The sequence below is a fragment of the Streptomyces typhae genome (assembly GCF_009755605.1).
Classification (GTDB): Bacteria; Actinomycetota; Actinomycetes; order Streptomycetales; family Streptomycetaceae; genus Streptomyces; species Streptomyces typhae.
Genome location: NZ_WPNZ01000001.1, coordinates 797,307 through 895,543, shown reverse-complemented (window position 1 = coordinate 895,543; position 98,237 = coordinate 797,307). Strand labels below are relative to the sequence as shown.

Here is a 98,237-nt window from a genome sequence, read left to right as displayed (position 1 = left end):
ACCCGGAAGCTAAGCCTCACAGCGCCGATGGTACTGCAGGGGGGACCCTGTGGGAGAGTAGGACGCCGCCGAACTCATTTTGAGAGAAAACCCCCGCACCTCACGGTGCGGGGGTTTTCTGCGTTCAGGACAGTTCCAGGCATGCCGTTTAGGGTCGAGGCATGCGATACGAGCTGATCATTTTCGACAACGACGGTGTCCTGGTGGACAGCGAACCTCTCTCCAACACCATGCTCGCCGCCTATCTGACGGAACTCGGCCACCCCACCTCGTACGAGGAATCCCTGCGCGACTACATGGGCGCCGCCATGCACCGCGTACACGACACCATTCTCGAACGGTCCGGAAAGCGGCTCCCCGAGGACTTCGACGACATCTTCCACGAGCGGGTCTTCGCCGCCTTCGAACGTGAGCTGCAGCCCATGACCGGAGCCATGGAGCTCCTGGAGCAGCTCACCGCAGACGGGGTGCCCTACTGCCTCGCGTCCTCCGGGAGCCACCAGCGGATCCGTGTCGGACACCGCAAGACCGGGCTCGACAAGTGGTTCGACGAAGGGCGGATCTTCAGCTCCCAGGACGTCGGACGTGGCAAGCCGGCCCCCGACCTCTTCCTGCACGCCGCCGCCCGCATGGGCGTCGCACCCGACAAGTGCCTCGTCATCGAGGACAGCCCGCTCGGCGTACAGGCCGCCAACGCGGCAGGCATGGACGTCTACGGCTTCACCGCCATGACACCTGCCGAACGGCTCCACGCAGCCACCCGGCTGTTCAGCCACCTGAGCGAGCTGCCCGGCCTCCTCGCGGACACCACGGAAAAGTAGTGGAGTGATCTGTCTACCCACGAGTAGTCGAGGAACCTACGCTTCGCCTCCATGACGGAAACGCTGCGGCGCGGCAGGGCCTCGCTGGCCTTCGGCTTCCTCGTGCAGGGCGTCGCGTTCGCGCTGCTCGTGACGCGCATACCCGCGCTGCAGGACCAGTACGGGATATCCGACGGCCTGCTGCCCCTCTTCCTCGCCGCCGTGCCGATCCTGGCCGGAATCGGGAGCGTGTGCACCGAGCGTCTTGTGCGGAGGGTGCCGCCCAGCCGGGTGCTGCGGTGGTCGCAGCCCGTGGTGCTGCTGGCGCTGCTCGGCGCGGGCGCGGGTGACGCCCTGTGGGAGATCGCGCTGGCACTGGGAGCGTTCGGGCTCGCGGTCGGAGCCCTGGACGCGTCGATGAACATGCTGGGAGTCAGCCTCCAGCGGGCCTACGGACGCAGCATCATGCTCGGCTTCCACGCGGCCTACAGCCTCGGCGGCATCATGGGCGCCTCGCTGGCGTGGGCGGGAGCCCACTGGGACCTGTCGCTGCTCGTGTCGTACCTCCCCGTCGTCGCGGTGCTCCTGCCCGCCGCCCTGGTGGGGAGCCGGTGGTACGTGGACGGCGACGGGGATGTGGGGGGCGGCGACGCCACGGGTGCCCGCGAGCGGGCCTCAGCCGCCACCGTCGGCTTCAAGGCACTTCTTCCGCTCTGCCTCGTCATGACCTTCGCCTACATCGGGGACTCCACCGTCTCCAACTGGAGCGCGAAGTATCTCCAGGACGTGCTGGGCAGCTCGGAGGAGCTGTCGACTGGTACTGGTGCTCATGACGCTGAGGTACGCCCGGTCGTTCGCCCCCGGACCGGACCGATACGGTGACGTTCATGAGCGGCCGCGCACAACTGATGTGGGACGAGGCAGTAACGGGCTATGACTTCGGTCCTCAGCACCCCATGGACCCGGTCAGGCTCGCGCTGACGAGGAGCCTGATCGACGCCTTCGGGCTCGACCGGGATCTCGACGTGGTCGCGGCGAAGCGCGCCGGGGAGTCGACGCTCGGGCTCGTGCACCGCGACGACTATGTGCGGGCGGTGAAGGCGGCCTCCGCCGACCCGGCATCGGCCCGCGGGGAGTACGGCCTCGGGACGGAGGACGACCCCGCGTTCGCCGGCATGCACGACGTGTCGGCGCTGATCGCCGGGCAGTCCGTCGGGGCCGCCGAAGCCGTGTGGCGGGGCGAGGCGCTGCACGCCGTGAACTTCGCGGGCGGCCTGCACCACGCGATGCCGGGCAGCGCCTCCGGGTTCTGCGTGTACAACGACGCCGCACTCGCCGTCGCGCGGCTCCTGGAGCTGGGCGCGGAACGCGTCGCGTACGTGGACGTGGACGTGCACCACGGGGACGGTGTGCAGGCCGCGTTCTGGGAGGACCCGCGGGTCCTGACGATCTCCCTGCACGAACACCCCCGGATGCTGTTCCCGGGCACCGGCTGGCCCGAGGAGACGGGCGCCGACGCCGCCGCGGGGAGCGCGGCCAATGTGGCGCTGCCCGCGGGGACCGGGGACGAGGGATGGGTGCGGGCGTTCCACGCCGTGGTGCCGGAGCTCCTCGCCGCCTTCCGGCCGCAGGTGCTCGTGACCCAGCACGGCGCTGACACGCACTTCGAGGACCCCCTCGCGCATCTGACGGTGTCGCTGGACGCACAGCGGGCGGTGCAGATCGCCTGTCACGAGCTGGCCCACGAGTACGCCGACGGGCGCTGGGTGGCCCTCGGCGGCGGCGGTTACGCGGTGGTGGACGTGGTGCCGAGGTCCTGGACGCATCTCGTGGCGGTGGCCGCCGGGCGGGAGATCGAGCCGACGACGGTGCTGCCCGAGGTCTGGCAGCAGGAGGTGTACCGCCGCACGCGGACGCGGGGGCCCGGCCGTATGACGGACGGGCGCTGGCCTGTGGGATGGCGGGGCTGGGACGCGGGGTACGACCCCGCGGATCGCGTGGACCAGGCAGTCCTCGCCACCCGCCGGGCCGTCTTCCCCCTGCGGGGGCTGCTGCCCTGAGGGGACTGCTGCCCTGATCTGTGCGCCCCGTCAGGGGCGCGGGGAACTGCGCGAGCAACCGGAACGAGTCCGCAGACGCGTCTGCTCAGTGCCCCGGCAGACGCGTCTGCGACTCGTCGTGCGCTGAGCGCGCAGTTCCCCGCGCCCCTGACGGGGCACTCTTAGCCCAAGTGTGGGGTGTTTCCCGGGTTTTCGGGGTTCCGTGCCGGTATGTGCGGCAGCATCGGGGCGTGTTGAGCACCGGAGCGCTACGCGCGCATCTGCTGGCGGCCCGGCTCGCCGGTCCCGTCGCCACCTCGCGGGAGGAGAGCCTGCGGAGCTACCGGCTCTTCGCCGCCCGCGACCCCCGGATACTTCTCGGCCTCGACCCCGAATGGAACTGGGGTGCGGGAGACTTGCTGCGGCTGATGGCGGACAAGTGCGGTGTCTCCGGCGACCCCCGGCACACCTCGGGGGTCGACGTCATCGATCCGGAACGGACCCTCGCGGGGCTCGAAGCGTTCGCCGAGCGGCTTCAGGACGCGGCCCGGCGCAGGCTTCCCATCCTGATCGGGACCGGTCACCCGCACCGGCTCCTGGGGTTCTACGCCGCGTTGGCCGATGCGTTGTCGGCGGCAGGATGTTCGGTCCTCACCCCGGCGCAGGGTTGCTGTGTCGACATAACGACCCGGTTTGGCCTACGCACGTACAACCTTGACTACGTACAGGGCGTCGCGCTGTTGCGCGAACCCGGCGTGCGTCCCACCGGGAGTGAGACCGGCGCGCACAGCCATTCGCCACTCCCGGTTCGACGGGTCCTGGCGGCCCAGGCCGCCTCCGGAGGGCCCCTGCCCGAGCTGGTCATCGGGGACCACGGATGGGTCTGCGGAGCAGGTCAGCTGGGGTTTGAGGCGATCGGTCTGGCGGATACGGACGATCCGGCGCTGTTCGTCGGAGAGGCCGAGGGGCGAGTGTCCGTGGTCGTTCCGCTTGATGACGCTGTGCGGTCTGATTACTACCGACCGCTTACTCGCTATGTACTCAATCGAGCGTGTCTGTCACAGTAAACGGCCGATGGCAGCTCCTCTTCCCCACTCGCATCACCCGCCCCTACTCTGGGGAGTGAGCGCACAGCGACGAGGAGTCACCGGAAGGGGAAGCCGGTGCCGCGTCATGTGCGGAAGGTTCAGGTGTGTCATGGCTGCTGACCAGAGGCCTCTCAGCGAGGTTGCGTTTCTGACCGTGGCGGAGGTCGCCGCGGTGATGCGAGTCTCGAAGATGACCGTGTACCGGCTGGTGCACAGTGGTCATCTGCCCGCAATCCGGGTCGGAAGGTCCTTCCGGGTCCCGGAGAACGCGGTTCACGAGTACCTTCGCGACTCATACGTGGGGGTGGAGACGGCCTGATCGACGTCCCTCGATTACAGACTCGGCGCAGGTGCGGGTAGGCTAGGCCGACCAGGTCGTGTGGGCCCAGTCTGCTGCCCCGCACCGAGTGAAGAGAAGTGAGCGAGGGTAGTCGTGGGCTCTGTTATCAAGAAGCGGCGTAAGCGGATGGCGAAGAAGAAGCACCGCAAGCTGCTGAAGCGCACGCGCGTTCAGCGTCGCAACAAGAAGTAAGCGACCGCTGCACGTCAGCGCAGCGCAAGCGCATGCATTGAGGCCCTCCCGTCGGACGACGGGAGGGCCTCAATGCGTTTCGCTCGATGCGTTTCACAGGGGCGTCGAGGCGTGCCTCGGCCACGCGACGCGCCTCTTTCGTCCATAAGGGATTCAACAGTTCAAAAGCGGGCGAACGGCTTGATCTTTTCGGAGAAGTGTGGCCGTCGTCACTTCGCGCGCCTCGCGGTCATCACAGCGCAACATCGAACCGCTAGCGTGGGCGAAGGACGTGGTGCTCAGACATGACGCGGGGCGGGGCGCCCCGACGTCGCGCGGGCTGAGGAAAGGCGGCGCTGATCTTGGGCAAGGTCGTGCTCGTGACCGGGGTGGCCCGGCAGCTAGGCGGCCGGTTCGTCCGGCGCATCCAGCGCGACCCCGAGGTCGAGCGGGTCGTGGCCGTCGACGCCGTCCCGCCCGAGCACCATCTCGGCGGCGCCGACTTCGTCCAGGCCGACATCCGGCAGCCCACGATCACCAAGGTCCTCGCCGAGCACGGCGTCGACACGGTCGTGCACATGGACGTGACCGGCACCGCGCTCGCCGGCGGCAGCCGCGGCTCGGTCAAGGAGACCAACGTCATCGGCACGATGCAGCTGCTCGGCGCCTGTCAGAAGTCGCCGCGGGTGAAGCGCCTCGTGGTGAAGTCCAGTACCAATGTGTACGGGTCGGCGCCCCGCGACCCGGCGGTCTTCACGGAGACGACCCCGCCGAAGTCGCTGCCCAGCGGCGGTTTCGCCAAGGACACCGTCGAGGTCGAGGGCTATGTGCGCGGGTTCGCGCGGCGGCGGCCCGACGTCGCGGTGTGCGTGCTGCGGTTCGCCAACATCCTGGGCCCGGCCGCGGATTCGCCGCTCGCCGAGTACTTCTCGCTGCCCGTCCTGCCGACGGTCTTCGGCTACGACCCGCGGCTTCAGTTCGTGCACGAGGACGACGCCGTCGAAGTGCTGCGCCTCGCCTCGCACGAGCCGCAGCGCGGGACGCTGAACAGCGGTACGTTCAACATCGCGGGTGAGGGACTCCTGCTCCTCTCGCAGTGCGCCCGGCGGCTCGGGCGGCCGACGCTCCCGGTGCTGCTCCCGGCGGTCACCTGGGTGGGTGCGGCCCTGCGTACGCTGAGTGTCACGGACTTCTCGCCGGAGCAGATCCGGCTGCTCACCCACGGCCGGGTCGTCGCCACCCGGCAGATGCGCGAGACACTGGGGTTCAGGCCCAGATACACGACCGCGGAGGCCTTCGCGGACTTCGTACGCAGTCGGGGTCCCGGCCTGCTGCCGCCTGCGGCGCTCGCGGGGGCCGTCGACAGGATCGCGGCGCTGCCCCTGGCGGGCGGCGGCGGGAAGTCCGGCGCCGGCGGCGTCCGACGCGGAGCCGACGACAGTGCCCACCACAGCGCCAACTGAGGAGATCGTCAACGATGGCGGACGCCAAGGTCATTCCGTTCGACGACGACCGGTCGCGCGGGGGTGCCCAGCGGCCACCGCGCCGCAGGTCCGGGCCGCGGCGTCCGGGTGACGGTGCGAAGGCGCGCGACGTCAAGGCGGTCCCGTCGGTGCCGGGCCGGGGGCACACCGACGCCGCGGGCGGTGCCGCCCCGGGGAGCACGGCTGCGGGCGGTGCCGCGCCGGGTGGTGTGGCCCCGGGCGTGGAGCCGCAGGCGGCGGAGGCCGGTGCGCGCGGTGGCTCCAGGGCCGCTCGCCGGGACACGGTGCCGGAGCAGGCGCTGCCGCCGGAGCCGCGCGGGGGCGGTGGCGGAGGCTGGGACCGGCGGATCGCCGGTGGCCTCGCGTTTCTGCGACGACGCCTGACGGGCGAGTACGACGTCGACGAGTTCGGGTACGACGCGGAGCTCACCGATCAGGTGCTGATGTCGCTGCTGCGGCCGATCTACGACAAGTACTTCCGCGTCGAGGTCAAGGGCATCGAGAACATCCCCGCCGACGGCGGCGCGCTGATTGTCGCCAACCACTCCGGGACGCTGCCCTGGGACGGCCTGATGATGCAGGTCGCCGTGCACGACAACCATCCCCACGGCAGACATCTGCGGCTGCTCGCCGCCGACCTGGTGTTCATGCTGCCGGTCGTCAACGAGCTGGCGCGCAAGGCCGGGCACACCCTGGCGTGCGCGGAGGACGCGGGGGCGCTCCTGGAGCGGGGTGAGCTGGTCGGGGTGATGCCCGAGGGGTTCAAGGGCATCGGGAAGCCCTTCTCGGAGCGGTACAAGCTCCAGCGGTTCGGGCGGGGCGGGTTCGTGTCGACGGCGCTGCGGACGGGGTCGCCGATCGTGCCCTGCTCCATCGTGGGGGCCGAGGAGATCTACCCGATGATCGGGAACGCGAAGACGCTGGCGCGGGTCCTCGGCATTCCGTACTTCCCGCTGACGCCGACGTTTCCCTGGCTGGGCCCGTTGGGGGCGTTGCCGCTGCCCACGAAGTGGACCATTCAGTTCGGTGAGGCGATTCCCACGGACGGTTATCCGCCGGAGGCCGCCGAGGATCCGATGCTCATGTTCAACCTGACGGATCAGGTGCGGGAGCAGATCCAGCACACGTTGTACAAGCTGCTGGTGCAGCGCAGGTCCGTGTTCTTCTGAGCCGTTCCGGACGCCGGGCGAGGCGGGGAAGGCCGCTCGCCCGGCGTACCGCTACTTCCGTTCCTCGCCCTCGATGCCCAGCTCCGGAAGGAGCCCGGGCAGCAGCGGCGGGAGGGTGACGTCCGGCTCTCCGGGCTTGGGGGGCTTGGCGGACGGGTTCTTCCCGGTCTCGGCGGTGTCCGAAGGGGCCGGTGGGGTGTTGGCCGGGGGTGGCGGCAGCAGGTCGTCCGTGACGCCGGGCAGGAGGCCTTCGTGGCTCTCCTTGTGGCCGCCGGGGTTGGAGGGCTTCGGGTGGCTGCCGGGGGAGCGGTGGCCACCGGATTCGCCGGGGGCGCGGGGCGCGGGTCCTTCCGTGCCGGTGTCGGGAGATGTGCCCTGGCGGGGGCGGTCGTCCGGGGTGGAGCTCGTGCCCGGCTTGTCGGGCAGCAGCGAGCGCAGGGGTTTGACCTCCTGCTCCATGGCGTCGAAGACCGAGCTGACCTGTTCGCCGACGTCGCCGAGTTGCACGGGGAGCCGGTCGCGCAGGGCGCTCCAGCTCTCGCGGTGGGACTTGGCGAAGGCGGAGAGGGTCTGGATGGGGCCGAGTGAGCCGTCGCGCTCGTACGCCTCGAAGAGGAGGCGGTGGCCTTCCGCGGCGTCGTGGTGCATGCCGGAGAGGGCGCGGCGGACCTCGCCGACCGATTCGTGGTCCAGGTGGCCGGAGCGGGTGCGCTCCATCAGGCGGCGGGCTTCGTTGAGCCGCGTCGAGGCCTGGTCCAGATAGAGCCGGCCGCGGTCGGCGTCGCCGTCGGCCATGCCGAGCTTGAAGTCCTCCATGCCGCGCTTGAGGCCGTACAGCGAGTCGCCCGGGAGGGCGTCCGTACTCGCCGCTGCCGCGCCGCCGAAGGCTCCCGCGGCCACGCCCACGGTCAGTCCGCCGGCGGCGAGGCCCTTGGAGAGCCGGGTGCGTGGCTTCAGCTTGCTCAGCGGGCTCGCCCGGTGGGCGCCCTTGCGGGAGCGCTGTTCCGGAACGGATGATCCTGTGCCGTCGCCCGCCGTGCCCTCCGCCAGCATGGCCTCCATGGCTGCCACCAGCTGGGCTCGCTGGACGACTTTGACCTCGGGGTCGAGCTGGGGCGCGGGGAGCCGGGCGAGGCCGTCGGCGAGCGCCAGCATCCGGTCGCGTTCGTCCGGGCCCGGCGCGGAGCCGGTCCGGGCGGACGCCCTCGGAGGGGCGGAATCTTCGGGCTGCTCGGCCGCCGGGTCCTGGTCGGAATGCTCCTCCAGGGCCTGGGCGAAGGCGTTCGCCCGCCGGTGGGCCGATACGTTCGCGATCACTGGCGGCACCTCCTCTCGTCATGACGGTCGACTCCCCAGGGGGTCCTGGGGGTTGCACGTCCTGGACAGTTCCACACGTTCGAGTGAGCGCATGGTGTCTTCCCGTGCTCTCAATGAGCGTGAGGAAGGTCAGGTTGCAACCACAGGGAGCCTGCATCCCGCTCAACGAGCGTCGCGGCACTTGGGTTACGGACGAAAGATGATCGGACCGCTGCGGGCTCGACAAAGTCCGTGACGGCCATCTGGCCGCCACGGATGGTGAGTTGGGCGTCACGCTGGGTGGCGGGACGCCGTCGGCACCGTCAGCGGGCGTCGTCCGGGAGAAGGCGGGCAAGGGTGCGGACGGCCCGGTACTGCAATGTTTTGATCGCGCCTTCGTTCTTGCCCATGACGCGGGCGGTCTCGGCGACCGACAGACCTTGGAGGAAGCGGAGGGTCACGCACTCCTGCTGCTGGGGGTTGAGGCGGCGGACCGCGTCCAGGAGGGCGGCGTTCGACAGGGACTCGAGGACGGAGTCCTCCGGGCTGCGCTCGACCTCGTTGGCGTCGAGCATCTCGCCGGTGGTCACTTCGAGACGGAAGCGGCTCGACTTGAAGTGGTCGGCCACCAGGTTGCGGGCGATGGTGACGAGCCAGGCGCCGAAGTCGCGGCCCTGCCAGGTGAACGTACCGATTCTGCGCAGGGCGCGCAGGAAGGTCTCGCTGGTGAGGTCCTCGGCGGTCGCCTTGCCGCCGACGCGGTAGTAGATGTAGCGGTAGACGGTGTCGCTGTACTGGTCGTAGAGGCGGCCGAAGGCGTCGGACTCGCCCGCCTGGGCGCGTTCGACGAGCTCCATCATGCGGGCGCTGTCGCTGTCCGCCGCGGGCCGGCGGTGGGTGGTCGTGGCGGCGGCGGAGCGCGTACGTCTGCTCACCGCCGCACCGCCGTCCGCCAGGGCGTAGCACGGCCCGGCGGGGGCCGGGACGGCGTAGGCGGGGACGGCGTACGCGGTGGGGACGAAGCCGCGCAGGCGGTCGACGACCGATGCGCGCAGCGTAGCCAGGCCCGAGGCGTCAACCCCGACGTGTGGGTACACGGGACTCCCAGAGGCAGAGCTTCCATCACGTGCAGTACTGGACCGTTCACCCGTCGTAGCGACGCGCATGGTCCGTTATGCGTCTGAGGAGAATAACGCTTCGTACAGGCAGCGCTACACCCAGTTGCTCAAATCATCGATTACGTCGCTTCTGTTACCGATCGACGGTCGATCAAGTACCGGATATTGAACGGTTATTGATCGAAACAGCGCGCATTCGAGGTGACCGGGGGGCGTGTTGTGGCCGAGTTGAACGAACGGGACTGGCGGGGGGCGTGGCGGGTAAGACAGAACGATTGCCGTCGTTCCCGGGTGCGCCGGAGGGGCGCGGGAGGGGCGGAGGCGCTTCTTCCGCGGGTTCGCGCGGGGATGGTCACCGTGCGTGGCGGTGCGGGGGAGGGCGGGAAGCGGGCAGCCGTCAGGCGCGGCGGCGGTGCAGGGCGATCGCGGCGGCCGTGCCGCCGGCGAGGGCGCCGACGCCCGCCGCGGCCGGGATGCCGACCTTCGCGGCCTTGCGGCCCGTGCGGTAGTCGCGCAGCCGCCAGTCGCGGTCGCGGGCGTGCTTGCGCAGCTTGGCGTCGGGGTTGATCGCGTACGGATGCCCGACGAGCGAGAGCATGGGGATGTCGTTGTGCGAGTCGCTGTACGCGGCGCAGCGCGCCAGGTCCAGGCCCTCGGCGGCGGCGAGGGCGCGGACGGCCTCGGCCTTGGCGGGGCCGTGCAGCGGCTCGCCGACGAGCTTGCCGGTGTACACGCCGTGCACGGACTCCGCGACGGTGCCGAGGGCGCCGGTCAGGCCGAGGCGGCGGGCGATGATCGTGGCCGTCTCCACCGGCGCGGCGGTGACCAGCCAGACCTTCTGACCGGCGTCGAGGTGGGCCTGGGCGAGGGCGCGGGTGCCGGGCCAGATGCGCTCGGCCATGTACTCGTCGTAGATCTCCTCGCCGATGGAGGTCAGCTCGGCGACGCGGTGGCCCTTGACGATGGACAGGGCGCTGTCGCGGGCGTCCTGCATGTGCTCCGGGTCCTCGATGCCCGCGAGCCGGAACCAGGTCTGCTGCCAGGCGAAGCGGGCCAGCTCGCGGCGCTGGAAGAACTTCCGCTTGTACAGTCCGCGGCCGAAGTGGAACAGGGCGGCGCCCTGCATCACGGTGTTGTCGAGGTCGAAGAACGCCGCGGCCTTCTCGTCGCCCGCGACGGGGAACTCGGGAGCCTCCGGTTCCGCGGGTGGAGCGACGGGCGCCGCGTCCGGCGCGAGGGCGTCCGCGCGCTCGTCGGGTGCTTCCAGCTCCTGCGACGTCTTGCGTGCCGCCTCGGCCGAGGCCTCGCCCGCGAGGACGCTGCGCGCGGTGGCGAAGCGCCTGCGGGGGTGGAGCCAACCCAGAGTGGCCATGCCGTCGAGCATAGCCACTCTGTTCGGTCGGGCCGTGACGGGAAGGCTGCGAACCCGTCAACGGTCCGTGTCGCGCTGGTCACACCCGGGCGTGGCGCGGGTGTGTACCGGGCGGGCCGCGCCGCGTAGGAAGCTGGGGACATGAGTCCTCTTTTCCGCCGGAGCGGCGGCGCAGCGAAGAAAGCCACCGGCGGGGGCGGCCGTCCTGCCCCGGGCGACCGGCTCGTCACCCTGATCGGCAAGCCGGGCTGCCATCTGTGCGACGACGCGCGGGCCGTGGTCGAGAAGGTCTGCGCGGAGACGGGCGCCGCCTGGGAGGAGAGGGACATCACGCGGGACGAGGCGCTGCACCGGGAGTACTGGGAGCAGATTCCGGTTGTCCTGGTGGACGGGGAGCAGCACACGTTCTGGCGGGTGGACGAGGCGCGGCTGCGGCGGGAGTTGCAGGGATAGCACGGTGGGCGTTGCAGGGGTAACGGGGTGCCGGCGGGCGGCGCCGGGGTGCCGTGGCCGGATGCGATGGCCGGAAGTGATGTCAGGAGCTGTCCGGAAAGTCGTTTAGCATCGGGGGTCGGTTTTGAGGTCTCGGGGGCGTGATCGTGAGGAGAGTGTGCGGTTTTGCCCCCGTCGGCTGAGTGTCGTAGCAGGCCGTGCGCCGGTTCCAGGGAAGTGCGCCGGGGGCGCGTGACCCCGGTCACGTTGGCCGGGCAAATCGGACACCATCTTTGTGCACGCGTTCACAAAGACATAGCCTGCTGTCGACGGGGCGGTCTGGGGACACGACAACGGGTGCCAGCCCGCCTTCAGCCCCGCTCTACCCGCAGGAGCACCGTGGCAACTGGCCGAACTCACCGACCGGCGACCCGCAGCCGAGGAATTCCCGAGGCCACCGTCGCCAGGCTTCCGCTGTACCTGAGGGCTCTGACCGCGCTGTCGGAGCGCTCGGTGCCCACGGTCTCCTCCGAGGAGCTGGCCGCCGCCGCGGGGGTCAACTCCGCGAAGCTGCGCAAGGACTTCTCGTACCTCGGCTCCTACGGGACGCGGGGCGTCGGCTACGACGTCGAGTACCTCGTCTACCAGATCTCCCGTGAGCTCGGTCTGACCCAGGACTGGCCGGTTGTCATCGTCGGTATCGGCAACCTCGGCGCCGCGCTCGCGAATTACGGCGGGTTCGCCTCGCGCGGCTTCCGCGTGGCCGCCCTCATCGACGCCGATCCGGCCATGGCGGGCAAGCCCGTGGCGGGCATGCCGGTGCAGCACACGGACGACCTCGAGCGGATCATCAGCGACAACGGCGTCTCCATCGGCGTCATCGCGACTCCGGCGGGCGCCGCCCAGCAGGTGTGCGACCGGCTCGTGGCCGCGGGTGTCACCTCCATCCTGAACTTCGCGCCGACGGTCCTCTCGGTGCCGGACGGCGTCGACGTGCGCAAGGTCGATCTCTCCATCGAGCTTCAGATCCTCGCCTTCCACGAGCAGCGCAAGGCCGGCGAGGACGCCGCGAGCGACGACGGCGCGCCCGCGCCCGCCGTCGCCAAGGACCACCGCAAGGGACCCGACGGGGACGTCCCCGCCGTGATGCCGGCATGAGTCTCCTCGTCGTAGGCCTCAGTCACCGCAGCGCCCCGGTCAGCGTCCTGGAGCGGGCCGCCCTCACCGTCGGCGCGCAGGCCAAGCTGCTGCACGACACGGTGGCCGCCGAGCCCGCCGCCGAGGCCGCGGTGCTCGCCACCTGCAACCGCATCGAGCTCTACGCGGACGTGGACAAGTTCCACGCGGGCGTCGCCGAGCTGTCCACGCTGCTCGCGCTGCACAGCGGCGTGGGTCTGGAGGAGCTCACCCCCTATCTGTACGTGCACTACGAGGACCGGGCCGTCCACCACCTGTTCTCGGTGGCGTGCGGGCTCGACTCCATGGTCGTGGGCGAGGGGCAGATCCTCGGCCAGATCAAGGACTCGCTCGCGCGGGCGCAGGAGCTGCACACCGCGGGCCGCCTCCTCAACGACCTCTTCCAGCAGGCCCTGCGCGTGGGTAAGCGGGCGCACTCGGAGACCGGCATCGACCGGGCCGGGCAGTCGCTCGTCACCTTCGGCCTCGAACAGCTCGCGGGCCGCGAGTCCGTGACCGCCTGGGCCAAGGGCAAGCGCGCCCTGGTGATCGGCGCGGGCTCCATGTCCTCGCTGGCCGCGGCGACGCTCGCGCGCTCCGGCGTGGACGAGGTCGTCGTCGCCAACCGCACCTTGGAGCGGGCCGAGCGCCTCGCCGCCATCCTCGGGGACGGCGGCACCGGAGTCACCGCCCGCGCTGTCCCGATGGACAGCGTGGCGGAGGAACTTACACGTGCCGACGTGGCCGTGTCCTGCACCGGAGCGACGGGGCTCGTCCTCACCGCGGCCGATGTCACGGCGGCGCTCGCCGGCCGCGCCGGTGCGGACGGCGCGGACGGCGGTGCCGAGCACCGCGCGGACGCGGATGCTCGGGACGTGCGTGCCGGGGAGTCCGTCTGTACCGACGACGACTGCTTGATCGCCCCGGCTCCGGGCCACATGGGTCACTCGGACCACTCCCGTCGCCCAGGCCACCCTGATCACGCGGTTCACACCGACCGCTCAGGCCCCGCCACCGACCGCCCGACGACCCCGGACGGCTGTCCCGTCGGGTCCGAGGTCGGTGACGAGACCGCGTACGAGCAGCACGCCGCGCTCGTCGGCAACAGCCCCGCGGTGGGCGCCGCCGCGGCACGGACGAGCCGCACGGCCCCGGCCCCCCTGGCCTCCGCGGCCCGCGCCGCCGCCCTGCACCTGCTCGACCTCGCCATGCCCCGGGACATCGACGCCGCCGCGCACCGCCTACCGGGCGTGCGGCTCGTCGACATCGAGTCCCTGGCCGACGCCTCCGCCGACGCGCCGATGGCCGCCGACGTGGACGCGGTGCGCACCATCGTGTCCGACGAGGTCGCCGCGTTCGGCGCCGCCCAGCGGGCCGCGCACATCACGCCGACCGTCGTCGCCCTGCGCACGATGGCCGCCGATGTCGTCAGCAGCGAGATGGCCCGGCTCGACGGGCGGCTGCCCGCGCTCGGCGACAAGGAGCGCGCGGAGATCACGCAGACCGTGCGCCGCGTCGTCGACAAGCTGCTGCACGCCCCGACGGTGCGGGTGAAGCAGCTCGCCAGCGAGCCCGGCGGCGCCGGATACGCCGACGCGCTGCGCACCCTCTTCGACCTCGACCCGGAGACGGTCGCCGCCGTCTCCCGGGCCGACCTCCTGAGCAACGCCGGCGGGCGGCTCGGGCAGCACCAGGAGAACGACGAACCCAAGCGAGGCCGCGCATGACCGAGAAGGCACTGCGACTCGGGACCAGGCGCAGCAAGCTGGCCATGGCCCAGTCCGGGCAGGTGGCCCGGAGGGTCACCGAGCTGACGGGGCGCCCCGTCGAGCTTGTGGAGATCACCACGTTCGGCGACGTCTCCCGCGAGCACCTCGCGCAGATCGGCGGCACCGGCGTGTTCGTCACCGCGCTGCGCGACGCGCTGCTCGCCGGCGAGGTCGACTTCGCCGTGCACTCGCTGAAGGACCTGCCCACGGCCCAGCCCGCCGACCTGACGCTCGCGGCGGTGCCGGAGCGCGAGGACCCGCGGGACGCGCTGGTGGCCCGCGACGGGCTGACCTTCGCGGAGCTTCCCGACGGGGCCCGCGTGGGCACGGGCTCGCCGCGCCGCATGGCGCAGCTGAACGCCTACGCCCGCAGCCACGGCTTGTCCATACAGACCGTGCCGATCCGCGGGAACGTCGACACCCGCATCGGATACGTACGCGACGGGAAGCTCGACGCCGTCGTGCTCGCCGCCGCGGGACTCAGCCGCGTCGGCCGGATCGACGAGGTGACCGACTTCCTGTCGGTCGACACCGTTCTGCCCGCCCCCGGCCAGGGGGCACTGGCGATCGAGTGCGCAGCGACCCACGCGTCACTCGCCGCCGCGCTCGCCGAGCTCGACGACCCGTACACGCGGGTCGCCGTGACCGCCGAGCGATCCCTGCTCGCCGCCCTGGAGGCAGGCTGCAGCGCACCCGTGGGTGCGTTGGCCGACCTCCTCACCGACGGGCAGATTGTCAAGGAAATGCGCCTGCGCGGCGTCGTCGGTGCCACCGACGGCTCGACGCTGGTGCAGCTGTCCACCACCGGTCCCGTGCCCGGGACACACGACCAGGCGATGGCACTCGGACGGGAACTCGCCGTCGAGATGCTTGCCAAGGGCGCGGCCGGTCTGATGGGGGAGCGAGCACTTTGAGCCCCACCTCGAACCTTCCCGGCCTTCCCGCACACGGGCACGTCACCTTTCTCGGTGCCGGACCCGGAGATCCGGGACTGCTGACCCTGCGCGCCGTCGAGGCGCTGGCCCGAGCGGATGTGCTGATCGCCGAGCCGGATGTTCTCGATGTCGTTCGTGTGCACGCCCGAGGGGGTGTGGACACACCTCTCCCGCAGGCTGCTGACGGCACGTCAGCGAGCGTCGACGGGCCGTCGGCCTCAGTCGCGGCCAATCTTGTCATGGAGGGCGCGCGGGGCGGCAGGCGGGTCGTGCGTGCGGTGAGCGGCGATCCGGGCCTGGACGCCTACGCCGCGGGCGAGATGCTCGCCTGCGCCGCCGAGGGCATCCCCTTCGAGGTGGTGCCCGGCATCGCCGCCGCGGTCGGGGTGCCCGCGTACGCGGGGGTGCCGCTGCGGGACGCGCAGGGCACCGACGTGCGGTTCGTCGACGCGCGCACCGCCTCCGAGCGCTGCTGGGGGGAGGTCGGCGCGTCCGACGGGACCGTGGTGGTCTCCACGTCCCTGGACTCGGTCGCCGCAGCGGCGGGTGAGCTGGTCTCCGCCGGGCGCAAGCCGGACACCCCGATGACGGTGACGATCGCCGGTACGACGACGCGCCAGCGCACCTGGACCGCGACGCTCGGCACCATCGCGCAGGTCCTCAAGCAGGCCAAGGTGCTGCCGTCGCCGGACGGCGGGCAGCCCGTCATAGCCGTGGTCGGTGAGCGCTCCGCGGCCGCGCAGCGCGACCAGTTGTCGTGGTTCGAGTCGAAGCCGCTCTTCGGGTGGCGGGTCCTCGTACCGCGTACCAAGGAACAGGCCGCCTCGCTCTCCGACCAGCTCCGCTCCTACGGCGCGGTGCCGCACGAGGTGCCGACGATCGCCGTCGAGCCGCCGCGCACCCCGCAGCAGATGGAGCGGGCCGTCAAGGGCCTGGTCACCGGGCGGTACGAGTGGATCGCCTTCACCTCGGTGAACGCCGTCAAGGCGGTGCGGGAGAAGTTCGAGGAGTACGGGCTCGACGCCCGTGCCTTCGCCGGGATCAAGGTCGCCGCGGTGGGGGAGCAGACCGCTGCCGCGCTCGTCGCCTTCGGCGTGAAGCCGGACCTCGTACCGAGCGGGGAGCAGTCCGCCGCCGGTCTCCTGGAGGACTGGCCGCCGTACGACCCGGTCTTCGACCCGATCGACCGGGTGTTCCTGCCGCGCGCCGACATCGCCACGGAGACCCTGGTCGCCGGGCTCATCGACCTGGGCTGGGAGGTCGACGACGTGACGGCCTACCGGACCGTGCGGGCCTCGCCGCCGCCGGCGGAGACCCGGGAGGCCATCAAGGGCGGCGGCTTCGACGCGGTGCTCTTCACCTCGTCGAGCACCGTGCGGAACCTGGTGGGCATCGCGGGCAAGCCGCACAACGTGACCGTGATCGCCTGTATCGGGCCCGCCACCGCGAAGACCGCGGAGGAGCACGGGCTGCGCGTGGACGTCATGGCCCCGGAGCCCTCCGTGCACAGGCTGGCCGAGGCGCTCGCCCAGTTCGGGGCGGCGCGCAGGGCTGCCGCCGTGGAGGCGGGGGAGGTCGTCACCCGGCCCAGTGAGCGGCGTCCGGGGGCCCGGCGGCGGCGGGCCGCGGCGCCGTAGGGTGCCCTCGCGGGGGCGCCCCAGGCCCGCCCCTTTCCCGTAACCAGGGGGCTGCCGCCCCCTGGACCCCCGCTATCGGCGCTCCGCGCCTCGTCCTCGAACGCCGGACGGGCTATCAACTGTGAGGTGGAAGTAGGAGTGAGTACGAACGGGTCGTTCCCGGGTACGCGGCCGCGGCGGCTGCGCACCACCCCCGTCATGCGGCGCATGGTCGCCGAGACCCGGCTGCATCCGGCCGATCTCGTGCTGCCCGCGTTCGTGCGGGAGGGCATCACGGAGCCGGTCGGGATCGGGTCGATGCCGGGGGTGGTGCAGCACACCCGGGACACCCTGAAGAAGGCCGCCGCCGAGGCGGTCGCGGCGGGCGTCAGCGGGATCATGCTGTACGGGGTCCCGGAGGAGTCCAAGAAGGACAACCTCGGCACCGTGGGCACCGACCCGGACGGCATCCTCCAGGTCGCGCTCCGGGACGTGCGGGCGGAGGTCGGTGACGACCTGATCGTCATGTCCGACCTGTGCCTGGACGAGTTCACCGACCACGGGCACTGCGGTGTCCTGGACGCGCGGGGACGGGTCGACAACGACACGACCCTGGAGCGGTACGCGGAGATGGCGCAGGTCCAGGCCGACGCGGGCGCCCACGTGGTGGGGCCGAGCGGCATGATGGACGGCCAGATCGGCGTCATCAGGGACGCGCTCGACCAGACCGGGCACGGGGACGTCGCGGTCCTCGCGTACACGGCGAAGTACGCGTCGGCGTTCTTCGGGCCCTTCCGGGAGGCCGTGGGGTCCTCGCTCAAGGGCGACCGCAAGACGTACCAGCAGGACCCGGCGAACATCAAGGAGTCCCTGCGGGAGCTGGCGCTCGACCTCGAAGAGGGCGCCGACATGGTGATGGTGAAGCCCGCCGGGCCCTATCTCGACATCCTCGCCCGGGTCGCGGACGAGGCGCAGGTGCCCGTGGCCGCGTACCAGGTCTCCGGCGAGTACGCGATGATCGAGGCCGCCGCCGAGCGCGGCTGGATCGACCGGGACCGGACGATCATGGAGTCCCTCGCCGGCATCAAGCGGGCCGGCGCGAGCGTCATCCTCACCTACTGGGCCACCGAAGCGGCGCGCCGGCTGGCGGTGTAGTCGCAGCGGCGGCGGTCACGTCTCAGCAGTCCCCAGCGGTTGGAGTCACTTGACTTCAACCGCTGTTGAGGTCCGAGGGTAGGTGCATCGACCCGATCCCCACGTCCGGGAGGACCAGATGCACGCCGTCGTACTCCATGAGTTCGGGCCCGCCGCCAATCTGCGGTACGAGACCGTGCCCGACCCCGAGCCCGCTCCCGGGCAGGTGCGGATCGCCGTCCGGGCCGCCGGGGTGCACTTCATCGAGACGGTGCTGCGGGCGGGCACCGGAGGGGACCTGGCGCCGCCGCCGCCCGAGCTGCCCGCGATCTTCGGCGGGGAGGTCGCCGGTGTCGTGGACTCGGTCGGCCCCGGAGTGGGGCAGGAGTGGCTGGGGCGGTCCGTGGTGACCGCGCACGGCACCCCCGGCGGCTACGCCGAACTGGCCGTCGCCGACGTCGGCGCGCTGCACCCGGTGCCCGCCGGGCTCGGCTTCGAGGCCGCCGTGGCCATGGTGGTCACCGGCACCACCACCGTCGGCCTCCTCGACATCGCCGCCCTCACCCCCGACGACGTCGTCCTCGTGACGTCGGCGGCGGGCGGGGTGGGGCGGCTCGTCGTGCAGCACGCGCACGGGCTCGGCGCGCGGGTCGTCGGCGCCGCGGGCGGACCGGCCAAGGTCGCCGCCGTGCGCAAGCTGGGTGCCGACGGCGGCCCGGAGGTCGTCGCCGTCGACTACGACGAGGACGGCTGGGACGACGAGGTGCGGGCACGGCTCGGCGGGCGCGGCGTGAGCGTCGTCCTGGACGGCGTGGGCGGCGCGAAGGCGGCGGCCGCGTTCGGACTGCTCGACCACGGCGGCCGGTTCGTGTCCATCGGGTCGGCGTCGCAGCAGGAGTTCGCGCCCGACGAGGAGACCCTGGCGGCGCGCGGCCTCACCTACGTCGACGCCCTGATGCGGCTCATCGGGCGGCCCGACGACCGCCCGGAGCACGAGCGCCGCGCCCTGGCCGCCGCCGCGGCGGGCCGCCTCACCCCCGCCGTCCAGTCCTTCCCGCTGTCCCACGCGGCCGAGGTGCACGCGGCCCTCGAACAGCGGCGGACGACCGGCAAGGTGGTGCTCGTCCCGTGATGCCCTGGCGGCTGACGGCCTGGCTGCCCTACGGCGTCCTGAGCAGCTCGGAGAGGCGGGACAGGCCGTCGGCTCCGTGCCCCTCGGCGACGGCCCGGTCCAGGAGCGGGCGCAGCGACGCGAACAGCAGGTCCTGGACGCCCTGTTCGGCGAACGCCGCCGCCGCGTTGGGCACCGCCGCCTGATTCACCGCCAGGCTGGAGACATCGGTGAGGTGCTGTCCGGAGTCCAGGGCCTCGGCGGTGCCGGGCACCATGCCGTGGGTCATCGCGACGACCCATTCGAGCAGGAGCGGCGCGAACTCCTTCGCGGGCACGCCCGCGCTGCCGATCAGGGCGTAGGCCTGGGAGACCCCGAGGTCCATCCCGTACATGCCGGTCAGCAGGGCGAGGTCCCACAGCGCGGCGAGACCCGCGTCCGTGCCCACCCACTTGGTGTCGGCGAGCGCGGCGAGGGTGTCGCGGTGCGCCGTGTACGCGTCCTCGTCGCCGCTGTAGAGGATGTACGCCTGCGGGCCCGCGATCATCTGCGGTACGGCCATGATGCCGCCGTCGACGTAGGAGATGCCGTGCTCCCGCGCCCAGGCCGCCAACTCCCGTGCCTGGGAGGGCGTGCCGTTGGTGAGGTTCACCAGGGTGCGGCCGCGCAGCTCCTCGGTGAGCGGCGCGAACAGCTCGCGCACGTTGTCGTTGGTCGTCAGGCAGGCGATCACGAGGGGACTCGCGGTGACCGCGGCCCCGGCCGTGTCCGCGGGGGTCGCGCCCTGCGCGGCGAGCGGCCCGGTCTTCGCGGCGCTGCGGTTCCAGACGGTGGTGGGGTGTCCCGCCCTCAGCAGGGCCGCCGCCAGGGCGGTGCCCATCATGCCGAGGCCCAGGACGGAGACGGGGTGCGAGGTGGGCGGAGAGGCAGGGGTGTGAGCGGTGGCGGGCATGGGGGCTCCTGGAGAGGCGCTGGCGAGGACCGGGGTGTTCGGGGGAACACCTCGATCCTCGCCAGGCCCGTCAGGGGCGACAAGTACCGACTATTTTGTGCGGTACTCACCGGCAGGTAAGTGGACCGGGGGTAAGTGGACCCGGGGGATTACCAGCGCAGGGCCAGCGCGCGGGTCGCCTGCCAGTAGGTGACCTGGGCCGAGTCGTCCACGTACACGCCGCCACCGGGCAGCTTCAGGTCCGCGGAGCGGCCCGCGGCGCCGGTCCAGGCGCGGTTGGTGAACGTGACACCGAGATCGTGGGCCTTGTGGCGGTGCGTGCCCGTCGGCGACGACGTGGTGATGCCAGCGTACGCGGACTTCCCGGGCTCCAGCGTGACGACCGCCTGCGGGACGCTGTCGAAGTCGACCGCGGTCGCGGACTGCGCCTCGTCGAAGCGCAGGTACGGCGCGTTGTACGCGTAGCAGGGCTTGCTGCCGGTGTTGGTGGCCTTCAGGAGCAGGTGGTCGGCCGGGCTGCTGACCTTCTTCACGGTCAGCTCGGTGTTCGCCGCGGTGCAGGTGACGGGGGTGACCGGGGCGGGGGCCGCGGCCTGGGCGGCGCCCGCGGAGACCGTGGCGGTCAGGGCCGCGGCGGCCAGGGCGAGGGTCGCGAAGGTGCGGGTGCGGGACGTGCTGCGCATCGTGGTGCCTTTCGGTCTGTCGGTGGTGTGCCGTGGGTCAGTTGAGAGCCGACACGGAGTCGGACTGCCAGTAGGTGACGCGCAGGGAGTCGTCGATGTGCACGCCCTCGGACGGGAGCGTGGAGTCGGCGAAGGCGTCACTGCCCTCGAAGCCGACCTCCAGGCTGTTCACCTGCCGGGTCGCGCCGCCGCTGCCGTCGCCGGCGACCAGGATCGCGGCGGCGTAGCCCTTGGCGCCGGGCTTCAGCGAGGTGACCGCCTGCGGCTTGCTGTCCTCGATCACCGGCGGCACCGACTGGGCGCCCTCGAACTTGAGGACCGGGTGGCCCTCCAGGTCGCACATCTTGGAGCCGGTGTTGGTGACGGTGATCAGCATGTGGTTGAGCGGCCGGGTGACCGGCGTGGCCGTGACGGAGGTGTTGGCGGCGGAGCAAGGGACGCGGTTCTCGGGGGCGCCGGGGTCGTTGTCGGCGTCCTGGTCCGATGCCGCGCCGTCGGAGCCGCCGGAGCCGTCGGAACCGGTGGAGCTGCCGGAGCCGGTGGCGTCCCCCGAGTCCTTGGTGCGCGCCTTGTCCGACGTGGGCTCGGAGCCGCTGCCCGCCTCGCTGCCGCTGTCGACCGCGGTCGGCTTCGACGCGCCCTCGTCCCGTACTCCGTCATCATTGCCCCCGCACGCCGTCAGCGACAGCGCTGCGAGCGCGACGGTGGCGGCGGCGAACATACGGGTGCGCATGAGTGATCCCTCTCGACGGGGTTCGTGAATGTGATGTGCATGACGTACATACGGGGGAGAAGCGCGCCTGTTGGCCGGAGGGCCCGGTCGGCGTGCTTGGATGACCGGAGCTTGTACGCCGCTTCGTCCCATGGACAAGATCGGCCGGGAAGTACGGGACGCTGGAATGGCTGTACTGGCTCTGACCTGGGGAGACGGGTCGCGTCTGGAACGGTCGCACGGGACGGAGGAACGGTGGGGGCAGAAGGATTCGCCGACCTGCTGAAGGAGCTGAAGGAGCGGTCCGGGCTCAGTTACGGGGTGTTGGCCAAGCGGCTGCACATGAGCACGTCGACGCTGCACCGGTACGTCAACGGCAGTGCCGTGCCGGTGGAGTTCGCCCCCGTGGAGCGGTTGGGACGTCTCTGCAAGGCCTCGCCGGAGGAGTTGGTGGAGCTTCACCGGCGGTGGATCGTCGCCGACGCGGGGCGGGGGCGCCGGGAGGGGGGCGCCCCCGCGGAGGCTGGCGTCCCGCCTGAGTTCGGGGAGTTGGAGGGCGGGGGTCCCGGGGGCGGGGGCCTGGCTGCGTCCGGTGGGCCGGAACCAGGGGCTGTGCCCACCCGTCCCCAAGCTCTCGGCTCCGCTCAAGCAGGGGAGACCCCACTCGCCCTGCGGGACGATTGCCCACAGCGACAGCGGCAGCAGGAGCACGAGCCGGAGCCCCAGCCGGGGTGGGAGGTCGCCCCGGAGGCGGAACCCCGGCCGGGGCAGGACGACTTCTCGGAGTCGGAGGCCGGTGGGCCGCTCGTGTCCGACCGGGTGCCGCAGGCCGCGGCGGGGAAGCGGCGGCGGCTCGTGGTGGTCGCCGCGGTGGGGGCCGTGCTCGCGCTGGGGGGTACCGCGCTGGCGCTGCAGTCCACGTCCGGTGACAAGTCCTCCGGAGGTGGCAGGAAGACGTCCGCGGACGTCGGGCCGACCGCCCCGGGCGAGGTCGTCGAGGACGGGAAGCGGAAGCAGAGCCCGTCGGCCAAGGCGTCCCCCGGGCACAAGCCCGAGGGCAAGAAGGACGCCCGCGGCGACGGTGACGACGAAACCGGGGACAAGAAGCCCGGCGGCGAGAAGGGCAGCACCGGCAAGGGCGGCGGCCCCGCGCCCTCCGGGGCGGGCTCGGGCGGCGGAACCGGTGGCGAGAGCCCGGTGTCCGGCGCGGTGCCCCTGACGGTGTCCACGCACCCGTACTTCTGGTACGACCCCTGCGGCAACCCGTACCTCGTCGCCCGGGACCCGAAGCGCCTCTCCCCGCCCCCCAACGAGCAGGACGCCGCCGGCTGGGTGCACGCGAACGGCGCGGTCCCCGCGGGACGGCAGACCGTGAAGCTGGTCGTCCAGGGCACGGGCGCCGAGACCGTCGTCCTGGAGTCGCTCGACATCCGTGTCGTCGGCAGCGGCGCGCCGCTCAAGCGGAACGCCTACGAGATGGGGTACGTCGGCGTCGGCTGCGGCGGCAACGTGCCCAAGCACTCCTTCGACGTGAACCTCGACGCGTCGGTCCCGCGTCTGACCCCCAAGTCCGGGGAGGTCAGCTTCCCGTACAAGGTGAGCGAGAAGGACCCGGCGGCCTTCTACGTCGACGCGGACGTCCGGGCGCACGACGTGAGCTGGTTCCTGGAACTGGAGTGGTCCAGCGGCAAGCGGCACGGCACCGTGCGGATCGACGACTCCGGCAAGCCGTTCCGCACCAGCGGCGGGGACGACAACCCCACGTTCGGCTTCTCGCTCGACAGCAAGAAGTGGATCCCGATCGAGCGCAACCCGGACGGGGGCGTGGAAGTGGTGGAGTGACCCGCGGCCGGTATCCGTCCGCCGTCCGTATCGCGGAATGGCTGTTGTAGGCGGCACCTACGTGCTTACCCTGCCGGGAATCGCGTAGGGAAGGGAACCCGATGACCGTCACCAGCAGCGCCCCCGCCGACGCCCCCACGCCGCCGCTCGCCGCGCGTGCCGCCGCCATCGGGGGTTCGCCGGTACGGGACATGCTCGCGATCACCGCACGGCCCGAGGTCATCAACTTCGCGGGCGGCCTCCCCGCGCCCGAACTCTTCGACGTGCGCAACGTCGCGGCCACCTACCAGGCCGTGTTCGACGAGACGCCCGCACAGGCCATGCAGTACTCGACGACCGAGGGCGATCCCGGTCTGCGTACCGCGCTCGCCGGGCGGTACGCAGACCGGGGCCTCGCCACCGGAGCCGACGAACTCCTCGTCACCACCGGCTCCCAGCAGGGGCTTTCGCTGCTCGCCACCGCGCTCGTCGAACCCGGCGACACGGTGCTCGTGGAGGACCCCTGCTATCTGGCGGCACTTCAGGTCTTCGCCTTCGCGGGCGCGCGGGTCGTGGCCGTGCCCGGGGACGACGACGGCGCCGACCCCGACGCCCTGGACGCGCTCGTCGCCGAGCACCGGCCCAAGCTCTTCTACACCGTGCCCACGTTCCAGAACCCGACCGGCAGGACCATGCCCGGCGACCGCCGGGCCGCGGTCGCCGCCGTCGCCGCGCGCCGCGGTGTGTGGATCGTCGAGGACGACCCTTACGGGGAGCTGCGGTTCGAGGGTGTGCGCGTGCCCTGGATCGCCTCTCACGCCGGTGCCGAGGACCGGACCGCGGTGCTCGGGAGCTTCTCCAAGGTGATGGCGCCGGGGCTGCGGCTCGGGTGGCTGCGGGCGCCGGCCGCCCTGCGGCGGGCCTGCGCCATCGCCAAGCAGGCCGCCGATCTGCACACCCCCACCGTCAACCAGCTCGCCGCCGCGCGGTATCTGGCGGAGTACGACCTGGACGCGCATGTGGCCCGCGTGGCCGGGGTGTACGGGGAGCGGCGGGACGCCATGCTCGCCGGGATCGGCGACGCCCTTCCCGCCGGGTCCTCGTGGTCCCGGCCCGAGGGCGGGATGTTCCTCTGGGTGCGGTTGCCGTCCGGGTACGACGCCACCGCGTTGCTGCCCGGTGTCCTCGCGCACAACGTGGCGTACGTGCCGGGGGCGCCCTTCTATGTGGGGGCGCCGGACCCTGCCAGCCTGCGGCTCTGCTTCGTCACGCAGACGCCCGATGAGATCGGGGAAGGGCTGCGGAGGCTTCGGCTGGGGCTTGGGTGAACAGTTGCCCGGCGGTGAGGGCTGTGCCCACCCGTTCCGCCCCTGGCGGACCAGTTGCCCACAGAGGGGAGCGGGGGCGGGGGAGCGGACCAGTTGCCCACAGGGTGGTAGGCAACTGGTCCGGCCGGTCTACAGGCGCTCGGGGGTGCGGACGCCCAGGAGTTCCATCCCCCGGTGCAAGGTGCGGGCCGTCAACGCCACCAGGAACAGGCGGTTCTCCACGACCTCGGGCGGGTTGTCGGCGCTGAGCACCTGGCACTGGTCGTAGAACGTGGTCAGGTGCGAGGCGAGCTGGTACAGGTACGCGGCCAGCTTGTGCGGGGCGTACTCCTCGGCGGCCTCCGCGACCGTCGCCGCGAACTGGTCCAGGTGCAGGCCGAGGGCCCGCTCCGCCGGGGCCAGGTCGAGCTCGGGGTGCGCGACGGGACGGGCCTCGCCCGCCTTGCGCAGGATGGACTGGATGCGCGCGTAGGCGTACTGGAGGTAGACCGACGTGTCGCCGTTCAGCGAGACCATCTGGTCCAGGTCGAACTTGTAGTCCCGTACCGCCGACGTGGAGAGGTCCGCGTACTTCACGGCGCCGATGCCGACCTGCCGGCCGTTCTCCAGGATCTCGTCCTCGCTCAGGCCCACCTTCTCGGCCTTGGAGCGCACCACGGCCGTCGCCCGGTCGATCGCCTCGTCGAGCAGGTCGATCAGGCGGACCGTCTCGCCCTCGCGGGTCTTGAACGGCTTGCCGTCCTTGCCGAGGACCGTGCCGAAGGCGAGCTGCACCGCCTTGACGTCGCCGGTCAGCCAGCCCGCCCTGCGCGCCGTCTCGAAGACCATCTTGAAGTGCAGGGACTGGCGGGCGTCGACCACGTACAGAAGGGTGTCCGCCTTCACGTTGAAGACGCGGTCGCGGATCGCGGAGAGGTCGGTCGCCGCGTAGCCGAAGCCGCCGTCGGACTTCTGGACGATCAGCGGTACGGGGTTGCCGTCGGGGCCCTTCACGTCGTCGAAGAACACGCACAGCGCGCCCTCGGAGCGGACCGCGACACCCGACTCCTCCAGGAGGCGGCAGGTCTCGGCCAGCATGTCGTTGTAGCCCGACTCGCCGACGATGTCCTCGTCGTGGATCTCCACGTCCAGCTTGTCGAAGACCGAGTAGAAGTAGATCTTCGACTCGTCCACGAACCGCTGCCAGAGCGCGAGCGTCTCCGGGTCACCGGCCTGGAGGTCCACGACCCGGCGCCGGGCGCGGGTCTTGAACTCCTCGTCGGAGTCGAAGAGGACACGGGCGGCCTTGTAGATGCGGTTGAGGTTGGACATCGCCTCCTCACCCGCCTGCCCGTCGGCTCCCTCGCCCGCGGCGGCGCTCGCCTTGTGGTCCAGCTCGTGCGGGTGCTCCAGGAGGTACTGGATGAGCATGCCGAACTGGGTGCCCCAGTCACCGATGTGGTGCCGGTTGACGATCTTCTCGCCGGTGAATTCGAGGATCCGCTTGACGGCGTTGCCGATCACCGAGTTCCGCAGGTGGCCGACGTGCATCTCCTTGGCCACGTTCGGCTGCGCCCAGTCGATCACCGTGGTGCCGGGGTGCTCCGCGAACGGGACGCCGAGGCGGTCGCCGTCGGCGGCGCGGGCGGCGAGCGTCTCCACGATGGCGCGGTCCGTGACCGTGATGTTCAGGAAGCCGGGACCTGACACCTCGACGTCGCGCAGCAGCTCCGGGGCGTCGATCGAGTCGACGACCTCGGTGGCCAGCTCCCGGGGGTTGGCCTTCGCCTTCTTCGCGAGCGCGAGGATGCCGTTGGCCTGGAAGTCCGCTCGGTCGCTGCGTCGCAGCAGCGGATCGGCGGGGGCGGCCTCCGGCAGGGCTGCCGAGAGAGCGTCCGCGAGACGCTGGTGGACGGATGCGCTGAGGGACGTGACCGAGGCCATGTGCTTCCGTTCTCGTAAATGGTGTGCATCAGGGTGAGGGGCAAGTGTCCCATGGGCGGGGACACCGTTTCGCCCCGATAAACGCGCCCGGGTCCGGCCCCCGCCGGGGGCGACCGGGCGCGGCCCCGCGCCGTGCCGGGAGCAACCCCGGGCCGGGTCCCGCCGTCTGGGAGAATGGCTCACGCCAGATTCCCTGAATCCCGAGGAAACAAGAGGACGTGCCGATCGTGGCTCAGAGCACCGATACCACCGACTGGGTCTCCCGCTACGCGGACGAGGTCATCGCCGAGTCGGAGCGTCGTGCCCCGGGCAAACCTGTGGTCGTCGCCTCGGGCCTGTCCCCCTCGGGCCCCATCCACCTGGGCAACCTCCGCGAGGTCATGACCCCGCACCTCGTCGCCGACGAGGTCCGCCGCCGCGGCCACCAGGTCCGGCACCTGATCTCCTGGGACGACTACGACCGGTACCGCAAGGTCCCGGCCGGTGTCCCCGGCGTCGACGAGTCCTGGGCCGAGCACATCGGCAAGCCGCTGACCTCGGTGCCCGCGCCCGCCGGGTCCGCGCACCCGAACTGGGCCGAGCACTTCAAGGCCGCGATGGCCGCCTCGCTCGCCGACCTCGGCGTGGAGTACGACGGGATCAGCCAGACCGAGCAGTACACGTCGGGGACGTACCGCGAGCAGATCCTGCACGCGATGAGGCACCGCGCCGACATCGACGCGATCCTCGACCAGTACCGCACGAAGAAGGACCCGGCCAAGGCCCAGGGCAAGGGCAAGCAGCAGCAGAAGCCGGCCGACGAGGCCGAGCTGGAGGCCGCGGAGGGCTCCGGCGCGGCGGGCGAGGACGACGGCAGCGGCGGCGCCGGTGGCTACTTCCCGTACAAGCCCTACTGCGGGCAGTGCGGCAAGGACCTCACCACCGTCACCTCCTACGACGACGACTCGACGGAGCTGGCCTACACCTGCACGGCCTGCGGTTTCGAGGAGACCGTGCGGCTGAGCGAGTTCGACCGCGGCAAGCTGGTCTGGAAGGTCGACTGGCCGATGCGCTGGGCCTACGAGGGCGTGATCTTCGAGCCCAGCGGCGTGGACCACTCCTCGCCCGGCTCCTCGTTCGTCGTCGGCGGGCAGATCGTCCGGCAGATCTTCGACGGCGTCCAGCCGATCGGGCCCATGTACGCCTTCGTCGGGATCTCCGGCATGGCGAAGATGTCCTCCTCGCGCGGCGGCGTGCCCACGCCCGCCGACGCGCTGAAGATCATGGAAGCGCCGCTGCTCCGCTGGCTGTACGCCCGCCGCAGGCCCAACCAGTCCTTCAAGATCGCCTTCGACCAGGAGATCCAGCGGCTGTACGACGAATGGGACAAGCTCGCCGCGAAGGTCGCCGACGGCTCCGTGCTGCCCGCGGACGCCGCCGCGTACGCGCGCGCCGTCGGCACCGCCGCGGGGCCGCTGCCGACGACCCCGCACCCGCTGCCGTACCGCACCCTCGCCTCCGTCGCGGACATCACCGCGGGCGCCGAGGACCAGACGCTGCGCATCCTGTCCGAGCTGGACCCGGCCGACCCCCTCGCCACCCTGGACGAGGCCCGGCCGCGCCTCGACAGGGCCGAGGCGTGGATCAACACGCACGTCCCCGCCGACCAGCGCACGGTCGTACGGGAGGTCCCCGACACGGAACTGCTCGCGTCCCTCGACGAGGAGGGCCGCGAATCGATCCGGCTGCTCCTTCAGGGCCTCGACTCCCACTGGTCCCTGGACGGCCTGACCCACCTCGTGTACGGCGTCCCGAAGGTCCGCGCCGGCTTCTCCGCCGACGCCGGGCCCAAGGAGCTCCCGCCGGAGATCAAGACCGCCCAGCGGACCTTCTTCGCGCTCCTGTACCACCTGCTCGTGAGCCGCGACACCGGCCCGCGCCTGCCCACGCTGCTCCTCGCCGTGGGGGCGGAGCGGGTGCGCAAGCTGCTCGGTTCCTAGCAGCACCGAGCCGCTGGAACCCCGGAGGGACGGCGCGGGGGCTGTGAGGCCCCCGCGCCGTCCCTCCGGGGTTTCTTCCTTCCGACGCAGATCCGTCAGAACTCTTCTAGGCGCCGCGGTGTCCGCGCACGGCGTGCACGCCCGTGATGGCCGCGGCCATCCAGAAGCACGCACCGGACACGGCTGTCTGCGCCGGTGCCTGGCACACCAGGGCGATCACGCACACGGCGGCACCGAGGACGACTCCTGCGGCTATCGACGGCATGTCACGCCAGATCGACATCGCCGGTCTGCCGGTGACCATCAGAATTCCCACGGACAGAAGCACCAGCAGGGCTCCGCTGTAGATGAGCCACGAGCTGCTCAAAGCCGTTCTCCACTCGTAGAGATGAGATTTCTACTTGCAGTATCCACCGGAGTACTGATCGGGAATGAAAAGACCGGCGGCGAACTTGACCTTGAGGCACCGCTTGGCGTTCTTCGCCTTCAGCGCCGTGGTGGTGATGACCGCGGCGTGCGCGCCCCAGTAGATGTTGAGGCCCGGCGGGAGGAATCCCGAGACGACTCCGGACAGCGCGCCGTTGTTGGCGATCGTCCGGGTATCCTTCTTGTTGAAGTACGCGGTGCCGGTCACGATGCCCCATGTCATCTTGGGGTCGGCGACGACAGGAAATGCGGTGTTGTCGTCGGTCTCGATCTCCTGGACGATTTCCGTGCCATCGAGGCGGTAACTGGTGGGCACGGACTCGCCGTTGGCGTCCTTGGCCCACGGGGCGTCGATGGAGCCGACCGGGACGTGCACCCCTTCGGCGCTCTCCCGGTGCAGCTCGAAGCCGCCCCAGCCGTCCTCGGCGACACCCGTTCCCTGCGGGAGGTCGAGCCGGAAGCGGTGGCTCGTGGGCGCCTTGCCGTCCTTGAGGGTGACCAGCGTCCGGGCACCGCCGTCGGTGGTCGGCTGCACGGCGATGTCGGTGGCGGCTGCGGCGTCGCGGTACACCACGGTGCCCGCTCCCGCCAGGTATGGAAGTCGGCCTCTGATTCAGGCAGGCGCGCTACGCGATGTGCTCGGCGTCCTCGTCGAGTGAGCGCTGGTAGCGGTCGCGGAAGCCGCGCAGGTACGGGCGCAGGGTGCTCTCCGTCAGGGGGCCGCCGGACTGGCCCGTGACGCCGTACAGGTCCATCAGGTACAGGCTGAACTGGCGGGCGTTGGGGTAGTCGCCCATCTCGCTCACGTACTTGCGGAAGGCGTTGAAGTACGCCTCCTCGCGGGTCATGTCGTCCGGGAGGCCCGCGCTCTCCGCTGCGGCGGGCTCGGGCAGGGGCTCCGGCGCCGGCTCCGGGGCGCTCTCGGGAGGCGGAGCCTGTTCCTCGCGCGGGCCCGGGATCAGCGGGGGGTTGGCGAGGGGGCGGGTGCGACCCGGCCCCGCCGGGACGCGGAAGCCCGAGCCGTCGTCGAACGCTTCGGCCCGCGGGTCGTAGCCCGGCTGGATGTTGGCTTGCTGGGCGTGCGTCTGCTGGATGTCGGCTTGCTGGGCGTGCGGCTGCTGCTCGTACGCCCCTTGCGCGCGGGCCTGCTGCTCGTGGGCCCCTTGTGCGTGGGCCTGCTGCTCGTACGCCTGCTGGTCCGCGTACTGCTGCTGCTCGTACGCCAACTGCTCCGCGTAGCCCTGCTCCTGGGCCTGTTCCTCGTACCACTCGTCGTACGGGGCCTCCGGGTCGTACGACACCGGGCCTTCGGCGTACTGCTGCGGCTGCTGCGGGGCCGCGAACCACGGGCTCGCGTGGGCGCCGGGCTGCTGCTCCTCGGGGTGCGGGGGCTCTTCGGGGTGCTGGTGTTCCTCGGGGTGCGGGTGGTCCTCGGGGGCGGGCTCCGGGGCCGGGGCGGGGCGGGGCTCCGGGGACGGGTCCTTGGTGAGGGCCGGGGGCTCGGCCTTCGTCAGTTCCGGCTTGGGCGGGGTCGGGGACGCCTGGGAAACCGGCGGGGCCTGGGGGTCCAGCGACACGGGCGGGAGCAGCGCCGGTTCGATGCCCGCGGCGGCCAGGCCCGCGGGGGCGGTCTCCGCGAGCGGCACCCCGTAGCGGGCCAGCCGCAGCGGCATCAGGGACTCCACCGGGGCCTTGCGGCGCCAGGAGCGGCCGAAGCGGGACCGCAGCCGGGCCTGGTACACCAGGCGCTCCTGCTCCAGCTTGATCACCTGGTCGTAGGAGCGCAGCTCCCACAGCTTCATGCGCCGCCACAGCAGGAACGTCGGCACGGGGGAGAGCAGCCAGCGCGTCATGCGCACGCCCTCCATGTGCTTGTCGGCGGTGATGTCGGCGATGCGGCCGATCGCGTGCCGGGCCGCCTCCACCGCGACCACGAAGAGCACCGGGATGACCGCGTGCATGCCCACGCCCAGCGGGTCCGGCCAGGCCGCGGCGCCGTTGAAGGCGATGGTGGCGGCCGTGAGCAGCCAGGCCGTCTGGCGGAGCAGCGGGAAGGGGATCCTGATCCAGGTCAGCAGGAGGTCGAGCGCCAGCAGGACGCAGATGCCCGCGTCGATGCCGATGGGGAAGACCATCGAGAAGGAGCCGAAGCCCTTCTTCTCGGCCAGCTCGCGCACGGCCGCGTACGACCCCGCGAAGCCGATCCCGGCGATGACGAGCGCACCGAAGACGACGACCCCGATGAGTATCCGGTGCATGCGTGTCAGCTGCATCGCGGCCACCCGCGAACCCCTCCCTGCCTGTGCCTGTACCGGCGCCTGTCCGGTGCCTGTCCGGCGTGTTGCGAGCGACAGCCTGGCACATGTGTGCGCGCACTCGTACGCCGGTACGCCGGAAGCCCGGCCGCAGAGGCGGCCGGGCTCCTGCAACTCGCCTGTGGGAGCGGCGAGTTGATGTGTCGTCGAGAGTGCGGGTCAGCTCTTCGCGTCGTTCTCGGGCGCGGCACCGGACCCCTCGCCGGACCCCTCGCCGGTCTCCTTGGACTCCTTGGAGCCCTTGTCCTTGGAGTCCTCGGGCTTCGAGGAGTCCTTCGAGGAGTCCTTCGAAGAGTCCTTGGTGGCGTCCTTGCCCTCACCGGTCTCCTCGCCGCCCGCGGCCGGGTCCTCGGCGCCGCCCGCCTTGTTGGCGGCGGTGACCGCGGCGACGGCTTCCTTCGCCGCCTTCTGGGCGTCCTTGGCGAGCGCGGCCCCGTCCGGCGACTTGTCGCCCGCGAGCCCGGCGCCGTTGTAGTCGACGGTGACGACGGCGTTCTCCACGCGGGCCACGATCGTCTGCTGCTTGAAGGTGTCCTTGTCCTTCTTGACGTCGTAGCTGACCAGCGTCGCCTGGTCGCCCACGCCCTGCACCGGCGTGGTCTTGACGTCCTTGGCGTCCTTCGCCGCCTGGGCGTCGGTGACCTGCTTGGTGAAGTTCGTCCGGGCGCGCTTGGCGCCCGCGCCGAGCGACTGGTCGGACTCGAAGCGGTTCAGCGAGACGCGCAGCCAGCGGAACTGCGAGCCGTCGACGCCGTTGTTGTCCAGGCTGTCCCAGGTGCAGTTGCCACGCGTGGACACGTCTTCCGACGTGCCCGCCTTGCCGGACTTGTTCTTGGCGGCCGGGACGAGGTCGCCGAGCGTCTCCTTGGAGAGCGCGTCACAGGGCTCGGGGAGCTTGCTGAAGACGGCCTTCTCCACCTCGGCGGGCTTGTCGCCGGAGCCGTCGGCGCCACCCGACGCGGAGGCCGAGGACTCGGCGGCGCCGGAGTCCTTCTTGTCCCCGTCCGATCCGGAGTCGTCGCCGCTGCAGGCGGAGGCGAAGAGGATCACCGGTACGGCGGCCGCGCCCACAAGAACGCGGGTGAGTCGCTGTCGCTGTCGCTGTGCGGGTCGGTGCATGGTTCCTTCACTCAGGTTCACGGTTTCACGGGTTCACTCGGGTTCACGGGTTCACTCGGGTCGCTCGGCGTCCGTGCTGCTCGGCGTCCGTGCTGTTCGATGTCCGTGCTGTTCGATGTCCGTGCCGTTCGATGGGGCCGTTGAGTCACCGTACGCGGTGTGCGCACCGGGTGACCCGGGTTCCCGGCAGCCCGCGGGTGGACGGCGGGGCCGTCAGCCGTCGAACCTGTCGGCGAGTTTTTCGGCCAGTCCGCGCGCGTTGTCCTGCATTTCCTTTGAATCGGGCACCTCGGTGCGGCGGGCCGGCTGCTCGTCGTACTCGACGGTGACGATCACGTTCGACGTGCGGAACACCACAGTCACGGTGCGGTGTCGGGTGGCCGCCGCGGCGGTCGCGAGGGCGTCGTTGATGAAGGCCTCGTCGCCCAGGTCGTCGAGGGTGCGGGGTTCGTAGCCCTCGGGGGTGGACCGGGTGGCCGCGGGGTCGTCCTCGCCGTCGGTGGCGTCCTCGCCGTCGGTGGCGCGGGGGGTGGGGGCGTCGGCCTTGTGGGAGCCGCGGGCACCCCGGGAACCGCGGGAGTCGTCGTCGGCGCGCGCGGGGGAACCGGACTCGCCGCCTTTGCTCTCGTCGCTCTCGCCCTTGTCGCCTGCGGAGTGGCTGTTCGAGTCGCCTGCGGAGGGGCTGTTCGAGTCGCCCGCGGAGGGGCCGTCCGACGCGCCGGGCTCGTCGCTGCCCCCGGGGGTCTCGGAATCCGAAGGTTCCGGAATGCCCGCCTCTGTCAGCTTCGTCCGGTAGTTGTCCTCGGCGCGGGTGTCGTCGCTGACCGTCCCGTCGTACGACACCACGCGCTCGAAGTCGACCAGGAGGTGGTGCGTGGCCTCGGGCGCCTCGATCTTCCAGCGGCAGCCCACGCGCCGGTCGGTGTCGTAGGTGACCGTGGCGGCACCCTCGTAGGCCTTCTCGCGCTGGACCGAGTCCTCGATGTCCGTGATGCCGGGCAGCAGCGAGTCGAGGGAGGAGTGGTCGACCGCGCCGCAGGGCTCGGGCAGGGTGCGGTACTTGCCGGGCTCCGCGACGGCCGTGGCGCTGCCGGACTCGCCCGACTTGCCGTCGTCGCCGTCGGCGGTGCCCGAGCTGCCGGTGCACCCGGCGAGCAGCGCCACGAGGAGCGCGGCGGCGCCCGGTACGTAGACCCTCCGCTGCACCGTGCTGGCTCCTCTCGACGTGGACGGTGGTGGACCGGCCCGGCGGGACGTGCTCCGGGCCCTGCGTCACCGGACCCGTCCGGCCTGGTTATTCGGTTGCCGCCGGCGGACGACCGGTGGACACAATGTGTATCGCACGCGCCGCTGTGGATGCCGGTCCGTTGTCTCATACGTCGACCTTGGCGCCGGTATTTGCGCTTCACGTCTTTTGTTGTTGTACGGGGGAATGAGGAAGTCATGTCGTACGTGGAACTGCCGGGGGCGAACGTGCCCATCCGGATGTGGGCGGACCCGAAGACGGTCGAGGGTGCCGCGATGCAGCAGCTCCGCAACGTCGCCACGCTGCCGTGGATCAAGGGCCTGGCCGTCATGCCGGACGTCCACTTCGGCAAGGGTGCGACGGTGGGCTCGGTCATCGCCATGCGGGGCGCGGTGTGCCCGGCCGCGGTGGGGGTCGACATCGGCTGCGGGATGTCGGCGGTGCGGACGTCGCTGACGGCCGCCGACCTGCCCGACGACCTGTCCCGGCTGCGGTCGCGGATCGAGCAGGCGATTCCGGTGGGGCGGGGGATGCACGAGGACCCCGTCGAGCCGGGGCGCTTCCACGGGGTGGCCGCGGGGGGCTGGGACGACTTCTGGGGGCGGTTCGACGGGGTGGCGGAGGCGGTCAAGTTCCGTCAGGAGCGAGCCGTGAAGCAGATGGGAACGCTCGGATCGGGAAACCACTTCGTCGAGGTCTGCCTTGATCTGAACGATTCCGTCTGGCTCATGCTGCACTCCGGCTCCCGCAACATCGGCAAGGAACTCGCCGACCACCACATCGGCGTCGCCCGCGACCTGCCGCACAACCAGGGTCTGGTGGACCGCGACCTGGCCGTCTTCATCGCGGACACCCCGCAGATGGCGGCGTACCGCAACGACCTGTTCTGGGCGCAGGAGTACGCGAAGCACAACCGCAAGCTCATGATGGAGCTCCTGAAGGACGTGGTCCGCAAGGAGTTCAAGAAGGCCCGGCCGGACTTCGAGCAGGAGATCTCCTGCCACCACAACTACGTGTCCGAGGAGCGGTACGACGGCATGGACCTGCTGGTGACCCGCAAGGGCGCGATCCGCGCGGGGTCCGGCGACCACGGCATCATCCCGGGTTCCATGGGCACCGGCTCGTACATCGTGAAGGGCCTCGGGAACGAGGCGTCCTTCAACTCCGCGTCGCACGGCGCGGGCCGCAGGATGAGCCGCAACGCCGCGAAGAAGCGGTTCTCGACGCGGGACCTGGAGGAGCAGACGCGGGGCGTGGAGTGCCGCAAGGACTCCGGCGTCGTGGACGAGATCCCCGGTGCGTACAAGTCCATCGACAAGGTCATCGACCAGCAGACGGACCTGGTCGAGGTGGTGGCGAAGCTGAAGCAGGTCGTCTGCGTCAAGGGCTGACCGCCGAGTGGTCCGCCCCCGGCCCGGCGGGGGCGGGGGCCTACTCGGAGTGGGTGACCGCGTAGATCATGACGAAGGCGACGATGTGGATGCCGAAGAGGAAGTACGCGAGGTACCACCACACCATGCGTTCGTTCTTCTTCTCCTCGGCCAGGCGGCGGGACTCCTGTTCGTAGGTGAGCCTGGCCAGGGGGTCGGGGGAGTCGGGCGAGCCGCCGGGGGAGCCGGGGTCGTCCGCGGCGTACGTCATCACAGCTCCCGGTGGACCTTCGTGTTGGACGCCTGGGCGCGGGGGCGGACCACGAGGAGGTCGACGTTGACGTGCGGCGGGCGGGTGACCGCCCAGGTGATGGTGTCCGCCACGTCGTCAGCGGTGAGCGGCTCGGCCACGCCCGCGTAGACCTTCGCGGCCTTCTCCTCGTCGCCGCCGAACCGCGTCAGCGCGAAACCTTCCGTCCTGACCATGCCGGGGGCGATCTCGATCACCCGCACCGGGGTGCCGACGATCTCCAGACGGAGGGTCTCGGCGAGCACGTGCTCGGCGTGCTTGGCCGCGACGTATCCGGCGCCGCCCTCGTACGTGCCGTGGCCCGCCGTCGAGGACACCACGACCACGGTGCCGTCGCCGCTCGCGGTGAGCGCGGGGAGCAGGGCCTGGGTGACGTTCAGGGTGCCGATGACGTTCGTCTCGTACATCCGGCGCCAGTCCTCGGGGTCGCCCGTCGCGACCGGGTCGGCGCCGAGCGCGCCGCCCGCGTTGTTCACGAGGACCGCCACCTTGCGGAAGGCCGTCGCGAACGTGTCGACGGCCGCACGGTCGGTGACGTCGAGGGCGTACGCCGTCGCGTCGTGGCCCGCTGCCGTCAGCTCGGCGGCCAGGGCCTCGATGCGGTCCTTGCGGCGGGCCGTGAGCACCACCCGGTGACCGGCCGCAGCGAGGCCGCGTGCGGTGGCCGCGCCGATGCCGCCGCTGGCACCGGTGACGATCGCGATGCCGGGCTTGCGGGGCGTTTCGGCGGCTGCCATGCGGGCTCCCTGGAGTTCGAGTTGGGGCTCGGGTGCTGAGTTCGGGCGCTGAACCGGCCCGGTCAGCAGGCGCTGAGCCGGTCCGGTCAGCATAGGCGGGCGGGCGCCCTGGCCTCACGGGGAGTCGGGCCTCCTCAGTTGCCGCGCGGGGCGTACATGATCACGGCCATGCCCGCGAGGCAGATCAGCGCCCCCGTGACGTCCCAGCGGTCGGGCCGGTAGCCGTCCGCGACCGCGCCCCAGGCGAGCGAACCGGCCACGAAGACCCCGCCGTACGCGGCCAGGATCCGGCCGAACTCGGCGTCGGGCTGAAGGGTGGCGACGAAGCCGTAGGCGCCGAGCGCGAGCACTCCGGCGCCGATCCACAGCCAGCCGCGGTGCTCGCGCACGCCCTGCCAGACCAGCCAGGCGCCCCCGATCTCGAAGAGGGCGGCGACGACGAAGAGTGCTGCGGAGCGGGCGATCGGCATGGTCATCAGGGTGGCATGCGGGGTTCCGGAGGGTCCGGACCGGCGCCGAGGCCGCCGGGGCCGGGGCCGGGGCCGACGTGGCCCATCACGGGCGCGTCGCCATGACCCGCGGCCTCGCGGCGGTCTCGCTGACGCCGGAGAACCACGGGCCCGACGACGTCCCCGGTGCCACGGTCCGGCTCGTCTGGTCCGTGCCCCTGGAGGACGGCGAGCGCCTGCCGGGCACCTGTGTACGGCCGGGCCCGCGGGCCGTGCTGTGCCGCACGGAAGCGCTGCCCGCGGGCGGGCAGGGGGAGCGGCTGCACCTCGCCGTGCGGCTGCGGGGCGCGCCGCGCGAGGTCACCGTGACCGTGGGCACCGTCTGGAACGGCGGTGCCGCCGGCTACTCCTGTGTCAGGTCGATCCGCCAGTCGTTGCACCGCATCCAGTGGCCCTTCGGATACTCCATGTCCTCCTCGCCGAGCAGGACGAAGCCCGCCTTGCGGCACACCCCGTTGGAGGCGGCGTTCTCCACGGAGGGGAACGCGTGCAGATGGCGGCGCGCCTGCGTGCCGCGGGCCTCGGCCACCACCAGGCGCACCGCCGCGGCCGCGATCCCCTGGCCCTGGAACTCGGGCAGCACGCCCCATCCGGCCTCCCAGACGTCCTCCCCCCGGTGGGCGGTCTCCCAGAAGCCGACGATCCCGGCCGGCTTCCCCTCGGGGCCCGTCGCGATCCGGAACATCCAGCCGCTGCGGCTGCCTTCGAGTCCCACATAACGCCGGTGCCGGTCGAGGAGCTTCTCGTCGGACTCGGGGCCGCCCAGGTGCGCGGTCATCTCGGGTGCGTTGTGCCGTACGAGCAGGTCGAAGTCGCCCTCGGACCAGGGCGTGAGCCGGATGTCCGGTGCTGGTGATCTCTCCATTCCCTCACGGTAGGCGGAGGGTCTGACAATCGGTCCCGGCCGCCGCCTCACGCCGCCGCGTAGGCCGTCGGCGGCACCCCGACCGTCGCCGTGAAGTCCCGTACGAGATGGGCCTGGTCGGCGTACCCGAGGCTCGCCGCGAGGGCCGCCCAGTCGACGCCCGCGGTCGACTCCGCCCGCTCCAGGGCCTCGTGGATCCGGTAGCGCAGGATCACCCACTTCGGGCTGACGCCCACGTACGCGGAGAAGAGGCGTTGCAGCGACCGCACCGACAGGCCCGCCTGACGCGCCAGGTCGCCGACCCGGCGGAGCGTCCGGTCGGCGCGGACGCGGGCGGCGAGCTCCATGGCGAGGTCGGCCTGCGGGTCGGGGGCGGGGCCGTGCCGCAGCAGGAAGGTGTCGAGGGCGGCCACGCGCGCGTGCTCGTCGTCGGGCCCGAGGACGGCTTCCGCGGTACCGGCCCCGGGCTTCGCCTCGGACACGGGCGACGCCTCGTGCTTCCCCCTGGTCACGGGCGGCGGCCACACGTCCCCCACCGGCACCTGCCGCCCCGTCAGCTCCGCCACCGCGAGGCCCGGGGCGAACGTGCGGAAGCCGCCGGGCCGGAACTGCGCCCCGCACACCCGCCCGCGCCCGCGGAGCTCCTTGCGGAACAGTCCGAGGACGACGCCCGCCACCTCCCCGAACGGCGGCTGCCCCGGCAGCCGCTGGAAGACGACGTTCACGGACGGGTGGGGCACCACGTGGGACACGTAGGGCTCCGTGAGGTCCCAGTCGATCAGCCAGTAGTGCTCCAGGTAGGGGCGGAGCGGCTCGGCGGGGGCGTGCCGCCGGAAACGTACGCGGGTCAGCAGTCCGGAGGCGTCCACGATGCCCCGGGTGTCGCGGCGGGGGTCGGCAGGCATGGCGCGATGGTAGGACGGGGGTGACGGAAGTACGACGAGTGGCGGGGGCCGCGCCGGGCGGTGGCTGTCGCGTTTGTTCAGGACGGCTGTCGCGTTTGTTCAAGACGGGCCGTGCCCCCGCTGCCTACGGTCGTGCCATGAACAGCACCCACACGACCGGTGACCTCCTCGCCGTCGCCGCGGCCCATGCCCTCCCGGTGGTCAGGGGCATCCCGGAGGATCGTCTCGCCGCTCCCACGCCGTGCGCCGAGTACGACGTACGGGACCTGATGAACCACCTCTTCCACGTCGTCGTGCAGTTCCAGGAACTCGCGGCCAAGCGGAACGCCGACTTCGGCGGTGCGACGCCCGATCGTCTCGGCCGGGGTGCCGACTGGCGGGAGCGGTTCGCGGCGGAGACGGAGAAGCTGGTGACCGCCTGGTCGGCGCCCGGTGCCGACGAGGGCCGCACCGGCGCGATGGACATGCCCGCCAGGACGGTCGGCGCGATGGTGCTCCTCGACCTGACGGTGCACGCGTGGGATCTGGCGCGGGCCACCGGCCAGGAGTACGCGGCCGGTGCGGGGGCCGGTACGGGCGAGGTCGTCGGCGCCCTGCGGGCGGCGGTCGCCGAGCTGGCGCCCACGGCCCGCTCCATGGGCGTCTTCGGGGAGCCGGTGCCGGTGCCCGCCGGGGCGACGGAGTTCGAGCGGCTGCTCGCGGAGACGGGGCGGGACCCGTACGCGCACTGAGCACGGAGCGTCGGCACGCGTGTGCGTGACGTCGGCACTCGTACGCGTACGGGAATGAACGGGCCGCGCGTACGGAACGAACAGGCCACGTACGGAACGAACAGGCCACGTACGGAATGAACGTGCCCGCGTACGGAACGAACGGGCCGCGAGGGGAACGAACGGGCCGCGGGCAGCTCACGTCACGCCCCCGCCCGCAGCGCCTCCACCGCGATGCGGGCCGTCGTGCCGATGACGGCGTCCGCGGGCGGCAGGGTGGCGGCGGTGCGGGCGGCGCGGGTGAAGACGGCGACGGCGTAGCGGCCGCCGTCGGGGTATTCGACGACGCCCACTTCGTTGCGCAGCGTCGGCAGGCTGCCGGTCTTCCCCGCGACGTGCACGTCGTCGAAGGGGAAGCCCGCGGCCAGGCGGTGCGGCCACACCTGGAGGCCGAGGACGCGGCGCATCGCAGCGCCGTGCTCGGGAGTGCAGGCCTCGTCCCGCCACAGGGCGCGGAGCAGCCGGGTCATGTCGCGGGCGGTGCTGTGGTTGGAGCGGGCCGGGTCGAGGGCGCGGAGGCGGGCGATGACGTAGGGGTCGGTGAGCGCCTGGGCGCCGCCGGGCCCCGCGTCCTCGCGCATGGACTCGAACATCGCCCGGAAGGTGTGCAGGGCGCGGGTGCGGGTGAGGCCGAGGCGGGCGGTGGTGGCGTTCACGGCGTCGAGGCCGACGCGGCTCAGGCAGAGCTCGGCGGCGGTGTTGTCGCTGACGGCGATCATCAGGTACGCCGCGTCGCGCAGGGACATCCGGACGGGGTCGAGCATCGCGGAGAGCCCGGTGGGCCCGGAGGCGCGCCCGTCGGGCGGGCACTCGACCTGCTCGGTGAGGTCGAGGAGCCCGGCGGCGGCCTGCTCGTACAGCGTGATGAGGACGCACAGCTTGTGGACGCTCGCGGTGACGACGGGGTGGTCGGCGCCGGTGCCGAGTTCGGCGCCGGAGTCGATGTCGAGGGCGTGCAGCCGGCCCGTGACGCCGGCCTCGGCGAAGGCTTCCTTCAGGCGCGTGGGGGTGTTGGTCACAGCCAGTACTCCGCGGTCGGGCGCAGATGGAGCGGGCGCGGGGGCGCGTCGGCGGTCACGGCGGCGGTGCTGTGCAGGGCCTGGGTGACCGCCTGCGCGAAGGTGCTCACGGCGGTGTCGCCGCGCCCCTTGGGCCAGGCGACGGAGTGCCGCCAGGCGAGCGGGGCTCCCGCGAGGGGACGCCAGACGAGGTCGGGGTCCTCGTCCGCGGCGGGTGCGGGGTGGGCGTCCCTCGGGCCGAAGGCGACGGCGTGCGAGGACAGGATGAGGCCGCGGACGAAGCTGGCACCCTGGCCGTGCCGGACGGCCGCCGGGGCGTAGCCGTCGCGGGCGCAGGTGGTGAGGAGGTCGTCGTGCAGGGCCGGGGCGGCGCTGCGGTGGAAGAGGACCAGGTCGTAGCCGGTGAGCGCGGTGAGCGGCACTTCGGTGAGGGCGGCGGCGGGGGCGTCGCGGGGCAGCAGGACGCCCATCTCGCGGCGCAGTACGGGGCCGAGTTCGAGGCCGGTGACGTCGCAGGGGTGGTGGATGAGGCCGACGTCGAGGTCGTGGGCGGCGAGCTGGGTGAGCTGCTGGGCGGTGGTCAGTTCGCGCAGTTCCAGTTCGACGCCCGTGCGGTGGGCGCGGAAGCCGTCGAGGAGGGCGGCGACGGTCTCGCCGGCGATGTCCGGGGGGAGCGCCGCGCGCAGCAGTCCGCTCTCACCGTCCCGGATGCGGCGGGCGGTGGCGAGGAGCGCCTCGGACCGGCCGAGCAGTTCGCGGGCGTCGTCGAGGAGGAGGGTGCCTGCCTTGGTGATGGTGACCTGTCGGCTCGTGCGTTCGAAGAGGCGTACGCCGAGGTGGCGTTCCAGGCCCTTGATGCGCTGGGACAGGGGTGGCTGCGCCATGCCGAGACGCTCGGCGGCCCGACCGAAATGTGACTCTTCTGCAACAGCCACAAAGCACTCCAAGTGCCTTACCAGGTCCACGAGCAGGAACGATATCGCAGATTGATCGATCGATAGCTGATATCGAACTTGGACATACGGGGTGGAGTGCTGTTCTGTTCGGCGCATGAACACGACCGTCCGCCGCACCGCCGTCTTCTGCGGTGTCCTCGTCCTGGCCCTGCTGATACGCGCGACCTGGGTGCAGTTCGTGCGGGGCGACGCCCTCGCCGAGCACGACATGAACCGGCGCGTGAAGATCGACACCTTCGCCCAGCCGCGGGGCGACATCATCGTCGGCGGCCGGTCGATCACCGGTTCCGTGCCGACGCCGGGCTCGGACTTCAAGTACAAGCGGGTCTACAAGGACGGTCCGATGTACGCGCCGGTCACCGGCTACTTCTCGCAGAGCCAGGGGAAGACCTTCCTGGAGGGCGTGCACGACGACCTGCTCAGCGGCAAGGACAGGCGGTTGCTCGGCTCCCCGCTCGACACGCTGACCGGGGAGCGCCCGGCGGGCGGCGACGTGATCACCACCATCGACCCGAAGGCGCAGCGCGCGGCGTACAAGGGCCTGACGGATCTGAACGCCAAGGGGGCGGTGGTCGCCCTCGATCCGCGCTCCGGCCGCATCCTCGCGATGGCGAGCACGCCCTCGTACGACCCGTCGGTGTTCGCCGGGATCTTCAACAAGGACGGCAAGGCGTTCAAGAAGCTGGACGAGGACAAGCGCAAGCCGCTGAACAGCCGGGCGTTCCGCGAGACGTACCCGCCGGGTTCGACATTCAAGATCCTCACGGCGGCCGCGGCCCTGGAGCACGGCGCGGTCACCGACATCGACGCCCGGTCGAAGGCGCGGGCGCCCTACCGGCTGCCGCTCAGCTCGACGACGATCGGCAACGTGGTGCCGGACTCCATGTGCGACAAGGTCTCCCTGAAGACCGCGATGCAGTGGTCGTGCAACAACGTCTTCCTGGACGCCGCCCTGAGGACCGGCAAGGACGGCATGCGGGAGACGGCCGAGAAGTTCGGCTTCAACGAGGAGCAGTTCATGCCGGTGCGTACGGCGGCGAGCGTGTACCCCGAGAAGCTGGACAAGCCGCAGACGGCGCTGACCGGCATGGGCCAGGGCAGCGTCACCACCACCCCGTTCCAGATGGCCATGGTCACCGCGGGCCTCGCCAACGACGGCAAGGTGATGCAGCCGTACCTGGTCAAGGAGTTGCGGGGGTCCGACCTTTCGACGGTGGCGAAGACGGAGCCGAAGGAGCTGAGCCGGGCCGTCTCGGAGTCCACCGCGCGCAAGGTCCAGGAGATGATGGAGCACACGGTGACCGACGGCACCGGCGACAAGGTGGCCATCGAGGGCGTCACGGTCGGCGGCAAGCCCGGCACCGCGCAGCACGGCGCGAACGTACGCGACGAGCGCCCGTACGCGTGGTTCGTCTCCTACGCCAAGAAGTCCGACGGCACCTCGCCGGTGGCGGTCGCCGTCCTGGTCGACCCGCAGGACATGGACATCTCCCGCTCGGAGATCGCGGGCGGCAAGCTGGGCGCGCCGATCGCGAAGGCGGTGATGGAGGCGGTCCTCAAGCGGTGAGCGGGACGGGGCGCGGCCCCAGGGGACCTAGGGGGCCTAGGGGGCCTAGGGCCACACCAGGCAGTAGGCCTGGTGCCCCGCGTCGTGCAGGCGGTGGCTGAAGTCCTGCCACTCGTGCAGGAGTTGGTAGACGTTGAAGGCGTCCCGGGGGCCGCCGCGGTCCGGGACCGTCGACCAGATGAAGGCCGCCGCGCCCACCGACTCCTCGCCGATGCCGCGCAGCGGGTCGACGACCGTCATGGGGAGCTTGACGACGGCGTAGTCGGGGTGCAGGACGACCAGCTCCAGCGGGGGGACCTTGTGCAGGGGTATGCCCTCGATGCCGGTGAGGACCATCGCGGCCATCGTCTCCGGCTTGATCTTGGTGAACATGCCGCCCATGCCCAGCTCGTCGCCGCCGAGCTCCTCGGGGCGCATCGAGATGGGGACCCGGGCAGCCGTGGCGCCGTCGGGGGCGCCGAAGTATTTGTAGGTCACCCCCACCCCACCGCTCCTGTTTCCCGACCGGTCACGCTCCACCCTGTCCGGCGTCCGCTGCTCGGGGGCCGGTGCCGCCTGCGCCTCTCGCCGGTGCTTGCCCCGCCGGGCACGCCGGGGGCCCAGGCCGTCGGTCCCCTCGCCCAGTCCGCCACCGCGCTGCATATCTCCACCCGACTGCTTTTCTAAGGCGCGTGGACCCTGCCGCGCAACCCGATCATCGTGTCAGTGACCTCCCCCACGGTCACCCGCCGAAACGTGGGGCGAAACACCAGTCCACAGGATTTCCCCAGCCGCCGCCCCCTGGCTGGGGCGACAGCGCGGAAAGCCGCCGTCCGGGAGGCCCGATCACGATGTCCGGACCCTCTGACACCATGGTTCATGTGAGCTTCCCGTATAGCGCCCCAGTTTCGCAGACTCTTTTCGACCGTGCGGCGGCCGTGACGCCCGGCGGTGTGAACTCGCCCGTGCGTGCCTTCCGCGCGGTGGGCGGTACGCCCCGTTTCATGGTGTCCGGTACCGGTCCGTACCTGACGGATGCCGATGGACGCGAGTACGTAGACCTCGTGTGTTCCTGGGGACCCATGATCCTCGGGCACTCCCACCCCGAGGTGATCGCGGCCGTCCAGGAGGCCGTCGCCCGCGGCACCTCCTTCGGCACGCCCGGCGAGGGCGAGGTCGCCCTGGCCGAGGAGATCGTCGACCGGATCGCCCCGGTCGAGCAGGTCCGGCTCGTCTCCAGCGGCACCGAGGCGACGATGTCCGCCATCCGGCTCGCCCGCGGGTTCACGGGCCGGGCCAAGGTCGTCAAGTTCGCCGGCTGCTACCACGGGCACGTGGACGCCCTGCTCGCCGCCGCCGGGTCGGGCGTCGCGACCTTCGGCCTGCCCGACACGCCGGGCGTCACGGGCGCCCAGGCGGGCGACACCATCGTCCTTCCGTACAACGACCTGGAGGCCGTGCACGAGGCCTTCCACACCTTCCCCGGCGAGATCGCCTGCGTGATCACGGAGGCGGCGCCCGGGAACATGGGCGTGGTGCCGCCCCGGCCCGGTTTCAACGAAGGCCTCAAGGCGGCGTGTGCGAAGAACGGCGCGCTGTTCATTTCCGATGAGGTCATGACGGGATTCAGGACCAGCAAGGCCGGTTGGTTCGGTGTCGACGGGGTCGCCCCCGACCTCATGACGTTCGGGAAGGTCATGGGCGGTGGATTTCCCGCCGCCGCATTCGGTGGCCGCGCCGATGTGATGGCGCATCTCGCGCCGGTGGGCCCCGTTTATCAGGCGGGCACGCTGTCCGGGAATCCGGTCGCGACGGCCGCCGGGCTCGCGCAGTTGCGCCTCCTCGACGACGCCGCGTACGAGAAGGTCGACGCCGTCTCGCTCGAACTGCGCGGACTCGTGAGCGACGCACTGCGCAAGGAGGGCGTGGCGCACCGGGTGCAGAACGCCGCCAATATGTTCACCGTGTTCTTCACGGACCGCGAGGTGCGCAATTACGAGGACGCCAAGGGGCAGGAGACTTTCCGCTTCACCGCGTTCTTCCACTCGATGCTGTCGCAGGGCGTGTATCTGCCGCCCTCGGCCTTCGAGTCCTGGTTCGTCTCCACCGCCCATGACGAGCGTGCCGTCGAGCGTGTCGCGGCCGCCCTTCCGGCCGCCGCCCGCGCGGCCGCCGAAGCCACGAACTCCCCGGAGGCCTCCGTATGACCGCGGCCGGCAAGCGCGACCAAGAGCTGACCGTCGTCCACCTCATGCGCCACGGCGAGGTGCACAACCCCGACGGGATCCTGTACGGGCGGCTCGACGGCTACCACCTCTCCGACCTGGGCCGGAAGATGGCCGACCGGGTCGCCGAGCACCTGTCGTCGCGCGACATCACGCATGTCGTGGCGTCGCCGCTCGACCGGGCCCAGGAGACGGCGACGCCCATCGCCAAGGCGCACGGCCTCGACCTCGCCACCGACGGGCGCCTGATCGAGGCGGAGAACGTCTTCGAGGGCAAGACCTTCGGCGTCGGCGACGGCGCCCTGAAGAACCCGGACAACTGGAAGCACCTGGTCAACCCCTTCAAGCCGTCCTGGGGCGAGCCGTACATCGACCAGGTCGTGCGGATGATGGGCGCGCTCGACGCCGCCCGGGACGCCGCCCGCGGGCACGAGGCCGTGTGCGTCAGCCACCAGCTGCCGATCTGGATCGTGCGCAGCTATGTGGAGAAGCGCCGGCTGTGGCACGACCCGCGCAAGCGGCAGTGCACGCTCGCCTCCCTGACGTCCTTCACCTATCGCGGCGACAAGATCGTGTCCGTGGGTTACTCGGAACCTGCCCGAAATCTTGTCCCCAAGCACCTTCTCGCGGGCGCCAAACCGGTCAAGGGAAAGAGCAAGGCTTTTGGTGCCTGAGTCCGCAGTCGGTCCGGTCTGACTTTCCGTAGCGTCCCGGTCACCGAAGGGCGGGTCGTCCCGGTCACCGAAGGGCGGGTTTTTCTCGCGTAAGGCGGGCGCTTCTCCCATAACACGGGAGAGGCGCCCGCCTTTTCGTGTCCTGTTCGTGTCCTGTGCACCCGCTGTGTGCGCCCGGTAATGGCGCGGACACCCTATGGCGTCGAATGTCTCCCCTCTGTAATAAGCCCCATATCTCCATGCCTTCTCGGAACCCCGGCCCACCCCGCACCCTCTAAGGAGTTGTCCTTCCGCCGGGAAGGACCGAAGGCACGACGAATGGGGTTGGAATGCGCGACGACAGCCGCACGGATATGGGCGACGGAGCGCCCGCGACCGGCCGGGCTGCTCTCAGTCGCCGGGGTGCCATCGGCCTGGGGGTCGGCGCCGCGGCCGCCTTCGGCCTGACCGCCTGCGGCTCCGGTTCCGGGGACTCCGGATCCGGTGCGGACCAGGCGGGCGCCGGAAAGCCGGGCAAGCCGAGCCGTCCCGCGAAGCCGATCGGCGACGGTTCCACGGCCTACACGGGCAAGCAGCCGAACCAGCCCGAGAAGCCGCGCCCCCTGGAGCCGGGCGAGACGCCGCCGCAGTTCGTCGTGTTCTCCTGGGACGGCGCGGGCGAGGTCGGCAACGGCCTGTTCCCGCGCTTCCTGAAGCTCGCCGAGGAGCACGACGCGCGGATGACGTTCTTCCTCTCCGGGCTCTATCTGCTCCCCGAGTCCAAGAAGCGGCTCTACCGGCCGCCGAACAACAGCGTGGGCGCCTCCGACATCGGCTACCTCACGGACGACCACATCAAGGCCACCCTCAAGTACGTGCGCCAGGCATGGCTGGAAGGCCATGAGATAGGCACCCACTTCAACGGGCACTTCTGCGCCGGCACCGGCACCGTCGGCAACTGGACGCCCGCCCAGTGGCAGTCCGAGATCGACCAGGCCAAGTCCTTCGTGACGAAGTGGCGCACGAACACCGGCTGGAACGACCTGCCGCCGCTGCCCTTCGACTACGAGAAGGAACTCGTCGGCGGCCGCACGCCCTGCCTCCTCGGCCAGGACAACCTGCTGCCGACGGCCAAGAAGCTCGGCTGGCGCTACGACGCCTCCTCGCCCGGCGGCCGCCAGATGTGGCCCGACAAGAAGATGGGCGTCTGGGACCTGCCGCTGCAGCAGATACCGTTCCCGGGCCACTCCTTCGAGGTCCTGTCGATGGACTACAACATCCTCGCCAACCAGTCGAAGAACTCCACGAAGGCCCCGGCGCACAACTACCCGGGCTGGCGCAAGCAGGCCACCGAGGCCTACCTCGCGGGCTTCAAGCGCGCCTACGAGACCAACCGCGCCCCCTTCTACATCGGCAACCACTTCGAGCAGTGGAACGGCGGCATCTACATGGACGCCGTCGAGGAGGCCCTGAAGGGCATGGCCGGCAAGAAGGACGTGCGCCTGGTCTCCTTCCGGCAGTTCGTGGACTGGCTCGACGTGCAGAAGCCCGAGGTCCTCGCCAAGCTGCGCGGCCTCCAGGTCGGACAGCAGCCGACCGGCGGCTGGAAGACCTTCCTCGGGAGCGCCTCGTCCGACAGCCGCACGGACGCCGAGAAGGGCTGAGTCCGGACGCCGAGAAGGGCTGAGCCCGGACACCGCGAGGGCTGAGTCCGGACGTCGAGAAGGGCTGGGCCCGGCCGGGAACGGCTACTGCGGGGGGCGTCGAAGATCCCCGAAACGGGCATGCGAAACTTTTCACATGAGTGCCGCCTGCCGCGCCCCCCGCAGCCCGAACCGCAGCCTCCGCCGAAGCGACCGCAGCCGTCGAGGTCGGGCGACACTGCTTGCGGCAGGCGCCGCGGCCCTCGCGCTGACGCTCTCCGCGTGCGGCTCGGGCGGTACGTCCGGCGGCTCCGGCAAGACCAACTTCATCACCAGCAAGGACGGCATCTCCACCGCCGAGAAGGGCGACCGGCACGACGCGCCCGCCATCGACGGCGAGACGCTCGACGGTGAGAAGCTGAGCATCGACGACTACAAGGGCAAGGTCGTCGTCCTGAACGTCTGGGGCTCGTGGTGCCCGCCGTGCCGGGCGGAGGCGCCGAACTTCAAGAAGGTCTCGGCCGCCACCAAGGACGACGTGCAGTTCGTCGGCATCAACGCCCGCGACCCGGAGAAGGGCCCGGCGATCTCCTTCGAGAAGGACTACGGGATCGGCTACCCGAGCCTGTACGACCCGATGGGCAGGCTGATGCTGCGCTTCCCCAAGGGCACGCTGAACCCGCAGTTCATCCCGTCCACCGTCGTCATCGACCGGGACGGGAAGATCGCGGCGCGCTCCCAGCAGCCCCTCAACGAGGAGAAGCTGCGCAAGATGGTCGACCCCCTGATCGCGGAGAAGTGATCACGTGTCCGCCCTTCTGACCGCGGTCGTCTCCGACCCCGCCGTCGCGCACGCCACCACGCTCGCCGCGCAGCCGGGCGAGATGAACCAGACCGTGTACAGCGGCACCCTCGCCCTCGCTCTGCCGATCGCGCTGCTCGGCGGCCTCGTCTCCTTCTTCTCGCCCTGCGTGCTGCCGCTCGTGCCCGGCTACCTCAGCTATGTCACCGGCGTCAGCGGCACCGACCTCGCCGAGGCCCGGCGCGGCCGGATGGTCGCGGGCGCCGGGCTCTTCGTCCTCGGCTTCACCGTCGTCTTCGTCTCCACCGGTGCTCTGTTCGGGTACTTCGGCCAGAACCTCCAGGACCACCAGAGCGTCATCAACAAGGTTCTCGGCGTCCTGATGGTCGCGCTCGGTCTGTTCTTCATGGGGCTGATGCCCTGGCTCTCGCAGCGCGAGTTCCGCTTCCACAAGAAGCCCGCGACCGGGCTCGTGGGGGCGCCGCTGATCGGTGCGCTCTTCGCCGTCGGCTGGGCGCCGTGCGTGGGCCCGACGCTCGCGTCCGTCAACGTGCTGGCACTCGACCAGGCGACCGCCGGGCGCGGCGCCGTACTGAACGTCGCGTACTGTCTGGGACTCGGACTGCCGTTCATCTTCGCCGCGGTCGCCTTCCGCAAGGCGCTCGGCGCCTTCGGGTGGGTCAAGCGCCACTACGTATGGGTGATGCGTATCGGCGGCGTGATGATGATCGCGACCGGCCTGCTGATGCTGACGGGTGTCTGGGAGGGCATCGTGCAGGAGATGCAAGTCTGGTCCAGGGGCTTCACGGTGGGGATCTGATCCATGAGCAACACCACGACCGACACCGGCACCGACGCGCGGGCCGCGGGCCCCGAAGCCCCGGACGACCTCGGCGCCGCGGGCGCGCAGCTCTCCACGGCTCCCCTCGACGAGACCGCGGCGGCACCGGGCAGCGGTGGGCCGGGCGTCGCGGGAATGGGCGTCATCGGCTGGATCCGCTGGTTCTGGCGGCAGCTCACCTCCATGCGGGTCGCGCTCCTGCTGCTCCTGCTGCTCTCGCTCGGCGCGATCCCCGGCTCGCTGATCCCGCAGCAGGGCACCGACGAGCTGAAGGTCCAGAGCTTCAAGGACACCCACACCACGCTGGGTCCGCTCTACGACAAGCTCGGCCTCTTCCACGTCTACAGCTCGGTGTGGTTCTCCGCGATCTACATCCTGCTCTTCGTCTCCCTCATCGGCTGCATCGTGCCGCGCACCTGGCAGTTCGTCGGCCAGCTCCGCGGCCGCCCGCCGGCCGCCCCGGGCCGGCTCACCCGGCTGCCCGCGTACGCCACCTGGCGCACCGATGCCACCCCCGACGAGGTCCACGAGGCCGCGCACGGCCTGCTGAAGCGGCGCCGGTTCCGCGCGCACCTGGTGGGCGGCTCCGTCGCCGCGGAGAAGGGCTACCTGCGCGAGGCCGGCAATCTGGCCTTCCACGTCGCGCTGATCGTGCTGCTCATCGCGTTCGCCGTCGGACAGCTCTTCAAGTCCGAGGGCGGCAAGCTGATCATGGAGGGCGACGGCTTCTCGAACACGCTCTCCCAGTACGACGACTTCAAGTCCGGCAGCCTCTTCGACACCCAGGAGCTCGCGCCGTTCAGCTTCCGGCTCGACCGCTTCGAGGGCTCGTACGAGATGTCGGGCCCCGAGCGCGGCACGGCCCGTACGTACAAGGCGCACGTCACCTACAGCGAGGGCGCCGACGGGGCCGAGAAGAAGAAGACCATCGAGGTCAACGAGCCCCTGGAGGTCGACGGCTCGAAGGTCTACCTCATCGGCCACGGCTACGCGCCCACCGTCACCGTCCGCGACGGCCGCGGCAAGGTCGTCCAGCGGGTGTCCGTGCCGCTGCTCCCCATCGACTCCATGGGCACCGCCACCGGCGCCATCAAGATCCTCGACGGTTACCGGGACAAGAACGGCAAGAAGGAGCAGCTCGGCTTCAACGCCTTCTTCGTGCCGACCTTCGCGGGCGAGGGCAACGGCCAGATGTTCTCCCAGTTCCCCGCGCCCATCAATCCCCGGCTCGCGCTGTCGGCGTACCACGGCAGCCTCGGTGTGGACTCCGGTGTTCCGCAGAACGTGTACCAGCTGGACACGCGGAAGATGCAGAAGTTCAAGGACGCGAAGGGGGAGCTGCTCAAGCAGCGGCTCAAGATCGGCGAGACCATGAAGCTGCCGGACGGCGCGGGGTCGATCACCTTCGAGCGGGAGCTCAAGCAGTGGGCGACCTTCCAGATCTCGCAGGAGCCGGGCAGCGGCTGGGCCCTCGGCGGCGCGATCGCCGCGATCGCCGGGCTCGCCGGGTCCCTGTTCATCCAGCGCCGGCGCGTGTGGGTACGCGCGACGGCCGGCCCTGACGGGGTCACCGTCGTGGAGATGGCGGGCCTCGGCCGCAGCGAGTCCGCGAAGGTCCCCGAAGAGCTGGCGGCGCTGGCCGCGGAGCTGCACGAACGCGCGCCGGGCGCACCGGAGCAGGCGCCGCCGGCCTGCGGCACGGCGGCGGGGGCCGCCTCCGGGGCGGAGCCCGCCTCCGGGGCGGAGCCCGCCTCCGGGGCGGAGCCCGCCTCCGGGGCGGAGGCTGCCACCGGGGCGGAGCCCGCCTCCGGGGCGGAGACTGCCACCGGGGCGACGGACGCGTCCCGGGCGGAGGCTGCCGCCGATGCCGATGCCGATGCCGATGCCGATGCCGATGCCGATGCCGGTTCCGGTTCCGGTCTCGGTTCCGACACCGGCTCCGCCGCCGCGGGTACCGGCCTCGCCGCTGCCGATACCGATCCTGCCGCGCCCGCCGCGCCCGCCGCGCCCGCCGGGCCCGCCGCGCCCGCCGCGCCCGCCGCTCCGGCGGACGGTGCCGTCGCGGGTGGCAGCCGTGTCGCCGATGCCGCCGATGCCGCCGATGCCGACGGATCGGTGGCCGACGGTGCTGCTGAGCCGGACGGTGTCGCGGAGTCTGACGGCGTCGCCGGGCCGGACGGTGCTGCCGGGCCGGACGGTGCTGCCGGGCCGGACGGTGCTGCCGGGCCGGACGGTGCTGCCGGGCCGGACGGTGCTGCCGGGCCGGACGGTGCCGCCGAGTCCGTCGCCGCCGCCGAGCCCGACGCAGTCGATGCTCCCGCCCACCCCGACCCCACCCCCGATGTCGCATCTGCCGAAGGGGCTGAGAAGTGACTCTCGCCACCACCCTCGCCGCCGCGCCCAACGAGGATCTCGCGCACACCAGCAATGTGCTGATCTACTCCGCGATGGCGGTCTATCTGCTTGCCTTCTTCGCGCTGATGGCGGAGTGGCTGTTCGGCAGCCGCAGCAAGGTCGCCCGTACGGCCGCCGCGCTCACCGCGACGAAGGGGGCCGCCGCGGAAGCGGCACCCGGCGCCGCCAAGGCGTCCGCGCCCGGCGTCACCGTGCGCACCAAGGGCGGCACCGCCACCCTGGAACGCCCCAAGAGCGAGCGGGCGGCCCCGCCGAAGGTCGTCACCCGGGCCACCGCGGGCAGCCGTGACGTACCGGACGGACCCGGCGCCGCGGCCGGCGACGAGCAGGGCGACCTCTACGGCCGCATCGCGATCTCCCTCGTCGCGCTCGGGTTCCTCATCGAGGTGGGCGGTGTCGTCACCCGCGCCCTGTCGGTGGAGCGCGCGCCGTGGGGCAACATGTACGAGTTCAACATCACCTTCTCCTCGGTCGCCGTCGGCGTCTTCCTCTCGCTGCTCGCGCTGAAGAAGAACGTGCGCTGGATCGGGCTCCCGCTGATCACCACGATCCTGCTCGACCTCGGGCTCGCGGTCACGGTCCTGTACACCGAATCCGACCAGCTCGTCCCCGCACTGCACTCGTACTGGCTGTGGATCCACGTCTCCACGGCGATCTTCTGCGGCGCCGCGTTCTACGTGGGCGCGGTCTCCACCACGGCGTATCTGTTCAAGGACAGCTACGAGGCCAAGCTCCAGCGCGGCGACACGCCGGGCCGGTTCGCGACCTCGGTCCTGGAGCGGCTGCCCGCAGCGGCCTCGCTGGACAAGTTCACGTACCGCATGAACGCGGCGATCTTCCCGCTGTGGACGTTCACGATCATCGCCGGTGCCATCTGGGCGGGTGACGCGTGGGGCCGCTACTGGGGCTGGGACCCCAAGGAGGTCTGGTCGTTCATCACATGGGTGGCCTACGCCTGCTACCTGCACGCCCGCGCCACGGCGGGGTGGAAGGGCCGCAAGGCCGCCTATCTGGCCCTGATCGCCTTCGGCTGCTGGCTGTTCAACTACTACGGCGTCAACATCTTCGTGAGCGGCAAGCACTCGTACGCGGGCGTCTGACCCGGACGCAGCAGGCGCAGAGGCCGGTTTCCGTGATCCAGGTCACGGGAACCGGCCTCCGTCATGAGGACAGACAAAGGGGCGTGGAGACGAATCAGGGGGAACTGAATCAGGGGGAGCCGCAGGAGCGCCGCGCGCGCTCGCGGGCCCTGCGCGTCCGGATCAGGGACGGGGACGCCGACGCGTTCGGCGAGGTCTTCGACGGCTACGCGCGCTCGGTCTACAACCACGGCTACCGCCTGACGGGGGACTGGTCGACGGCCGAGGAGATCGTCTCGCTGACGTTCCTGGAGGCCTGGCGGCTGCGCGACAGGATCGAACCGGACGGGGGCTCGGTGCGGCCGTGGCTGCTCGGGATCGCCACGAACGTGACGCGCAATCAGCGCCGCGCCGCGCGCAGGCACGCCGCCGCCGTCGCCCGGCTGCCGCGCACCGAGTCCGTCGCCGACTTCGCCGACGAGGTCGCGGGGCGGCTCGACGACGCCGGTCAACTGGCCCTCGTCGAGGCCGCGCTGCGCAAGCTGAGACGCCCCGAGCGGGAGGTGCTCGCGCTCTGCGTGTGGTCCGGGCTCGGCTACGAGGCCGCCGCCGACGCGCTCGGCATCCCGGTGGGGACCGTGCGCTCACGGCTCTTCAGAGCCCGTACAAAACTCGCGAAAGCGATGGAACCGGCCGCCGGGCGCGGACAGGTGAGAGAGGACCGCACCACCGCGGTCAGGCCCATCCAGGAGGGAAACCGATGAAGTCCGAGACCGACTTCCCGTCTCCGAGCGAGCGGGACCTCCCGCCGGGCCGTCACCTTCTGCTCAAGGAGCACCTGATGACCGAGATCCGACAGACCCGGCAGACCCCTGAGGCCCGGCCGACCGCAGCCGGGGCCCCGACCGTCCCGCGTCGCCGTCCGTGGCTGCGGCCCGCACTCGTGGCGGGCGCCGCTGCCGCCGCCGTCGCGGCGGGCCTCCTGGTCGCGTCGCCGTTCGGCGGCGAGGAGGCGCAGGCCGGGCCGCCGTCGAAGGAGACGGTGGCGATGCTGAAGGAAATTTCGACGGCGGCCGGGAAGCGGCAGGTGCCCAAGGGCATCCGTGACGATCAGTTCGTGTACATCAAGACCATGGAAAGCTACGTATCGTCGACAAGCGACGAGACGTCGCGGATCGACCCCCTGCACCTCAGGGAGGACTGGCAGTCCGTGGACGGCAGGCACACCGAAGTCATCAATGACCCGTTCGAAGGCTTCGACAACGAGCGCGTGCCGCCGGATCTGCCCCTGGTAGAAGGCGACGCGAGGTACCGAAGCCTGCAGAAGTTGCCGACCGACGCGGTCAACATGCGGGACTGGCTGTACCGCGTGGCGAGCGGCGACAACAGCGAGGACCAGAACGCGTTCGGGCTCGTCGGCCACCTCTGCCACAGCCTGATGCCGCCGAAGCAGGGTGCCGCCCTCTTCCTCGCCGCGTCGAGGATCCCCGGCGTCGAGGTGATCGACGACGTGGCCGACGCGGCCGGGCGGCACGGAGTGGCCATCGCACGTGTCGACGACGGGGAGCGGCAGGAGCTGATCTTCGACAAGGAGACCAAGGAGTTCCTCGGCGAGCGCCAGGTCGCGGTGGAGGACCTGCCGACCGGCTTCAAGAAGGGCACGGTGACCGGCCACACCGCCGTCCTGGAGCGGAAGGTCGTCGACAAGGCAGCCGAACGCCCCTAGACGCCCCCTGCGGATCCGCTACAGGTACGTGACCCGCGGCGACCTGTGCGTGAGGCTTGGCCCATGACTGAGGGCAGAGACTTCGCGGGCAGGGACAGCACGGACGTCATCGAGCCGGGTACGAGCCGGAGCGACGGGAACACGCACACGCTCCACTGGGTACTGCGGCTGCCGCACCCGGTGGCGCGGGTCTGGGCGGCAGTGGCCACCCCGGAGGGACTTCCGGGGTGGCTCGCCGCCGCCGACGTGTTCGAGCCGCGCCTCGGCGGGGCGGTGACGCTGCGCTGGCTGAACACCGGGGACCCGGCGGTGGCGACGCACGCGGGGCACATCACGGCCTGGGACCCGGACGTCGTCGCCGAGTACACGATCGACCTGCACGGGCGGTGCCGGTTCCACCTGGAGCACGTCGGGGACACCGGGACGACCCTGCGCTTCACCAACGAACTCACCGGCGACGACTCCTTCCGCCTCGACTGCCTCGCCGGGTGGCACGACCACTTCGGGTTCCTGGTGGACGCGCTCGCCGGGCGGCCGAAGGACTGGTCGACGTGGAACCTCGACCGGTGGCGTGCGCTGCGTGCGGAGTACGCCGTCCGGCCGTAGGCGGCACGCCCGCCTCGGTCCCCTTCAGTCCACCGTGATCGCGTCCAGTTGCGCCCGCAGGTAGACGTGCGAGTCGACGCCGCGTACGTCTGTGCCCGGGTCGCACTCGTAGAAGTACACCAGCGACATCAGTTCCTCGGCGGGCGCGTCCGGGTGCGGCGGGAGCACGCGGTGGCGGCCCGAGCGCCAGCGGCCGCCGGTCCAGCGGGCCATCAGATCACCGATGTTGATCGTGAACGCGGCCGGGTCCCAGGGGGCGTCCTGCCAGCCGTCGGCGTCCGTGAAGACCTGGAGGCCGCCCCGGCCCGCCTGCCGGTCCAGGACCGTGACCGTGCCGAAGTCGGTGTGCGCGCCGATGCGGAACTGGCCCGGGGCGGGGGTGCCGACCCGCTCCAGGGCCGGGTACCAGTTGATGTTGAAGCCCCAGGTGGGGTGGCCCGTGTGCCGGGTGAAGAAGTCCTCGGGCTCGCCGAGCACGACGGCGAGGAGTTCGAGGATCTCGTCGGAGAGGGTCCGCAGCTGCCGCAGGTACGTCTGTACGGCGTCCCTGAGTCCCGGGGTCTCCCGGGGCCAGGTGTTCGGCGCGAACCACTCCGCGTCCACCGCCGGGTCGCCGGTCGGCTCGTCCGCCGCGAACGAGAGGGACTCCTTCAGGTCGGGCGGGGAGGGGGCGCCCTCGGCGTAGCTGTTGGCCTCCGCGCCCGGGGCGAGCCAGCCTCGGGCTCCGACACGCACCGCGTAGGGCTCCTTGGCGGGGGGTGGGAGGTGGAAGAAGGTGGCTGCTTCGTGGCGGATGGTGGTGCGTAGTTCTGGTGCGATGCCGTGGCCTGTGAGCAGGAGGAATCCTGCTGTGTGCAGGGCTTCGTCGACGGTCGATGCGATGCGGGCGCGGGTCTCCGGGGGGCCGGAGCGCCAGGTCCGCAGGTCGACCGTGGGGATCGTCATGGTTTCCATGGTGCCCTCGCGGGGCGCCCCAGGCCCGCCCCTTTCCCGTAACCAGGGGGCTGCGCCCCCTGGACCCCCTTATCGGCGCTTCGCGCCTCGTCCTCAAACGCCGGACGGGCTGGAAAGTTCGCCGGGCCGCGGCGAGTGAGGAAAGCAGCCCGTCCGAGGGGGGGCGAAGAAAGCCCGGCCGAGGCGGGTGGAAAGGGCGGGTGGGTGGGGAAGAGCCCGTCCGGCGATTGAGGACGAGGCGCGCAGCGCCGAAGCAGGGGGAACGGGGGCGCAGCCCCCATGGTCGGCCCCGCTCAAGAATCGTCGCGACGGTCCTCGTTCAAGCCCTTGAGGAAGTCGGGGTTGTCGTCAGGGGCCACCCACCCGCCCCGACGGCTCCCCCCTCCGGCAGGAGCCCGCTTCTTGCCGGTGACGAACCACGCGATCGGCCCGAGCAGCACCTCGCCGAAGAGAAGGACGATGATGACCCACACCACCTTGGGCAGATGGCGGACTTCCTTCTCCGGGGTGTTCAGGACGTCGATGAAGGCGTAGATCCACACGGCCAGGACCAGCAGGAACGGCAGATACCTGAGCATGTGTCGGAGATCCCCCAAGGAACGGAGTACGGGTGCCGGCACCCGGCCGGTGCGCACCCGGTGACGGGGCCAGGGTAGCCGGTGACCGATACTTGACCGCATGGCTTATGACGATCTCCGCTCTCTGCTCCGGGCCCTGGAGCGCGAGGGCGATCTCAAGCGCATCAAGGCCGAGGTCGACCCGTATCTGGAGGTCGGCGAGATCGTCGACCGGGTGCAGAAGGCGGGCGGCCCCGCGCTGCTTTTCGAGAACGTCAAGGGCAGCGACATGCCGCTCGCGATGAACGTCTTCGGCACGGACCGGCGGCTGCTCAAGGCGCTCGGCCTGAAGTCGTACGGCGAGATCAGCGAGAAGATCGGCGGGCTGCTCAAGCCGGAGCTGCCACACGGCTTCGTCGGTGTGCGGGAGGCCTTCGGCAAGCTCGGCGCGATGGCGCACGTACCGCCGAAGAAGGTCAAGGACGCCCCCGTGCACGAGGTGGTGCTGCGCGGCGACGACGTGGACCTGGACCGGCTCCCGGCCCTGTTCACCTGGCCGAAGGACGGCGGGTCCTTCTTCAACCTCGGGCTCACGCACACCAAGGACCCGGAGAGCGGCGTCCGCAACCTCGGGCTCTACCGCCTCCAGCGCCACGACAAGCGCACCATCGGCATGCACTGGCAGATCCACAAGGACAGCCGGAACCACTACCAGGTGGCCGCGCGGCGCGGCGAGCGGCTGCCCGTCGCGATCGCCTTCGGGTGCCCGCCCGCCGTCACGTACGCGTCCACGGCGCCGCTGCCCGGCGACATCGACGAGTATCTGTTCGCGGGGTTCCTCCAGGGCAAGCGGATCGAGATGGTCGACTGCAAGACGGTGCCGCTCCAGGTGCCCGCGCAGGCCGAGGTCGTCATCGAGGGCTGGCTGGAGCCGGGCGAGATGCTGCCCGAGGGGCCCTTCGGCGACCACACCGGCTTCTACACGCCGCAGGAGCCGTTCCCCGCGCTGACCATCGACTGCGTGACGATGCGCAAGCGGCCGCTGCTCCAGTCGATCGTCGTGGGGCGGCCGCCGACGGAGGACGGCCCTCTCGGCCGGGCGACCGAGCGGTTCTTCCTGCCGCTTCTGAAGATCATCGTCCCGGACATCGTGGACTACCACCTGCCCGAGTCGGGCGGCTTCCACAACTGTGCGATCGTCGCGATTGAGAAGAAATACCCCAAGCACGCCCAGAAGGTGATGCATGCCATCTGGGGTGCGCACATGATGTCCCTGACCAAGCTGATCGTGGTCGTCGACTCCGACTGCGATGTGCACGATCTGCACGAGGTGGCGTGGCGTGCGCTCGGGAACACCGACTACGCCCGGGACCTGACGGTGGTCGAAGGCCCCGTCGACCACCTCGACCACGCCTCGTACCAGCAGTTCTGGGGCGGCAAGGCGGGCATCGACGCGACGAGGAAGTGGCCCGAGGAGGGCTACACACGCGACGGAGGGTGGCCGGACATGGTCGAGTCCGATCCGGAGACGGCGGCGAAGGTCGACCGGCGCTGGCGGGAGTACGGGCTGTGAGTTCCGCATCCGCCGCGCTGCCGCGGCAGCCGGGGCGCACCAAAGCCTTCCTGCGCCTGGTCATGATCGAGCACTCCGTGTTCGCGCTGCCCTTCGCCTACATCGCCGCCCTGACCGCGATGTTCGAGTGGGACAAGAACATCCACTGGGGGCGCCTGCTCCTGGTGACGATCTGCATGGTCGGTCTGCGCACCTTCGCCATGGCCGCGAATCGGATCATCGACCGGGAGATCGACGCCCGCAATCCGCGCACCGCGCACCGCGAGCTGGTCACCGGTGCCGTGAGCGTGAAGTCCGCGTGGACCGGCGCGCTGATCGCGCTCGTGGTCTTCCTGGGCTCCGCCGCCCTGCTCAACCCGCTGTGCCTGGCGCTCGCGCCGGTCGCGGTGGTGCCGATGGTGGTCTATCCGTACGGCAAGCGGTTCACCAACTTCCCGCAGGCGATCCTGGGACTCGCGCAGGCCATCGGGCCGATCGGCGCCTGGCTCGCGGTCACCGGCGAGTGGTCGTGGACGGCGGTGATCCTGGGCCTCGCGGTGGGGGTGTGGATCGGCGGCTTCGATCTCATCTACGCCTGCCAGGACGTGGAGACCGACCGGGAGGTGGGCGTCATGTCGGTGCCCGCGCGGTTCGGGATCCCGGGCGCGATCCGGGGCGCCCGCGCCTGTCACGCGGTGACGACGGGCCTGTTCGTCTGGTACGCGGTCGTCACCGGCGCGGGCGCTTTCTTCTGGCTGGGGCTGCTGATCGTCGCGGGCGCTTTCGTGTACGAACACACCCTCGTGCGCCCGCACGACCTCTCCCGCCTCAACCGTGCCTTCTTCCAGGTCAACGGCTTCATCGGGATAGCGCTCTTCGTCTGCGCGCTGCTCGATCTGCTGCTGCGGGGCCTCACGGTCTGAGGGGCCGGGGCGGGCCCGTGCCGCCGGGGATAGGCTTCACGGTGTGAACGCAGGAGATACGCAGCGTAGGCCTTGGATCGTGGGGGTGTCCGGCGCTTCCGGGACGCCGTACGCCGCCTCGGTGCTGCGGGCGCTGCTCGCGGCCGGGGAGAGTGTGGACCTGGTGGTGTCGCGGGCCTCGCGCCTGACACTGCTCGACGAGACGGGCATCTCGTTCCGGGACGCGCACTGGCGTGAGGACTTGGCGGAGTGGCTGGCCCGCGGTGCGGACGGCAAGCCCGGGACGTTCGCGGTCCGCACGGACGACGTGCGGTACTGGGCGGCGGGGGACCTGGCGGCGGGGCCGTCGTCGGGTTCGTACCCGTCGAAGGGGATGCTGATCGTGCCGGCGTCCACGGCCTGTGTGGCGGGGGTGGCGCTCGGGCTCTCGAAGGACCTGCTCCAGCGCTCGGCGAGCGTGACGCTCAAGGAGGGCAGGCGGCTCGTGGTCTGCGTACGGGAGACGCCGCTGAACGGGCAGACACTGAAACACCTGGTGGGCCTGGACGAGGCGGGCGCGGTCGTGCTGCCCGCCTCTCCGGCGTTCTACGCGGGGGCGACGCACATCCAGGATCTGGTGGACTTCGTCGCGGGGCGGGTGCTCGATGCGGCAGGGGTGCCGCACTCGCTGTACCGCCGGTGGGAGGGAGAGCTCGGAAGCTCCCGTGAGGAAAGCTCCCGAGCGGGAAGCTCCCGTGGGGAAAGCTCCCGTGCGGATTAGCGCTTCTTCGCGGCGCGCTGCTTCTTGGCCTTGCGCACGGCGGTGGCGGGCTGGTGGGCACGCGAGCGGTTGGCCATGTCCTGCAGCTCGCGCATACGGGCGTAGGCCATCTCGATCGTGTACACGGAAACACTCCTGAAAGTTCGAAGGATCGTCGTTGATCGGTTGAGTTTTCGGAAGATTCGCAGGGCCTAGACCCTGTTACGCCTTAGATTCTACACGTAGACTCTCGAAAACGCTAAATAATGAAAGGCTTCGCCCTATGGACGCCGTGGACAGGCAGCTCATCCAGGCTCTGCGCGAGAACGGCCGCGCCTCCTACGCCGAGCTCGGGCGCCTCGTCGGCCTCTCCGGCCCCAGCGTCACCGACCGCATCAACCGCCTGGAGGCGGCCGGTGTCATCACCGGCTACCGCGCGACGGTCGACTCCGCCTCCCTCGGCCTCGGCGTCACCGCGCTGATCGGCATCTCCCTCTCCGACGCCGCCGACCACGAGGACGTGGCCCGGCGGCTGCGGGACCTGCACGAGATCGAGGACTGCTGGTTCATCGCGGGCGACGACTCGTACATGCTCAAGGTGCGCGCCTCCGACGTGGACGGCCTGGAGAAGACCATCCGCAGGCTCAGCGGAACCCGCGGCGTCTCGCGCACGCGCACCACGATCGTGCTCTCCACGAAGTGGGAGAACCGGGTCGGGGAGCTCCCCGAGGAGGTCTGACCGCCGGGGGGTACGGTTGGTCGGGTCTGTCGGCAGGTCGTCGGAGAAACAAGAGGTACGGCAATGGACGCAGGGCTCAAGCGCGACCTTGAGGAGAAGGTCCGCTCCGGCGAGCGGCTGTCCCGCGAGGACGGCATCGCCCTGTACGAGTCCGACGACCTGGCCTGGCTCGGCGGCCTCGCGCACGAGGTGCGCACCCGCAAGAACGGCGACGTCGTGCACTTCAACGTCAACCGTCACCTGAACATGACGAACGTGTGCACCGCCTCCTGCGCCTACTGCTCGTTCCAGCGCAAGCCGGGCGAGAAGGACGCGTACACGATGCGCATCGAGGAGGCGGTGAAGCTCGCCAAGGCGATGGAGGGCGAGAACCTCACCGAGCTGCACATCGTCAACGGCCTGCACCCGAACCTGCCGTGGCGCTACTACCCGCGCTCCCTGCGCGAGCTGAAGGCCGCCCTGCCGGACGTCTCCCTGAAGGCCTTCACGGCCACCGAGATCCACCACTTCGAGACCATCTCCAAGCTGAGCGCTAGCGAGATCCTCGACGAGCTCATCGACGCCGGTCTTGAGTCCCTCACCGGCGGCGGCGCGGAGATCTTCGACTGGGAGGTCCGGCAGCACATCGTGGACCACCGCACCCACTGGGAGGACTGGTCCCGCATCCACCGGCTCGCCCACGAGAAGGGTCTGAAGACCCCGGCCACGATGCTGTACGGCCACATCGAGGAGCGCCGCCACCGCGTCGACCACGTCCTTCGGCTGCGCGAGCTCCAGGACGAGACCGGCGGCTTCCAGGTCTTCATCCCGCTGCGCTACCAGCACGACTTCGTGGACATGAAGGACGGCAAGGTCCGCAACAAGCTCCAGGCCCGCACGAAGATGGCCTCCGGCGCCGAGGCCCTGAAGACCTTCGCCGTCTCCCGGCTGCTCTTCGACAACGTGCCGCACGTCAAGGTCTTCTGGGTCATGCACGGCGTCGCCACCGCCCAGCTCGCCCTCCAGCACGGCGCGGACGACATGGACGGCTCCGTCGTCGAGTACAAGATCACGCACGACGCGGACAACTTCGGCACACCGAACAAGCTGACCCGGGACGACCTGCTCGACCTCATCCGCGAGGCCGGGTTCCGCCCGGTCGAGCGCAACACCCGGTACGAGGTGATCCGCGAGTACCCCGGCCCCGACCGGGAACTGCGCGAGGCGCCGCAGCCGATGCGGTTCTGACCCCCCTCCTGTGGGGCCGGGCACCCGTGCTTCACTGGAGAGGCTCTGTTTCGGAACGGAAGAGTGGATTGACATGCTCCGCTACACGCTGATGCGCCTCGGGATCTTCGCGGGCTGCTTCTTGGTCGTCTGGGGCCTCGTCTACTCCGGCATCGTGCCCCGCGGCCTCGGCGGGTCCAACCTGCTGTGGGTGGCCCTGCTCGCCCTCGTCGTCTCCGCGCCGATCAGCTTCGTCGTGCTGCGCAAGGAGCGCGACCGCGCGTCGGAGAAGGTCGTGGCCAAGGTCAACGACGTCAAGGCGGGCCTGGAGCGCAACCGTACGCAGGAGGACGTCGCCGACGACGCGGCGCGCACCGCGAAGCCGTAAGCGCGCGTCGCGGAGCCGTCAGCGCGCGTCGCGGGGCCGTAAGGTTCGTCACACGTAAGGAAACCCGGTACTGGAGCTTGCCGCTCCGGTACCGGGTTTTCGCTGTTTCTGGGACCCTTGGGGCCGCCTTATCCCAAACAAGTCCTTTGATGTGCTCAAAGTTCAAGTGTTAACGTGTTCGACATGAAGACAGCAGCCGCGCACCGCACTGCCATGGGCACCCTGCTCGTGGCGCGCCTGCATGTCGATCTCTGCCGCTGCATGTCCGCGGCCTGTTGCCGCGTCTGAGACCGAACCCTCGAACAGACCCTTGCAGCGGTGCCCGCCGGCCCTTCGCGGTCGCCGCTCCCTCACGTCCCCCGTCATCACCGGAGTGTGTCCGTGTCCGCGAATTCCGCGTCCCCCACCGAGCCCAAGTCCGGGTTCCGGATACCCAAGTTCCTCAAGATCCCCTTCTGGGCCCAGATCCTCGGCGGTCTGGTCCTCGGCGTGCTGCTCGGCTGGCTCGCCCGCAGCCAGGACATCGGCTGGCTGGTCACCACCCTCTCCAAGGTCGGTGACACCTTCATCGGCCTGCTGAAGCTGGCCGTGGCCCCGCTGGTGTTCTTCGCCATCCTGATCTCGATCACCAACCTGCGGAAGGTCAACAACGCCGCCCGGCTCGCGACCCGCACGCTGCTCTGGTTCATGATCACCTCGCTGATCGCGGTCGCGATCGGCCTGGTCATCGGCCTGGTCACCAACCCGGGCTCCGGCACGGGACTCACCCCGAAGGACGGCTCGAAGCCCGAGCACGAGGGCTCCTGGATCGACTTCCTCACCGGGATCATCCCGACCGACGTCGTCACGCCCTTCACCGAGCTGAACGTCCTCCAGATCGTCTTCATGGCCGCCGTCGCCGGCGTCGCCGTACTGAAGATCGGCGACGAGAAGGCCAAGCCGATCCTCGACCTCAGCGAGGCCGTCCTCGCGCTGCTGCAGAAGGCCCTGTGGTGGGTCATCAAGCTGTCCCCGATCGGCACCGTCGGCCTCATCGGCTTCGCCATCGCCGACTACGGCTGGAACCTGATCAGCAAGTACGCGACGTTCACCGCCGACATCTACATCGGCTGCGCCCTGGTGCTCTTCGGCGTCTACCCGCTGCTGCTCGCCACCGTCGCCAAGGTCAACCCCTGGCAGTTCTTCAAGGGCGCCTGGCCGGCCATCCAGCTCGCGTTCGTCTCGCGCTCCTCGGTGGGCACGATGCCGCTCACCCAGAAGGTCACCGAGCGCCTCGGCGTGCCGAAGGAGTACACCTCCTTCGCGGTGCCGTTCGGCGCCACCACCAAGATGGACGGCTGCGCCGCGATCTACCCGGCGATCGCCGCGATCTTCGTCGCGCAGATCTTCGACGTGAACATGGGCGTCAAGGAGTACGTGCTCATCGCGTTCGTCTCGGTCGTCGGCTCCGCCGCCACGGCCGGTCTGACCGGTGCGACGGTCATGCTGACCCTGACCCTCTCCACGCTCGGCCTGCCCATGGAGGGCGTCGGCCTGCTGCTCGCCATCGACCCGGTCCTCGACATGATGCGCACCGCCACCAACGTGGCCGGGCAGGTCGTCGCGCCGCTGATCGTGGCCGCGCGGGAGAACATCCTCGACCGCGAGGCGTACGACAACGCCACGGCGTCGCCGGTGGACGAGCCGGGTGTGGCGCCCGCCGCCGCCTGATCGTCCCTCTCGAACGGCCCGACGGCCCCTCCGCGTTCTCGCGGAGGGGCCGTTCTCATGCGGTGCGCCGGGGAGCCGTCGTTGCGGTCACTGGTCGTTCTTGCACTGGTTGCCGGTCGCCGGGTTGAGAGCCCCGAGGATGTCGAGGGTGGTGCCGCAGACGTTGGCGCCGACGTCGATCGGGAGCTGCACCGCGTTGCCGGAGATCACACCGGGGGAGTTCGCGACACCGGCGACGGCGTCCGGGTCGGGGTCCGCTGCCGCGGCGCCGGCACCGCCGATGACGACGGTCGCGGCGAGGGCCGCTGCGGCGAAGAACGCGCGCTTGCGCATGGGCTTACCTCCTGCTGAGAGAACGTCGAACGGTTTCGAGCCTCATCGGGGTGCGAGCGTGGCGAAACAGCAGTGATCTGTTCGGCCCAGGGGACCCGCTCGTCCGGGGGGATCTGCGCGGCGGAGGTTTCCTGGCCGCCGGTGACCCCCGGGTGACCCACGGGTGGGGCGCAGGTCGCCGTACGCTGACCGGTGGACGGTTGGTGCGGAAGGCGGGGGCCGGAGTGGCGGATGTGAAGACCGTGCGGGCTGCGAAGGCGGCGAAGCCCGCGAAGCCCGTGAAGGCGGCGAAGCCCGTCAAGGCGGCGAAGCCTGCGAAGCCGAAGAAGGCGACGAAGCCGAAGCAGGCGGTGCAGGCGGTGCAGGCGGCGAAGGGCGGGGACAGGGTGGTGCGGCAGAAACGGATGCCGCGTGCCGTGCGGGAGCGGCAGATGCTCGACGCGGCGGTGCGCACCTTCGGACAGCGCGGCTACCGCGCCGCGTCCATGGACGAGATCGCGGAGCTCGCCGGAGTCTCCAAGCCGCTCGTGTATCTGTATCTGAACTCCAAGGAGGACCTCTTCACCGCCTGCATCCGGCGGGAGTCCGCTGCCCTCGTCGAGGCCGTCCGCGACGCCGTCACCCCGGACGCGCCCGCCGACCGTCAGCTCTGGGACGGCCTGCGTGCGTTCTTCGCGCACACCGCCGAGCACCCCGACGCCTGGGCGGTGCTGCACAGCCAGGCCCGTACCGTCGGCGAGCCGTTCGCCGCCGAGGTCAACGTCATGCGCGAGGAGATCGTCACCTTCGTGACCGCGCTCATCGCCGCGGCCGCCCGTGCCGCCCACCACGACCCCTCGCTGCCGGACCGGGAGGTCGCGGGCCTCGCCCACGCCCTGGTGGGCGCGGCCGAGTCGCTCGCGGGCTGGGCCAACACCGAGACGACGGTGTCCGCGCACCAGGCCGCGGCGACCCTGATGAACTTCGCGTGGGCGGGCCTCGGCGACCTCATGGAGGGGCGTCCCTGGTCACCGCCCCGGTAGCCGGGCGCCCACCCGGCAGGGCGGTCCCGGTCACCGCCCCGGCAGGTGGTGCGGCTCCGGTGTCCGCGGGGTCCCGCCCGGCTCCCGCGGCGGGGCAGGGCGCACCGCGCCGGACAGATGCACCCGGCCCGTCGGCCCGCGCAGCGCGAAGGCCTCTCCCGCGGCCGCGTACGTCACCGAGCAGGGGAGCAGCACCGGTGCCCTGAACTCCGCACTCACGTGGAGCGCGGCGCCGCTCCCGCCGTCCGCCGCGGACCCCGCCTCGCGCTGGTGCTCGGCCACGCAGCGCGCGAACGTCCACATGCCGTGGGCGATGGCGCGGGGGAAGCCGAAGAGGCGGGCGGTGAGCGGGTGCAGATGGATGGGGTTCCGGTCGCCGGACACGGTGGCGTAGCGCCGTCCGAGGTCGCCGGTCAGCCGCCACTGGGCGTGCGCGGACGGGCCGGGACCGGGCCCCGCCTGCGGGTCCTGCCCGTCCCGGACGGGCAGGACGTCCTCGGGGGCGGGCTCCGGCGTACGGTGCCTGGACAGGTAGGTGCTGCGGGACTCCCACACCGGTGTGCCGTCGAGGCGCGCGCGGGTGACGACCGTCGCCTCGGTGCCCCGTCGGTGCGGGGCCAACGTCTCCGCGTACGTGGTGAGTTCGAGCTCGTCGGCGGGCAGCAGGGCGTGGTGCTGCACGATCTCCACGGACGTGTGCACGAGCCCGAGCAGCGGCAGCGGGAAGTCGCGGCCCACCATCAGCCGCATGGTGCCGGGGAACGCGAGGACGTGCGGGTACGTCACGGGCAGCGGGTCGCCGCCGCCCGTCCCCCCGGCCCGCCCGGCCGCGAACCCGCACAGCCGCTCGTACGCGACGAGCCGCTCCACGTCGGCCCGCACCCGCGCCGTGACGGCACCGGGCAGCGGGGCGTCGGGCCGGGCCCGCTTGAACGCGGACAGGGCAGCTCCCCGGAGCAGGGTGAGCGCGAGCGAGGTCATTACGGGCCCTTCCGATCAGTGCGCGGGGAAAAGGGTGGGTGGGCGAAACCGCCGCTGTGCGGTGGGTCCGGTGGTGCGGTGGGGCCGGTGGTGCGGTGGGCCCGGCTGTGCGGTGGGTCCGGTGGTGCGGTGGGTCCGGTGGTGCGGGAACGCGTGGGACGAGGAGCGCGCCGGAGTCGGCCGGAGGCCTATGCGCCCAGGAGGCTCTGGCCGCACACGCGCAGGACCTGGCCGTTGACGGCGCCGGTCGCCAGCCACGCCGTCGCCTCGGCGACGTCCACGGGAAGCCCGCCCTGCCCGAGGGAGTTCATGCGCCGCCCGGCCTCGCGGAGGAACAGCGGGACCGCCGCCGTCATCCGGGTCTCGATGAAGCCGGGCGCGACGGCGTTCACCGTCACGCCGTGCTCGGCGAGGGCCCGCGGCGCCAGGGAGCGTACGAAGCCGACGACGCCCGCCTTGCTCGCCGCGTAGTTCGTCTGGCCCGCGTTCCCGGCGAGGCCCGCGATGGACGCCGTGGCCACGACCCGGCTGCCCCGGCGCAGCGTGCCGGTCTTCAGCAGGAAGTCCGTGGTGCGCAGCACGCTCGCGAGGTTGACCTCGACGACCGAACTCCAGCGGTCCGCGGTCATGTTGGCGAACCGCCGGTCACGGGTGATGCCCGCGTTGTGCACGAGGACGCCGAGCCCGTCCGGCAGTGCCGCGGCGATGCGCTCACCGGCGTCGTCCGCGGTGATGTCCAGGGGCAGCGCCGTGCCCTGGAGGTGCTCGGCGACGCGGTGCAGATGCTGGGCCGCGGACGGCACGTCGAGGACGACGACGTGCGCGCCGTCGCGGGCCAGGACCTCGGCGACGGCGGTGCCGATGCCGCGTGCCGCGCCGGTGACGAGGGCGGTGCGGCCCGCGAGCGGCCGCGCGGCGCTGTCCGCGGCGGCGGGGGCCCCGGCGTCCGCCGCGGCTGCCGCGGTGGTGTCGTCGACGTCGATGACCTGGCCGTTCACGTACGCCGACTTCGGTGAGAGCAGGAAGCGCAGGGTCGCCTCGGCGGCGGACGCCGAGGGCGTCCGGACCAACTGGACCGTCCTGCCCCGGCCGATCTCCCTGCCGAGGGAGCGCACGAACCCCTCCAGGGCCTGCTGGGCGGCGGCCTGGTGGTGGTCGGCGGGGGAGAGGGGCGCGCCGAGGACGAGCACGCGCCCGCTGGGGGTTATGGACCGGACGACGGGGTGCAGCGCGGCGTGCACGTCGGCCAGCGCGGTGACCGTGGCGACGCCGGTCGCGTCCAGGACCACGGCGGCGGGACGGCGGCTGCCGAGGGGGCCGGTGTGCGGGGGCGTGCCGGTGCGGGTGAGGCTCTCGTGCAGGCCGGGGAGCGGGATGTCGCCCGCGGTCATGAGGAGGAGCGGGCCCTCGATGGCCGGGCGCTCCGGCGACCAGCGGTGCAGGGCGGCCGGCTGGGGCAGGCCGAGTCTGCGGGTGAGGAAGCGGCCGGGGCCGGTACGGGTGAACGTCGCGTAGCGGTCGGCCATGGTCCTGCTCCCGGCTCGGTACTGACGGCCTACGGAATTTACTTCTGAGTAAGGTTACTTGGGAGTCAGGGGGCGGTCGAGAGGGCGGCCGGGGAAGATCGAGGGGTGCGAGGGCGCGTACCGGCGCGTTCACGGGGCGAGCGCCGGGGGCCCTCCCGGGTTCTGTCACGGAGCGTGATGACCTGAACGGGCGGGGTGGCCCGGGGGCGCCTAGGGTGACCGAAGGGGACCCGCGCCTCTCGGAGGTCCGGGTGACCGAAAGGAACCCGCGCCTCTCGGAGGTCCGGGTGGCCGAAGGGGACCCGCACCTCTTGGAGGTCGCCGTGCGCAGCACATCCGCGCTCACCGCAGCCACAGCCACAGCCACGGCCACATGCCTGGCGCTCGCTCTCCCGGCTCTGCCCGCGGCAGCCGCCACGCCCGCACCGGGCAAGCCCGACCTCGGCCGCTTCTACGGGCAGAAGATCAAGTGGGCCGCCTGCGAGCCCGCGGCGCAGAACCTGCCGGAGGACGTGACCAAGGACAAGGACGTCGTCTGCGGCAAGGTCACCGTGCCGCTGGACTACGCGCACCCCGGCGGCGACACCCTCGATCTCGCGCTCATGAAGGTGAAGGCGAGCGGCGACAAGCGGGGGTCGCTCCTGGTGAACTTCGGCGGGCCCGGCGGTGCCGGTGTCTCGGGGCTCGCGGGCTCCAAGAAGGACTTCGGCTATGTCGGCAAGGGGTACGACGTCGTGGGCTTCGACCCGCGCGGGGTGGGCCTGAGCGAGCCGGTGAGCTGCGGCGGACGGCCGGACCCCGAGGGCGCGGACGGCGCGGAGGACGCGGCGGCGCTCTTGAAGCAGCTGCGCGAGGCTGCGGCGCGCTGCGACAAGGAGTCGGGTCCTGTCCTCCAGCACATGGGCACCGTGAACGTGTCCCGGGACCTGGACGTCATGCGGCAGGCGCTCGGTGACAAGAAGCTCAACTACCTGGGCTTCTCCTACGGCACCCGGCTCGGCGCGGTGTACACGGCGCAGTTCCCGAAGAAGGTCGGCCGGATGGTGCTCGACGGCGTGGACACCCTGACCGAGAACGTGGAGGAGCAGGGCCTCGTCGGCGCGGAGGGGCGGCAGACCGCCCTGGACAACTTCCTGCTGTGGTGCACGAAGAACGCGGGCTGTGTGTTCGGTGAGGACTCCCGGGCTGCCCGGGAGACCATGGTGAAGATCGTCAAGGACCTGGACGCGTACCCTCTGCGGGCCATGGACGGCCAGGAGTTCACGGGCCAGGACGTCGTGAGCGTGCTCGGCACCGCGCTGTACAGCAGGCAGGCCTGGCCCGCCCTCTCGCAGGCGCTGGGCGGGCTGCTCGCGGACGGCGACCCGCGCGCCCTGCTGCGGATGGGCGGCGCTCTGGGCGAGCGGCCCGAGGCCCCGCAGGGGGCGCGCGCCGAGGTGCCCGAGGACAACGCGGACGCCGCGCTCATGGCCGTGAACTGCGCCGACGACCCGGACCGGCCGGACGCGAAGGAAGTGGAGCGGGAGGTCGGCCGCATCCAGCGGGAGTTCGAGGAGGCCTCGCCGGTCTTCGGAAAGTCGATGCTGACGCCCGTGCTCCTGTGCTTCGGGCGGCCAGCGGGCACGGACTACATCCGGGACGACGTACGCGACGTGGACACCCCGAAGTTCCTGCTCGTCGGCACGCGCGGCGACCCCGCCACGCCGTACCGATGGACGGAGGAGACCGCGAAGCGGCTCGGGTCGTCCGCCGTCGTCCTGGACAACAAGGGCGACGGGCACACCGGCTACTTCGGTTCGAAGTGCGTGAAGGCCAAGGTGGACGCGTTCCTGCTGTACAAGGAGATGCCGAAGAACGGTAGTTCGTGCGCGGCGGAGTGAGCCCCACGCCTGTGGGGGCGGAGTGAGCACCACGCCTGTGGGGGCGGAGTGAGCACCACGCCTGTGGGGGCGAAGCGGGCGCTACGTCTGTGGGGCCGCCGAGCGGGCCGCCGTGTCCAGGCTCAGCATCGCCGCCTCGTCCGGGCTGCCCGGCTCCGCCTGGTACGTGACCAGGCGCTGCCCCGCCGTACGGGCGAGGCGCATCACCTCGTACGTGAGGGTCATCGTGCCCGCCTTCGGGTGCGCGAAGGTCTTCACGCCGCCGCCGCGCTCGCAGACCTCGTACCGGGCCCAGAGGCGGGCGAAGTCCGGGGACTTCAGGCACAGCTCGCCGACCAGGGCGGCGAGCTGCGGCGAGTCCGGGTCCCGGCCGCCGACCGCGCGCAGATGCGCCACCGACGTGGCGACGGTCTCCTCCCACGGCACGTACAGCTCCTGCCCCACGGGGTGCAGGAACAGATAGCGGGTGATGTTGCGCTGCTCCGCCGGCCAGTCCCACAGGCCCGGCATGAGGCGTCGGCCAGGGGGGTTCGCGGCGAGCAGGTAGTTGTGCGGGCTGACCACGTACGCGGGCAGCGGACGCAGGGCCTCCAGCATCCGCAGGACGGAGGGTCGGACCTCGAACTCCGTCGTCGGACGCGGTTCGGTGAGCCGTCCCGAGGCGAGCTCGGCGAGGTCGTGCAGGCGCTCGTGGGCGTCGCCGCCGAGGCGCAGCGCGCGGGCCAGCGAGTCGATCACGGCCGGTGACGGGTTGGTCTCGCGGCCGCGTTCCAGGCGCGTGTAGTAGTCGACGCTCACCCCGGCGAGCGTCGCCAGCTCCTCGCGGCGAAGGCCCGGCGTACGGCGAAGGCCCGTCCCGGCCGGGAGACCGGCGTCCCCGGGACGGATCTGGGCGCGCCGGGCCCGCAGATACCGGCCCAGCTCGGTGCCGCCGCGCTCGGTGCCGCCGCGTCCGGCCCCATCGCGTCCGGTCCCATCGCGTCCGGCCCCGCCGCGTCCGGTCCCACCGTGCTCGAAGGGGATGGCGTTCGTCATGGTTCCAGTGTCCGTGACGCGTGGGGAATGTGGGGGGCCGTGTCAGGGCCAGGAACAGCGCGGTCTGCCGGGCGCGGCTCCGCGGGCGGATCGTGGTGGCCGTACGGGGCCGGTCGGCTCCGTACGACCACCACGTCCCGAAGGGCTCCCGATGCCGTCCACCCTCCCCGCGAAGTCACGTACCGCACCGGTCGGTGACCGGGCCCCCGTGACACCGGCCACGTCGGCCCCTTCGGCGGGCGGCGCGGCCGTCGCCCTCGTCGCCGCGCTGCTCGGCTTCACCGTCATCACCGTCGACGTGTCCGCCGTGAACATCGCGCTGCCCGGCGTCCGGGCCGATCTGCACGGCGGCATGACGGGGCTCCAGTGGGTCGTCGACGCCTACACCCTGATGTTCGCCGCGCTGATGATCTCCGCGGGGGCGCTCGCCGACCGGGCGGGGGCGCGGCGGGCGTACGCCTGGGGGACGGGTCTGTTCGCCCTGGCGTCCCTCGCGTGCGCGCTCGCGCCGGGCATCGGGACGCTGATCGCCGCGCGCGTGGCGCAGGGCGCTGCCGCCGCCGTGGTCATGCCCGCGTCGCTCGCGCTGATCCGCCAGGCCTACGACGACCCGCGGCGCCGGGCCCGCGCCATCGCGCTGTGGACGGTGGGCGGTTCGGTGGCGATGGCCGCGGGCCCGGTGCTCGGCGGAGTGCTCACCGAGACCGTGGGCTGGCGCGCGGTCTTCCTCCTGAACCTGCCCGTCGGCGCCCTGATCCTCGCCCTGCTCACCCGCACCGCGCCGTCCCCGCGCCGCCCGGCCCCGCTGGACGTGCCCGGCCAGATCGCCGCCGTCACCGCCCTCGCCGGGCTCGCGTACGCGGTCATCGAGGGCGGACACGCGGGCTGGACGGACCCGGGTGTCCTGGCCGCCGTGGCGGTCGCGGTCCTCGCGGCGGTCGCCTTCCGCGCCGCCGAGAAGCGCCACCGCGCGCCCATGGTGCCGCTGCCGATGCTGCGGCAGCGCGAGGTCGGCGTCTCGCTCGCCGTCGGGTTCGCGGTGAACGCGGGCTTCTACGGCGTGGTGTTCCTGCTCGGTCTGTACTGCCAGCAGCTCCTCGGCATGTCGGGCATCGCGACGGGCCTGATGTTCGTGCCCCTCGCCGTCCTGATCACCTCGACGAACCTGGTGTCGCCGCGCATGGCGGAGCGCGTCGGCCGCCGTCCGGTGATCGTGACCGGGCAGCTCGTCCTGGCCGTGGCCATGTTCGCCCTGCTGCCCCTCGGCGCGGACACGCCCCTGTGGCTGGTCCTGCTGCTCCTTGCCCCGACCGGTGTCGGCGGCGCCCTCGCCGTCCCCGCGCTGACGGCCCTCCTGATGGACGCCGTCCCCGGCCACCGCGCCGGCACGGCGTCCGGTCTCCTCAACTCCCTGCGCCAGACGGGCGGGGCGCTGTCGGTGGCCCTGTTCGGCGCCCTGATCGGCGGCGGCACGGGCACCGCGGAGGGGTTCGCCGTGGGCGGGATGCGGCAGGGGCTCGTGGTGGTGGGCGTGACGCTGCTGGTGACGGCGGGGCTTTCGGGGTGGCTGCTGCCGCGGCGCCCGGGGGTAGGCGCGGGCCCGACCCCCGCCGGTGCCCGGGAAGGCCGCTGACCCGGGGTGGTCAGCGGCCTCCGACCGGTTCCCTCAGCGTCCGCTCGACTGCCACAGGGCCACGGCGAGAGCCGTGCAGGACGTGATGGCGGCCAGCGACGGCAGGGGCCAGCGGGTGCGCTCCAGGGCGTCGAGCCGCTCCTCGTGGTCGCCGATGGCCTTGTCGGTCTGGTCGGCCCGTTGCAGGAGCAGGGCCAGATCGCCCCGCGTGGTGGCGAAGCCGACGTCCACAGAACGGTGCAGACGCTCCAGTTCCAGCGTGATCCCTTCGGTGCCGGAGTGGGTCATGGGCGGGGCTCCTCGGTTGGTGCGGTGGTGTCGGGGCGGGGGGTGGGGGTGTCCTCGCCGGTCTTGTCGGTCTTGTCGGTCTTGGTGGTCCCGCTGGTCTCGGTGCTCTCGGTGCTCTCGGTGCTCTCGGTGGTCTCGGCGGTCACGGTGCTCCCGGTGCTCCCGGTGCTCTTGATGGTCTCGACGGTGGGCATGGCCGTGTCGGCGTGGGTGGCCCGGGGAGTTTCCGGGGCGGCGGGCGAGCCCGCCGCCCCGGTCCGCAGCCACGGCGGCAGCACCCGGTCCACGGCCGGTACGGCCATCAGCCTGCTGAGCAGACCGGCCACGGCGACCGCCGTCGCGACACCCGGCACGGCCCGCACCGCGGGCTCGTCCGCGAGCAGCGGCAGCGCCGTGATCAGGGCGACGAGGGTCTGCGCGACGGTGCGCAGGGTACGGCGGGCCGGGTCGGCCGCAGGGGACGGCTGGCTCATGCGGGTCTCCTCAGGTACGGGGGACGCGCAGCCGGTCCCAGCTCGCGCGCCCCGGGGTGCCGTCGGCGTCGCCGCCCGCGTAGCCGAGCCTGCGCTGCCAAGCCGCGTACGAGCGGACGTCGGCGTCGGTCCACACCGGTCCGGGACCCACCGCGTAGCGCCCGCAGCCCTCGGCGACGAGGCGGCGCCCGACGGCGGTGATCAGGGCGCTGCGGCGGCCGGGAACGAAGAACGCGGCGCCCGGGAACGCCGCGTACGGGGAGTCGGGCCGCGGACGCCCCGGCGGATCCGTGGGCGCGGCCCCGAGCCGCTTGGCGATCCGGCCGCGCATCGCCGCCATCGAGAACGAGGGGTCGATCTTGCGCCGGGTCCACTCCTTGTGCGCGACGACACTGGCCGCCGACCAGCCGTGCGCACGGCACAGCGCTGCCGAGAGCCGCTCCACGGTGGCGAGTTGGGCGGCCGGATAGGGGTCGCGGCCGTTGCCCAGGTTCTCGATCTCGAAGCCGTAGAAGCAGGCGTTGCCGTCGACGGCGTCGGGTCCGGGGCGGGCGGGCAGCCCCCGCTCGGCGCGGACGGCCGCGAGGACGGCGGCGGACCCCGTCCCCGCGTGGTTGGTACGGCCGTGGCCGAGCAGGTGCAGGGTCCCGTCCTTGGTGATCAGGCCGGTGCAGAGGGGGCCCGGCAGGTCGGGGAGACCGTGCCGGCAGGCGGAGAGGCTGTTGGTGCCCGCCGTGTGGTGCAGCATCACGCCGTGGACGGGGCCCCAGGGGCCTTTGTGGTTGCGGTTGTGGGTGCGCCAGTTGGGGTGTTCTTGGAGGGTGACGTGTTCCTTGCGGAGGGCTTGGAGGAGGGTGTCGGCGGTGAGGGGTGTGCTCATGCGGCGGCCCCCAGGGGCGCCGGGGGCTCCGGGTCCTCGGTGCGGACGACCTCGGTGCCGACCTCGCTCACCGGGTCGTCGAGGGGCACCTGCACCGGGTCCCGGCGCACGAGATAGACGGACAGCCGCGCGGCGACGGCGTCCGCCAGGGCGGCGAGCTGGTCCTCGGTGAGGGTGACGGGGGTGGGGGTCTCGGGCATGGGGTGCTCCTGACGGTCGTACGGAGGATGGGAGGAGAGAGGAAGGGGCGGGGAGAGGGGGCCGACGGGCGGCGACGCCGGGGTCGGCCAGCGGGCCCGCGGGTCGGGACCGGTCAGCCGGCCGGCGGGTCGGGGTCGGTCAGCCGCGCGGCGGGTCGGGGTCGGTCAGCCGGCCGGCAGGTCGGGGCCGGTCAGCCGCGCGGCGGGGGTCGGGACCGGTCAGCCGACCGGCAGGTCCGGACCGGTCAGCCGACCGGCGGGTCCGGGGTCAGGCCGGAGTCGACGGGGACGCCGTTGTACGAGGTGCCGCGCAGGGTCAGCGTCTGCTGCACCGCGCCGCCGGCGCCGCCGGACGCCTTGATGCCGATGACCCAGCACAGGGTGTCCAGCTCCGCCCCGCTGCTGTCCTTCAGGCGGACGACGTCGCCGAGCTGCACCCTCGGGTCGTAGAGGACCTCCACGTCGCCGATCAGCGGCACCGGATACCGGCCCGCCCGCACCAGCGTCGTGGCGAGCGACTCGGCGGCGGCCTTGTCCTGGATCCACTCGGAGGCCTCGGCGATGTACTGCTGGACGCCGTAGTGGGCCTGGCTGACGGTGTCCCGGGACGTGGCGCGGCGCTCCACGGGATCCTTGGCGGGACGGGTCGTCTTGAGGTACAGCGAGCTGGAGGTGCCGTTGGCCAGGCAGGTGTACAGGGGCACGGTCAGCCGGTTGGACATGCGCACGCTCAGGACCCCTCCGACGCGGCGGGCCTCGACCTCGACGGCGCCCTTCTCCGCCTTGTTGCCGGAGGACTTCGACTTGCTGAAGCGGATGGCCGTCTCCTCCATGATCACTTCGTCGTCGTCCGTGACCGGCGGCAGGATGTCGTACTCCTCCTCGGCGATCGCGTAGTGGTTGGTGACCGTCGACGACTTGGGCACGGTGACGACCGAACCGGCGAGGGTGTCGGACTGCACCGTGCCGACCTTGGACCAGTCCTTGTACGGGATCTCGACGTGGTTGCGGCAGGCGTCGATCTCCTCGCTGATCGTCAGGGAGGAGATCTCCCTGGTGGTGGTGAGGGTCAGGTCCGCCTTCGTCGGGGTGTTCCGGAAGCGCAGGTGGTTGCGCCACTTGAAGATGCCGCGCTCGTCGAACTCGGCGGTGGCGAGCGCCGCCTTGGCGATCTCGGTGACCGCCTCCCACTGCGACCCGGACACCCGGGGTATGGACACCAGCGGCAGGGTGGCGTCGTCGAGTTCGACGGCGCGGGTCCACTGGCCCTGCTGGTCGATGGCCGCGTCGGCGGGCATGGCGTCGACGTCCGACGTGATCTGTACGGCTTCGGTGGCCATGTCGGTGATGAGCTGGACCTTGTACAGCTCGGCCGGGGTCTGGTCGGCGGTGGCCTCGGTGATCGTCCCGACCGGGCGGACCAGGTGCCGGCCCCAGTGGTCGGTGACGACGACCTGCGCGGTCGGGCGGGCCTTCGCCGCGCCGCTCGCGCCCGTGTCGATCCAGAAGCCGAGGTGCCAGACGCTGCGCAGGAGCGGATCGCGCAGCTCGTCGATCGTCCACACCAGGCCGTGGCCCGCGCCGCCCTCCGTACCGGAGTACACGCTCATCTTGCCGGCGGCGAAGTCCACCTTGCAGGAGAGATAGCCCAGACCGGAGCCCTTGCGGTCCAGTTGCAGCCGGATCTCGAAGTTGTTGCCCGCGGCCTCGGCGACGTTCACCCAGGCCTCGACGTACAGCTTCGTGCCCGGAACGATGATGCGGCTGCGCGGCGCCCACACGGCCTTGAGTCCCGTGGCCGCGGGCCTGAGCGCCATCGAGTGCGGGGCGCCCTCGCGGATCCAGGTGTAGTCGCTCGCGTCGGGGAACTCCAGGGGCGTTCCGTACGTGGCGGCGAAGCCGCCGTGCAGCGAGGCGTAGAAGACGGACAGCGGTTTGTCGACGGTGGTGAACTCGGGGGCGCGCGGCGGCGGGCAGGAGTGCAGGCCCGCTTGGCGCATGAGTTCGTCCACGCACCAGGCGGCCGTCGCGACCGGGCGGTTGGTGCGGAAGCCGACGTCGGGGCGGGGCAGGACGGCCCGTCCCTGGAGCCGCTCCGAGCCGTCGAGTGCGGTCACCGAGACGGTGTCCGTGCCGGAGGCCGCAGCGCGCGTGCGCACCCGGCCGCGGAAGGCGGGCAGCAGCCCCGCGTCGAGCCCGGCCCGGTGCACGACCGACTGGCCGGGCCGCACCACGTCACCGGTGGCCCGCTTCGCCCACGGCGAGTAGAGCGCGGGCGCGGAGACACCGCCGGTGCCGCCCGTCTCCAGGGTGAGCTGGGCGGCGGCGCTGCCGGAGAACGCCCGCATGGCGTCCGGCAGGTCGGTGGCGTAGGACCGCTCCAGGGACCAGCTCTGGATCTGGTCGGTCAGGTCGCGGCCGCCGCAGCGGGACTCGTGCGCGGTGACCCGGGACCCGGCGGCGAGGGCCGCCGTCAGCTTGTCGTCAGCCGGTTGCACCGGTCACCTCCGTGAGGTCGAGGGAGATGCTGCGGTGGGGCAGCGGGCGGCCCGGGGTGTCGGTGTACGCGGTGATGGCCATGGGCGGGCAGCCGTCGCCGGGCAGATCGGCGTCCGGGGACGCCGCGCGCAGCCCCGTGGCGCCGACACGGGCCGAGAACGCGGCGCTGTTCGCGTCGAACTGGAGGGCAGGCTGCACATATGCTGCGGACGGCGGGGCCGCGGCGGACATCCAGGTGTCGGCGAATCCGGTGAAGGTGCCGGCCGCGCTGAACCACGTCAGGTAGCAGTTGGCGGCCCGCGCGCGCAGCTCGCGCGAAACGGTCAGCGCCACCTGCTCGCCCGGTGCGACGGGGAAGCCGGGGGCGTCGCCGTTCCGCCAGCGCAACGTCCCCGAGGTGTTCGCGGGCAGGGCGAGGACGGCGTACCCGGCATCCTCCGACAGGGTCGTCCCGTCGGCCTGCCACTGGGACAGCGGGGCCTTGCCCGCCGCCGCGGCCGCCGCCAGCAGCTCCCGCGGCGCCCGCGGCGCGTACGCGTCGTCCGCCGTCAGGACAGCGCCGCTCAGCATGAGGTCCCCGCCGGACGCTCCGGCACTGCCCGCCGGAACGACGAAGGCGGCGCCCGGCGGGGCGGTGCCGGTCACCGTCGGACCGGTGGCACTCGTGGTCGAGAGCGTCCTGCCGTCGGCGGCCAGCCAGCCGAGCTCCGCCGTGCCCGGGGTCACCCGCCAGGCCGTCGGCAGGGTGAACCGCACGGTGGCGCCGGGCGCCACCGGGAAGCCGGGCCAGGGGCGCAGCGTCCAGGCGAGGCGGTCGCCGACTGCCGCGGGCCGCCACTTCCAGGTGTTGGGCAGGTCGGTCGTGCTCGGCACCAGGGTGCCGCTGCCCGCCGCGACGGCCCACTGCCCGCTCCCGCCGCCGCTCCGGCCCGAGGCCTGAAGCGGGTCGAGCAGATTGCGGGTGACGGGGTCGAGTACGGCGATGGGCCCGGGTCCGTCGACGCGGCGCGCCAGGCGGTCCAGGTGGGCGGCGTCGGCCTCGGGCAGCCGGTCGAAGCTCAGCTTCAGCTTGCGGGCCGCGCGGCGCGGGGCGTGGGTGGTGACCTGGCCGCCCAGCGAGGTGAACTGGCCGACGCCGAGTTCCGCCCCGCGCTCCCAACTCGTCGCGGCCTGCTCGATCTCGCGCAGCCTGCCGGGGTGTCCGATCCATAGATTCCGTGGCATGACGGGCCGTACCTCCTTGCTCGTTGTCCTGTACGGGGTCTTGCTCGTTGCTCTGCGAGGGGTCCGGGCCCGCTCGTCGTCCCGGGCGGCCCCGGGGTGTGGGCGACGGGCGTCCGCATGTCGGACGCCCGGGGCCCGGCTGCCACCTGCGGGCCCGCCCGCTACCTGCGGGCCAACTGGCGCTGCCCGTAGCTCACGGCGCGGGCGATGGTCTGGCTGTCGACGTCGACGTGCACGGGGCGCTCGGCGAGCCGCTCCACGGCGGCGGCAAGGCGTTGCAGCGCGGCGCCCCCGGCGGGCTTGGCGGCGAACATCCGCTCCAGCTTGCTCAGCGGGATCACGGCCTCGTGCTCGCCGCGCTCCGCGACCAGGGCGAGCGTGCCGCCGGAACGGGCCCGCACCACACCCCCCTCGGCGAGGTGCGGCACCGGAATCCGCGGCAGGTCGAACCCGAACCCCTTGCCGCCGAGCCCCGGCACCCAGCCCGGCACCTTGAACTTGATCCGGTTCATGGCGCCGATGAGGATGTTGAGGCCCTTCACCAGGGCGACGACGGGCGAACTGAAGGCGTTCACCACGCCCTTGAACAGGGGCTTCAGGAAGCGCGACGCGGACGAGGAGGCGCTGCGGATGCCGTTCCAGGCGGCGGTGAGGCCGCGGCGGACGACCTTGGCGACCTTGTCCATGTTCACGAACTGCGCGATGAGCGGGGTGAGGAGCGTCATCACCAGGCCCAGCGGGTTGGCCCGCATCGCCAGGTTGAGGCCCTTCTGCGCGGCCGAGGCGCCCTTGAGGCCCCTGCCGAGCTGGCCCATGGACCTCCCGCCCCGGTCGGCGTTCTTGCCCGCCCTGCCGACGGACTTCTCGACAGCGTCGGACTGCCGCTTCACGTCCCGCAGGGCGTTCTTCGTCCGGTCGGCGGAGCCGCGCAGCCGGTCCAGGGACGACTTCAGCCGGTCCGTGCCGCCCCGCGCCTTGCCGAGGGAGCCGTCCGCGCTGCGCAGCCCGGTGCCCAGCTTGCGCACGGAGTTCTCGCCGCGGTCGGCGCCGGTGCGCAGCTTGCCGAGCGCGGTCTGCGCCCGGTCTGCGTTCGTGCGCAGTGTCCCGAGGGCGGGGTTGGCGCTGCTCGCCGCGCCGCGGATCTTCCCCAGGGCGGTGCCCGCCCGGGTCGCGTCCGTCCGCAGGGCCGCCAGCGGCCGCTGCGCACTCGTCGCGCCGCGCTGCACGGCGCCCATTCCCGTGCCGACCGAGGCCAGGTTCGACCGCAGTCCGCGCAGACTTCCGGACACGTTGAGCACGGCCCGCTTGAGACTCATGAGTTCACCTCGATTGTGTAGGGAAAAGCGCCCGTGTGCAGGGGGAACGCACCCGGGTGTCGGGGGAGTGCACCCGCGTCCAGGAGGAACGCACCCGTGGCCGGGCCGCCGTCAGCCGTCGAGGGACCGTCGGGTGTCATTCGTCGCCCTGGTGAGACGGTTCTGCTCGTCCGTGACGCGGCGGGCGTTGGTCACGGCCGCGCGCGTGTCGGAGGTGCTGGGGAGCGCGGTCGTGCGGCGGGCCGGCGGGGTCGTCGTCGTGGTGCGCGACGGTTGCGCCGGATTCGGCGTCGTGCTCCGGGACGGTGAGGCCGGCGGGGTGGCCGGGTCGGTCGTCGGCGCGGTCGGGGCGGGCCGGTCACGGGTGAGCCGCTGGAAGAGGCCGCCGCCGATGTCCTTGTACTTCAGCCGGTGCCTTTCGAGGAGCGCCTCCTCGTTGAGTTTGATGAAGGGCGGCAGCTCCGCCTTGAGGACGTCCCAGGCGACCTTCGCCGCGACGATCTCAAGGGCGAACACTTTCCAGTCCGACACCAGGCCGGTGCCCTCCGCCTTCACGGGCGTCAGTTCATGGCCGAGTTTGACGGTCTTGTCTTCGAGCTCCGTGAGCCTGGTGTCCGCGGTCTTCGATTCCTCGCGTATCGCCTTCAATTCACGGTCGATGCGCTCTGTCTCTGGATCCTTCTTCGACATCGGTAACCCTTGTCAGTGCCGGTGAGTCCGGTCGTTGCCACGCTGTAGGGGCCGTGCGATACTGCGTCAAGTCACGGAGGGGGCGGGGGATTTGCCGTATGCGTTCGCGTTTATCGGCGTCTTGTTCACGGTGATGGGTGCGGTCGTCCAGCGAAATGACCGGAGGCTGCGGAACCTGGGGCGCCCGGCCGTCGCAGTCGTCGAGGAGCGGGTGTTCCGCCCGGGTCAATCACGGCCCACTTCGGTGATCCTCAACTTCGAGATGGAGAATGGCGCCGCGCATTCCACCTCGCTGGTTCTCACCGACGCATTCCGGTCCCTTCAGGTCGGCGATCGACTCGATATCGTCTACGACCCCGCGAATGTGAACGCGATCAGGGCGGCGGATTCCGTCGCGCGCCGCCCGACGCTTTTCGGCGACCGCATTCTCCTCGTCATCGGCTGCGCTTTTCTCGTGGCGGCGGCCGTCGCCGGAGCGGTGTGGGGCTGGTAGGAATGCTCGGCCGGTGGTGCGGCTGCCGCGCGGGGTGTCCGGGTCGCTACCCGAAGAACGTGGCGAGGTCGCCGGGACCGGGCGCGCGGGGGGCCGCATCCGGTTCCGCCGCCGGGGTGGAGTCGGCGTCCGGCCGGGGCAGCGGCTCCGGCGGCTCCAGCGGCTCCGCGTCCTCGTCCCTGTTGACCATCGCGAACATCCAGTTGGCCTCCGCGAGGCGGTCCACCGCGTGCGCCAGCAGGTAGTCCGTCACCGTCCACCGCGCCGCCTCACCGTGCAACTCGCGGTGCAGGGCGCTGTCGTCGGGCAGCTGACGGACGAGCACCGCGAGCCGCCGCGACGAGAGCCCGCCCCGGTACCAGTCCAGGAGGTCGACGGCGTAGTGGCGGAGCAGATCCGCCTCAAGTGCCTCGGCGTGTTCGTCGACGAGCTCGCCGAGGCTCAGTCTTCCCCCAGGCCGAGCCCCGTCTCCTTGCCGTAGGCGTCGAGGATCGCGGCGATGTCCTGCATCGTCGTCTCGTGCCGCGCGAAGCGCGCGAACTGCCGCTCGCCTAGGAGGAGTTCGAGAAGCCCGTCGACGTCGTTGTCGTCCAGGGCGCGGAGCTGGCGCGCGGCGGCGCGGGTCAGCTCCGTGGGCAGTTCGAAGGTGTCGCCGTCGAGCTCGAAGGACCAGGCCCGGCCGAGCGCTTCGAGGCGCTGGGCGCGGGCGGCGTTGACGTTGAAGGCGGTCATACGGTCTCCAGGTGTCGGGAGCGGGGGGGGAGGACGAGGCGCGGGACAGGCGCGGGCGCCCGGGTGGGGCAGAGTGCCCGGGTAGGGCGGGGCGCCCGGGTGGGGCGGCAGCCGGGGTCGGCTGGATGCCGCCCCACCCGGGCCGGAGGCCTACGCGTACGCCTTGTCCTTCATGATCCACTTTGCCAGCTCGCCGTTCGGGCCCTCCAGGGCCGTGAACGTCACGCCGAGCTTCAGCGCCCCGGTCCGGGTCAGACCCAGCTCCTCGGTCTCGGTGACCTGGCCGCGCGGGATGATGAAGCGGTACGTGATGTCCGAGCCGTCCTTGAACTCGATGCCGAGGGCCCGCTCGTCCTTCGCCGGGTTGCTCGGCAGCTGGAACTCGAAGGTGTCGGCGACGTCCTTCGGCGGGACGGACCCGTCCTTGGTCTGCTTGATCTCCGCCGCCGGGATGCCCATGAAGAACGCCAGCGTCTGCTTGTTCATCTGGAGCAGCTGGAACTTCACGGTGAGGTCGCGGTCGGAGTAGATGAAGCGGGCCGGGGTGCCCGACTGCCAGGTCTCGACCGGGTCGATCTTCTCCTTCTTGTTGAACTTGATCCCGTCGGTCGTGGTGTAACCCAGGTCCTGCCAGTGGGTCTCCGGCCAGGTGTCGGCCGTCGTCCGCGGGGTCGGCACGGGGGACGGGTCGGTGGCACCGGAGGGGACGAAGGAGACCGGGGCGATCAGGACACGACCGGTTCCGGCGACACGGATCTGACCGCCGTTGTTCGGGGTTGCGGGCATGCGAACTCCTCGGATGAGTGAGTGGGGGTGTTACGGGCAGGAAGAAGGCCCCGCCGGTGGATGGACGGGGCCTGGTTGTGTGTGCGGCTGGGGCACAAGCACAAGGGGGTGGCGCGTGGCGCGCGTGGGCGCTCAGGCCAGGCGCAGCCGCAACCGGACCGTCGCCAGATACCGGTTGCCCTGCGGCCGGAGATAGTCCGGCAGCCAGCGCGGACCGTCCTCCTCCGCCACGTCGGTGACGACCGCCGTGCCGTACGAGGTGCCGGCCAGCTCCAGGACGCAGGCGCGGGCCGCGAGGGCCACGCCGTGCGCCGTGGTCTTGTCGGGGCCGTACACCTCCAGGTCGAGCAGCGGCTGGTCCAGGTGCTGGTCGTCGAGGAACGCGCCGCCGACGCGGGAGACGAGGACGGCCTTCTGGGTGCCGTCGAACCCGGCGGGCGGACGGTTGTCGACCGTCGTACCCGTCAGCTCAGGACGGTTCTTGAGGAAGTCGACGACCAGCCGTTCCGCGTCGGGAAAGGTCAGGACGCTCACATGGATGCTCCCTTCACAGAGATACGGGGGCAGATACGGGGGCAGCAGAAAGCGGCAGGTCCGCGGCCCCGGGTCGGGGGCGCAGCTCTGCCGCTGCTTCAAGTGTGAGCGAGGGGGGCGCGGGCCGCAACTCGGTTGGCGGGCGGGGTGGATGGGGCGCCTGCGCAGAGCGCCGACTCTCCTTCACGCCTGCGCCCGGCCGACCGGGCACAGGCGCTCCCGGCCGGCCGCCATGTCACGAGCCGTGTCCGCCAACCAGGCCGGGCCGCCCAGCTCGACGGCCCGCAGTGTGCGACACAGCCGGGCCCGTGTACGGGTGGAGGACACCGTGGCGAGGATCGGAGGCAGGTGCAGGAGGGTGGCTTCCGCGTCCTGCCAGGCGTGGGCCGCGGTCAGCGCCGTCAGTTCGGCTGTCCGGTAGAAGAAGGCGCCCCGCCCGGTCGCGTTGATCTCGCTCACCAAGTCGCTGGTCCGTACGAGGTGCGGAATCGCTCGCGACGGATCGGCCAACGCCAGGAAGACTTCACCCTCCTGCCCGCTGATCTCCTCATCGTCAACCCACCACGCCCATCGCGGGTCCTTGGGGTGCAGGGACTCGTCAAGCGCGCTGCGAGCCCGCTCGATGGCCGCAGTGGCACGGGGCCGGTCCCCGGCGAGTGCGAGAGCGCGGGACCTGCGGATGTCGGCCAGGAGCGCGATGCGCGGCGGCACCGGGCGGCTCGTCAGCTCGTCGCAGATGGCCAGTACTTCACCGATCCGCCGGTTCTCGATGCCGTGCATCGCCAGGAGGTCGAGGGCGAACCACTCCATGCTCCGGTTCCCCGCCAGTCGCGCGAGGTGCAGGGATTCCATGAAGGCGGCGCGGGCCTCGGACTGCCGGTCGGCGTCGAACAGGAGCCAGCCTGTGATCTCGGCGAGTTCGGAGGCGACGCTGAGCCGGTGCGTGTCCTCACCCTGGATCCTCGCCACTTCGGCACGCCAGAGCTGGGACGCCGCGTCCGCCACATGGTCCCCGCCGAAGGCCTGGTCGTGATGCAGGAGCCAGCTCGCGAGACGCTGGACTTCCGCGTGCGGGCTGTCGTCGTAGTCGTCCGCGGGCGCGGTGCCGCGCGCCCGGTCGACGGCCCGTTCCAACTCGGCAAGCGGAACGGCGAGCACGGCAGCCAGTGACGCCAGCCAGGCATCCGGCAGCCGCTGCCCGCGCTCCCAGCGCGAGACCTCGTTACGGGTCAGCGTGGTCGTTCCGGTGGTCGCGCACAGCCGCTCGGCGAGCTGGGACTGCGAGAGCCGTGCCTGTTTGCGCAGTGCGGCCAGACGCATGCCGAACTCGCTCCGTGCGGTTGTCCCGTCGTCCATGCAAGGGGCCTCCTTCATCATCACGCTACCCGCGCGACCGGCCCCTGACTGGCCCCTTGCAGGCTCCTCCACCCGTACCGGCGAAGGGACTTCGACAGCGGTGGTGGCCCCGGCGACCGCGTGCGCGGCCCGGGGCGTGGCCAACTGACAAGGGAGTCGACATGGCCGAGAGTACGGGCGCCCGTCCGGGCCCGGGAAGCAGCGGAGCGGAGCGGGCGCCGGACCGTGCCCTCGTCGAGTGGTTCGCGGGCAGCCATCCCGCGCCGGGGCAGGCCTTGGCCGGATGGGCGGAGCACGGCGTCGCCCTGCTACCGCTCGGCGTACGCTTCGACGCCCTCCGTGTCCCCGGCCGCCTCGTCCACACGGCGGTCGGCAGCGACGAGCCCGCCACCGTGGGCGCGGCTCTGCGGGACTGGCTTCACGGCCCGGTCGTCCGCGATGTTCGCACCGGCGACGGCAGCGGCTGCTACTACGCACTCGTCGCCCCGTACGCCCTGTGCACCCCCTGCGCACCGTGGGAGGAGTCCGTCGGCCGGCTCGGCGCAGGCACCTACCTGGGCGTCCCGCGCATCGGTTCCCAGGTCTCGCCCGTCACGTTCTGGGCCGTGCGGCCCGAGCATCCTGGGCACCTGTGCGACCCCATCCGCCTCGCCGCGCTCCTGTCGACGGCCGAGACGCTCGACGCGGTACAGCCATGAGCACGACCGCCGACCTCGACCAGCGGGCGACCGACCTGTACCGGACCCCCGGGGGCACGTGACGTGCCCCCGGGGACGGCGGGGCCCAGGTGCCCCGCCCACGGCTCAGGCAGCCCGCCCGTGCACCGCCCGCTCCGCCGCGAACACATCCTCCAGCCGGTACAGATGGCGACGCCCCTGTCGCCCCGCCGCCGTCAGGTGCCCGAGCTGCACCCACTTGCGGATGGTCGCGGGGGACACGGCCACCTCGGCGGCCGCGAGTTCCCCGGTGATCAGCGTCCTGGCTGTCGTCTGCGCGCTCATGCGCCATCCTCCTCCGCGCCCTTCGGGCCGTTCCCCTCCGCGCCCTCCAGGCCGTTTTCCTCCGCGCCTTCCAGTACGTGCCCGCACACCGGATTCACGCACCGCACCACCGCCCGCTCCGGGAACGCCCGCAGGGACACCGAGTCGCAGGCCGGGCAGCGGCCCGCGATCCGGACGAGCTGTTCGGGATCGCCGAGGGCCCGTGCGCAGCGGCGCGCCATGCGGCGCAGCTCCTCCTCGGTGTGGGCGGCCAGGTCCGGATGCTCCCGCACGCGGTCGAGCAGTCCGGCGATGCGCCGCAGTCGTACGGGGACGGGCGCGGCGGCCAGGCGTTGCAGGCCGAGCCGGTCCCGGATCGCCGCCTCCAGTTCCACCACGCCGTCGGTGATGTCCCGGATGGCGTCCGAGACGTACAGTCGTACGGGCGCGGTCGTGCCGCGGACCGTGGCGCCCGGACGTTCGCGCAGACCGCCGGGCCCGGGGCCCGGGGCGAGTTCCACGAGGAGTTCGGGGAAGTGGCGCGTGAGCGCGCCGAGCCAGGCGGCGGGACCGGTGGGTCCGTCGGGGGCATGCCCGTTGGGGTCATTGTTCTGCTGCCGATGCGTCATCCCGTGCTCACGACCTTTCCGTTGCGCCACAGACGTCCGCCGCTGACTCCGTCGAACCAGGTGTGCGCGGGGTCGACGACCGCCTCGCACTCCCTGCGGATGGGGCACTGATTGCAGGCTCGCAACACCGCTTCGGCCTTGGCGGGGTTCTTGGTGAACACGGAGTGGTGGGGAAGGTCCGCGCAGGCGGCGGCCGTGCGCCAGTCCGCAGGGTCCGCAGGATCGCCCTGCGGGGCTTTTTTCCAGGTCAGCGACGGTAATGCAGGAGTAGTGGCAGCAGGCATGTGTAACCCCTCCACAGGTGGGAACATATGTTCGAGTATGGCGAACGAGCCCTCAGAGTCGCATGATGCGAGTGCGCACGCAAGCGGCTTTGAGGGCGGGGGAGGGGAGTCGCTGGTGGCGCAAGAGGCCCGAAAGGTGGTGCGCCGTGGGCGCGTTGACAGAACCTCCACCAATGCGTGCGGGCGCGCACACGCTTGAGTGCGCGCGCGCTCGGTACGCTGCCCTCGCGACGAGGGGAGTGGGGGCATATGCGTTCGAGCCTGGGGGAGAGCGCCCGCGGCGACCACGGCGACGGCGGCCTTGACGCCTTCGCCGGGTGGATCGAGGGCCTGATGCGCCGGCGGGGCTACGACATCGACAACCCGCGCGGCGGCGGCAAGTCGAAGCTCGCCGACGACGCCGGGGTGCACCGGGCGGCGGTCAGCCGTCTCCTTCAGCGGCAGAGCATGCCGGACCTGGAGACGATGCGGCGCCTGGCCGGAGTCCTCGGGGTGCCGCTGCGGGACATGCTGATCCGCTCGGGGCGGCTCACCGAGGAGGACCTGCCGCTGCCGGGGAACCGGCGCGTCGGCGGCGCGGAGCCGACCGGCCGCATGACGCCGGAGGAGGCGGCGCGGCGCATGGAAGTGCCCGTGGAACTGCGGGAGTTGTTCGTGAACGTGGCACGGCAGTTTCTGCCGGAGCGCGGCGGAACGCCGGGGGCGGACGCCCTCGGACGCTGAGCGGGGGAAGGGCAGGGTGGTACGGCAGATGGGGAACGTGGGGGGCGGTCACCCGCAGGAGTCCGGCCAGCGGCTCGTCGCGGAGTTGCTGGCCGAACTCGCCCGCAGGGTGTGCGAGGTCGGCGCGGAGCACGTACGTGTCGTCACCGACGAGGAACTGGAGCGGGATCGCATGCGGTGGTTCCGCGCGGGGTGGCAGGAGCAGGCTCGGGAGGCCCGAGGGGCCCGAGGGGCCCGAGGCGCTCGGGAGGCTCAGGAGGCCCGCGGGGTTGGCAAGGTCCGCGAGGTTCGAGCTTCCCGGGGCGATCGGGCGATCCGTGAGGTCCGAGGTTCCCGAGAGGCCCACGAGGCCTGGCAACAGGACCCCGGCGTCCGACCCGCCCCCGGCACCCCGGGCTCCCGCCCCGCCTCCGGGACCAGCCGCCCAGGCCCAGGCCCCGACCCCGAGCGCGAGCGCGGCGACCGCGGCGACCGCAGCGGCTGCAACGACCGCAGCGACCACCGCCCCCACCCGGCCACCCGCACCCCCGACCAAGCCCCCACCCGCGGCACCGGCCACCCCGACACCGAGAGCCCCGGCACCGGCCACCCCGGCACCGGCCACCCCGGCACCGAGAGCCCCAGCGCCGAGCGCCCCGAAACAGGCCGCCCCACCCCCGGAAGCCCCCCCGACCCCCCGGCAAGCCGCGCACGCGGCCTACCGGAGGAACCCGAGCACGGGCCGTCCCGATCGCGCCCGGCCCGTGTGCTGCGCTTCCCGGAATCGGGCGGCACCTGAACGACCGGGACCCGGCGGCACCGGAAGAGCCGGAGCCGGACGGCACCCCGGGAAGAAGCCGCACCCGGGAAGAAGCCGCACCCCGGGAAGAAGCCGCACCCGGGAAGAAGCCGCACCCCGGGAAGAAGCCGCACCCGGGAATAAGCCGCACCCCGGGAAGAAGCCGCACCCGGGAAGAAGCCGCACCCCGGGAAGAAGCCGCACCCGGGAAGAAGCCGCACCCCGGGAAGAAGCCGCACCCGGGAATAAGCCGCACCCGGGAAGAAGCCGCACCCCGGGAAGGATCCGCACCCCGGCAAGAAGCGTCCGAGCCCGGCAGCGCGGCAGAGCGTCTCGGCGCTAGCAGTTCCCGCGCACCGGCTTGCCGGAGAACCGCTCCGCCAGCCACCGCGCGGCCAGCGGTGACTGCGTGACGACACCGCTCACATGCTCACCGAGCGGGACGGTGTGCCACTCCACGTTCGCGCCCCGCGCGCACCAGTCCGTGCGGACCTGGCGGCCGATCCCGTACGGGATGAGCTCGTCGGCCAGCGCGTGGTAGAGGTACACCGGCGCGTCGGGAGCGCGCGTGCCGACCCGGGAATCGCGCAGGCGCTGCTGCCAGTCGGGCTGTTCGAGGGGGTTCCTCGTCGTCATGTCGCGGATCTTCTTGAAGGAGCCGAGCACCGATCCGTCCGCGACGCAGCTGTTGCGCAGCGCGCCGATCAGGCTCCGGCCCGCGGAGTTCAGATAGGAATCGAGGCGCAGCTCGGGGAACGCCGCGTTCTGGCCGATCGCCGCCATGAAGACGAGCCCCGAGCCGTAGCCGCCGTCGTTGAAGTCCGCCACCTTCATCAGGTCGCCGGGCACCCCGCCGGTCGCCGTGCCCTTCACCTTGAGGTCGGGGGCGTACGAGCCGTGCAGCTCCGCGGCCCAGGACGTGGCCTGGCCGCCCTGCGAGTAACCCATGATGCCGACCGGCGAGTCCTTCGAGAGTCCCGTGCCGGGCAGCCGGATCGCGGCGCGGGCGGCGTCGAGGACCGCGTGCCCCGCGGCCCTGCCCACCGTGTACGTGTGGTCGCCGGGGGTGCCGAGACCCTCGTAGTCGGTCACGGCGACCGCCCAGCCGCGCAGGGTGAGCTGCTGGATGAGGTTGGCCTCCACCGTGGTGCCCCGGGGGAAGCCGGCGCTCGGCGCGCAGTGGTCGCCGACGCCGACCGTGCCCACGGCGTAGGTGATCAGCGGGCGCGGTCCCGTGCGGCCGTCCTGGGGGACGATGACGGTACCGGAGACCGTGTTCGGGGTGCCCTTCGCCGTGGTGGAGCGGTAGTGGACCTTCCAGGCCTTGGTGTGGGTGGGCTGGCCCGGCAGCGGGTGGAAGGCGCTCGGCTCGGAGCTGACGATGTCGCCGGGCGCGGCGGCGGCCACGGTGTCGTCGGCGCGCGCCGGGTCGTCGGCGTGCGCGACGGTCGTGAGGGTCGCGGCCGACAGGCCCGCGGCGGCGACCAGGGCAAGGACTGCTCTGAAGCTCGTGCGTACGTGCATGGGGCTCTCCCAACGGTTCGTGGGGGATGGAGAAACAGAGGGACGGAGCGATGGGGGGATGAGGGAGTCGACCGTACGACCGTAGTGACCGGCGAGTAAGAAAGGGGCTGACGCGAACGCTCAGCTTTGCTGACCCGACCCGTCGGCGGCCCGATAGGCCCCAGGCGTAGTTCCCGTCCAGCGCCTGAACGCCCGGTGGAACGCCGTGTCCTCGGAGAACCCGAGCCGTGCCGCGAGGTGCGCGATCGGCTCGTTCCCCTCGGCGAGCCCGGCGATCGCCGCGTCCCGCCGCACCGCGTCCTTCAGTTGCCGGTACGACGTGGACTCCCGGGCGAGCCGCCGCCGCAGTGTCGCCGGGCTCACCGCGAGCCGCGCCGCGATCTCGCCGAGCGACGGGAGCCGCGGCGAGGTCCGCAGCGCCACCGCGAGCACCCGCCGCACCTGTTCGGCGACCGTCGTCCCGTAGTCCCGGCGCGAGAGCAGGTCGAACGGCGCCCGGCGCAGCATCGCCGCGAGCGCGTCCTCGTCCCGCACCAGCGGCGCGGCCAGCCAGTGCGCGTCGAACCCGGTGCCGGTGCGGGCCGCGCCGAAGCGGACCGGGCAGCCGAAGAGCAGCTCGTACTCGTCCTTGTGCGGGGGCGGCGGATGCCCGAAGTCGGCCCAGCGCAGCACGATGCGGCGGCCGATCAGCCAGCTGCACAGCCGGTGCCAGACGACGACCAGGCACTCGGCGAGGAAGAAGTCCTGGTCGAGGTCGTTGCGTACGGTGAGGACGACGCCGTCCCGCGTCCGCGTCACGGCGAGGTCGGGGCCGCCGGGGAACAGCCCGTAGAACGTCACACCGCGTTCCATCGCCGCACCCAGATCGCGGCAGCCCAGAGCGGCGTGGCACATCATCGCGAAGGTGCCGGGCCTGCTCGGCGAGGAGCCGAGGCCGAGGAACTCGTCGTCCGTGGCCCGGTACAACTCGCGGAAGAGACGCGCGAACTGGGCGGCCGTGACGCGCGCCCGGTCGTCCCCGAGCAGCAGCGGCGGTATCTGCGCGGCCTGTAGCAGCGGCACGGTGTCGACGCCGACGCGCTCGGCGCCGCGCAGCACGGCCCGTACATGGTGCACGGTGATCGTCCGCCTGGCCATGACCATGACCATGACGTTAGCCGTCGGGGCCGCGGTCAAGAAGGGTGCGCGACGGGGCGCGTGCGGCAGCCCGCCGCGCGGTGAGCGTCTGTGGTGTTCGTGGCGTCCGGCTTGCCTACGACAGCCCCGCGAGCCGCAGCAGTGCCGTCGCGCCAGCCGCCCCCACCACGACCACGGCGAACGGCGCCCGGCGCCACGCGAGCACGCCCCCGACCAGCACGCCCGCGGGCCGCGACCAGCCCGCGAACTCCTGCCCCTCGGTGAACGCGCCGGTGGTGAGCAGCGCGACGAGGAGCACGGTGGCGCCGACGGTCAGCAGTTCCTGTACGCGCGCGGGCAGTTCGACGCGGCCGTGCAGGACGGGGCCCGCGAGGCGGAAGACATAGGTTCCGGCGGCGAGGACCAGGACACAGACGAGATAGGCGTTCATGAGGAACTCCCGGGGCGCTCGGGGTGATCGGGGCTCTTGCGGCGGATGGCCACCAGGCCGGCGAGGGCCAGCAGCACCGGTGCTCCGGCGGGCAGCACCGGGGTGGCGGCGAGGGCGATCACGGCGCCGAGCGCACCGGCGCGGCGCGCGTTCCCGTCGTCCCGCAGCGCGGGCAGCACCAGGGCGAGCAGCACCGCCGGGAACGCGGCGTCGAGCCCGAACCGCCCGGTGTCCCCGAGCGCCGAACCGGCGAGCGCGCCCGCGCACACGCTCACGTTCCACACGGCGAAGAGCCCGATCCCGGAGATCCAGAACGCGGCCTTGCGGCTGCGCGCGTCGGGCTGGGCGATGACGAAGGCCGCCGTCTCGTCGGTGATCAGGTGCGCGCCCACGAGCCGGGCGGGCCAGGTCCGGCCGAGGCTGTCGGCGACGGCGAGACTGAACGCGGCCGTGCGGGAGTTGAGGAGCAGCCCGGTCGCCGCCGCGGCCACCGGTCCGCCGCCCCCGGTGAGCAGGGCGACCGCGCTGAACTGGGCGGAGCCCGCGTACACGAGCAGCGACATCGCGATCGGCACCCACAGCGGGAGGCCGCCCGCGACGGATATCGCCCCGAAGGAGACGCCGACGACGGCGTCGGCGACCAGGACGAGCGCGATGTCGCGCAGGACGCCCGGAGGCAGCTCGGAGAAGCGGACGAGGCCGCCGGAGGATGTTCGCTCTACAGGGTCATCTGTTCGGTCTGACGAACGCATGCCTCGTAGATGAACAAATCGACGAGCGTTCGTCAAGCCGAACGATTGGTACTCTGTACCGAACGAGGGTCGGAGTGGAGGTACACCGCATGACCGATGGCGGCAAAGGCGCGGCGGCGCCTCGTCCGGCGGGGCTGCCCCGCGAGTGGATCGCGGCGGCGCTGCGCCGTGAGCGCGTCCGGGCCGGCCTGTCCCTCTCCGAGCTGGCCAAGCGGGCGGGCATCGCCAAGTCGACGCTCTCCCAGCTGGAGGCGGCGTCCGGCAACCCCGGCATCGAGACCGTGTGGGCGCTGGCCGTGGCGCTGGGCGTCCCGTTCAGTGTCCTCGCCGAGTCGCCCGGTCCCGCGGTCACCGTGATCCGTGCGGGCGAGGGCCCCACGATCCACGCCGAACAGGCCTCGTACGCGGGCACCTTGCTGTCCGCCGGGCCTGTCGGGGTGCGGCGCGACATCTACCACGGCGCGATGGAGCCTGGCTCCGTGCGGGCTTCCGAGCCGCACATCCCCGGCTCCGTGGAACACCTGATCCTCAGCACGGGCCGCTTGGCCGCGGGGCCCGTGGGGGAGTCCGTGGAGCTGGCCCCCGGCGACTACATGTCCTACCGGGGCGACGTCCCCCATGCGTACGAGGCACTCGCCCCCGGCACGACGTTCGTCCTGATCATGCAACACACATGAACAACGCCCCGCTACGCGGCGATTTTTCCCACCCACCCACCCCTATGCCCCACCGGTTTCAGCCCAGCCCCGGGGTGGTCCCAGCCCCACCCGGGGCGCTTTCAGCCCCGCCGGGGGTGGTTTCAGCCCTGCCGGGGGTGGTTTCAGTCCCGCCCGGGGTGGTTTCAGTCCCGCCGGGGGTGGTTTCAGCCCTGCCGGGGGTGGTTTCAGCCCCGCCCGGGGCGATTCCAGCCCCGCCCCGGGGTGGTTCCAGCCCGTCCGGCGCTTGAGGACGAGGCCGAAGGCCGAAAACCCCCAGCCAAGGCGCCCCCGCCAGAAAAAGGCGCCCCCGCCAGAAAAAAGAGCCCCCGCCAGAAAAAGGCAGGAGCCCCGTGCTCCTCGCGGGTGCGAGGGGCGCAGGGCTCCTTGGGTACTGCTTCCGTTCCGGATCAACCCACCGCTACGCGGGGGTGACGTTCTCCGCCTGCGGGCCCTTCGGACCCTGCGTGACGTCGAAGGTCACGGCCTGGTTCTCCTCGAGGGAGCGGAAACCGCTGGCGTTGATCGCGGAGTAGTGCACGAAGACGTCGGGGCCGCCGCCTTCCTGGGCGATGAATCCAAAGCCCTTTTCGGCGTTGAACCACTTCACGGTTCCGGTAGCCATAAGCCCTCCTTGGGCCAAAGGGTTGCCCTGCTCCAGAACCTGCGATTGTTGAAACAACTGCAAAAGTCTGAAAACGACGAGAGCCCGCGGGTCACATGCTCCGCAGGCTCTGTACTGCAAGGGAAACCAAACTGCAACTTGCGGCGAGCTTAGCACGCAGGCACCCGAAAGCAATAGGGATCAAGATCACGTCACCCGGAGGTTTGACAGAGCTCCGGGAAGGGTTGACGGGAGCGCTCCCCGAGCTGCTCCCAGGGGCCCCGCGCGTCGCACCGGACCGGGGGCGGGCTAACCTCGCCGATGTGGACAATTCTCCCGCTGACACCTCGGACGGGGCAGCAGACCCCGTCCGCACCGCGCGCCCGCGCGTCGGTCACATCCAGTTCCTGAACTGCCTCCCCTTGTACTGGGGCCTCGCCAGGACCGGCAACCTCCTCGACTTCGAGCTCACCAAGGACACGCCGGAGAAGCTCAGCGAGCAGCTGGTGCGCGGCGAGCTCGACGTCGCCCCCGTCACCCTGGTGGAGTTCCTGAAGAACGCCGACGAACTGGTCGCGTTCCCCGATCTCGCGGTGGGCTGCGACGGGCCCGTCATGTCCTGCGTGATCGTGTCGCAGGTGCCCCTGGACCGCCTCGACGGGGCCCGCGTCGCGCTCGGCTCCACCTCGCGCACCTCCGTACGCCTGGCGCAACTGCTCCTGGCCGAGAAGGTCGGCGTGCGGCCCGACTACTACACGTGCCCGCCCGACCTCGGCCTGATGATGCGGGAGGCCGACGCCGCCGTCCTCATCGGCGACGCGGCGCTCCGCGCGAACCTCATCGACGGCCCGCGGCTCGGCCTGGAGGTCCACGACCTCGGCCGGATGTGGAAGGACTGGACCGGTCTCCCGTTCGTCTTCGCGGTGTGGGCGGCCCGGCGCGACTACCTCGCGCGTGCGCCCGAGGTCGTGCGCGAGGTGCACCGGGCGTTCCTGTCGTCCCGCGACCTGTCCCTGGAGGAGGTCGCGAAGGTCTCCGAGCAGGCGGCGCGCTGGGAGATGTTCGACGCGGACGTCCTGGAGCGGTACTTCACGACGCTCGACTTCCGCTTCGGCGGCCCGCAGCTGGCCGGGGTGCGGGAGTTCGCACGGCGTGTCGGCGCGACGACCGGGTTCGCCCCGGACGTGCAGGTGGAACTTCTCCGGACCTGACCCGGCCCGGGTGGAGCGCCGGGGTGAATTCACCGGCGCGGAATTCGAGACCGCCCCGCACTCGCCGTCGGATGCGGCACGCGTCATAGGATCCGGCACTTGCCGTCGGATGCGGCACGCGTCATAGGATCCGGCTCTCGTCGTCGGATGCGGCACGCGTCATCGGATCCCGCACTCGCCCTCCGGATCCGGCATTCGTCATACGGATGCCGATTTGCGGCCTTCCGCTGTGCCACCGCTCTCATAAAGGAACTCGTCGCCGGGATTGACGACCGGCGTCACCGCAATGAACAGCGGGCCCTTTTCCCCAGCGGGCACCGGACCTCCCGGGCGCCGGGGCCGAACACCCGGAGGGTGTGAGGCCGCAGTCCGCTCCGATTACGCTGGCCCCCAGCACCGGCATGCCGGGCATGCGGTCGCCGCATCTGGGGGAGGCCTTCGCCATGCACCCGCTCGAACCGGACGAGCCCACCGCCGTCGGGCCCTACCGGCTGCTCGGCCGACTCGGCTCCGGCGGCATGGGCCGGGTCTACCTCGGCCGCAGCGCGGGCGGCCGGACGGTCGCCGTCAAGGTCGTGCATCCGCACTTCGCGCAGGACGAGGGGTTCCGCGCCCGCTTCCGCAGGGAGGTCGAGGCGGCCCGGCGGGTCGGCGGTGCCTGGACCGCGCCGGTCCTGGACGCGGACCCGGGGGCGCCGGTGCCGTGGGTGGCGACCGGGTACGCGGCGGGCCCCTCCCTCACGGACGCGGTACGGGACGGTGGGCCCCTGCCCGAGCACTCGACGCGCGTCCTGGTCGCGGGTCTCGCGGAGGCCCTGGCACAGGTGCACGGCCTGGACCTGGTGCACCGGGACGTGAAGCCGTCCAACGTGCTGCTCACCCTGGACGGGCCCTGCCTCATCGACTTCGGCATCGCGCGTGCGACGGACGGCACCGCCACCCGCACCGCGCTGACCTCGACCGGCGTCTCCCTCGGCTCCCCCGGCTACATGGCGCCGGAACAGATCCTCGGCAACGGCGTCGACGGCGCGGCGGACGTCTTCTCCCTCGGTGCCGTGCTGGTCTTCGCGGCGACGGGCCGCGCGCCGTTCCCCGGTGACTCCACGGCCGCCCTGCTCTACAAAGTCGTCCACGAACAGCCCGAACTGGGCGGTTTGAGCGGCGACTTGCGTGACCTCGCCGCCGCCTGCCTGCACAAGGACCCCGCGGCACGCCCCGCCCCCGCCGACGTGTCCCGCCGCCTCGCCCCCGGCGGAGCCGCCGCCCTGGTGACGGCGGGCTGGCTGCCGGGACCGCTCGTGGAGCGGGTGAGCAGGAGCGCGGTGCGGCTCCTGAACCTCGACGCGGCAGGCGCACCCGCCGCCGGGCCGCCGCCCGGAGATCCGGTGCCCGCGTCCGGGCCCGTGCCGTTCACCGGGCCCGCGGTGGGGGTGTTCGGACCGCCGGACGCGTCGTACGGGGCTCCGCCCGCGGTGTCGTATGTGGTCGCGCCCGCGGTCACCGACGGCGGCGCCACTGGTACCGGCGGTGGACCGGAGGACTCCCCGCGGCCCGGCAAGCTCTCCCTCTCCGTGGCCGCGGCGGCCGCGCCCGCGGGGTCCGACGGGCGTGGCCGGAAGGTGAGTTGCACGGTGGTCCTGGCTGTGGCAGGGGCGCTGGCGGCGGTCACGGTGGGGACGGTGTTCGTGTTCGCCATGCTGCCGGAGGACGGGGACGACACCAAGGACTCGGCGGGGAGGACGCCGAGCGCGACGGGCGACGCGCGGACACCCGCGGGCGGTGCCGTTCCCGTTCGCTACCTCGGCGAGTGGCGGGGCAAGGCGTCGACGCAGAACGGACTCGTACCGCTCGGCACGTTCGACGTGACCGTGCAGCAGGCGTCCGGGCCCGGCCGGCGCATCGGCACGGTGACGCAGACGGACCTCATCGGCAACAAGTGCGTCGACGTCCTCACCCTGAAGTCGGCCTCCGCCAAGGAACTCGTGGCGCGCGGCGTCGGCGCCCGTACCAACGACGGCCAGTGCTCCCAGACGCCCCACACCATGCGGTTGCGCCCGGTCGGCGCGGAGTTGCAGTACACCTCCGTGGACCCGAAGGCGGGCGATCCGGAAGCCCGGTTGCGGAAAGTCGGCTGAGCCCCGCTATGGGGGATTCGTCGAACACCGTTGTGTCGCGGCAATGTCGCAGGACCGTCGCAGGATGCGGCGTGCGGTAAACCTGGCGTTGACAGGTGCGGTAGCGTCCCACGTGGCAGTTGAGAATATTTACTTTAGCGACACGGGGAGGTATCGATGTCCGACATCGACCGCGGTGCAAAACTCGAGAAGCTGCAGAAGCTGTACGAGGCGTTCCAGAAGAAGGAGACTGAGGTCCGCGACCTCATCCACCTCCTGGACGGCCAGGCCAACGACAGCCACGGCTTCTGGAAGGGACCGGGCGCCGACCGGTTCCGCGACGAGTGGCGCGAGTTCAAGCCGCAGATGAACCGTCTCGCGGACTCGCTGGGCGACGCCCACAAGTCGGCCAAGAACAGCCACGACCGGATCGAGCAGGCCACCGCCCGCTGATCCGATGCCGCGTCAGCGGTACCTGTGTGTGGGGGGCCACCGGAAACGGTGGCCCCCCACACACACATGCCGCGGGCGCCCGCGGGCGCTCACGGTCAGGCGTCGAGGATGGCCTGCACGGGCACCATCAGGCCGGAGCGGACGAGGATGCCGCGGCCGACGGGACCGCCGCCGGACCCGGTCGGCACCCGGACGTTGAACAGCTCGCCGTCCGACGCGCTCTGCGGCGACAGGATCATGCCCTGCCGCGACCGCCGCGCCTCCACCACGAAACCGCGGTACTGCGAGCTGAGCGTGTCCGTGGCGCCCGCGACGACGATCGCGATGCCGCCGTCCCTGCCGTTCTGCGCGACCTCCTCCAACGGCCGGTCCAGAGAGCCGTCGTAGAGCATGTCCGCGTCGTCGGCCACCACGGCGAACTTGCCGTCCGTACGGTCGACCAGCTCCTTCAGGTCGCGTTCCGTGCTGTCCGCGGTGAGCACGCCGAGTACGCCGGGGTGCTCCTCGAGGGATCGCAGCGGTGAACGCCGCGGCGTGACCAGGATCGTCGGCACCTGGTTGGCGAGCAGGCTCTTCGCCGCCACGAGCAGGGCGGTCGAGCGGCCCGACTTCGGCGGGCCCGCGATCACGAAGCCGGGGCCCGACTCGTCCAGGTCGATGCCGATGGGCTCCAACTCGTCGCCGCCGACGCAGAACAGGGTCCACAGCGGCGACGGCGGCACGAACCCCGGGTCGAGGGCGTGCGCCTGCTCCAGGGTGATCCGCATGGGCAGCTCGTCGACCCGCAGGGGACGGCGGTCCCGCGGCGGCACCGGGTGCACGCGCTTCGCCTCGGCCGCGATCTCCCGCAGGGCGGCGACCTGCGCCTGACCGGAGGGGTCCGGGGCGAGCAGCGCGATCTGGCTCTCCTGGACGCCCTGGTCGGTCAGGCGGAGGGCACGGCCCGACGGCATGTCCTTGGGCACCTCGCGGGCGGAGAGGCCGGCGAGCGAGTACTCGTTGGCGTCCGTGAGCCGCAGGATCAGCTTGTCCGCGAACGACGGCGAGACCTGCCCGCTGAAGCCGCTGCGGTCCGCGGTCATGACGACCTTCACGCCGACCGCCGCGCCCTCCCGGAAGATCTTGGTGGCCATGTCGATGAGCTTGCCGTAGTCGACGTTCTCCAGGGCGGCGACATAGCCCTCCCAGTTGTCGATGAGCAGCACCATCCACGGCAGCCGGTCCTCGGGCGCCGCCGTCGCGCGCTGTTCGGCCGCGCTGGAGAGGCCCTCCATGGCCAGGTACTGCTGCCTGCGGGCGATCTCGCCGGAGAGCCGGTCGAGCAGCCTGCGTACGCGGTCGGGCTGGTCGCGGGTGACGATGGCGCCGCAGTGCGGCAGATTGGCGAGCGGCAGCAGGGCGTTCGCGCCGCAGTCGATGCCGTACAGGTGCACGTCGGCGGGTGAGGTGTTCGCCGCGAGGGAACCCGCGAGGCTGCGCAGGGCCGTGGAGCGGCCGGAGCGGGCGCCGCCCGCCAGCATGATGTGCTCGCCGTGCACCAGGTCGAGCGCCAGCGGCGCCCGGCGCTGCTGCGCGGGCAGGTCGGTGAGCCCGATCCTGATGGGCGGGACTTCGCCGTGCGCGCGCGGCTGCGTCTCGGCCACGTCGGGGAGTTCGCCGAGCCACAGCAGGTCCGGCAGCGGCGGCAGCCAGGGGCTGTGCTGCTCGCCGAAACCCATCAGCTCGGCGCCCGCACGGATGGCGCCGACCAGGACGCTCAGGTCGGTGACCAGCGTCCCGTCGTCGTCGTTCGACGCGATGCGCGGGGCCGGGCGGCCGAACGCGGCCCAGTCCACGGGAAACGCGGTCGCCTTCGGCCGGTCGGCGTCGTTGCTGGGCCTGCGGCCACCGATACGCGCCGACTGCACGGCGACGAGCGACTGGGCGCCGGAGCGTACGTAGGCGCGTCCGGGCGTGGACTTGGCGATGGCACCGGCGTCCGGCGCGTCGATCACGTCGGAGGACTCGCCGCCGTCGGTCACGCGCAGCGCGATGCGCAGGTTGGTGTTGGCGCGGATGTCGGCGCTCACGACACCGGCGGGCCGCTGCGTGGCCAGGATGAGGTGGACGCCGAGGGACCGGCCGCGGCGGGCGATGTCGACGAGGCCCGCGATGAAGTCGGGGAGTTCGGCGACCAGCGAGGCGAACTCGTCGATGATCAGGACGAGCCGGGGCATCGGTGCGAGCTCCGGGCGGATCCTGCGGGTGTCGTTGTAGTCCTCCAGATCCTTGGTGCCCGTGTCGAAGAGGATCTCCTCGCGCCGCCGCAGCTCGGCGGCGAGGGAGGCGAGGGCGCGCTCCGTCAGATGGGCGTCGAGGTCGCTGACCATGCCGACGGTGTGCGGGAGCTGGGCGCAGTCCTGGAAGGCGCTGCCGCCCTTGTAGTCGATGAGGACGAAGTTCAGGGCGTCCGGGCGGTTGGCGAGGGCCAGCGAGGCGATGATCGTCTGGAGCAGCTCGGACTTGCCCGCGCCGGTGGTGCCCGCGACCAGGGCGTGCGGCCCGTCCCTGCGGATGTCCAGGACGAAGGGCCCGTCGGCGGCGACGCCGATGGGCGCGGCCGTGGTGGAGCCGCCCTGGCGCCAGACGCCGGCGACGTCGGCGCCCGTGGGGTCCGGCATGCCGAGCAGCGACAGCAGCCGGGCGGCCGTCGGCAGGGCGGCGTCGGCGTCGTCCTGGCTGACGTCGCGCACCGGGGCCAGGG

The 98,237-nt window shown here is 71.8% G+C and carries 96 protein-coding genes, 1 rRNA gene and 2 pseudogenes (1 of these 99 only partly in view); 50 read left to right on the top strand and 49 right to left on the bottom strand.

What is annotated here, in order from left to right; all coding sequences use genetic code 11:
- The 9 genes and pseudogenes from rrf to GPA10_RS03955 all read left to right on the top strand — a co-directional run.
- A 5S ribosomal RNA gene (gene rrf, locus GPA10_RS43940) occupies nt 1–74 on the top strand; the annotation flags it as partial.
- Nucleotides 75–161: 87 nt separating this feature from the next.
- On the top strand, nt 162–821 hold the full coding sequence (locus GPA10_RS03990; protein ID WP_157164105.1) for an HAD family hydrolase: 660 nt from the start codon (nt 162–164) through the stop codon (nt 819–821).
- A gap of 51 nt (nt 822–872) precedes the next feature.
- Nucleotides 873–1,616 (top strand): annotated as a pseudogene (locus tag GPA10_RS03985) (MFS transporter); the annotation flags it as partial.
- 71 nt (nt 1,617–1,687) lie between these two features.
- Nucleotides 1,688–2,860 (top strand): acetoin utilization protein AcuC, encoded by a 1,173-nt coding sequence (locus GPA10_RS03980; RefSeq protein ID WP_157164104.1) that lies wholly within the window; start codon nt 1,688–1,690, stop codon nt 2,858–2,860.
- A gap of 230 nt (nt 2,861–3,090) precedes the next feature.
- Entirely contained in the window at nt 3,091–3,906 is an 816-nt protein-coding gene (locus GPA10_RS03975) for a phosphatase (protein WP_343040269.1), read from the top strand.
- A 130-nt stretch (nt 3,907–4,036) separates the two neighbouring features.
- Nucleotides 4,037–4,246, top strand: coding sequence for a helix-turn-helix domain-containing protein (locus GPA10_RS03970; protein ID WP_157164103.1), 210 nt, complete (start codon nt 4,037–4,039; stop codon nt 4,244–4,246).
- 114 nt (nt 4,247–4,360) lie between these two features.
- On the top strand, nt 4,361–4,459 hold the full coding sequence (locus GPA10_RS03965; RefSeq protein WP_003948845.1) for a 30S ribosomal protein bS22: 99 nt from the start codon (nt 4,361–4,363) through the stop codon (nt 4,457–4,459).
- A gap of 341 nt (nt 4,460–4,800) precedes the next feature.
- On the top strand, nt 4,801–5,901 hold the full coding sequence (locus GPA10_RS03960) for an NAD-dependent epimerase/dehydratase family protein (RefSeq protein ID WP_157164102.1): 1,101 nt from the start codon (nt 4,801–4,803) through the stop codon (nt 5,899–5,901).
- Between the two features lie 14 nt (nt 5,902–5,915).
- Nucleotides 5,916–7,091, top strand: a complete 1,176-nt coding sequence (locus GPA10_RS03955; protein ID WP_157164101.1) for a lysophospholipid acyltransferase family protein — start codon at nt 5,916–5,918, stop codon at nt 7,089–7,091.
- A gap of 51 nt (nt 7,092–7,142) precedes the next feature.
- Here GPA10_RS03955 and GPA10_RS03950 read toward each other — a convergent pair whose 3' ends face one another.
- The 3 genes from GPA10_RS03950 to GPA10_RS03940 all read right to left on the bottom strand — a co-directional run bounded on the left by GPA10_RS03950 (nt 7,143) and on the right by GPA10_RS03940 (nt 10,877).
- The gene (locus tag GPA10_RS03950; protein WP_343040266.1) at nt 7,143–8,408 is read right to left on the bottom strand and encodes a DUF5667 domain-containing protein; all 1,266 of its coding nucleotides are present in this window, start codon (nt 8,406–8,408) and stop codon (nt 7,143–7,145) included.
- A 302-nt stretch (nt 8,409–8,710) separates the two neighbouring features.
- Nucleotides 8,711–9,484 (bottom strand): ECF subfamily RNA polymerase sigma factor, BldN family, encoded by a 774-nt coding sequence (locus GPA10_RS03945; RefSeq protein WP_058847948.1) that lies wholly within the window; start codon nt 9,482–9,484, stop codon nt 8,711–8,713.
- Between the two features lie 418 nt (nt 9,485–9,902).
- Nucleotides 9,903–10,877, bottom strand: a complete 975-nt coding sequence (locus GPA10_RS03940; RefSeq protein WP_157164100.1) for an HAD family hydrolase — start codon at nt 10,875–10,877, stop codon at nt 9,903–9,905.
- A 141-nt stretch (nt 10,878–11,018) separates the two neighbouring features.
- Here GPA10_RS03940 and GPA10_RS03935 point away from each other — a divergent pair, with 141 nt between their 5' ends.
- The 7 genes from GPA10_RS03935 to GPA10_RS03905 all read left to right on the top strand — a co-directional run bounded on the left by GPA10_RS03935 (nt 11,019) and on the right by GPA10_RS03905 (nt 19,071).
- Nucleotides 11,019–11,330, top strand: a complete 312-nt coding sequence (locus GPA10_RS03935) for a glutaredoxin family protein (RefSeq protein ID WP_058847949.1) — start codon at nt 11,019–11,021, stop codon at nt 11,328–11,330.
- A 378-nt stretch (nt 11,331–11,708) separates the two neighbouring features.
- A complete protein-coding gene (locus GPA10_RS03930; protein WP_343040265.1) occupies nt 11,709–12,467 on the top strand; it encodes a redox-sensing transcriptional repressor Rex in 759 nt (252 codons plus the stop codon).
- Nucleotides 12,464–14,212 (top strand): glutamyl-tRNA reductase, encoded by a 1,749-nt coding sequence (locus GPA10_RS03925; protein WP_157164099.1) that lies wholly within the window; start codon nt 12,464–12,466, stop codon nt 14,210–14,212. The genes GPA10_RS03930 and GPA10_RS03925 overlap by 4 nt, the downstream gene beginning before the upstream one ends.
- The gene (gene hemC, locus GPA10_RS03920; protein ID WP_058847952.1) at nt 14,209–15,168 is read left to right on the top strand and encodes a hydroxymethylbilane synthase; all 960 of its coding nucleotides are present in this window, start codon (nt 14,209–14,211) and stop codon (nt 15,166–15,168) included. Before GPA10_RS03925 ends, hemC begins: the two co-directional genes overlap by 4 nt.
- The gene (locus tag GPA10_RS03915; RefSeq protein ID WP_058847953.1) at nt 15,165–16,826 is read left to right on the top strand and encodes a bifunctional uroporphyrinogen-III C-methyltransferase/uroporphyrinogen-III synthase; all 1,662 of its coding nucleotides are present in this window, start codon (nt 15,165–15,167) and stop codon (nt 16,824–16,826) included. Before hemC ends, GPA10_RS03915 begins: the two co-directional genes overlap by 4 nt.
- Nucleotides 16,827–16,964: 138 nt before the next feature.
- Nucleotides 16,965–17,960, top strand: a complete 996-nt coding sequence (hemB, locus tag GPA10_RS03910) for a porphobilinogen synthase (protein WP_058847954.1) — start codon at nt 16,965–16,967, stop codon at nt 17,958–17,960.
- Nucleotides 17,961–18,078: 118 nt separating this feature from the next.
- Entirely contained in the window at nt 18,079–19,071 is a 993-nt protein-coding gene (locus tag GPA10_RS03905; RefSeq protein WP_157164098.1) for a zinc-binding dehydrogenase, read from the top strand.
- 28 nt (nt 19,072–19,099) lie between these two features.
- Here GPA10_RS03905 and GPA10_RS03900 read toward each other — a convergent pair whose 3' ends face one another.
- From GPA10_RS03900 to GPA10_RS03890, 3 genes are all read right to left on the bottom strand, one after another.
- Nucleotides 19,100–20,002, bottom strand: a complete 903-nt coding sequence (locus GPA10_RS03900; RefSeq protein ID WP_157164097.1) for an NAD(P)-dependent oxidoreductase — start codon at nt 20,000–20,002, stop codon at nt 19,100–19,102.
- Between the two features lie 149 nt (nt 20,003–20,151).
- The gene (locus tag GPA10_RS03895) at nt 20,152–20,685 is read right to left on the bottom strand and encodes a DUF4232 domain-containing protein (protein ID WP_079086342.1); all 534 of its coding nucleotides are present in this window, start codon (nt 20,683–20,685) and stop codon (nt 20,152–20,154) included.
- Nucleotides 20,686–20,722: 37 nt separating this feature from the next.
- On the bottom strand, nt 20,723–21,418 hold the full coding sequence (locus tag GPA10_RS03890; protein ID WP_157164096.1) for a DUF4232 domain-containing protein: 696 nt from the start codon (nt 21,416–21,418) through the stop codon (nt 20,723–20,725).
- 234 nt (nt 21,419–21,652) lie between these two features.
- On the opposite strand from GPA10_RS03890, the gene GPA10_RS03885 reads away from it, so the two are divergent.
- Both GPA10_RS03885 and GPA10_RS03880 read left to right on the top strand, forming a co-directional pair.
- Complete coding sequence (locus GPA10_RS03885; RefSeq protein WP_343040264.1) at nt 21,653–23,239, top strand: helix-turn-helix domain-containing protein; 1,587 nt, start codon at nt 21,653–21,655, stop codon at nt 23,237–23,239.
- A gap of 101 nt (nt 23,240–23,340) precedes the next feature.
- Nucleotides 23,341–24,546 (top strand): aminotransferase-like domain-containing protein, encoded by a 1,206-nt coding sequence (locus GPA10_RS03880; RefSeq protein ID WP_157164095.1) that lies wholly within the window; start codon nt 23,341–23,343, stop codon nt 24,544–24,546.
- Between the two features lie 129 nt (nt 24,547–24,675).
- Here the strand turns inward: GPA10_RS03880 and argS are convergent, their stop codons facing one another.
- Nucleotides 24,676–26,469 carry an arginine--tRNA ligase gene (gene argS / locus GPA10_RS03875; protein ID WP_157164094.1) on the bottom strand — a complete coding sequence of 598 codons (1,794 nt, stop codon included), beginning with the start codon at nt 26,467–26,469 and terminating at the stop codon, nt 24,676–24,678.
- 218 nt (nt 26,470–26,687) lie between these two features.
- Between argS and lysS the strand changes: the two genes are divergently transcribed.
- Complete coding sequence (gene lysS / locus GPA10_RS03870) at nt 26,688–28,448, top strand: lysine--tRNA ligase (RefSeq protein ID WP_343040263.1); 1,761 nt, start codon at nt 26,688–26,690, stop codon at nt 28,446–28,448.
- A 106-nt stretch (nt 28,449–28,554) separates the two neighbouring features.
- Here lysS and GPA10_RS03865 read toward each other — a convergent pair whose 3' ends face one another.
- The 5 genes from GPA10_RS03865 to GPA10_RS03845 all read right to left on the bottom strand — a co-directional run bounded on the left by GPA10_RS03865 (nt 28,555) and on the right by GPA10_RS03845 (nt 33,514).
- Complete coding sequence (locus tag GPA10_RS03865) at nt 28,555–28,815, bottom strand: hypothetical protein (RefSeq protein ID WP_157164093.1); 261 nt, start codon at nt 28,813–28,815, stop codon at nt 28,555–28,557.
- A 30-nt stretch (nt 28,816–28,845) separates the two neighbouring features.
- Entirely contained in the window at nt 28,846–29,448 is a 603-nt protein-coding gene (locus GPA10_RS03860) for a hypothetical protein (protein WP_157164092.1), read from the bottom strand.
- Between the two features lie 52 nt (nt 29,449–29,500).
- Nucleotides 29,501–31,132 carry a DUF2637 domain-containing protein gene (locus GPA10_RS03855; protein WP_157164273.1) on the bottom strand — a complete coding sequence of 544 codons (1,632 nt, stop codon included), beginning with the start codon at nt 31,130–31,132 and terminating at the stop codon, nt 29,501–29,503.
- A gap of 216 nt (nt 31,133–31,348) precedes the next feature.
- A complete protein-coding gene (locus GPA10_RS03850) occupies nt 31,349–32,308 on the bottom strand; it encodes a DUF3558 domain-containing protein (RefSeq protein ID WP_246258664.1) in 960 nt (319 codons plus the stop codon).
- Between the two features lie 213 nt (nt 32,309–32,521).
- Nucleotides 32,522–33,514, bottom strand: a complete 993-nt coding sequence (locus GPA10_RS03845; RefSeq protein ID WP_343040261.1) for a DUF3558 domain-containing protein — start codon at nt 33,512–33,514, stop codon at nt 32,522–32,524.
- Nucleotides 33,515–33,751: 237 nt separating this feature from the next.
- Here GPA10_RS03845 and GPA10_RS03840 point away from each other — a divergent pair, with 237 nt between their 5' ends.
- Complete coding sequence (locus tag GPA10_RS03840; RefSeq protein WP_157164091.1) at nt 33,752–34,945, top strand: RtcB family protein; 1,194 nt, start codon at nt 33,752–33,754, stop codon at nt 34,943–34,945.
- 40 nt (nt 34,946–34,985) lie between these two features.
- Here GPA10_RS03840 and GPA10_RS03835 read toward each other — a convergent pair whose 3' ends face one another.
- The 5 genes from GPA10_RS03835 to GPA10_RS03815 all read right to left on the bottom strand — a co-directional run bounded on the left by GPA10_RS03835 (nt 34,986) and on the right by GPA10_RS03815 (nt 38,250).
- A complete protein-coding gene (locus GPA10_RS03835) occupies nt 34,986–35,195 on the bottom strand; it encodes a hypothetical protein (RefSeq protein ID WP_058847967.1) in 210 nt (69 codons plus the stop codon).
- On the bottom strand, nt 35,195–35,971 hold the full coding sequence (locus GPA10_RS03830; protein ID WP_058847968.1) for an SDR family NAD(P)-dependent oxidoreductase: 777 nt from the start codon (nt 35,969–35,971) through the stop codon (nt 35,195–35,197). The genes GPA10_RS03835 and GPA10_RS03830 overlap by 1 nt, the downstream gene beginning before the upstream one ends.
- A 134-nt stretch (nt 35,972–36,105) precedes the next feature.
- Nucleotides 36,106–36,441 (bottom strand): YnfA family protein, encoded by a 336-nt coding sequence (locus tag GPA10_RS03825; protein ID WP_157164090.1) that lies wholly within the window; start codon nt 36,439–36,441, stop codon nt 36,106–36,108.
- Nucleotides 36,442–36,823: 382 nt separating this feature from the next.
- Nucleotides 36,824–37,345 carry a GNAT family N-acetyltransferase gene (locus tag GPA10_RS03820; RefSeq protein ID WP_058847969.1) on the bottom strand — a complete coding sequence of 174 codons (522 nt, stop codon included), beginning with the start codon at nt 37,343–37,345 and terminating at the stop codon, nt 36,824–36,826.
- Nucleotides 37,346–37,392: 47 nt separating this feature from the next.
- Nucleotides 37,393–38,250 carry a helix-turn-helix domain-containing protein gene (locus GPA10_RS03815; RefSeq protein ID WP_157164089.1) on the bottom strand — a complete coding sequence of 286 codons (858 nt, stop codon included), beginning with the start codon at nt 38,248–38,250 and terminating at the stop codon, nt 37,393–37,395.
- A gap of 137 nt (nt 38,251–38,387) precedes the next feature.
- On the opposite strand from GPA10_RS03815, the gene GPA10_RS03810 reads away from it, so the two are divergent.
- Nucleotides 38,388–38,981: a TIGR03086 family metal-binding protein gene (locus GPA10_RS03810; protein WP_058847971.1), complete on the top strand. Its 594-nt coding sequence runs from the start codon at nt 38,388–38,390 to the stop codon at nt 38,979–38,981.
- A gap of 182 nt (nt 38,982–39,163) precedes the next feature.
- Here GPA10_RS03810 and GPA10_RS03805 read toward each other — a convergent pair whose 3' ends face one another.
- Both GPA10_RS03805 and GPA10_RS03800 read right to left on the bottom strand, forming a co-directional pair.
- Nucleotides 39,164–40,039 (bottom strand): serine hydrolase, encoded by an 876-nt coding sequence (locus GPA10_RS03805; RefSeq protein ID WP_425505655.1) that lies wholly within the window; start codon nt 40,037–40,039, stop codon nt 39,164–39,166.
- On the bottom strand, nt 40,036–41,004 hold the full coding sequence (locus GPA10_RS03800; protein WP_343040260.1) for a LysR family transcriptional regulator: 969 nt from the start codon (nt 41,002–41,004) through the stop codon (nt 40,036–40,038). Before GPA10_RS03800 ends, GPA10_RS03805 begins: the two co-directional genes overlap by 4 nt.
- Nucleotides 41,005–41,089: 85 nt before the next feature.
- Between GPA10_RS03800 and GPA10_RS03795 the strand changes: the two genes are divergently transcribed.
- Nucleotides 41,090–42,562, top strand: coding sequence for a peptidoglycan D,D-transpeptidase FtsI family protein (locus tag GPA10_RS03795; RefSeq protein WP_157164087.1), 1,473 nt, complete (start codon nt 41,090–41,092; stop codon nt 42,560–42,562).
- A 45-nt stretch (nt 42,563–42,607) separates the two neighbouring features.
- Here the strand turns inward: GPA10_RS03795 and GPA10_RS03790 are convergent, their stop codons facing one another.
- Entirely contained in the window at nt 42,608–43,204 is a 597-nt protein-coding gene (locus GPA10_RS03790; protein WP_079086343.1) for a hypothetical protein, read from the bottom strand.
- Between the two features lie 209 nt (nt 43,205–43,413).
- Between GPA10_RS03790 and hemL the strand changes: the two genes are divergently transcribed.
- The 10 genes and pseudogenes from hemL (at nt 43,414) to GPA10_RS03740 (ending at nt 54,531) form a co-directional block, all read left to right on the top strand.
- Nucleotides 43,414–44,748 (top strand): glutamate-1-semialdehyde 2,1-aminomutase, encoded by a 1,335-nt coding sequence (gene hemL, locus GPA10_RS03785; RefSeq protein ID WP_058847975.1) that lies wholly within the window; start codon nt 43,414–43,416, stop codon nt 44,746–44,748.
- Nucleotides 44,745–45,440 (top strand): histidine phosphatase family protein, encoded by a 696-nt coding sequence (locus tag GPA10_RS03780; RefSeq protein WP_058847976.1) that lies wholly within the window; start codon nt 44,745–44,747, stop codon nt 45,438–45,440. The genes hemL and GPA10_RS03780 overlap by 4 nt, the downstream gene beginning before the upstream one ends.
- Nucleotides 45,441–45,769: 329 nt before the next feature.
- On the top strand, nt 45,770–47,083 hold the full coding sequence (locus GPA10_RS03775) for a polysaccharide deacetylase family protein (protein WP_425505654.1): 1,314 nt from the start codon (nt 45,770–45,772) through the stop codon (nt 47,081–47,083).
- 136 nt (nt 47,084–47,219) lie between these two features.
- Nucleotides 47,220–47,864, top strand: coding sequence for a TlpA family protein disulfide reductase (locus GPA10_RS03770; protein ID WP_058847977.1), 645 nt, complete (start codon nt 47,220–47,222; stop codon nt 47,862–47,864).
- 82 nt (nt 47,865–47,946) lie between these two features.
- Nucleotides 47,947–48,684 (top strand): cytochrome c biogenesis CcdA family protein, encoded by a 738-nt coding sequence (locus tag GPA10_RS03765; RefSeq protein ID WP_058848316.1) that lies wholly within the window; start codon nt 47,947–47,949, stop codon nt 48,682–48,684.
- 3 nt (nt 48,685–48,687) lie between these two features.
- Nucleotides 48,688–50,487: pseudogene (resB, locus tag GPA10_RS03760) on the top strand (cytochrome c biogenesis protein ResB); the annotation flags it as partial.
- A 587-nt stretch (nt 50,488–51,074) separates the two neighbouring features.
- On the top strand, nt 51,075–52,220 hold the full coding sequence (ccsB, locus tag GPA10_RS03755; RefSeq protein WP_058847978.1) for a c-type cytochrome biogenesis protein CcsB: 1,146 nt from the start codon (nt 51,075–51,077) through the stop codon (nt 52,218–52,220).
- A gap of 149 nt (nt 52,221–52,369) precedes the next feature.
- Nucleotides 52,370–52,963, top strand: coding sequence for an RNA polymerase sigma factor (locus GPA10_RS03750; protein ID WP_157164268.1), 594 nt, complete (start codon nt 52,370–52,372; stop codon nt 52,961–52,963).
- Complete coding sequence (locus tag GPA10_RS03745; RefSeq protein WP_157164086.1) at nt 52,960–53,925, top strand: CU044_5270 family protein; 966 nt, start codon at nt 52,960–52,962, stop codon at nt 53,923–53,925. The genes GPA10_RS03750 and GPA10_RS03745 overlap by 4 nt, the downstream gene beginning before the upstream one ends.
- 63 nt (nt 53,926–53,988) lie before the next feature.
- Nucleotides 53,989–54,531 carry an SRPBCC domain-containing protein gene (locus tag GPA10_RS03740; RefSeq protein WP_157164085.1) on the top strand — a complete coding sequence of 181 codons (543 nt, stop codon included), beginning with the start codon at nt 53,989–53,991 and terminating at the stop codon, nt 54,529–54,531.
- 24 nt (nt 54,532–54,555) lie between these two features.
- Here GPA10_RS03740 and GPA10_RS03735 read toward each other — a convergent pair whose 3' ends face one another.
- On the bottom strand, nt 54,556–55,476 hold the full coding sequence (locus GPA10_RS03735; protein ID WP_157164084.1) for an isopenicillin N synthase family dioxygenase: 921 nt from the start codon (nt 55,474–55,476) through the stop codon (nt 54,556–54,558).
- Nucleotides 55,477–55,778: 302 nt separating this feature from the next.
- Nucleotides 55,779–56,063, bottom strand: a complete 285-nt coding sequence (locus GPA10_RS03730) for a PLDc N-terminal domain-containing protein (protein WP_058847982.1) — start codon at nt 56,061–56,063, stop codon at nt 55,779–55,781.
- 100 nt (nt 56,064–56,163) lie between these two features.
- On the opposite strand from GPA10_RS03730, the gene GPA10_RS03725 reads away from it, so the two are divergent.
- Genes GPA10_RS03725 through GPA10_RS03715 form a run of 3 tightly spaced genes read left to right on the top strand, consistent with a single transcriptional unit; the run spans nt 56,164 to nt 59,277 of the window.
- The gene (locus tag GPA10_RS03725; protein WP_058847983.1) at nt 56,164–57,615 is read left to right on the top strand and encodes a menaquinone biosynthesis decarboxylase; all 1,452 of its coding nucleotides are present in this window, start codon (nt 56,164–56,166) and stop codon (nt 57,613–57,615) included.
- Nucleotides 57,612–58,517, top strand: coding sequence for a menaquinone biosynthesis prenyltransferase MqnP (gene mqnP / locus GPA10_RS03720; protein WP_343040259.1), 906 nt, complete (start codon nt 57,612–57,614; stop codon nt 58,515–58,517). The genes GPA10_RS03725 and mqnP overlap by 4 nt, the downstream gene beginning before the upstream one ends.
- Nucleotides 58,518–58,560: 43 nt before the next feature.
- Entirely contained in the window at nt 58,561–59,277 is a 717-nt protein-coding gene (locus GPA10_RS03715) for a UbiX family flavin prenyltransferase (protein ID WP_343040258.1), read from the top strand.
- On the opposite strand, the gene GPA10_RS43300 is transcribed toward GPA10_RS03715, so the two are convergent.
- Nucleotides 59,274–59,402 carry a hypothetical protein gene (locus GPA10_RS43300; RefSeq protein WP_277819663.1) on the bottom strand — a complete coding sequence of 43 codons (129 nt, stop codon included), beginning with the start codon at nt 59,400–59,402 and terminating at the stop codon, nt 59,274–59,276. The two genes, GPA10_RS03715 and GPA10_RS43300, sit on opposite strands and share 4 nt — an antisense overlap.
- Before the next feature lie 137 nt (nt 59,403–59,539).
- Between GPA10_RS43300 and GPA10_RS03710 the strand changes: the two genes are divergently transcribed.
- The 4 genes from GPA10_RS03710 (at nt 59,540) to GPA10_RS03695 (ending at nt 63,299) form a co-directional block, all read left to right on the top strand.
- Complete coding sequence (locus tag GPA10_RS03710; protein WP_058847986.1) at nt 59,540–59,995, top strand: Lrp/AsnC family transcriptional regulator; 456 nt, start codon at nt 59,540–59,542, stop codon at nt 59,993–59,995.
- A 63-nt stretch (nt 59,996–60,058) separates the two neighbouring features.
- A complete protein-coding gene (gene mqnE / locus GPA10_RS03705) occupies nt 60,059–61,222 on the top strand; it encodes an aminofutalosine synthase MqnE (protein ID WP_058847987.1) in 1,164 nt (387 codons plus the stop codon).
- Between the two features lie 73 nt (nt 61,223–61,295).
- The gene (locus GPA10_RS03700) at nt 61,296–61,589 is read left to right on the top strand and encodes a DUF4229 domain-containing protein (RefSeq protein ID WP_058847988.1); all 294 of its coding nucleotides are present in this window, start codon (nt 61,296–61,298) and stop codon (nt 61,587–61,589) included.
- A gap of 381 nt (nt 61,590–61,970) precedes the next feature.
- Nucleotides 61,971–63,299, top strand: a complete 1,329-nt coding sequence (locus GPA10_RS03695; protein ID WP_058847989.1) for a dicarboxylate/amino acid:cation symporter — start codon at nt 61,971–61,973, stop codon at nt 63,297–63,299.
- Nucleotides 63,300–63,386: 87 nt separating this feature from the next.
- Here GPA10_RS03695 and GPA10_RS03690 read toward each other — a convergent pair whose 3' ends face one another.
- A complete protein-coding gene (locus GPA10_RS03690) occupies nt 63,387–63,632 on the bottom strand; it encodes a chaplin (protein WP_157164083.1) in 246 nt (81 codons plus the stop codon).
- A 404-nt stretch (nt 63,633–64,036) separates the two neighbouring features.
- On the opposite strand from GPA10_RS03690, the gene GPA10_RS03685 reads away from it, so the two are divergent.
- Nucleotides 64,037–64,654 carry a TetR/AcrR family transcriptional regulator gene (locus GPA10_RS03685; RefSeq protein ID WP_157164266.1) on the top strand — a complete coding sequence of 206 codons (618 nt, stop codon included), beginning with the start codon at nt 64,037–64,039 and terminating at the stop codon, nt 64,652–64,654.
- Between the two features lie 30 nt (nt 64,655–64,684).
- On the opposite strand, the gene GPA10_RS03680 is transcribed toward GPA10_RS03685, so the two are convergent.
- Nucleotides 64,685–65,635: a MaoC/PaaZ C-terminal domain-containing protein gene (locus GPA10_RS03680; RefSeq protein WP_157164082.1), complete on the bottom strand. Its 951-nt coding sequence runs from the start codon at nt 65,633–65,635 to the stop codon at nt 64,685–64,687.
- A gap of 188 nt (nt 65,636–65,823) precedes the next feature.
- Complete coding sequence (locus tag GPA10_RS03675; RefSeq protein ID WP_157164081.1) at nt 65,824–67,161, bottom strand: 3-oxoacyl-ACP reductase; 1,338 nt, start codon at nt 67,159–67,161, stop codon at nt 65,824–65,826.
- Between the two features lie 311 nt (nt 67,162–67,472).
- On the opposite strand from GPA10_RS03675, the gene GPA10_RS03670 reads away from it, so the two are divergent.
- A complete protein-coding gene (locus tag GPA10_RS03670) occupies nt 67,473–69,041 on the top strand; it encodes an alpha/beta hydrolase (protein WP_157164265.1) in 1,569 nt (522 codons plus the stop codon).
- Between the two features lie 81 nt (nt 69,042–69,122).
- Here GPA10_RS03670 and GPA10_RS03665 read toward each other — a convergent pair whose 3' ends face one another.
- Nucleotides 69,123–70,076 (bottom strand): helix-turn-helix transcriptional regulator, encoded by a 954-nt coding sequence (locus GPA10_RS03665; protein WP_157164080.1) that lies wholly within the window; start codon nt 70,074–70,076, stop codon nt 69,123–69,125.
- Nucleotides 70,077–70,227: 151 nt separating this feature from the next.
- Here GPA10_RS03665 and GPA10_RS03660 point away from each other — a divergent pair, with 151 nt between their 5' ends.
- Nucleotides 70,228–71,709 carry an MFS transporter gene (locus GPA10_RS03660; RefSeq protein WP_246258657.1) on the top strand — a complete coding sequence of 494 codons (1,482 nt, stop codon included), beginning with the start codon at nt 70,228–70,230 and terminating at the stop codon, nt 71,707–71,709.
- A gap of 33 nt (nt 71,710–71,742) precedes the next feature.
- On the opposite strand, the gene GPA10_RS03655 is transcribed toward GPA10_RS03660, so the two are convergent.
- The 8 genes from GPA10_RS03655 to GPA10_RS03620 form a co-directional block, all read right to left on the bottom strand.
- Nucleotides 71,743–71,997: a hypothetical protein gene (locus GPA10_RS03655; protein WP_058847995.1), complete on the bottom strand. Its 255-nt coding sequence runs from the start codon at nt 71,995–71,997 to the stop codon at nt 71,743–71,745.
- Complete coding sequence (locus GPA10_RS42175) at nt 71,994–72,470, bottom strand: hypothetical protein (protein ID WP_246258654.1); 477 nt, start codon at nt 72,468–72,470, stop codon at nt 71,994–71,996. Before GPA10_RS42175 ends, GPA10_RS03655 begins: the two co-directional genes overlap by 4 nt.
- Before the next feature lie 10 nt (nt 72,471–72,480).
- Nucleotides 72,481–73,350 (bottom strand): peptidoglycan-binding protein, encoded by an 870-nt coding sequence (locus tag GPA10_RS03645; RefSeq protein WP_157164079.1) that lies wholly within the window; start codon nt 73,348–73,350, stop codon nt 72,481–72,483.
- Nucleotides 73,347–73,550, bottom strand: coding sequence for a hypothetical protein (locus GPA10_RS03640; protein ID WP_157164078.1), 204 nt, complete (start codon nt 73,548–73,550; stop codon nt 73,347–73,349). The genes GPA10_RS03645 and GPA10_RS03640 overlap by 4 nt, the downstream gene beginning before the upstream one ends.
- 245 nt (nt 73,551–73,795) lie before the next feature.
- Nucleotides 73,796–76,048 carry a hypothetical protein gene (locus GPA10_RS03635; protein ID WP_157164077.1) on the bottom strand — a complete coding sequence of 751 codons (2,253 nt, stop codon included), beginning with the start codon at nt 76,046–76,048 and terminating at the stop codon, nt 73,796–73,798.
- Nucleotides 76,035–77,273 (bottom strand): hypothetical protein, encoded by a 1,239-nt coding sequence (locus GPA10_RS03630; RefSeq protein WP_157164076.1) that lies wholly within the window; start codon nt 77,271–77,273, stop codon nt 76,035–76,037. Before GPA10_RS03630 ends, GPA10_RS03635 begins: the two co-directional genes overlap by 14 nt.
- A gap of 161 nt (nt 77,274–77,434) precedes the next feature.
- Nucleotides 77,435–78,589, bottom strand: coding sequence for a hypothetical protein (locus GPA10_RS03625; RefSeq protein WP_246258652.1), 1,155 nt, complete (start codon nt 78,587–78,589; stop codon nt 77,435–77,437).
- Nucleotides 78,590–78,700: 111 nt separating this feature from the next.
- The gene (locus GPA10_RS03620) at nt 78,701–79,279 is read right to left on the bottom strand and encodes a hypothetical protein (protein ID WP_157164075.1); all 579 of its coding nucleotides are present in this window, start codon (nt 79,277–79,279) and stop codon (nt 78,701–78,703) included.
- A gap of 91 nt (nt 79,280–79,370) precedes the next feature.
- Between GPA10_RS03620 and GPA10_RS03615 the strand changes: the two genes are divergently transcribed.
- The gene (locus GPA10_RS03615; protein ID WP_157164074.1) at nt 79,371–79,772 is read left to right on the top strand and encodes a DUF3592 domain-containing protein; all 402 of its coding nucleotides are present in this window, start codon (nt 79,371–79,373) and stop codon (nt 79,770–79,772) included.
- A 46-nt stretch (nt 79,773–79,818) separates the two neighbouring features.
- Here the strand turns inward: GPA10_RS03615 and GPA10_RS03610 are convergent, their stop codons facing one another.
- The 5 genes from GPA10_RS03610 to GPA10_RS03590 all read right to left on the bottom strand — a co-directional run bounded on the left by GPA10_RS03610 (nt 79,819) and on the right by GPA10_RS03590 (nt 83,180).
- Nucleotides 79,819–80,097, bottom strand: a complete 279-nt coding sequence (locus GPA10_RS03610; protein WP_425505653.1) for a hypothetical protein — start codon at nt 80,095–80,097, stop codon at nt 79,819–79,821.
- Between the two features lie 116 nt (nt 80,098–80,213).
- Complete coding sequence (locus tag GPA10_RS03605) at nt 80,214–80,504, bottom strand: hypothetical protein (protein WP_157164073.1); 291 nt, start codon at nt 80,502–80,504, stop codon at nt 80,214–80,216.
- 150 nt (nt 80,505–80,654) lie between these two features.
- Complete coding sequence (locus GPA10_RS03600) at nt 80,655–81,290, bottom strand: phage tail tube protein (RefSeq protein WP_157164072.1); 636 nt, start codon at nt 81,288–81,290, stop codon at nt 80,655–80,657.
- Between the two features lie 132 nt (nt 81,291–81,422).
- Complete coding sequence (locus tag GPA10_RS03595) at nt 81,423–81,824, bottom strand: hypothetical protein (RefSeq protein WP_343040256.1); 402 nt, start codon at nt 81,822–81,824, stop codon at nt 81,423–81,425.
- A gap of 183 nt (nt 81,825–82,007) precedes the next feature.
- Nucleotides 82,008–83,180, bottom strand: a complete 1,173-nt coding sequence (locus tag GPA10_RS03590) for a helix-turn-helix domain-containing protein (protein ID WP_157164071.1) — start codon at nt 83,178–83,180, stop codon at nt 82,008–82,010.
- Between the two features lie 161 nt (nt 83,181–83,341).
- Between GPA10_RS03590 and GPA10_RS03585 the strand changes: the two genes are divergently transcribed.
- Complete coding sequence (locus GPA10_RS03585) at nt 83,342–83,878, top strand: hypothetical protein (RefSeq protein WP_246258648.1); 537 nt, start codon at nt 83,342–83,344, stop codon at nt 83,876–83,878.
- 105 nt (nt 83,879–83,983) lie between these two features.
- On the opposite strand, the gene GPA10_RS03580 is transcribed toward GPA10_RS03585, so the two are convergent.
- From GPA10_RS03580 to GPA10_RS43585, 3 genes are read right to left on the bottom strand one after another with little or no spacing between them, the layout of a single operon-like run.
- Nucleotides 83,984–84,181 (bottom strand): MerR family transcriptional regulator, encoded by a 198-nt coding sequence (locus GPA10_RS03580; protein ID WP_058848007.1) that lies wholly within the window; start codon nt 84,179–84,181, stop codon nt 83,984–83,986.
- Nucleotides 84,178–84,789 carry a hypothetical protein gene (locus tag GPA10_RS03575; protein ID WP_157164070.1) on the bottom strand — a complete coding sequence of 204 codons (612 nt, stop codon included), beginning with the start codon at nt 84,787–84,789 and terminating at the stop codon, nt 84,178–84,180. The genes GPA10_RS03580 and GPA10_RS03575 overlap by 4 nt, the downstream gene beginning before the upstream one ends.
- Nucleotides 84,786–85,073, bottom strand: a complete 288-nt coding sequence (locus GPA10_RS43585) for a WhiB family transcriptional regulator (RefSeq protein WP_198351490.1) — start codon at nt 85,071–85,073, stop codon at nt 84,786–84,788. The genes GPA10_RS03575 and GPA10_RS43585 overlap by 4 nt, the downstream gene beginning before the upstream one ends.
- A gap of 249 nt (nt 85,074–85,322) precedes the next feature.
- Here GPA10_RS43585 and GPA10_RS03565 point away from each other — a divergent pair, with 249 nt between their 5' ends.
- Nucleotides 85,323–85,796, top strand: coding sequence for a helix-turn-helix domain-containing protein (locus GPA10_RS03565; RefSeq protein ID WP_058848009.1), 474 nt, complete (start codon nt 85,323–85,325; stop codon nt 85,794–85,796).
- Between the two features lie 28 nt (nt 85,797–85,824).
- The gene (locus GPA10_RS03560; protein WP_157164069.1) at nt 85,825–86,574 is read left to right on the top strand and encodes a chromosomal replication initiator protein DnaA; all 750 of its coding nucleotides are present in this window, start codon (nt 85,825–85,827) and stop codon (nt 86,572–86,574) included.
- Nucleotides 86,575–86,913: 339 nt separating this feature from the next.
- On the opposite strand, the gene GPA10_RS03555 is transcribed toward GPA10_RS03560, so the two are convergent.
- From GPA10_RS03555 to GPA10_RS03540, 4 genes are all read right to left on the bottom strand, one after another.
- Nucleotides 86,914–88,098, bottom strand: coding sequence for a lipase family protein (locus GPA10_RS03555; protein ID WP_157164068.1), 1,185 nt, complete (start codon nt 88,096–88,098; stop codon nt 86,914–86,916).
- 120 nt (nt 88,099–88,218) lie between these two features.
- On the bottom strand, nt 88,219–89,235 hold the full coding sequence (locus GPA10_RS03550) for an AraC family transcriptional regulator (protein WP_198351499.1): 1,017 nt from the start codon (nt 89,233–89,235) through the stop codon (nt 88,219–88,221).
- Between the two features lie 115 nt (nt 89,236–89,350).
- Nucleotides 89,351–89,665 carry an AzlD domain-containing protein gene (locus GPA10_RS03545; protein ID WP_058848012.1) on the bottom strand — a complete coding sequence of 105 codons (315 nt, stop codon included), beginning with the start codon at nt 89,663–89,665 and terminating at the stop codon, nt 89,351–89,353.
- Complete coding sequence (locus tag GPA10_RS03540) at nt 89,662–90,417, bottom strand: AzlC family ABC transporter permease (protein WP_157164066.1); 756 nt, start codon at nt 90,415–90,417, stop codon at nt 89,662–89,664. The genes GPA10_RS03545 and GPA10_RS03540 overlap by 4 nt, the downstream gene beginning before the upstream one ends.
- A gap of 89 nt (nt 90,418–90,506) precedes the next feature.
- Between GPA10_RS03540 and GPA10_RS03535 the strand changes: the two genes are divergently transcribed.
- Nucleotides 90,507–91,094: a helix-turn-helix domain-containing protein gene (locus tag GPA10_RS03535; protein ID WP_157164065.1), complete on the top strand. Its 588-nt coding sequence runs from the start codon at nt 90,507–90,509 to the stop codon at nt 91,092–91,094.
- 439 nt (nt 91,095–91,533) lie between these two features.
- Here the strand turns inward: GPA10_RS03535 and GPA10_RS03530 are convergent, their stop codons facing one another.
- Entirely contained in the window at nt 91,534–91,737 is a 204-nt protein-coding gene (locus tag GPA10_RS03530; protein ID WP_016645643.1) for a cold-shock protein, read from the bottom strand.
- 302 nt (nt 91,738–92,039) lie between these two features.
- On the opposite strand from GPA10_RS03530, the gene GPA10_RS03525 reads away from it, so the two are divergent.
- The 3 genes from GPA10_RS03525 to GPA10_RS03515 all read left to right on the top strand — a co-directional run bounded on the left by GPA10_RS03525 (nt 92,040) and on the right by GPA10_RS03515 (nt 95,494).
- Nucleotides 92,040–92,927, top strand: coding sequence for a menaquinone biosynthetic enzyme MqnA/MqnD family protein (locus GPA10_RS03525; RefSeq protein WP_058848014.1), 888 nt, complete (start codon nt 92,040–92,042; stop codon nt 92,925–92,927).
- 443 nt (nt 92,928–93,370) lie between these two features.
- The gene (locus GPA10_RS03520) at nt 93,371–95,062 is read left to right on the top strand and encodes a serine/threonine-protein kinase (protein WP_157164257.1); all 1,692 of its coding nucleotides are present in this window, start codon (nt 93,371–93,373) and stop codon (nt 95,060–95,062) included.
- Between the two features lie 156 nt (nt 95,063–95,218).
- Complete coding sequence (locus GPA10_RS03515) at nt 95,219–95,494, top strand: WXG100 family type VII secretion target (protein ID WP_051852801.1); 276 nt, start codon at nt 95,219–95,221, stop codon at nt 95,492–95,494.
- Nucleotides 95,495–95,589: 95 nt separating this feature from the next.
- On the opposite strand, the gene GPA10_RS03510 is transcribed toward GPA10_RS03515, so the two are convergent.
- Nucleotides 95,590–98,237: the 3' portion of a type VII secretion EssC family protein gene (locus GPA10_RS03510; RefSeq protein ID WP_157164064.1), read on the bottom strand. The gene runs 1,858 nt beyond the window's last position; the window shows 2,648 of its 4,506 coding nt (coding positions 1,859–4,506); its start codon lies beyond the right edge, outside the window — the gene reads right to left on this strand; its stop codon occupies nt 95,590–95,592.

What these genes read in the sequence shown, in the direction of transcription:
- GPA10_RS03990 (WP_157164105.1), top strand. Translation starts at nt 162, where the DNA reads ATGCGATACGAGCTGATCATTTTCGACAACGACGGTGTCCTGGTGGAC.
- GPA10_RS03980 (WP_157164104.1), top strand. Translation starts at nt 1,688, where the DNA reads ATGAGCGGCCGCGCACAACTGATGTGGGACGAGGCAGTAACGGGCTAT.
- GPA10_RS03970 (WP_157164103.1), top strand. Translation starts at nt 4,037, where the DNA reads ATGGCTGCTGACCAGAGGCCTCTCAGCGAGGTTGCGTTTCTGACCGTG.
- GPA10_RS03955 (WP_157164101.1), top strand. Translation starts at nt 5,916, where the DNA reads ATGGCGGACGCCAAGGTCATTCCGTTCGACGACGACCGGTCGCGCGGG.
- GPA10_RS03940 (WP_157164100.1), bottom strand. Translation starts at nt 10,877, where the DNA reads ATGGCCACTCTGGGTTGGCTCCACCCCCGCAGGCGCTTCGCCACCGCG.
- GPA10_RS03935 (WP_058847949.1), top strand. Translation starts at nt 11,019, where the DNA reads ATGAGTCCTCTTTTCCGCCGGAGCGGCGGCGCAGCGAAGAAAGCCACC.
- GPA10_RS03925 (WP_157164099.1), top strand. Translation starts at nt 12,464, where the DNA reads ATGAGTCTCCTCGTCGTAGGCCTCAGTCACCGCAGCGCCCCGGTCAGC.
- hemC (WP_058847952.1), top strand. Translation starts at nt 14,209, where the DNA reads ATGACCGAGAAGGCACTGCGACTCGGGACCAGGCGCAGCAAGCTGGCC.
- GPA10_RS03905 (WP_157164098.1), top strand. Translation starts at nt 18,079, where the DNA reads ATGCACGCCGTCGTACTCCATGAGTTCGGGCCCGCCGCCAATCTGCGG.
- GPA10_RS03900 (WP_157164097.1), bottom strand. Translation starts at nt 20,002, where the DNA reads ATGCCCGCCACCGCTCACACCCCTGCCTCTCCGCCCACCTCGCACCCC.
- GPA10_RS03895 (WP_079086342.1), bottom strand. Translation starts at nt 20,685, where the DNA reads ATGCGCAGCACGTCCCGCACCCGCACCTTCGCGACCCTCGCCCTGGCC.
- GPA10_RS03890 (WP_157164096.1), bottom strand. Translation starts at nt 21,418, where the DNA reads ATGCGCACCCGTATGTTCGCCGCCGCCACCGTCGCGCTCGCAGCGCTG.
- GPA10_RS03880 (WP_157164095.1), top strand. Translation starts at nt 23,341, where the DNA reads ATGACCGTCACCAGCAGCGCCCCCGCCGACGCCCCCACGCCGCCGCTC.
- argS (WP_157164094.1), bottom strand. Translation starts at nt 26,469, where the DNA reads ATGGCCTCGGTCACGTCCCTCAGCGCATCCGTCCACCAGCGTCTCGCG.
- GPA10_RS03855 (WP_157164273.1), bottom strand. Translation starts at nt 31,132, where the DNA reads ATGCACCGGATACTCATCGGGGTCGTCGTCTTCGGTGCGCTCGTCATC.
- GPA10_RS03850 (WP_246258664.1), bottom strand. Translation starts at nt 32,308, where the DNA reads ATGCACCGACCCGCACAGCGACAGCGACAGCGACTCACCCGCGTTCTT.
- GPA10_RS03840 (WP_157164091.1), top strand. Translation starts at nt 33,752, where the DNA reads ATGTCGTACGTGGAACTGCCGGGGGCGAACGTGCCCATCCGGATGTGG.
- GPA10_RS03835 (WP_058847967.1), bottom strand. Translation starts at nt 35,195, where the DNA reads ATGACGTACGCCGCGGACGACCCCGGCTCCCCCGGCGGCTCGCCCGAC.
- GPA10_RS03830 (WP_058847968.1), bottom strand. Translation starts at nt 35,971, where the DNA reads ATGGCAGCCGCCGAAACGCCCCGCAAGCCCGGCATCGCGATCGTCACC.
- GPA10_RS03825 (WP_157164090.1), bottom strand. Translation starts at nt 36,441, where the DNA reads ATGCCGATCGCCCGCTCCGCAGCACTCTTCGTCGTCGCCGCCCTCTTC.
- GPA10_RS03820 (WP_058847969.1), bottom strand. Translation starts at nt 37,345, where the DNA reads ATGGAGAGATCACCAGCACCGGACATCCGGCTCACGCCCTGGTCCGAG.
- GPA10_RS03815 (WP_157164089.1), bottom strand. Translation starts at nt 38,250, where the DNA reads ATGCCTGCCGACCCCCGCCGCGACACCCGGGGCATCGTGGACGCCTCC.
- GPA10_RS03810 (WP_058847971.1), top strand. Translation starts at nt 38,388, where the DNA reads ATGAACAGCACCCACACGACCGGTGACCTCCTCGCCGTCGCCGCGGCC.
- GPA10_RS03795 (WP_157164087.1), top strand. Translation starts at nt 41,090, where the DNA reads ATGAACACGACCGTCCGCCGCACCGCCGTCTTCTGCGGTGTCCTCGTC.
- GPA10_RS03790 (WP_079086343.1), bottom strand. Translation starts at nt 43,204, where the DNA reads ATGCAGCGCGGTGGCGGACTGGGCGAGGGGACCGACGGCCTGGGCCCC.
- hemL (WP_058847975.1), top strand. Translation starts at nt 43,414, where the DNA reads ATGGTTCATGTGAGCTTCCCGTATAGCGCCCCAGTTTCGCAGACTCTT.
- GPA10_RS03780 (WP_058847976.1), top strand. Translation starts at nt 44,745, where the DNA reads ATGACCGCGGCCGGCAAGCGCGACCAAGAGCTGACCGTCGTCCACCTC.
- GPA10_RS03775 (WP_425505654.1), top strand. Translation starts at nt 45,770, where the DNA reads ATGCGCGACGACAGCCGCACGGATATGGGCGACGGAGCGCCCGCGACC.
- GPA10_RS03770 (WP_058847977.1), top strand. Translation starts at nt 47,220, where the DNA reads ATGAGTGCCGCCTGCCGCGCCCCCCGCAGCCCGAACCGCAGCCTCCGC.
- GPA10_RS03765 (WP_058848316.1), top strand. Translation starts at nt 47,947, where the DNA reads ATGAACCAGACCGTGTACAGCGGCACCCTCGCCCTCGCTCTGCCGATC.
- GPA10_RS03745 (WP_157164086.1), top strand. Translation starts at nt 52,960, where the DNA reads ATGAAGTCCGAGACCGACTTCCCGTCTCCGAGCGAGCGGGACCTCCCG.
- GPA10_RS03740 (WP_157164085.1), top strand. Translation starts at nt 53,989, where the DNA reads ATGACTGAGGGCAGAGACTTCGCGGGCAGGGACAGCACGGACGTCATC.
- GPA10_RS03735 (WP_157164084.1), bottom strand. Translation starts at nt 55,476, where the DNA reads ATGACGATCCCCACGGTCGACCTGCGGACCTGGCGCTCCGGCCCCCCG.
- GPA10_RS03730 (WP_058847982.1), bottom strand. Translation starts at nt 56,063, where the DNA reads ATGCTCAGGTATCTGCCGTTCCTGCTGGTCCTGGCCGTGTGGATCTAC.
- GPA10_RS03725 (WP_058847983.1), top strand. Translation starts at nt 56,164, where the DNA reads ATGGCTTATGACGATCTCCGCTCTCTGCTCCGGGCCCTGGAGCGCGAG.
- GPA10_RS03710 (WP_058847986.1), top strand. Translation starts at nt 59,540, where the DNA reads ATGGACGCCGTGGACAGGCAGCTCATCCAGGCTCTGCGCGAGAACGGC.
- mqnE (WP_058847987.1), top strand. Translation starts at nt 60,059, where the DNA reads ATGGACGCAGGGCTCAAGCGCGACCTTGAGGAGAAGGTCCGCTCCGGC.
- GPA10_RS03700 (WP_058847988.1), top strand. Translation starts at nt 61,296, where the DNA reads ATGCTCCGCTACACGCTGATGCGCCTCGGGATCTTCGCGGGCTGCTTC.
- GPA10_RS03690 (WP_157164083.1), bottom strand. Translation starts at nt 63,632, where the DNA reads ATGCGCAAGCGCGCGTTCTTCGCCGCAGCGGCCCTCGCCGCGACCGTC.
- GPA10_RS03685 (WP_157164266.1), top strand. Translation starts at nt 64,037, where the DNA reads ATGCCGCGTGCCGTGCGGGAGCGGCAGATGCTCGACGCGGCGGTGCGC.
- GPA10_RS03680 (WP_157164082.1), bottom strand. Translation starts at nt 65,635, where the DNA reads ATGACCTCGCTCGCGCTCACCCTGCTCCGGGGAGCTGCCCTGTCCGCG.
- GPA10_RS03675 (WP_157164081.1), bottom strand. Translation starts at nt 67,161, where the DNA reads ATGGCCGACCGCTACGCGACGTTCACCCGTACCGGCCCCGGCCGCTTC.
- GPA10_RS03665 (WP_157164080.1), bottom strand. Translation starts at nt 70,076, where the DNA reads ATGACGAACGCCATCCCCTTCGAGCACGGTGGGACCGGACGCGGCGGG.
- GPA10_RS03660 (WP_246258657.1), top strand. Translation starts at nt 70,228, where the DNA reads ATGCCGTCCACCCTCCCCGCGAAGTCACGTACCGCACCGGTCGGTGAC.
- GPA10_RS03655 (WP_058847995.1), bottom strand. Translation starts at nt 71,997, where the DNA reads ATGACCCACTCCGGCACCGAAGGGATCACGCTGGAACTGGAGCGTCTG.
- GPA10_RS42175 (WP_246258654.1), bottom strand. Translation starts at nt 72,470, where the DNA reads ATGAGCCAGCCGTCCCCTGCGGCCGACCCGGCCCGCCGTACCCTGCGC.
- GPA10_RS03645 (WP_157164079.1), bottom strand. Translation starts at nt 73,350, where the DNA reads ATGAGCACACCCCTCACCGCCGACACCCTCCTCCAAGCCCTCCGCAAG.
- GPA10_RS03640 (WP_157164078.1), bottom strand. Translation starts at nt 73,550, where the DNA reads ATGCCCGAGACCCCCACCCCCGTCACCCTCACCGAGGACCAGCTCGCC.
- GPA10_RS03630 (WP_157164076.1), bottom strand. Translation starts at nt 77,273, where the DNA reads ATGCCACGGAATCTATGGATCGGACACCCCGGCAGGCTGCGCGAGATC.
- GPA10_RS03625 (WP_246258652.1), bottom strand. Translation starts at nt 78,589, where the DNA reads ATGAGTCTCAAGCGGGCCGTGCTCAACGTGTCCGGAAGTCTGCGCGGA.
- GPA10_RS03620 (WP_157164075.1), bottom strand. Translation starts at nt 79,279, where the DNA reads ATGTCGAAGAAGGATCCAGAGACAGAGCGCATCGACCGTGAATTGAAG.
- GPA10_RS03605 (WP_157164073.1), bottom strand. Translation starts at nt 80,504, where the DNA reads ATGACCGCCTTCAACGTCAACGCCGCCCGCGCCCAGCGCCTCGAAGCG.
- GPA10_RS03600 (WP_157164072.1), bottom strand. Translation starts at nt 81,290, where the DNA reads ATGCCCGCAACCCCGAACAACGGCGGTCAGATCCGTGTCGCCGGAACC.
- GPA10_RS03590 (WP_157164071.1), bottom strand. Translation starts at nt 83,180, where the DNA reads ATGGACGACGGGACAACCGCACGGAGCGAGTTCGGCATGCGTCTGGCC.
- GPA10_RS03585 (WP_246258648.1), top strand. Translation starts at nt 83,342, where the DNA reads ATGGCCGAGAGTACGGGCGCCCGTCCGGGCCCGGGAAGCAGCGGAGCG.
- GPA10_RS03580 (WP_058848007.1), bottom strand. Translation starts at nt 84,181, where the DNA reads ATGAGCGCGCAGACGACAGCCAGGACGCTGATCACCGGGGAACTCGCG.
- GPA10_RS03575 (WP_157164070.1), bottom strand. Translation starts at nt 84,789, where the DNA reads ATGACGCATCGGCAGCAGAACAATGACCCCAACGGGCATGCCCCCGAC.
- GPA10_RS43585 (WP_198351490.1), bottom strand. Translation starts at nt 85,073, where the DNA reads ATGCCTGCTGCCACTACTCCTGCATTACCGTCGCTGACCTGGAAAAAA.
- GPA10_RS03565 (WP_058848009.1), top strand. Translation starts at nt 85,323, where the DNA reads ATGCGTTCGAGCCTGGGGGAGAGCGCCCGCGGCGACCACGGCGACGGC.
- GPA10_RS03560 (WP_157164069.1), top strand. Translation starts at nt 85,825, where the DNA reads ATGGGGAACGTGGGGGGCGGTCACCCGCAGGAGTCCGGCCAGCGGCTC.
- GPA10_RS03555 (WP_157164068.1), bottom strand. Translation starts at nt 88,098, where the DNA reads ATGCACGTACGCACGAGCTTCAGAGCAGTCCTTGCCCTGGTCGCCGCC.
- GPA10_RS03550 (WP_198351499.1), bottom strand. Translation starts at nt 89,235, where the DNA reads ATGGCCAGGCGGACGATCACCGTGCACCATGTACGGGCCGTGCTGCGC.
- GPA10_RS03545 (WP_058848012.1), bottom strand. Translation starts at nt 89,665, where the DNA reads ATGAACGCCTATCTCGTCTGTGTCCTGGTCCTCGCCGCCGGAACCTAT.
- GPA10_RS03540 (WP_157164066.1), bottom strand. Translation starts at nt 90,417, where the DNA reads ATGCGTTCGTCAGACCGAACAGATGACCCTGTAGAGCGAACATCCTCC.
- GPA10_RS03535 (WP_157164065.1), top strand. Translation starts at nt 90,507, where the DNA reads ATGACCGATGGCGGCAAAGGCGCGGCGGCGCCTCGTCCGGCGGGGCTG.
- GPA10_RS03530 (WP_016645643.1), bottom strand. Translation starts at nt 91,737, where the DNA reads ATGGCTACCGGAACCGTGAAGTGGTTCAACGCCGAAAAGGGCTTTGGA.
- GPA10_RS03520 (WP_157164257.1), top strand. Translation starts at nt 93,371, where the DNA reads ATGCACCCGCTCGAACCGGACGAGCCCACCGCCGTCGGGCCCTACCGG.
- GPA10_RS03515 (WP_051852801.1), top strand. Translation starts at nt 95,219, where the DNA reads ATGTCCGACATCGACCGCGGTGCAAAACTCGAGAAGCTGCAGAAGCTG.